This window comes from Brevundimonas sp., from assembly GCF_035935935.1.
GTDB lineage: Bacteria > Pseudomonadota > Alphaproteobacteria > Caulobacterales > Caulobacteraceae > Brevundimonas.
The window spans coordinates 350,001-434,465 of the sequence record NZ_DASYWO010000005.1; the positions used below are offsets into that span (position 1 = coordinate 350,001).

Sequence of the window (84,465 nt, forward strand, 5' to 3'; positions counted from 1 at the left end):
AAGTGACGGATGGCGTAAGTTGTCAGGGCTTATTGGATTGTCCTGGCAGCGAAGTCGTCCCTGGAAATAACTCCAGCAGAGACCGTACCCGAAACCGACACAGGTGGTCAGGTAGAGCATACCAAGGCGCTTGAGAGAACTGTGCTGAAGGAACTCGGCAAATTGCACGCGTAACTTCGGAATAAGCGTGACTCACCCTGGGCAACCAGGAATGAGTGGCACAAGCCAGGGGGTAGCGACTGTTTAGCAAAAACACAGGGCTCTGCGAAGCAGCAATGCGACGTATAGGGTCTGACGCCTGCCCGGTGCCTGAAGGTTAAAGGGAGATGTGAAAGCGTCGAACTGAAGCCCAGGTAAACGGCGGCCGTAACTATAACGGTCCTAAGGTAGCGAAATTCCTTGTCGGGTAAGTTCCGACCTGCACGAATGGCGTAACGACTTCCCCACTGTCTCCAGCACAGGCTCAGTGAAATTGAATTCCCCGTGAAGATGCGGGGTTCCCGCGGTCAGACGGAAAGACCCTATGAACCTTTACTATAGCTTCGCCTTGGCGTTAGCGACCGTATGTGTAGGATAGGTGGGAGGCTATGAAGCCGGGGCGCCAGCTCTGGTGGAGCCATCCTTGAAATACCACCCTTACTGTCGTTGACGTCTAACCGAGATCCGTCATCCGGGTCCGGGACATGGCGTGGTGGGTAGTTTGACTGGGGCGGTCGCCTCCCAAAGTGTAACGGAGGCGCGCGATGGTGAGCTCAGAGCGGTCGGAAATCGCTCGTCGAGTGCAATGGCATAAGCTCGCCTGACTGAGAGACTGACAAGTCGATCAGAGACGAAAGTCGGCCATAGTGATCCGGTGGTCCCGCATGGAAGGGCCATCGCTCAACGGATAAAAGGTACTCTAGGGATAACAGGCTGATTTTCCCCAAGCGTCCACAGCGACGGGAAAGTTTGGCACCTCGATGTCGGCTCATCACATCCTGGGGCTGGAGCAGGTCCCAAGGGTATGGCTGTTCGCCATTTAAAGTGGTACGTGAGCTGGGTTCAGAACGTCGTGAGACAGTTTGGTCCCTATCTGCCGTGGGTGTTCGAAGCTTGAGAGGATCTGTCCCTAGTACGAGAGGACCGGGATGGACGTACCTCTGGTGGACCTGTCGTGGCGCCAGCCGCGCAGCAGGGTAGCTATGTACGGAATAGATAACCGCTGAAAGCATCTAAGCGGGAAACTAACCTCAAAACAAGGCTTCGCTGAGGATCGTGGAAGACTACCACGTCGATAGGCCGGGTGTGGAAGTGCGGCGACGCATGAAGCTTACCGGTACTAATAATCCGATCGGTTTGATCGTTTCTCAGCAAAACTCATGAATACTGGTCCGCTTGCCGGACATGACGATGTCTTCTCATTCTGTGCGCCCGGTTGACCCGGTGACTATGTCGGAGGTTCCCCACCCGATCCCATTCCGAACTCGGTCGTTAAGCCCTCCAGAGCCGATGGTACTTCGTCTTAAGGCGCGGGAGAGTAGGTCGTCGCCGGGTCTACCGGTCGCACAGAGTGAGTTCGTCCTTCGGGACGCTTCTCGAACATTTCTTCCTTCACGCTCAGGTTCGCCGCGGGATGGAGCAGCCCGGTAGCTCGTCAGGCTCATAACCTGAAGGTCGCAGGTTCAAATCCTGCTCCCGCACCCAAGATCGAAAGCCCCGCCGGCCTCCGCCGCGGGGCTTTTTCGCGTCCGGATCGCGCCGTCGCATCCCTGGCCGCGAAACCGCGTTAAGCTTGGGCATTCACCACGGAGCGCGGACATGCGGCACGGCCATATGACGACCCTGGGCGCCGTGGCGCTGGTTCTAACGTCGTGCAGCCCGCCGGCGGAGGAACCGGCGGCCCCGCCCGTGCAACCTTCGCCCGGCCAGCCCGCGCCGTCGACCATGCCGGTCGTCGGCTACGCCTGTGAGAGCGGGCAGACCGTGAACGTCCAGTACGTCGACGACGCCACGGCGCGGGTGACCTACAAGGGCGCGACGGCGGACCTGCGGCTGACGCCGTCCGGCAGCGGCGCGCGCTACTCCGGCGCCGAGTGGGAGTGGTGGAGTGCGACGCGCGACGGGCAGGAGCAGGCGACGCTGGGTCGGGTCGGTCCGAACGATCAGGTCGGGGTCACCGTCCTTGAGCGCTGCACGCGGCCGACCTCCGGCGGCGCGGCGCCCGGCCCGATGCCGGGCCAGCCCGGTCAACCCGGCATGGCGCCGGTTTCCGGCGCGCCCTGCCGCGGGCCGCAGCTCCAGCTGGCCGCCGAGGCGTCGGACGCCGGCGCCGGCAGCCGCGAGACCGTGTTTTCCCTCAGGAACGTGGGGACGCAGGCCTGCACGCTTCAGGGTCATGTCGGACTGACGCTGCAGGACGGGCAAGGGCGCAACCTGACCGCCGTGCGCACCGATCGCATCGACGTCGGCGGCGGGCCGTTCACCGGCACGGCGCCGGCGGTCACGCTGCCGCCCCAGGGCAAGGCCTTCTTCGGCCTGCGCTGGTCGGTCGTGCCGAACGAGGCGGCGGGCCAGAGAACCTGTCCGACGGCGGCGAAAGTGTCCGTCACCGCGCCCGGCGACAGCTCGCCGACCGCCCTGAACCAGAGCTTCACCCCGTGCGGCGGCCGGGTCCGGCTCACGCCGCTGCGCGCGACGCAGGAACCGGAGATCGTGCCGCAGGTCGGCCCCTAGACCAGCCGCCGGGGGTTCAAACCGGCGGGGAAACGGCGTAGGCGGAGCGGCATGACCGCGACCTTTCATGACCGCATCGCCGCCGAACTGGCCGACATCGACGCCCAGGGCCTGACCAAGCCCGAACGCGTCATCCAGTCCCGCCAGGGCCCGGTGATCGAGGTCGGCGGGCGTGAGGTGCTCAACTTCTGCGCCAACAACTACCTCGGCCTGGCCGGCGACGAGCGCGTCGTGCAGGCCGGAATCAGGGCGCAGGAGCGATGGGGCGCCGGCACCGCTTCGGTGCGCTTCATCTGCGGCACCCTGGGGATCCACAAGGAGCTGGAGCGGGCGATCGCCGACTATCTCGGCTTCGAGGACGCCATCCTGTTCGCCGCGGCGTTCGACGCCAACGGCGGCATCTTCGAGCCCCTGTTCGGCGCCGAGGACGCCATCGTGTCGGACAGCCTGAACCACGCCTCGATCATCGACGGCGTGCGGCTGTGCAAGGCCAGGCGCTACCGGTTCGCCACCTCCGACATGGCCGATCTTGAGGCCCAGCTGAAGCAGGCCCGGGCCGACGGCGCGCGCGAGATCGTCATCGCCACCGACGGCGCCTTCTCCATGGACGGCTACGTCGCCAGGCTGGCCGACATCCGCGCCCTGGCCGACCGATACGGCGCCCTGATCATGGTCGACGACTGCCACGTGACCGGCTTCATGGGCGAGCGCGGCCGGGGTTCCTTCTCGCACTGCGGGGTAAAGGTCGACTTCGTCACCGGCACCTTCGGCAAGGCGCTGGGCGGCGCCATGGGCGGCTTCATCTGCGCCACGGCTCCGGTCGTGCAGCTGCTCAAGCAGCGGGCCCGGCCCTATCTGTTTTCGAACGCCCTGAGCCCGGCGGTCTGCGGCTCGTCGCTGGAGGCGATCCGCATCGCTTCTGGCGAGGAAGGCGACGCGCTGCGCACCCGGCTGTTCGCCCACGCCGGCCGGTTCCGCATGGCCATGACCGAGGCCGGCTTCGACCTGCTGCCGGGCGAACATCCGATCATCCCCGTCATGCTGGGCGACGCCCGGCTGGCGCAGGACATGGCCGCGCGGATGCTGGAGCTGGGGGTCTATGTCATCGGCTTCAGCTTCCCCGTCGTGCCGCGCGGGCAGGCGCGCATCCGCACCCAGATGTCCGCGGCCCACACCTTCGAGCAGATCGACGCCGCCGTCGCCGCCTTCACCCAGGCCGGCAGGGAGCTGGGCGTCATCTAGGGCGGGCTAGGTCTTCCAGATAGGAAGGGGCCTCGCCGGCGGCGCAGAGACGGAACGTCTCGGTGTCGCCGCCTTCGGTCAGGGTGAAGGTGGACGGAGTTGGGATCACCACCCTCTGGTCCAGCGAAGACCGCCGACCGCTGTAGGTGTCCTCGCACGACTGTTCGACCTGATGGACGTTCCCGTCGCTGGACTTGATCGTCGCGCGGCAGTCGCGGGTCGACGAGCCGCTGATGCCGCGGCCGTCATAGATGCGGAAGCCGGCGTTGGGCGGGCGACCGCAACCGGCGCCTTCGCCGACGTAGACGCCCGGGGTGAGCGGCAGGGCGCCCGATCCGCCGGGCGGCGTGCCGGGAGCTTCAGGCGCCGGGACGGGGGCTTCAGGCGCCGGGACGGGGGCATCAGGCGCCGCGACGGGGGCGCCGGGGCCGGACGGCTCGGGCCTCGCGGGAGTCGGCGCAGCGGGCGCCGGGGCGTCTCCCTGACCGCAGCCGGCCAGAACCAGGAACGCGCCGAACGCGAAGCCGGCATAGGTGCGGAGGGCGGGGGTGCGCATCACGCCATAACCCTCGTGAAGCCTGGCGGTTTCCGCGGAGGGGCAAAGGCGACGCTTGAGGTCTGGCGGCAGTGCGCTATGCCGTCCGCGACGAACCGGCGTCAGGCCGGACCGACGGGAGCGAACGCATGACCGAAACCATGAAGGCCCTGGCCAAGACGAAGGCGGCCGAAGGTCTGGACCTCATCACCGCTCCGGTCCCCACCCCCGGCGACGAGGACGTGCTGATCAAGGTGCACCGCGCCGCGGTCTGCGGCACCGACATCCACATCTGGAACTGGGACGAGTGGAGCCAGAAGAACGTCCCCGTGCCGATGATCACCGGCCATGAGTTCGCCGGCGAGATCGTCGCCATCGGCAAGGAGGTCGACCGTCGCCTCAAGGTCGGCCAGCGCGTCTCGGCCGAAGGTCACGTGATCGATCTGAACTCCGAGGCCGCGCGCGCGGGGCATTTCCATCTCGACCCGGCCACCAAGGGCATCGGCGTGAACCGCCAGGGCGCCTTCGCGGAATACGTCGTGGCCCCGGCCTTCAACGTCATCGAACTGCCCGACGACGTGCCCTACGAGATCGGCTCGATCCTCGACCCGTTCGGCAACGCCGTGCACACCGCGCAGCAGTTCGACCTGCTGGGCGAGGACGTGCTGGTCACCGGCGCCGGGCCGATCGGCATGATGGCGGCGGCCGTGGCCCGTCACGCCGGCGCGCGGACCGTGGTCCTGACCGACGTCAACGACTTCCGGCTGGAGCTGGCGCAGAAGGTCGCCCCGGGCGTCCGCACCGTGAACACGATGAACGAGGACCTGAAGGACGTCATGCACGAGCTCGGCCTGAAGGTCGGCTTCGACGTGGCGCTGGAGATGTCGGGTTCGCCCATCGCGTTCAAGCAGTGCGTCGACACCCTGATCATGGGCGGCGGGCTTGCGCTGCTGGGCATTCCGTCGAAGCCGATGGAGACCGACTGGGGCGCGATCATCCTGAAGGCGCTGACGATCAAGGGCGTCTACGGCCGCGAGATGTTCACGACCTGGCGCAAGATGCTGGGCCTGCTGAAGGCCGGCCTGGACCTGACGCCCCTGATCACCCACCAGTTCCCCTACGATCAGTACCGCGAGGGCTTCGAGGTCATGAAGGCCGGCAAGTCGGGCAAGGTGGTGCTGGACTGGTCCAGGGCCGCCTGACCGGGTCGGAGCGCGGACCCCCGGCCCGCGCTCCCTTTCCGTCAGCGCGTGACGGCCAGCTTCGCCTGCGACGACGCGGCCACCAGCGGACCGGCGTCGGCCGACAGGGTCTGCGGGCGCTTCGCCGTCGGATAGGCGGCCGACAGCAGCTGCAGGGCCGCGTCGATGGCGGCGAGCGCTTGCGGCTGCTCGCGACGCAGGACGTCGGCATGCTCGTCGCGCATGGCGCGGGCGGTCATGTAGAAGCCGTACCCGTCCAGATAGGGCTCATAGTTCTCGGACCCCTTGGCCGTGCCGTACTGCATGGCCGCGCGGTCGATCTGATCGGCGATCACGCCCGCCAGCACGGCGGAGCCGGCCGGCCCTCCGGGCGCCTTGGCCGCGGCCTGATCCAGCGTGGTCAGGATGGCGTCGGCCCGGGTCTTCAGGGCGCCGGCGTCGGCGCCTTCGAACGTCGCGGTGGAGGCGGCCAGCAGCTGGTCGTCGAACGGCGTGACGCCGAGCTTCTGGAAGGTCGGCGCCATGTCGATGAGGATTTCCGACACCGGGTGGGCGAACATTTCGCCGGCGGCCTGACGCTCCCCGGCTTCTGCGGCGGCGGCGGCGGCGCGGATGTGGGCTTCCACGACGGCCAGCGCCGACAGATAGACGGTCGGATCGGTCGCGGCGGCCGCGACGTCGACGCCGCCCTCGCCGGATTCCCCGCCTTCGCCTTCGCCGCCCTCTCCCGGGCCGGCGCCCATCTGGCGGGCCTGAGGCTGATCTGCGGCCTTGTCGGAGTCGGCGGGCTGGCCGCAACCGGCGATCAGGGCGGCGCCGAGGCCGAGGGCGGTCCAGCGTTTCAGGGTCGACATGGCGAAATCCTCGCGGCGGAATGACGGAAGCGGTCTATAGGCCGAACGCAGCAGCTGCAACTGGATCGCAACTGGAGACGCCATGAAGCTGGTCGCCGGAGGCGTGCTCGACGCCGAAACCGTGGCTTGGGCCCGCGCCCAGATCGACGCCCTGACGTGGCGCGACGGCGCGGCGACGGCGGGCGCCGCGGCGCGCGGCGTGAAGCGCAACGAACAGGCCGACCTGTCGACGCGGGCGGGGCAGGGGCTCGAGGCCCTGTTGCGCGAGCGCATTCTGGCCCATCCGGTCGTGGCGACGGCGGCGCGGCCCCGCACGCTCAGCCGGCTGCTGGTCAGCCGCACCGGCGTGGGCGGAGGCTATGGCGACCACGTCGACAATGCCTTGATGGGCCCCGAGGGCGCGCGGTTCCGCAGCGACCTCAGCTTCACCCTCTTCCTGTCGGACCCGGACGCCTACGCGGGCGGCGGCCTGACCATCGAGGACGCGCTGGAGGACCGCACGGTGCGTCTGGGAGCCGGTGACCTCATCCTCTACCCGTCCGGCGCGCCGCACCGGGTCGAGCCGGTGACGGAGGGGGTGCGTCTGGTCTGCGTCGGCTGGATCCAGAGCCACGTCCGCGACGCCGCGGCGCGCGAGGTGCTCTGGGATCTGGAGCGTGTGCGCGCCGCCTGGCCGGCCGAGGCCGATCCGACGGCGCGCCTGACGCTGGACAAGGCGATCGGCGCGCTGCTGCGCCGCTGGGCGGAGACCTAGGCGGCGACCGGCTGACGGACCCCCGTGGCGCGGAACACGATCACCGCGAAGACGACCATGCCCAGCACGATCAGGGTCGGCCCGGCGATCATCATCGGCGGAACCACGCCCATGAGCGACGGCACGGCCAGCAGCTGGATCGTCAGCCCGATCATCATGATCGGCAGCCCCAGGATCGCCAGAACCGCATGGACCCTGGGCAGGGCGCCCAGCGCCGCGCCCGGCAGGGCCCGGTAGAACAGGCCGTAGAGGAACATCGACACCCAGCCGAGCAGGTTGATGTGCGCATGCACCGGCGACAGGGTGAAGTCGTGCGTGGCGCCCATGGCGTAACCCAGCCCCACCCCGATCAGGATGAAGACGACGGCCAGACGCAGAAACAGGGTGGAGAGCTTGTGGTCCATTCCGGACTCCTTGTGACGATCCCGATGAGAGGCCGCGCCGTAGACGCCGAACGGCGCTCGCTCAACTTACAACGAAGCAAGCTTTGCGGCGGCGGCGGGGATCGGAATCGCCTCAGCTCTCGAGCAGGCGGATCAGTCTCGCCTCGAACGCCTTGGCGTCGGGCCCCGGCAGCAGCTCCGGCAGCGCGCCGGACTCGAAGGCTTGGAAGACTTTCGGGTGCACATAGGACGACCGGCAGACCGTGGGCGTGTTGCCCAGCAGTCCGGAAACCGCCTTGACGCAGGTGGTGATCTTGCGCTTCGCGTCGGTCGCGCTGGTCGGCGGCTCCATCTCGCGAAGGGCGCGGGCCGCCGACACCGTGCCCGCCCAGGTGCGGAAATCCTTGGCGGAAAACTCCTCGCCCATCGCCTCACGGACGTAGGCGTTCACGTCGTCGGACGTCAACGGACACAGGGTCCCGTCCTCGGCGCGCCATTTGAAGAGCTGCTGGCCCGGCAGCTCGCGCACGGCCCGGATCACCGCCGCCAGCCGCCGGTCGCGCACCCGCACTTCATGCTCCACGCCGCTCTTGCCGCGGAAGGCGAACGTCAGGGCCGTCCCGCCGAGCTCCAGATGCCGCTTGTGCAGGGTGGTCAGGCCATAGGAGCGGTTCTGCTTCGCGTACTGGGCGTTGCCGACCCGGATGAGGGTGATCTCCAGCAAACGCACTGCCGTGGCGGTCACCTTTTCCCGGCATACGCTGCGCCGCGCCAGGTCCGCCTCCACGCGCACCCGCAGCCGCGGCAGGGCGCGGGCGAACGCCGGCAGGCGGTCGAACTTGTTGCCCGACGCGTGCGCGGTCCAGTCCGGATGATAGCGATACTGTTTGCGGCCCTTCACGTCCCGGCCGGTGGCCTGGATGTGGCCGGTGGCCTGCGGGCAGATCCAGACGCCGGTCCACGCCGGGGGTATGGCCAGGGCGCGGATGCGGGCCAGCGTCTTTTCGTCCGTGACCCTGCGGCCGCCGGCGTCGACGTAGCTGAAGCCGGTCCCCGCGCGCCGGCGCGTCAGTCCGGCGTGTTCGTCGCTGCACCAGGTCAGGCCGGGCGGCGGGTCGGGCAGGATCTCCGCCGCGTGGAAGCGGGATGCGCCGTCGGCCATCAGTTCATCTTCTCGCGCAGACCGTCGGCCCAGCGCTTGCCCGGCTCACCGCCCCACAGCAGCCACGCGATGTAGCCGGCCGACGGCTTTTCGCGATCGCCCCAGTTCTTGCCCCGCTTGTCGACCTTGTGGCGGGCGAAATAGGCGTGCATCGCCTTGATGTCCTTCACCGGCACGGGCTTGCCCGCCTTGAGCTGCCTGGCCCGACCGACGCCGACCTCGGTGCCGCCGCGGCCGTGCTCGGCGCGCAGCTTCAGCCCTTTGTCCGCCTCTGCGGCGACGGCGGCGGGCGGGGTGCGCTGGGCGGCGGTCAGCTCTTCGGCCATGCGGAGCAACTCCTTCGGCCGCGCAACGGCCCGAAAAGCCCCGCGGTTCCGGCTTGACCCCCGTGCCCGGCCTGCGACACGTCGCGCATGAACTATCGCCACAGCTTCCACGCCGGAAACTTCGCCGACGTCGTCAAGCACGCGCTGCTGCTGCGGATGATCGAGCTGCGTCGGGCGGCCGGCCCTGTGACGGTGATCGACACCCACGCCGGCGCGGGCCTGTACGATCTGTCCGGCGACGCGGCGCGGTCGAAGGAGGCGGAAGCCGGCGTCGCGCGCCTGATGGCCGCCGAGGACCTTCCGCCGACCATTCGGGCCCTCGCCGACAGGGTGCGGGCGCTGAATCCCGGGGGCGGCTCGCGCTTCTACCCCGGCTCTCCGCGACTCGTGGTCGAGGGCATGGGACCCGGCGACAGCTACGTCGGCTTCGAGATGAACCCGCCGGTGCTGGAGCTTCTGAACCAGGCGCTGGCGCAGTTCCCGGCGGCCGAGGCGCGGGGCGGTGACGGCTATGAGCAGGCGGCCGCGGCAGCCCGCGCCGCGCGGGGACCGATCGTGTTGATCGACCCCCCCTTCGAGCGACCCGACGACTACCTGCGTGCCGCCGATCTGGGCGCGGCGGTGGTGCGGGCGGATCCCTCGGCGACCGTCGCCGTCTGGACGCCGCTCAAGGACATGGAGACGTTCGACGGCTTCCTGCGGCGGCTGTCGTCGGCCGGCGTCCGCGCGCCTCTCGTGGCCGAGGCGCGGCTGCGGCCCTTGACCGACCCCATGAAGATGAACGGCTGCGCCATGGTGTTCCTGAACCCTCCCGAAGGTCTGGAGGGCGCCGCGCGTGAAGTCTGCGGCTGGGTGGCGGCCCATCTGGGCGACGCCGGCGCGCGGGCCGAGGTCTGGACGGCCTAGCCCTCGATCACCTCGCCGGGCTCGTACAGATTGGGCTCGAAAGTGGCGACCGCCATGATCGGCTCCATGGCCGCCACGACGGACGGATGCCGCGTCATCGCCTTCCAGTCCTCGCGCGAGCGCCAGACCGCATGATTGGCCACGACCTTGCCGTTCAGTCCGCGATGCAGGGCGGCCGAGACGAAACCGTCCAGCTCCCGCTGCCGCCGGACGAGGGCCGTCACCAGATCGACCAGCTCGTCCTGACGCTCCGGCGCGCACTTGAAGACGTTGATCAGGACCACGGCGTCGGCGTCGCTCATGGCCGGATCGTATAGCGCGGGCCGGCGCCGCCTCCTACCTTCGCCGGATGACGAAGATCGCCATCCTCAAGACCGGTTCTCCGCCGCCCGCCCTCGCCGCACGGCACGGGGACTATCCCGCGATGTTCGGCGCCGTGCTGGGCGAGGGGCTGACCACGTTCGACGTCCAGGCGGGCCGATTGCCGGACCCCGCCGCCTTCGACGGCGCGGTGATCACCGGCTCCTCGGCGGGGGTCTACGAGGACCACGACTGGCTGCCGCCCCTGTTCGAGTGGATTCGCGCGGCGAGGGGCCGGACGCGGCTGGTCGGGATCTGCTTCGGCCATCAGGCCATGGCGCAGGCGCTCGGCGGCGAGGTGCGCAAGTCCGACAAGGGCTGGGGCGTCGGCCTGCATCGCTACGACGTCCTGTCGACGGAGCCGTGGATGACGCCGACGGCGGAGGCGGTCGCCGTGCCCGCCTCGCATCAGGATCAGGTCCAGACCCTGCCGCCCGGCGCACGGGTGACCATGGCCAGCGCCTTCACGCCCTTCGGCGGTCTGGCCTGGGGCGACGACGCGATCAGCATGCAGTTCCACCCGGAGTTCACGCCCGCCTATGCCGCCGAGCTGGCCGAGGGCCGGCGCGGCCGCATCGACGCGGCGCTGGTCGACGCGGCGCAGGTCTCGTTGGCCGGACCGAACGACCGCGGCCTCGTCGGCGGGTGGTTGCGGACCTTTCTCGGGCTCTAGGGCCAGCGCACCAGCGGCGGCATGGAGCTGAGGATCGACTCCACGTTGCCGCCGGTCTTCAGCCCGAACATGGTGCCGCGGTCGTACAGCAGGTTGAATTCCACGTAGCGGCCCCTGCGCACCAGCTGCTCTTCGCGCTGGGCCTGCGTCCACGGCTCGCGCATACGGCCGCGGACGATGGCGGAATAGACGTCCAGGAAGGCTTCGCCGACCGTGCGGGTGAAGGCGAAGTCCTTTTCCCAGTCGCCGCCGTCATGGTGGTCGTAGAAGATGCCGCCGATGCCGCGCGGCTCGTTGCGATGCGGCAGCCAGAAATACTCGTCGCACCACGCCTTGTATTTCGCGTGCCACGCCGGATCGAAGGCGTCGCAGGCCGCCTTCATCGCGGCATGGAAGGCGACGGCGTCCGGCGCGTCCTGCGACCTGTCCACGTCGAGCACGGGCGTCAGGTCGGCGCCGCCGCCGAACCAGCTCCGCGTCGTGGCGATGAAGCGCGTGTTCATGTGCACCGCCGGCACGCGCGGGCTCACCGGGTGAACGATCAAGCTGATCCCGGTGGCGAAGAAGCGCGGGTCTTCCTCTGCTCCCGGCACCGACTTCGCGTAGTCGGCGGGGAAGGTTCCGTGCACCGTGGAGACGTGGACGCCGGCTTTCTCGAACAGGCGGCCGTGCAGCATGCCCATGACGCCGCCGCCGCCCTCGGCGCGATCCCACGGCGTGCGCACGAAACGGCCGGGATCGCCGGGAAACAGGTCCTGCGGCGCCTCGTCCTCCAGCGCCTCCAGCCCGGCGTGGATGCGGTCGCGCAGGGTCTCGAACCAGGCCCGCGCGCGGTCTTTGCGGTCGTCCAGCATGGCGGGCCTAAAGCATGTCGCCGCGCCGCGCGCCAGCGCCCGGCACTGGACACGGGGCCGCGCCGCGCCATGATCCGCCGAAACTCCGGGAGCCTTCGATGATCCGCGCCGTCCTGTCGTCCGTCGCCCTGTCGGCCCTCCTGGGCGCCCCCGCCTTCGCGCAGGATCCCACCGACGCCCAGCTGCAGGAACGCGCGCGCCGCGTGATGCAGCGCACGCCCCTGATCGACGGCCACAACGACCTGCCGTGGGCGCTGCGCGAGAATCACGACTCCGACCCCTACGCCGTCGATCTGGCGACGAATCTGGACGCGTCCACCGACCTGCACACGGACATTCCCCGGCTGAAGGCGGGCGGCATGGGCGGGCAGTTCTGGTCCGTCTACGTGCCCGCCTCCCTGCCGCCGGTGGAGGCCGCGCAGGCCACGTTCGAGCAGATCGACGTGGTCCGGCGCATGGTCGCCGCCCACCCGGAGGCCTTCGAGCTGGCGCTCACCGCCGACGACGTGGTGCGCATCCACCGCGGCGGCAGGATCGCCAGCCTGATCGGCATCGAGGGCGGCTACTCCATCAACGACTCGCTGGGGCTGCTGCGCATCTTCCATGCGCTGGGCGTGCGCTACATGACGCTGACCCACTCGACGACCACCACCTGGGCCGACAGCGCCACCGACGCGCCGAAATGGGGCGGCCTGTCGCCGTTCGGCGAGGCGGTGGTGCGCGAGATGAACCGCCTGGGCATCATGGTCGACCTGAGCCACGTCTCCGAGGAGACGATGCTCGACGCCATGCGGGTGTCCGAGGCGCCGGTGATCTTCTCGCACTCTTCCGCGCGGGCCGTGACCGGTCACCCGCGCAACGTGCCGGACTCCGTCCTGCGGCTGCTGCCCGAGGACGGGGGTGTTGTGATGATCACTTTCGTGCCCGGCTTCGTGTCCGAAGAGGTGCGGGGGTGGAGCGCCACGCGTTCCGCGGAAGAGGCCCGGCTGAAGTCGCTGAACCCGGGTGATCCGAAGGCGGTGACCGACGGCGTCGCCGCCTGGGTCGCGGCCAATCCTCCGCCACGGGCCGACATCTCGGACGTCGCCGACCACATCGACCACGTGCGCCGCGTCGCCGGGGTGGACCACGTCGGCCTCGGCGGCGACTTCGACGGCGTCTCGGCCCTGCCGGAGGGCCTAGGCGGGGTCGAGACCTATCCCGCCTTGATCGCCGAGCTGTACCGCCGCGGCTGGACCGACGCCGACGTCCGCAAGCTGCTGGGCGAGAACGTGCTGCGGGTCATGCGCGAGGTCGAGGCCGTGGCCGGGCGCAAGACCGGCCAGCGGCCCGGGCTGGAGCGGATCAGCCCGCCGGAGTGACGGTCAGGCGCTGAGGGCGAGGGGCCCGGCGGCATTGCCCAGAGGTGCGCAGGCCCAGCGGCGCACGGCCGCCATCAGGTCTGCCGCCGACGCCGGCTTGGCCAGGCAGTCGACCATGCCGGCCTCGGCATAGGCGCGGCGGTCCGCCGCCAGCGTGTTCGCGGTCAGGGCGACGATGGGGACCTCGGCCGCGGGTCCCGGCAGGGCGCGGATCGCGCGCGTCGCCGCAACCCCGTCCATCACCGGCATCTGCACGTCCATCAGGATCAGGTCCCACACGCCCGTTCGGGCGACCTCCACGCCTTCGGCCCCATCCTCGGCGAGGGCGCAGGCGACGCCCTGCGACGTGAGCACGGCGTGCACCAGGGCACGGTTCGCCGGATGGTCGTCGACGTAGAGCACGCGCAGCTCCCGGTCCGGCGACCCTGCGGCCGTCTCGGCCCCGCCTCCGGCCGCTGCGGACGCTTCCCCGTCGTCGGCGAGGGCGATGATCTCGTCGACCACCTCGCGCAGGCGGGACCCGGCCTCATGAATTCGCGCCGCCTGCTCGGCCTGGGCTGGCGCCAGACCTTGGTCGGACAGCAGTCCCGAAAAGCCGAGCACCGCGTTCAACGGCGTCCGCAGCTCGTGCGACAGCGTCGCGAGCAGGGACTGCCGCGCCGCGCCCGCGGCCGCCAGCCGTTCGGCCTCCGCCTGTGCGGCCCGCGCCTCCACCTCGCCCGTGACGTCGATCTCGTTCAGCAGAAGGGCCTGCGCGCCGGTCACGGGATCCAGACTGACGCGCGCGTCCAGGCGGTGCCACCGACGGCCCGCCCTGGTGACGACCTCTGCCAGAACCCCCGTCGCCCCGTCGGCCAGCGCGCCGGCCAACAGGTCGCTGGCGATCTCGGGCTCCGCGAACCGCGCCTCGAACCGCAGGTCGCCCCGGCCGAAGGCGCCGTAGGCCGCCGGATTGGAGAACAGGTTGCGGCCGTCGGGGTCGAAGAGGCTGATCAGGGCGTCCGTGTGCCGAAGGGCCTCCAGCGCCCTCCGCTCCTCGGGCTCGGCGTCCACGGGCGAGGCCTCGAACAGCAGGACGGGCGATCCGTCCAGCAGGCGGTAGGTGGAGATGGTGGCCTGCACCGTCACCGGCGCGCCGTTCGGATAGAAGGTCCAGCGCTCCGAGATTTCCTCGCCGTTGACGGTCGCCTTCGCCAGCCGGTCGGTCCTCGCCCTCACGGCGGGCGACAATTGCGAGAAGTCCCGCGCCAGAAGCTCCTCCCGCGACGCCGCGCCCCACAGCGCGCAGGCCGAGGCGTTGGCGTAGACGCCGCGCAGTCCGTGCGGATCGAAAAGCCAGACCGGGCGCTTCAGGTCGTCCCAAGCCCGCCAGGCGGGGTCGAAGTTCGGATCGCGCGCGGCCATGACGCCACCATGCCGCGACGGCTCTTAAGGCCGCGCTAAGTCGACGTCGCCGCCCAGACCGCGATCCCGGCGCTGACGGCCAGGTTCAGCGAGCGGGCGCCGGCCCGGATGGGGATCACCACCCGTGCGTCGGCCGCGGCGTGCACGAAGTCCGGCGCGCCGGTCGGTTCGCTCCCGAACAGCAGGACGTCGTCCGGCCTGAAGGCGAAATGCTGAAGCGGCGTCGCGCCCTTCGTGGTGAACAGCACCAGGCGGCCGGGCGCGCGCGAAGCCAGATATGCGTCCCAGCCGTCGTGTGCGGTCATGTGTCCCAGCGGGCCGTAGTCCAGCGCGGCGCGCTTCATCGCACGGTCGTCCAAGGCGAAGGCCGTGGGCCCTATGACGTCCAGCTCGACGCCGAAACACGCCGACAGGCGGATGCAGGCGCCGACGTTCTGCGGGATGGCCGGTTGAAAAAGGGCGAGACGCATTCTAAGGCCCTCATACGCGCGGCCCGGGGGCTTGTCGCGGCCTGAATTGCGACCGTTTCGCAAGTGGCGTCAGCCGTTTGCCCCGGTCCGCTCAGGTCGTGACGCCGGAAACAGGTCGCGGATTTCAGACCGCGTCCAGCGCGGTGGTCGAGAGGTGAGACGTGGCCGAATCGGTCGTGACAGAGGGCGGCGACGACGCCACCCGCCGGGACTTCATTCACATCGCCGCGGGCGCCGCGGCCGTCGGCGCGGGCGTCATGGCCGCCTGGCCGCTGATCAACCAGATGAGCCCCGCCGCCGACACCCTGGCCCTGTCGACCATCGAGTTCGACACGTCCAAGGTGCTGGAAGGTCAGCAGATCGTCATCAAGTGGCAAGGCAAGCCGGTGTTCGTGCGCAACCGCACCGCCGCGGAGCTGCAGCGCGTCAAGGCCGACGACCGCGCGTCCGACCTCAAGGAACCGCAGACCGACGCCGAGCGGACCAAGCCGGGCCATGAGGCCATCCTGGTCGTCATCGGTTCGTGCACGCACCTGGGCTGCGTCCCCACCTTCAACGCCGGCGACTTCGGCGGCTGGTTCTGCCCGTGCCACGGCTCGCACTACGACGCCTCGGGCCGCATCCGTAAGGGGCCGGCGCCGCTGAACCTGGTGGTGCCCGACTACGAATTCACCGCCGGCTCGACCGTGCGCATCGGCTGAGCTGGGGCAGACAGATGAGCGAACACGAATCCACCTACGTCCCCAAGACCGGCATCGAGCGCTGGCTGGACAGCCGTCTGCCGATCGTCCGCTTCGGCGCCGACTACATGTCGCTGCCGACGCCGCGGAACCTGAACTACTGGTGGACCTTCGGGGCAATCCTGATGGTCTGCCTGATGGTGCAGATCGTCACCGGCATCGTTCTGGCGATGCACTACACGCCGAACATCGCCCTGGCCTTCGACTCGGTCGAGCGCATCATGCGCGACGTGCCCGGCGGCTGGCTGATCCGCTACGTCCACGCCAACGGCGCGTCGATGTTCTTCATCGCCGTCTACATCCACATGCTGCGCGGTCTCTACTACGGTTCGTACAAGGCGCCGCGCGAGATCATCTGGATCCTGGGCTGCCTGATCTTCTTCCTGATGATCGCCACCGCCTTCCTCGGCTACGTCCTGCCGTGGGGCCAGATGTCCTTCTGGGGCGCGGAAGTGATCACCAACCTGATCGGCGCCATTCCGATGATCGGCGAGCCGATCCTGATCTGGCTGCGCGGCGGTCCGGCGATCGACAACGCCACGCTGAACCGCTTCTTCTCGCTGCACTACCTGCTGCCGTTCGTGATCCTGGGCGTGGTGGTGCTGCACCTCTGGGCCCTGCACACGGCCGGCCAGAACAACCCGGTCGGCGTCCTGATCCCCAAGGAGCGGACCGCCAAGGACACCCTGCCGTTCCACCCGTACTACACGGTGAAGGACGGGGTCGCGATCATCCTCTTCATGATGATGTTCGCCTTCTTCGTCTTCTTCATGCCGAACGCGCTGGGCCACGCCGACAACTACATCCCGGCCAACCCGCTGCAGACGCCGGCGCACATCGTGCCCGAGTGGTACATGCTGCCCTTCTACGCGATCCTGCGCGCCATCCCGGACAAGTTCGGCGGCGTGGTGGCCATGTTCGCCGCCATCGGCATCCTGTTCGTCCTGCCGTGGCTGGACACGTCGAAGGTGCGCTCGATGCGCTACCGCCCGACCATGAAGATCTTCTTCGTGATCTTCGTGCTGGTCGGCATGGGTCTTGGCTGGTGCGGCGCCCAGCTGCCCGACGCTCCGGTCGTCCCGGGCATGGTCAGCTTCGTCCTCTTCGACGGAGAGCTGAACAGCTACCTGTGGCTGACCCGCCTGTTCACCGCCTACTACTTCGCCTTCTTCGCCATCATCATGCCGATCGTCGGCCTGCGTGAGACGCCTCTGCCGATCCCGGCCTCGGTGTCCGAGCCGGTCCTGACGCCGGCGACGAAGGAGGTCTGACCCCGATGGAACGTCCGATGACCCTCTTCAAGACCGTCGCCGCCGTGCTGATCGCGGCCGTGGCGATCACCGCGACCCCGGCCCTGGCGGCCGGCGGCGGCGCCAAGCATCCGCGTTCGGGCGGCTTCACCTTCGAGGGGCCGTTCGGCACCTTCGACCAGGGGCAGCTGCAGCGCGGCTACAAGGTCTACCGCGAGGTCTGCGCCTCGTGCCACGGCATGCACCTGCTGTCGTTCCGCACCCTGGGCGAGCGCGGCGGCCCGTTCTGGGATCCGCATGCCGAGAACGCGGCGTCGAACCGCTACGTCCGCGCCCTGGCCGCCGAGGTGCAGGTCGCCGACATCGACACCGAGACCGGCGAGCCGATCATGCGTCCGGCCACTCCGGCCGACCGCTTCCCGAACCCCTACGCCAACGCCACGCTGGGCGCGGCCAGCAACGGCGGCGCCTTCCCGCCAGACCTGTCGGTCATGGCCAAGGCCCGTCACGGCGGCGCGGACTACATCTACTCCCTGCTGACCGGCTATCGCGCCGCGCCCGCGGGCCTGCAGATCAACCCGGGCCAGTACTACAACCCCTACATGGCCGGCGACATGACGCCGTTCTGGACGGGCGACGCCCACCACGTGCCGCCGGGCGGCTTCATCGCCATGCCGCCGCCGCTGTCGAACGGTCAGGTGACCTACGACGACGGCTCGCCGCAGACGGTGGACCAGTACGCCAAGGACGTCGCCGCCTTCATCGCCTGGGCGTCGGAACCCCATCAGGTCCAGCGCAAGCAGTCCGGCGTCGGCGTGATGATCTTCCTGCTGCTGTTCCTCGGCCTGACCTACGCCAGCTACCGCCGCATCTGGAAGGGCGTGGCGCACTGAGGCCGGTCCGCCTCGACCGCTGAGACGATCGACCCGCCGCGGCTTCGGCCCGGCGGGTTTTTCGTGCCTTGCGTCGCCTTAGGAAAAGTGCTTTGTGATGCAAAGCATCTGAGGGAGGCCATCATGCTTCGCACCGTTCTCGCGTCCGCCGCCGTCGCTTTCATCGCCACCGCCGTCCAGGCGCAGGTCCCCATGCCGTCGCCCAACGGTTCGGCCGCCCAGCGGGCCGCAATCTCCCGTCTCGACAGGCTGGACGGCGAATGGCGCGGCACGGCCGTCATCACCGGTCCGCAGGGCCGGCAGGAGCTCATCCAGACCGAGCGCGTCGGCTCCCACCTCGGGGGTTCGATCAAGGTCGTGGAAGGCCGCGGCTACGACGCCGAGGGAAACACGCAGTTCAACGCCATGGCGACGATCTCATGGGATGAGCGCGCGGGTCGCTACGGCTTCCGCAGCTATGCCCAGGGCTTCTCGGGCGACTATCCGTTCGAGGCGACCGAGGACGGCTTCCGCTGGTCGACGCCCGCAGGTCCGAACGCCCGCATCGAATACGTGGCGACGGTCAGGGACGGCGTCTGGCATGAGGTCGGCGACTACGTGGTCGAGGGCCAGCCTCCTCGCCGCTACATCGAGATGCGTCTGACCCGCGTCGGCGACACCGACTGGCCCGGCGCGGGCGCGGTGTCGCCCCGCTGAGCCGGCGCCGCCTCGACTCCCCCGACGCCGCCCCCTAACGTCCGGCCCTCTTCGCGTCTTCAAGAGGGTTCGTCATGCGTCTCAAGCTCCTGACCGTCGCCGCCTGCGCGCTGGCCGTTTCCGCCTGCGCCTCGATGGACGCGGGGGGAGGGGGCGCGGCTCCGGCGTTCGATGCCCAACGCGTGTCGGACGACGTGAAGGCGCTGTCGGACGACTCCTTCGAGGGGCGCGGCATCGCCACCCCGGCGGAGGACAAGGTCGTCGACTACCTGTCCCGCGCCTTCGCCGACGCGGGCTTCCAGCCGGGCGGCGAGAACGGCGGCTGGACGCAGGCCGTCACGCTGAACCGCTTCACCGTCTCCAACGCCCGGGCGCAGTTCGAGGCTGGCGGAGAGGCGATTCCGGTCGCGCAGGGCGAGCAGATCGTCATCTCCACCCGCCTGCCGGCGGCGCGCCAGAATCTGGCCGACCTGCCGCTGGTCTTCGTCGGCTACGGCACGACCGCCCCGGAACGCCAATGGGACGACTTCAAGGACGTCGACGTGCGCGGCAAGGTCATCGTCGTGCTGGTCAACGACGCCGACTATGAGCAGCCCGAGCTCAACACCTTCAACGGCCGGGCCATGACTTACTATGGCCGCTGGACCTACAAGTACGACGAGGCGGCCCGCCGCGGCGCCGCGGGGGTCCTCGTGGTGCACGAGACGGCCCCGGCGTCCTACGGCTGGGCGACCGTGCGAAACAGCTGGACCACGCCCCAGTTCGACATCGTGCGCCAGAACGCCGCCGCCGAACGCGTGCCGCTGGAAGGCTGGATCCAGCGCGACGTCGCCGTGGATCTGTTCCGTCGCGCCGGTCTCGACTTTGAGGCCCAGAAGGTCGCCGCGCGCAGCCGTGACTTCCGCCCGGTCGACCTGTCCGGCGTGACGATCGACGCCGCCTACGACGTGTCCTCGACCACCGTCACCACCCGCAACATCATCGCCCGCCTGCCCGGCACGACCCACCCGGACGAGACGATCCTCTACACCGGTCACTGGGACCACATCGGCATGGGAGAGCCGGACGCCGAGGGAGACCGCATCTTCAACGGCGCCGTCGACAACGCCTCCGGCATCGCCGGCCTGCTGGAACTGGCGCGGGTCTGGGGGGCGGGACCGCGCCCGGAAAGGTCGATCGTGATGATCGCCTTCACCGCGGAGGAGTCGGGCCTGTTGGGCTCGGAGTTCTACGCCGCCAACCCGCTCTATCCGCTCGAGACCACCGTCGCGGGCTTCAACCTGGACGCCATGAACGTCTACGGCCGGCTGTCGGGCCTTGGCGTGACGGGACATGGCCAGTCCGCCGACATGGACGGACGTCTGGCCGCCGCGGCCGCGGCGCAGGGCCGCGTGATCGTCCCGGACACGAACAACGCCGCCGGGACCTATTTCCGGTCGGACCACTTCCCGCTGGCCAAGCGCGGCGTGCCGATGGCCTATCCCAAGGGCTCGGGCGACTTCCTCGACGAGCCGATCGCCGATCGCGTGGCCGCTCGGGACGAATACGGCGCCCGGCGCTACCATCAGGCCCAGGATGGATGGCTGCCGGTCATGGACTTCCGGGGCGCGGTGCAGGACCTGGAGGCGGTCTACGCCGTCGGCCGCGACCTCGCCTTTTCCCGGGACTGGCCGCAGTGGTCGCCCACGTCGGAGTTCGGCCCGGTGCGGGATCGCAGCGCCGCCGCCCGACGCTGACGTCCCGGAGCCGCGCCGCCGTCCCGCGCCGCGATCATCGCGTGATTGAACTCGACAAACAACCAAAAGTTGTCGAACATCGGGCGCGTTGATAGGCGGAGGCAGGGCATGACCACCTATGCGGCGTCCTCGCACGAGCGGGCACCGGGTCCCGCGGCGGCCGAGGACATTCTCGACGGGCTCCGGCAGATCATCGCCGCGGCCACCACGCTGACGGACCGGTTTCAGGCGCGGATCCCCGGCATGGAAGGCGCGGCGCTGACGCCCTTCGCGCTGCACGAGATCGCCCGGGCCGGGCGGCGCGGCATGCCGCAGGTCGAGGTCGCGCGCATCCTGCGCATGTCCCCGTCCAGCGCGACCCGCCTGATCGACGCCCTGGAATCCAACGGGGTGGTCCGGCGTCAGGCGCATCCGAACGACCGACGGGTCAACCAGATCGTGCTGACCGTCGTGGGCAAGGCGCTGGTCGACGACATGCTGGCCGAAGCGGCCCGTCAGGCGGCGCCCGCGGGGCTGGATCGACAGGCCGTCGATGATTTCCGGACGCGACTGTCGCGGTTCTGCGCCATCGTCGGCTGAGATCTTCCCATCGCGGGATCGTCCGGTCCGGCACGACGCTTCACGGACCGCCAGCCCTGCCGCGTCAAACCTGTCGATCTGTTCGACGGGGACCGACATGGAGACGACACGGCGCAAGGCGGACGCGATGGCGGCAAGGCTGCACGCACTGCGTCATGACCGCGGCGGCGCCTCGGCGGTGGAGTTCGCGATCGTCGCGCCGATCTTCCTGCTGCTGCTGTGCGGCATCTGCGTCTATTCGGTGTGGTTCGTGCTGGCCATCGGCGTGCAGTCGCTGGCCGTGGAGGGCGCGCGCGCGTCCCTCGCCGGACTGGACGACGCGGAACGTCGCGCCCTCGCGGTGGCGCATGTCCGCAGCCATGCCGCCGACGCCGGCCTCGCCCCCGCCAGGCTCACCCAGGTCGTGACCGTGGCGCCGGACGCCACCCGCGTGACCGTGCGCTTCGACGCCTCCGACCATCCGGTCATGGCGCTGAAGACCCTGATCCCGTCTCCGCCGTCGACGATCGAGCGCACGGCGGTGGTGTCGGGGAACGGCTGATGGTGCGGACCTTCGCCCGGGACCGCCGCGGCGGCGTCGCGGTCATGGCGGCCGGCTCCGCGGGGCTGGTCTGCGCCCTGGCCGCCGCCATCGACGTCGGCTCGGTGGCGCTGGAGGCCCGACGGCTGCAGGGCGCCGCGGATCTGGCGGCCCTTTCGGCCGTGACCCGTCTGGAGCGCGCCCACGAGCTCGCGTCCGCCACGGCCTCGGCCAACGCCCCGGACATCGCGCGCGTGGACGCCGAGGTGGGCGTCTATCGGCCCGACCCCGGGCTGGCGCCGCACCTGCGATTCCAGCCCGGCGGCGCGACCCCCAACGCCGTCCGCGTGACCCTCCACAAGGAGACGCCGCTCTACTTCAGCGCCCTCCTGCTGGGGCGTCAGACCTTCACCCTGCGGCGCAGCGCGCGGGCCGCGCGGCCGCATCAGCCGCGCGCGGCCTTCTCCATCGGCTCGCGGGTCGCCGGTCTGAACGACGGCGTCGCCAACGCGCTCCTGACCGGTCTGACGGGATCGCAGATCTCGCTGTCGTTGGCGGACTGGCAGGCGCTGGGGTCGACGGAAGTCGATCTGCTCGGATACTGGAACGGCCTCGCGACGCAGGCGGGCGTCGACGCGGGCCGGACGGACTCGGTTCTGGAAAGCCGGATCGACGCGGGCCGTGCCCTCGAGCCGATCGAGGGACTGGTCGACGCGCGCGCCGGATCCGTGGTCGCCACCCTGTCCCGCGCGATGGCCGGCCGCAGCCTGACCGTGGGCGATCTGATCGCGCTCGAGCCGGGCGCGCGCGACGTGCTGTCCGAAGGTCTGGCCGCGCGCGTCTCCGCCCTGGACCTGGTCATGGCCGTCGCCACCGTCGCCGGCGGCGACCGGCAGGCGGCGTTGGACCTCGGCGCAAGTCCCGGTCTGGCCTCCACGAAGGTCGATCTCGCCATCGGCGAGCCGCCCCACCGAACGGCATGGCTGACCGTGACCGGCGACGGCGAGCCGGTGATCCGCACCCGCCAGGTCCGTCTTCTGGTGCGCGCGGTCACGTCGGACAAGCTGGCGGGACTGGCGCGCGTCGAGCTCCCCGTCCTGCTGGAAGCCGCGCATTCGGAAGCGCGGCTGGCCGCCATCGACTGCCCGGCCGGGACCGTGACCATCGACGCCCGTCCGGGTCTGGCACGGGGGGCGATCGGGGCGATCGATGCTCGCCATTTCTCCGACTTCACGCGGAACCTGACGGTCGACCGGGCGACGCTGCTGGGCGTGGCGGGCGTGGTGACGGTCGAGGGCAGGTCACGCATCGAGGTGGCCCAGCCGACCTTCCGCCCGCTGACCTGGTCGGGGGCTGAGGTCGCCGGTCGTGCGACGAAATCCGTCAGCACCACGTCGATCACCTCGTCTCTCGCCTCCAGCCTGCTGGGCGGCCTTGAGCTGAAGGTCAGCACGCCGGGCCTCGGCGTGGGCACGGGCGGCCTTCAGGACGCGCTGGGCGCCTTGCTGACGCCGGTCGCAGCCGTGCTGGACGGACTGCTCGACCCGTTGCTCGACCTGCTGGGCGTGCGGCTGGGTCAGGCCGACGTCAGGCTGAACGGCCTCGACTGCAGCCCCGGCGGACGAGCTGGTCGGCTAGCGTCCCTGCGCCACCGCGATCAGCTCGTCCGCCAGCGCCGCGGTCAGGTGCCCGTCCGGCAGTCGCCCGTTGGCCACCTGCCAGCGCCGAAGGGCGGCCCGCGTGTTGGCGCCGATCACGCCGTCCACGCCCTGGGTGTCGTAGCCCAGCGCCGTCAGGGCCCGCTGCGCGCCCACCCGCTGGTCGCGGCTGATCGGCGCCTCCTCCGGCCAGGGCGTGACCAGACCCGGCCTGCCGGCCACGCCGTCGGCCGTCAGCCCGATGGCGAGCGCATAGGAGACGGAGTTGTTGTAGGCCCGGATGACGTAGTGGTTGGGCAGGGCGAGGAAAGCGGGGCCGCGCGCGCCCTGCGGCAGCAGGATCGCTCCCGTCTCGGCCGCTTCGGCGTCGGACGGTCGGCCGCCCCCGGCCAGACGCACGCCGCGCGCCTCCCAGAAGCTCCACGGGCGCCTGTCGCCTTCAGCCAGCGCATAGTCGAAGCCGGGCGGCAGGATCACCTCATAGCCCCATGACTGGCCGCGCTTCCACCCGGCGCGCGCCAACAGGTTGGCGGCGGAGGCGAGGGCGTCGGCGTCCGAACCCCAGATGTCGACCAGGCCGTCGCCCGTCTGGTCCACGCCCAGCCGCAGGAAGTTGTCCGGCATGAACTGGGTCTGGCCCATGGCGCCGGCCCAGCTGCCCTTCAGACCCGAACGGGCGCGGCGGCCGTCGACGACGATGTCCAGCGCGTCCTTCAGCTGCGCCTCGGCCCAGTCGCGGCGGCGACCATCATAGGCCAGCGTCGCCAGCGACCGGATGACGTCATAGTCGCCCTGCACCGCCCCGAACGCGCTTTCCTGCGCCCAGATGGCCAGCAGGATCTCGGTCGGCACGCCGAACCGCTGCACCACGTCCCACGGCACGCGGTCGGCGCGCTGCTTGGCCTGGGCGATTCGCGCCGGCGTCACGGCGTTCTGGACGTAGGCGCCGGCCGGGCGGCTGAACTCCGGCTGGTTGCGGTCCAGCCGCACCACGGAAGGATCGGGCGTCAGGCCGGCCAGTTCGCGCTCGTACTCCGCGCGGCGGGCGCCGCCGTGGCGACCCAGAAACCCCTGCTTCCATCCGTCGAACCCGGCCTGGTCCACGGCGGGTTCGGCCGGTCGCTGCGGCTCGGGTTGGGGCGTCGGGGAAACGGGCCGCGGCTGCGCGGGCTCCGGCGGCAGGGTCACCGGCATGGGCGGCGTTTCGACCATCGGGGCGCAGGCCGCGACGGTGAGCACCAGCAGGAGTTTCGAGGTCAGACGCATGGCGGGGCGGACGGTTTTCTGGGGCATGATTCCTGGCTAAGCGGCGCAGACGAACAAACCGTTGCAGGACCTGGGCCAAACCGAGGCGGGGCGTGGCTTTGGGGTCCCACGGCGGTTGACGTTTCCGTGCGTCGCCTCTATACGCCCCGTTCCCGCCGCGAGCCCTCGTGCCCGCGGCCGTTTCATTTCGCTTCTGAGGCCCCGACTTCCATGAAAGTCCGCAGCTCGATCAAGTCGCTCAAGACCCGCCACCGCGACTGCAAGGTCGTGCGCCGCAAGGGCAAGGTCTTCGTGATCAACAAGACCGACCCGCGCTTTAAGGCCAAGCAGGGCTGAGGCGACGCGCCTCCGTTCGGGGGCGGCAAAGCATCCACAGGCCGCGGGCATCCGTCCGCGGCCTTTTGCTTGCCCGTGGTTGAGCGCGTTCGCCGCGCTGATTAAGCCTGTTGGACCCCTTCTCTGATCGCGCTCAAGCAGCGAGCGACCGCGTCGCGAGCGTTAGCGCAAGGAAACATGATGCCCGCCGACGACGCCGCCTTCGACGCCTCGCCCGACGTCCTGACCTCGACCGCCCAGGGCCGCCTGCGCACCATCGTGGAGCGTCTGGAGCGGCTGGAAGAGGACAAGGCCGCCATCGCGGGCGACATGAAGGAGGTCTTCGCCGAGGCCAAGGGCGAGGGCTACGACGTCAAGACGCTGCGCAAGGTCCTGCGCATCCGCAAGCAGGACAAGGCCAAGCGCCAGGAGGAAGAGGCCATTCTGGACCTCTACCTCTCGGCCCTCGGCGAGATCTGACGCTGAAGCGGACGGGCGAGCTCAAGCGCTCCGGCGGGCTGACCCGCAAACCCCCGTCCGCGAAGACGCCGCCTGCGAAAAAGCCCCCGCCGTCCCCGTTCGAGGCCCAGCGCGAGGCGACGAAACGCGCCGCCCTGAACGCCCTGAAGCGGGCCAAACGCGCCGCCGACAAGGCCGGCGTGACGCTCTCCGAATGGGAGGGAGAGTTCATCCATTCCGTGAGCGAGCGCGTGAAGACCCACGGCCGCGCCTTCGCCGACCCGGAAAAGGGTACGCCCGGTCAGGCGCTCTCGGCCATGCAGGGGCGCAAGCTGAAAGAGATCACCAAGAAGGCGAAGGGGGAGGCGCGGGGGCCCCGCAGGCGAGACGACGAGCCGGGTTAGCCCGCCTCCTTGATCTGCTCCTCCAGCCCCTGCTCGCGGACCTTGCGGTACAGCGTCGACCGCCCGATCCCCAGACGCCGCGCGATCTCCGACATGTGGCCGGCATAGACCTCGATGGCGTGCTGGATCAGGTCGCGCTCGATCTCCTCCAGCGTCCGCAGGTGGCCGCGGTCGTCCAGGATGCGGATCGGGACCTCCGGGGCCGGGGGCATCTCGATGCCCGACGGCGTCGCGACGGGCGCGGTCGCTTCGGGCGCGCTCTCCAGCACCGGCATGGCGACGCCCGAGATGGCCGGGAAGTCGTGCGGCTGCAGATAGGGCGCGTCCGACAGGATGATGGCGCGGTACACCGCGTTCTCCAGCTGCCGCACGTTGCCGGGCCAGTCGAAGGCGGTCAGCAGGGCCAGGGTCTCGGGCGCGCAGCCCATGACGCGCTTGCCCTCCTCGACGTTGAACCGGCCGACGAAATGATCCACCAGCGCCGGCACGTCCTCCCGGCGGTCACGCAGGGCCGGGGCCTCGATCGGGAAGACGTTCAGGCGATAGAACAGGTCCTCGCGGAAGGCGCCCGCCTTCACCTGTTCGGCCAGGTCGCGGTTGGTCGCCGAGACGATGCGCACGTCGATCTTGACCGGGCGCTTGGAGCCCACCGGGTCGATCTCGCCTTCCTGCAGCGCGCGCAGCAGCTTGACCTGCATGTCCAGCGGCAGCTCGCCGATCTCGTCCAGGAACAGGGTGCCGCCGTCGGCCTCCTTGAACTTGCCCGGATGCTTGTCGGTTGCGCCGGTGAAGCTGCCCTTCTCGTGGCCGAACAGGATCGACTCCACCAGATTGGCCGGCAGCGCGCCGCAGTTCACCGCCACGAAAGGCTTGCCGCCGCGGTCGCTGGCGCCGTGCAGGGCGCGGGCGATGACCTCCTTGCCCACGCCGCTCTCGCCGGTGATCAGCACGGGGATGCCCGACTTCGCCGCGCGCGACCCCATGGCCTTGACCTGACGCATGGCCGGACTCTGGCCCACCAGATCGTCGAAGGTGGTGCGGTTGGCCGCCTGCTTCTTCAGCCGTCCGACCTCTGCCGTCAGCTGGGTCATCTGCAGCGCGTTGCGCACGCCGACCATCAGGCGCTCGGGGCTGACCGGCTTGACGAAGAAATCCTGCGCCCCGGCCTGCATGGCCTTGACGACGGTCTCGATGCCGCCGTTGGCCGTCAGCACGATCACCGGCGCCGACACGCCCGCGGCGCGCAGCTCGGCCAGACATTCCAGCCCGGTCATGCCCGGCATCACCATGTCCAGCAGGATCAGGTCCGCCCCGCCGCCGGCGGTCATCCGGTCGATCGCCTGACCGCCGCTTTCGGCCTGGGCGACGCCCAGCCCTTCGCGCTCCAGCACCGCCTGGATCAGGCGCCGCTGGGTGGGGTCGTCGTCCACCACCAGAACCGTCTTGGCCATCGTCTCCAGCCCCGTCTTCGCCGCCCGAAAGCGACCCATTTCGGGACGTTTCTACGGGTTAGGCCGTGAAGATCGGGTTCGGCGGCGTGGTGAACGGGGCATTGACGCGTCTTGTCGGTCGGATCGGCCGACCCCATACCTCAGGCCATGAACGCCCCCTTCAAGAGCCCCGACGCCGACGCTCCCCTGTGGGACCTGTCCGATCTCTACGCCGGCCGCGACGACGCGCGCATCGCCGCCGATCTGGACGCGGCGCGGGCGCAGGTGGCCGAGCTTGGCGCGCTCGAGGGCCGGCTGCTCGCCGCCCGCACCGAAGCGGCGGAACTGGGCGCGCGGCTGGATCGCGCCGTGACCCTGTACGAACAGGCGTCCGACGCGCTCGGCGGCATCGCGGCCTACGCCTTCCTAGCCGCCTCGACGGCGCGCGACGACGCGGCGGCTCAGGGGTTCGAGGCGGACGTGCGTGAAAAGATCGCCGCCGTCGCCACCCCCACTGTCTGGCTGACGCTGGAGATCAACCAGCTCGACGACGCGGAGCTCGACGCCGCTCTGGCGGCCCATGCGCCGGCCGCCCGCTGGCGTCCGTGGCTGCGCCGCGTGCGCGCGCAGAAGCCGCACGAGCTGTCGGCCGAGCTGGAGACGTGGCTGGCCGAGCGGATGCCGATCAGCGCCCAGTGGCCGCGCCTGTTCGACGAAACGCTCGCCGCGCTGCAGGTGAAGGCCGGCAAGGACGCCCTGACCTTGGCCGAGGCGCTGAACCGTCTGTCGGATCCCAGGCCGGCGCGGCGCAAGGCGGCGGCCGAGGGCCTTACCGAGGCCCTGCGTGGCGAGGCGCGGGTGCTGGCCATGGTGCTGAACACGGTCGCCGCCGAGCATGCGCTGGAAGGCCGCAAGCGCGGCTTCGCCCGTCCCGCCGACAGCCGCCACCTGGCCAATGAGGTGGATGGCGAGGCCGTCGACGCCATGGCCGACGCCGTGGCGCAAGCCTATCCGCGGCTGTCGCACCGATACTATGCCTTGAAGGCGAAGGCCCTGGGCAAGGCCACGCTGGACCACTGGGACCGCAACGCGCCTCTGGATACCAAGGGCCCGCGCGGCTTCGACTGGGGGCAGGGGCGGGAGGTCGTGCTGGACAGCTTCGCGGCGCTGGGGCCCGAGTTCGCGGACCGCGCCCGCGGCTTCTTCGACCGGCCGTGGATCGACGCCCGCGCCCGCCCGGGCAAACAGTCCGGCGCCTATGCCCACCCGGTGACGGCGAACCGGCACCCCTACGTCTTCCTGAACTGGATGGGCGAGCGCCGCGACGTGCTGACGCTGGCCCATGAGCTGGGGCACGGCGTGCATCAGACGCTGGCGGCGGATCAGGGCACACTGCTGGCCGACACGCCGCTGACGCTGGCGGAGACGGCGTCGATCTTCGCCGAGGGCCTGACCTTCGACCGCCTGCTGGCCGAGGCGAAGCCCGCCGAACGGCGCGGTCTGCTGGCCGGCAAGATCGAGGACGGGCTGAACACGGTGGTGCGACAGATCGCCTTCCACCGCTTCGAGACCCGCTTCCACGACGAGCGGGCGGGCGGCGAGGTCCCGGTGGAGCGCATCGGCGAGATCTGGCTGGAGGAGATGGGGGCCTCGCTGGGCCCGGCGGTGACGCTCAACGAGGGCTACGACGTGTGGTGGGCCTACGTCAGCCACTTCGTCCACTCGCCCTTCTACGTCTACGCCTATGCCTTCGGCGACCTGCTGACCGCCGCGCTGATGGAGACGCGCCGCGCCGATCCCGCGGCCTTCACGCCGCTGTATCGCGACCTGCTGGCCGCGGGCGGGACGAAGACCTACGTCGAGGCGCTGAAGCCCTTCGGCCTGAACCCGCGCGATCCCGCCTTCTGGCAGATCGGCACGCGGCGCCTGGAGCGGCTGGTCGACGAGTTCGAGGCGCTGGTCTGAGCTTTACAATAAGGAACATGTTGAAGGGACGCAGGTTTCGGCGGGGCACATCCCCCAGCAAAGCGGAACCTCCCCATGTCCCTTCTCGACAAGATCCTCGGCCGCGACGACCAGGCGCGCACCACGCCGGCCAAGCCGGACATGCCGATGCAGCACGTGCTGGATCATCACGCGCGCCTGAATCCGAAGCCGATCGAAACCTGCACGCCGGAGGAGGCGCGTCGCCAGCCGACGCCGACGGACGCCGTCAAGGCGATCCTGGAAGAGACGATCAGGGACGAGGACCCGACGGTGGGAATCCAGACCCGCGACGTCACCATTCCCGGCGCCGGCGGCCCGCTGCAGGCGCGCGTCTACAGCCCCGACCTCGACTCCGGCGACCTGAAGCCGCTGGTGGTCTACTTCCACGGCGGCGGTTTCGTCATCGCCGATCTGGACGTCTATGACGGCGGCCCGCGCGGCGTTTCCCGCTTCGCCGACGTGGTGGTGCTGTCGGTGCACTATCGCCAGGCCCCGGAGAACAGGTTCCCCGCGGCGCACGAAGACGCGGTGGCGGCGTGGCGCTGGGCGCTGGACAACGCCCGGTCCATCGGCGGCGACCCGCGTCGCATAGCGGTGATGGGCGAAAGCGCGGGCGGCAACCTGGCCATCAACGTCTCGATCGCGGCCCGGGATCAGGGCCTGCCCGCCCCCGCCCATCAGGTGCTGGTCTATCCGCTGGTGGGCGCCGACCTGAACAATGAGAGCTACGTGGAGAACGCCGACGCCAAGCCGCTGAACAAGGCCATGATCGAATGGTTCGTGAAGCACACCTTCGCCGACGAGAGCGAGACGAAGGACCCCCGCGTGGACGTGGTCGGCGCCGCCGACGTGTCACGCCTGCCGTCCACGACGGTGATCCTGGCCGAGATCGATCCCCTCCGGACCGAAGGCGAGCGGCTGATCGAAAAGCTGGAGGCTGCCGGCGTGGACGTGCGGCACAAGACCTTCCACGGCTCGACTCACGAGTTTTTCGGCATGGGGCTGGTGGTGCCGGACGCGGCCGTGGCCCAGCAGTTCGCCGCCCACGAGCTGAAGCGCGCCTTCGGCACGGCGATCCTGCCGATCTGAGTCCGGGTGGACCGACGGGAAAGGGCGCGGCGCCGGCCGCGCCCTTTTCTATGCCCGGGCGTAGGCCTCGACCTCGGCGATCCGCGCGGCCTTCTCCGGCTCGCTCAGGAAGCTGCCCTCGAAGCTGTTGCGCGCGATCTGCGTCAACTGGCCCCGCGTCAGGCCGACGGCTTCGGCCAGCCGCACGTAATTGTCGTTCACATAGCCGCCGAAATAGGCGGGGTCGTCCGAGTTCAGGGTGACGTGCAGGCCGCGCCGCAGCATCTCCGGCACGGGGTGATCCTTCAGGTCGTTCACCACGCACAGCTTCAAATTCGACAGCGGACAGACCGTCAACGTCATCCGCTCGTCGGCCAGCCGCCGGATCAGCGCCTCGTCCTCCATCGACCGGTTTCCGTGGTCCATGCGGTCGATGTGCAGCAGGTCCAGCGCCTCGTGCACGTACTCCGGCGGGCCCTCTTCGCCGGCGTGGGCGCACAGCTTCAGCCCCATGTCGCGGGCGCGGGCGAAGACGCGCCGGAACTTGGACGGCGGATGCCCGACCTCCGACGAATCCAGCCCGACCCCCACGATCCGGTCCAGCCACGGCTCGGCGGCCCTCAGCGTCTCCAGCGCCGCGTCCTCGTCCAGATGCCGCAGGAAGCACAGGATCAGCTTCGACGTGACGCCCAGCTCCAGCTCCGCCGCCTTCATCCCCGACAGCAGACCGTCGGCCGCCACGCCGAACGGCAGGCCGCGGTCCGTGTGCGTCTGCGGGTCGAAGAAGATTTCCGCATGCCGGACGCTGTCCGCCGCCGCGCGCCGGAAATAGGCCAGCGCCAGGTCGTGGAAGTCCGCCTCGGTCCGCAGCACGTCGGCCCCGGCATAGTAGATGTCCAGGAAGTCCTGCAGGTTGGAGAAGTCGTACGCCGCCCGCACCGCCTCCACGCTCTCGAACGGAATGGCCACCCCGTTGCGGCGCGCGAACGCGAACATCTGCTCGGGCTCCAGAGAGCCCTCGATGTGCAGATGCAACTCGGCCTTGGGCAGGCCGGCGGCGTAGGCGGCGAGATCGGTCATGGCGTCCTCCTCGGCGGAGGAGACTACATCCGCTCCGGCACGTCGATGCCCAGCAGGCCCAGCGCCGTCTCCAGCTGCATCAGGGCCGCCGCGGCAAGCGCCAGCCGCGATCCCCGCGTCGCCTCGTGCCCCGCCGCCAGCACCGGGCAGGCGGCGTAGAATTTCGAGAACGCCTGCGCCAGTCGATACGCGTGCTCGGCCACCACGTGCGGCGCGCGCTTGGCGTAGGCGTCGTCGACGGCCTGTTCGAAGGCGTCCAACGTCAGGGCCAGATCGCGTTCGGCGGGCTCGGAAACCGTGATCGGGCCCGACCCGGCGCCCTGATCGGCCGCCTTGCGCAGCAGGGATTTGATGCGCACGGCCTGGTACAGCAGGTACGGCCCCGTCTTGCCCTCAAAGCTGGTGAACCGGTCCAGATCGAAGACGTAGCTGGTGGTCCGCGCGTTCGACAGGTCGGCGAACTTCAGCGCGGCGACCGCCACCTTGTGGGCGATGGCCCCGAACTCCTCGACCGACGCGTCCTCGCCCAGGTGCGCCTCACGTAGCCGCTCGCGCGCCTTGTCGGTCGCCATGGTGATCAGGTCGTGCAGCTTCAGCACGCCCCCGGCGCGGGTCTTGAAGGGCTTGCCGTCGGCGCCGTTCATCGTGCCGTTGGCGGCGTGTTCCAGCTGCCCGGGCGTCGCATAGCCGGCCTTGTACGCCGCGCGGAACACCTGTTCGAAATGGTCGCCCTGACGCGCGTCCACGCAATACAGCACCAGGTCGAAGTCCTGCTCGCGGCGCCGCTGCAGGATGGTGGCCAGATCGGTGGTCCCGTACATGGCGGACCCCTCGGAGGAGACCAGCAACAGGGGCGCCAGTTCGCGCTTCTCGCCCTCTTCGGACACGCGGATGATCCACGCGCCCTGATCGAACTCGGCCAGCCCACGCGTCTTCAGCTCGGCGACCATGTCGGGAATCAACGGGTCGGCGTCCGATTCGCCGTTCCAGAGGTCGAACGTCACCCCCAGCGCGGAGAACTCCCGCTCCAGCGCCGTGCGGCTGACGGCGACGAAATGGGCCCAGAGGGCGCGATACCCGGCATGACCCGCCTGCAGCGCCGCCGTCGCCTTGCGCGCGCGGTCGCGGAACTCGGGCTCTTCCTTGGCCCGCGCGGCGGCGGCCGGATACAGCCGCTCCAGATCCTCCAGCGTGACCGGGCTTTGGGCAGGGAAGGGGCCGGCTTCGGCCAGGAAGGCGTCGGCACGCCCTTCCTCGGCCAGCGCCGTGATCAGCAGCCCCATCTGGAAGCCCCAGTCGCCGAAGTGGGCGTCGCCCCAGACCCGGTCGCCGCGGAAGCGGAACAGGCGCTTCAGGCTCTCGCCGATGATCGACGACCGCAGATGGCCCACGTGCATGGGCTTCGCCACGTTCGGCCCGGCGAAGTCGACGACCACGCGGCGCGCTTCCGTGACCGGCTCCGCGCCGGCGTGGTCGGGGTCGGCCGCGATCGCGGCCGCACGGCTCGACAGGGCCCCGTCGGCGACCTTCAGGTTGATGAACCCGGGCCCCGCGACCTCGACGGCCGACAGGCGCGGATCGCCCTCCAGTCGTGCGGCCACGCGGCCCGCGAGCTCGCGCGGATTGGCCTTCGTGACCTTGGCCAGCGCCAGCGCGGCGTTGGACTGGAAGTCGGCCAGGTCGGGCCGGTCGGACGCCGTCACCCGCACGGCCGACGCGTCCACGCCTTCGGCGGCGAAGGCGGCCGCGACCGCTTCGCCGAGGTCGGATCTGAGAGCGCTCATCTGCGGACGCAGGTGCCCGGATCGGTCCCGACGGCGTCGACGCAGAAGCGGCTGCCGTTGCGATTGAACTCGGCCTGTTCCGGCGTCAGGTCGAAGCCGATCAGGACCTCGAAATTCTCTCCGGACGTCGTGGCGTCGGCGCGGGGGATGACGATCTGCTGCTGCTCGTGCGCGTCCATGCGGTCGACGCCCTGGGCGAAGGCGACGGGCAGGTCGAAATATTCCTTGTGCAGGACGGCGCGATCGCGCGCCGTGACGGCGACCCAGTAGCGATAGGTGCGGCCCTCGCCCTGCGCCGCCGGACCCTTGCCCAGGCGGAACAGCATGTCGACGTCGATCGTGATGGGATCGTCGTTCCGGTACGTGCAGTCCGAGTTCACGCCCTCGATCTCGCCGGTGTAGCCCACGCTGGCGGCCCGCGCCTGGCCGTCGGCCAGTTCCACGTAGCGGGCGGCGTCGTAAAGGATGCGCACGGTGGGGCAGGGGCCGGCGTTGGCGCGTCGCGACAGGGGCGCGATGCGCGGCTGGCGCTCGCGCTGGTTGGCCGCCTGTCCGTCCGCGGTCTCGCCCCTTCCGGACTGTGACTGCGCCGCGGCTGTCGAGGGCAGGGCCGTGACGGCCAGGCCGGCGACGAGAAGAAGCGGAAGGACGCGACGCATGGGCAATATCCGGCTGGAAGCGGGCGCGCAGGCTTGCGCCCCCGCCCGACAAGACGCTTACCGCTGATAGCGGCTAAACCGAGGCGCGGCAAACCGCCCGGCGCTGTGGCGTGAACAGGCGTCAGCCTCTAGATGTGGCCCATGACCCTGCTCGTCGATCCCGCGCCCGACCTGCGTCGTCCGCTGACCGTGCGGCTGGCCGCGCCGCGGGGCTTCTGCGCCGGCGTGGATCGCGCCATCCAGATCGTCGAACGGGCGCTGGAGAAGTACGGCGCGCCCGTCTTCGTGCGGCATGAGATCGTCCACAACAGGCATGTCGTCGACCGCCTCAAGGCCATGGGCGCCGTCTTCGTCAAGGAACTGGACCAGTGCCCTGACGACCGGCCCGTCGTCTTCTCGGCCCACGGCGTGCCCAGGTCCGTGCCGGCCACCGCGCGTTCGCGGGACATGCTGTTTCTCGACGCCACATGCCCTCTCGTCTCCAAGGTCCACGTCGAGGCCGAGCGCCATCACGCGGCCGGCCGGCACATCCTGCTGATCGGTCACGCGGGGCATCCCGAGGTGATCGGCACCATGGGCCAGCTGCCGCCGGGCGCCATCACCCTGATCGAAACGGTGGCGGACGCCGACGCCTTCCAGCGCCCCGGCGACGCGCCTCTGGCCTACGCCACCCAGACCACGCTGTCGGTCGACGACACGGCGGAAATCCTGGCCGCGCTCAAGCGCCGCTTTCCGGAGCTGCCCGACCCGCACAAGGAAGACATCTGCTACGCCACCACCAACCGTCAGGAGGCGGTGAAGCGGCTGGGGCAGGTCAGCGATCTGGTGCTGGTGGTCGGATCGAAGAACTCGTCCAACTCCGTGCGGCTGGTCGAGGTGGCGCTGCGGGCGGGCGCCCATGCGGCCCATCTGGTGGACGACGCCTCGCAGATAGACTGGACCTGGTTCGACGGCGTGGGTTCGCTGGGCGTGACGGCCGGAGCGTCCGCGCCCGAAAGTCTGGTTCAGGGCGTGATCGACGCCGTCTGCGCCCGCTTCGACGCCCATGTCAGCGAGGACGACGGTCTGCGGGAGACCGTCACCTTCAAACTGCCGCGCGTCCTGACGGCCTGAGGGTCAGAGACCCGGCAGCTTGAACCCGCCGCCGGCGCGGCGCGGCGTGATGACGATGGCGTTGCGGCCGCCCGTCGTCGATTGCAGGCGTTCGTATTCCGTCGTGGCGTCGATGGTGACGGCGCCGTCGCGGGTCGTGATCTGCGTCGCGCCCTGCGTCGAAGGGTCTTCACGGCGCCAGAACATCACGCGATCGGCCCAGCTGGTCTCCTTGTGCGCCAGATCGCCGAATTCGTCGTCGACCATGTAGCGCACGCGGCTGTCGACGGCCTCGGTGCCGGCGCCGACGCGCGCCGCCAGGGCCTGCTCGCCCTCGGAACGCACCACGGCGCCGCGCTCGGTCGCAAGGATGCGGCGCGCCTCGACCTCCGGCGTCACGTCCTGCGGACGCGGCTGGCCGGGCTGCGGCGGACGCAGGCCGTACTCCGGCGGCAGGCTGAGCGGGGCGGTGGACACCGTCAGGAACTCGTCCGGCGTCACGCGGCTCAGACCCAGCGACTGCCGCACGCCCCCGCACGCTCCGAGCGACAGGGCGGTGGCGGCCACGAGGCCAAGGGCGGCGAACTTGCGGATCGACATGGGTCTCAACTCACGACGGCGGGCCGGGCGCACGACTGCGCACCGGACTTCAAGAGCGGCTGATTACGACTTTTCGGGGGCCGCGCCAACCTGAGCCGGTCGGCGACGATCGCTGAGGAAACCGTCGACGAACAGCAGGATGACGCCGACGGTGATCGCCGCGTCCGCGACGTTGAACACCCAGGGAAAGACGCCGGTGCCCGAAAAGTCGACGAAGTCCACGACGTAGCCGTATTGCAGGCGGTCGATGGCGTTGCCGACGGCCCCGCCGATCACCAGGCCGATGGCCGTGATCAGGATGCGGCGGTCCGTCCGGGTCGCCCACCACACCAGAAATCCCGAGACCAGCAGCGAAAAGACCGTCAGGGCCCAGCGCGCCCCGCCGCCCCCGAACAGTCCGAAGCTCACGCCCGTGTTTTCGACGTAGGAGAAGTTCAGGAGCGGCGGCAGGAGCGGCACGCGCCCGACCTCGCGCAGGCTCAGCCCCTCCAGGATCCAGGCCTTGGAGGCCTGGTCCAGCAGGACGACGATCAGGGCGAAGCCATAGGCGGCCCAGGCGATGCGGGGGATCTTCATGCGGCGCGGTTAGCAGGCGGCGAGGGTCAAGGCTAGCCGACCCGACGACGCCGCGTCTCGGCGGTGCGCAGAGTGGATCGCAGGAACTCCGCCGGCGGGTCCGTCTCGGCCAGAACGTCCTCCTTGATGGCGCGCGGCTCGCCGAACAGGTGCCCCTGACCCATGCCGACGTCCAGCTCCAGCACGTCGACGATCTGGCGCTCGCTCTCGCATTTCTCGGCGATGACCTCGATGCCGTAGCGCCGCGTCAGGCCCGCGAAGTCGGCCGCCCGGATGTCCGGCAGCGACGGCAGCGGCGCGGCCCCGTCCAGATCCAGAAGCTGCTCGATCAGCAGATCCGCCGCCACCTTCACGAACCGCACGTCGGAGCGCTGCAGGTCGGCGAAGTCCAGATCCAGCGTCTGGACCTTGTCGATCGAGAAGCGGAAGCCGAGGTCGGCCAGCTTGGCCATGTTCCTCGCCTCGATCGCGCCGCGCGCGTCGAACGTCGCCTGGCCCAGCTCGAAGATCAGCGCCTGGTTCAGGTCGCGGTTCTGGTTCAGGAACTCCAGGAACTGCGGGAAGAAGGTCTCGTCCCCCAGCGACGACAGGGCGACGTTGCAGAACACGCCCACCTTGCGGTCCTGGCGTGCCAGCCGCCGCACGATCTGGGCGCAGCGGAACAGCAGCAGGTTGTCGATGGCCGGCACCAGACCTTCGCCCTCGGCGATGGAGAGATACTCCGCCGGCATCATCACCCGGTCGGTCGAATCCCGCAGACGGGTGAAACTCTCATAGAAGACCGTCCGCCGCTGCGGCAGGCTGACCACCGGCTGCAGATACAGGTCGACGCGATTCTCCGTCAGGGCGTCGTGGACGGTGCGCAGCAGGGCGTCGGCGGCGCGGCGGTGGCGATCCTCGAACGGGCTGGCCGCCGGCTGGGCGCTGGCCAGTCGCTGGTCCACGCTCTCGCTCATCTGCTGGATCAGCGTCTCCAGCATCCGGACCTCGCCGGTCAGCTCCTCGGCGCGGGACAGCGGGCCGCTCTCGATGGCCTGGGCCAGATCCGACAGGGCGCCCTGCGTCTGCTCCATGGCGTCGGCCAGCAGGCGGTGCGCCTCACGAACCTGCGCGATCTCCTGCGACAGCGCCCGCGCCCGGGCCGCCGAGGCCACCGCCACGTGGGCCGCCGCCAGCACGCCCAGGGTCCCCAGCGTCCCGGCCACGCCTGCGCCGGCCCCCAGACCGCCTCGCCACAACAGGGCGCCCACGGTCATGCCGAGGAACAGATAGCCGAAGAACAGGAAGCCCGTGGTGACCGCGCGCATCGGGAAGCCGAGACCCTTTCCGGGTGGAATCGCCCGAGTATCCGGCTATTGCGTCGGTACGGCCAGAGATGGGCCGCAGAATCTTGGGAATGAAGGGCCGCCCATGGAACTGTTCGACCTCACCGGCAAGACGGCCGTGACCACCGGCTCCTCGCGCGGCATCGGCAAGGCCGTCGCCGAGCGGCTGGCCGAGCACGGCGCCAATGTCGTGATCTCCTCGCGCAAGCCCGGCCCGTGCGACGAGGTCGCCGCGGAAATCAACGCCCGCTTCGGTCAGGGCCGCGCCATCGCGGTTCCGGCCAACATCGCGTCGAAGGACGACCTTCAGCGACTGGTCGACGAGACCCGCGCCGCCTTCGGCCGGATCGACGTTCTGGTCTGCAACGCGGCGTCCAACCCCTACGCCGGGCCGATGGCGGGCATTTCCGACGAGCAGTTCGACAAGATCCTGCAGAACAACGTGGTCTCCAACCACTGGCTGATCCAGATGGTCGCGCCGGAGATGCTGGAGCGAAAGGACGGCTCGATCATCATCGTGTCGTCCATCGGCGGGCTGCGCGGCAACGCCCTGATCGGCGCCTACAATGTGTCCAAGGCCGCCGACATGCAGCTGGCGCGGAACCTCGCGGTCGAGTGGGGGCCGTCGAACGTCCGCGTGAACTGCATCGCGCCGGGGCTGATCAAGACCGACTTCGCCAGGTATCTCTGGGAGAACCCGGACATCCTCAAGGTCGCGACCGACCCCGCGCCCCTGCGCCGCATCGGCATGCCGGACGAGATCGCCGGGGCCGCGGTCTATCTGGCCTCGCCGGCGTCCACCTACATGACGGGCCAGACCTTGGTCGTCGACGGCGGCATCACCATTGCCTGGTGAGCGGAAGATCGGGCCGCTGCAGGACCTGTCCTGGCGGCTTGAAGCCGTCGCCTTCGCGGGCCTGACCGTCCTTCTGCGCGCGCTCGGCGTGGAGCGCGCCTCGGCGTTCGGCGGCTGGCTGCTCAGGACGCTGGGACCGAAGACCGGCACCCACCGCACGGTGATCCGCAACCTGCGCATCGCCTTCCCGGACATGGCGCCGGCCGAGCGTGAGCGTCTGGCGCTGGAAAGCTGGGAGCGCACCGGCCGGACCTTCGCCGAGACGACCCTTCTGGACCGCATAACCTTCGAGTCCGGGCGGCTGGAGGTCGTGGGGCTGGAGCGCCTGCACGCCATCCGCGACTCCGGCCGGCCGGTCGTGTTCGTCTCCGGTCACCTGGCCTGTTTCGAGACCATGCCCGCCGCCATTCTGGCCGCGGGCGTGCCGTGCCAGATCACCTATCGGCAGGCCAACAACCCCTACGTCGACGCCCAGATCCGGAGGGCGCGCGCCCGCTATGGCGTCAAGCTGTTCGCGCCCAAGGGCGGCGACGGCGCCCGCGAACTGCTGGCCGGGCTGGAGCGCGGCGAGTCGGTGGCCCTGATGAACGACCAGAAGTTCAACGAAGGACCCGAAGCCGTCTTCTTCGGTCAGCCGGTCAACGCGGCGCCGGGCCCGTCACGACTGGCCCTGCGTTTCGGCACGGTGCTGCAGCCCATGAGCGTGGTGCGTCTGCCCGGCGTGCGCTTTCGCGTCACCGCCCACGACCCGATCGTTCTGGAAAGCACCGGCGACCGCGCGGCCGACATCGCCCGCGGCGTGCAGGCCGTGACCAGCTTCGTGGAAGACCGGGTGCGTGAGGTTCCGGAGGACTGGTTCTGGGTCCACAAGCGGTGGCCCGACCGCGTCTATGCGGCGCTGTCGCCGGAGGTCTGAGCGCGCTCCGCGTCCGTGGCGCGGCGATAGGGCCCCTTGAACCCGCGGGCGTCGGTGCGCCGGCGATCCGGACCGAAATAGCCGTCCGTCTTCACGAACGGCCGGGGGCGGAAGATCACGGCGTTGAGCCGCTCCAGGATCGCCTTGGCGGTGATCGGCTTGACGACGAACTCGGTCACGCCGGCGTCGCGCGCCTCCATGACCCGGTTCTTTTCCGAATGCCCGGTCATCATGATGATCGGCAGGTAGGGGTTGGGACTGTCTGCGCTGTTTCGCACCAGCCGCGTGAACTCCACCCCGTCCAGCGGGAACATGTTGAAGTCGACGATGGCCACGTCGAACGCCTGTTCCTTCAGCGCGTCCAGCCCGGCCCCGCCGTCGCCGACCTCGCGGATCTTCCGCACGCCCGCCGACTGCAGGATCGCCGAGGTGATGGCGCGCATGTGCTGGTTGTCGTCCACCAGCAGGACTTGAAGGGCGTTCAGGGCCGACATTCGAAAAACGCGATGGCACCGCCGTCGAAGCACGGCACGATCATCAGATTACAGAGCGGTAAGGAGGCGGTAAATCGCGACTGAAACAATTCTTCATCGCACACATAAGGCGCGGTGATGAGGCTTCAGGGCCGCACCATCAGGGACGGGTCCAAGTTCCGGTCCCGCCATTTCAGTCGCCAGCACAGATGCGGCCCGGTGGCCCGACCGCTGGATCCGACCCGTCCAATGATCTCACCGCGCCGCACGCGGTCGCCTTTCGCCACCTCCAGCCGCGATTGGTGCAGGCAGGCGCTGATCAGGCCCTGGCCGTGATCGATCAGGGTCAGCCCGCCTTCGAAATGCAGATCGCGCTCGGCCAGGGTCACCGTGCCCGCCGCCGGCGCCCGGATGGCGGTTCCGGCCGCCGCGCCGAGGTCGATGCCGTAGTGGGGCCGGGTCGGCGTGCCGTTCAGAATCCGCTGGCTCCCCCAGGCGCTGGTGACGCGCACGGTCTCCAGCGGCCAGTGGAAACCGTCGCGGAAGTCGTCGCCCTCGACCCGGCTGGCGAATCCTTCGGCCTTGATCGCCACCTCGCGCTGGATCCGCTCCAGAACCGCAGGGTCTTCGGGCGCGACGGTGGCCGGCGGAAGTCCGTCGACGCGCGTGGTGGGAAAGGTTCCGCGGGCCAGCTCCAGCCGGCGGCGCGTCTCGGCGCGCCCGTCGCGCGCGACGATCTCCGCCGACGCCGCGGCGTCACGGTCGAAGCCGACGAAGAACCAGCCCGCCGCCGACGCCTGGGTCAGCGCCTCGCCGTCGACGTAGATCATGGCCCGCGGCGTGGTGCGCCCTATGGCGTGGCCGCCCTGCTGGAACCGGCCGGTCAGCTCCAGCGGAACCTCGGCGCGGGCGGCGCCCGCCAGCGACAGGCCGCCGACGCCCGCCAGCAGCCCGCGCCGATCGATCGTCACCGCGCGCCGCCCAGGGCCTGCGCGGCTTCCGCGGGGCCGGCGTAGGCCTCCTGACGCTGCGCCGACCAGTAGCGCAGGCCTTCCAGCGGGATCGGCCTGCCGGTCACGGCGCAGCGCACGAAGCGCCCCGGCTTCACCACGGCGAAATCGCCGTCGCCATAGGACACGCGGGCTTCCTGATCGGTCATGTCGACAGGGTAGGGGCGGCCGGCGACCCGCTCAAGATCAGAACAGCGCGCCCTGCTCGGGCGACGCGGGCCTGGCCTTCGCCGCAGGCCGCGCGGGCCGGGGCTCGCCGCCGTCCACCGTGGCGCCGGCCGCGCCGTCCGGCATGACCAGCCTGACGCGCCGTCCGGGGGTCAGGGCCGCCGCCCCGGTCAGCCACGTGCCCCCCTCATCCTCCACCCGCGCGAAGCCCGGCTTGGGTTTCGCCGGGTCCAGCGTGGCCAGCGCCCGCGACAGGGCGCCCAGCCGCTCGCCGCGTCGCTCCAGCTGCGGCGGAAACGCCTCCAGCCGCGCCGTGGCGGCGTCCAGCCGCGCGCGACGCCGCTCGATCGCCCGCTCCAGAAGGTGCGGCCCCAGACGCGCGCCGACGGCCGCGGCGCGGCGCTCATGGGCGCCGCGGTTGCGCTCCAGCCCGGCGCCCAGCCGCAGCGAAGCCTGATCCAGTCGCTGGCGGGGCAGGGCCAGAAGGTCGTCCGCCCGCGCCGGCAGCCCCCGCGCGGCGGCCCTCAGCCGCGTGCGCCGGTCCTCGATCACGCGCCCGGCGGCCCGGACGGACCGCGCCGACAGGTCCGCGACCCATCCGACCAGATCGGCCAGCACGGGCGTGACCATCTCCGCCGCCCCGGTCGGCGTCGGCGCCCGCCGGTCGGAGACGAAATCGATCAGGGTCGTGTCGGTCTCATGCCCCACGGCCGACACGATCGGGATGCGCGCCGCCGCGACGGTGCGGGCCAGACCCTCGTCGTTGAAGCACCACAGATCCTCGACCGACCCGCCGCCGCGCGCGACGATCAGCAGGTCGGGTCGCGGGATCGGCCCGCCGGGCTCCATCGCGTCGAACCCTCTGATGGCGGCGGACACCTGCCCGCAGGCGGCCTCGCCCTGCACCACCACCGGCCAGACGACGACGCGGCAGGGCCAGCGTTCGGCGATGCGATGCAGGACGTCGCGGATCACCGCCCCCGTCGGGCTGGTGATCACCCCGATCACGGCCGGATAGGCCGGCAGCGGCTTCTTCCGCCCGGCCTCGAACAGGCCCTCGTCGCGCAGCTTGACCTTCAGCGCCTCCAGTCGTGCCAGCAGGGCGCCGGCGCCCGCCGCCTCCATCGTCTCGATGACGATCTGGTAGCTGGATCGCGCGGGATAGCTGGTGATCTTGCCGGTGACGATCACCTCCAGCCCGGTCTCCGGCTGAATGCCGAGCCCGCGCACCGAGCCCTTCCAGACCACGCCGTCGATGCAGGCCTTGTCGTCCTTCAGCGTCAGATAGACGTGTCCGGACGCGTGGCGGTTGACCTTCGACACCTCGCCGCGCAGGCGCACATGGCCGAACCGGTCCTCCAGCGTCCGCTTCAGGGCGAACGACAGTTCGGAAATCGACAGCGGCGGATTGTTGTCCCGCGGCGCCGGCGCTTCGGCCGGGCCTTCGAAGACGTAGGAGTCGTCGGTCATGGAACGAGCCTAGCGCCGGCTCATTGTCGGGGAAACCACCGGAGCGCCCATGTCCCAGGAACCGCCGCTGACGCCCGTGCAGGACGACGCCGCCGAACGCGAACTGGCCCGCCGCAGCCGAAGTGGGGCTCTTGCCCCCTGGCTGATCACCGGCGTCGTGGTCCTGATCGCCGTGGTCGCCTTCGTTCTCTGGGCGCGGACGGGCTGAACCCGGGTTGACCGCGCCCGCCCGCGCCGTCATTCCCCGCGCCATGAACATCCTGCTGGTCGGATCGGGCGGGCGCGAGCACGCCCTGGCGTGGAAGATCGCCCAGTCGCCGCTGGTCCGGCGGCTGGTCTGCGCCCCCGGCAACCCCGGCGTCGGCAAGCACGCCGAGCTGCGCCCGGAGTTCAAGGTCACGGACGCCGAGGGCCTGGCCGCGCTGGCGCGCGAGATGCAGGCCGATCTGGTGGTGGTCGGACCGGAGTCGGCGTTGGAGGCCGGTCTGGCCGACCGTCTCGCCGCCGCCGGCATCGCCTGCTTCGGGCCGTCGGCGCGCGCGGCGCGTCTGGAGACGTCCAAGGCCTTCGCCAAGGGGTTCATGGAACGCTGGGAGATCCCCACCGCGGGCTTCGGCGTCTACGAGAAGCTCGGCGAGGCGCGCGACGCGCTGAAGGTTTTCAAGCCGCCCTACGTCATCAAGGCGGACGGTCTGGCGGCGGGCAAGGGCGTGGCCATCTGCCCGGACCGCAAGGACGCGGAGTCCGAGATTTCCCGGATGCTGGGCGGCCGCTTCGGCGCCGCCGGCGCGCGCGTCGTGATCGAGGAGTTCATGGCGGGCGAGGAGGGCAGCCTCTTCGCCCTCTGCGACGGCACGCGCGCGGTGCTGTTCGGCGGGGCGCAGGATCACAAGCGCGCCTTCGACGGCGACCTGGGGCCGAACACCGGCGGCATGGGCGCCTATTCGCCGGCGCCCGTGTTCACGCCCGAGCTGGTCGGGCAGGCGGAAAGCCGCATCGTCGCGCCCGTCGTCGCGGCCATGGCGCGGGAAGGCGCGCCGTTCCGCGGCGTCCTGTTCTGCGGGCTGATGGCGACCGACGACGGTCCCAAGGTGGTCGAGTTCAACGCCCGCTTCGGCGACCCCGAATGTCAGGTGCTGATGATGCGCCTGACGGGCGACGTGGTGCCGTGGCTCCTGGCCTGCGCGCGGGGCGACCTGTCGCGTCTGCCCGCGGCGCCCGAGTTCCGGCCCCAGGCCTGCGTCTGCGTCGTCATGGCCGCGCAGGGCTATCCCGACAGCCCGCTGGAAGGTTCGATCATCCGCGGCGCCGACCGCGACTTCGGCCCGCACGTGCAGGTCTTCCACGCCGGCACGCGCCGCGACGAGAAGGGCGCACTGGTCGCTTCGGGCGGCCGCGTGCTGAACGTCTGCGCCCTCGGCGACGACGTGGCCCAGGCCCGGGACCGCGCCTACGCGGCGGTCAAGGCCATCGACTGGCCCGGCGGCTTCCACCGTTCCGACATCGCCTGGCGCGCGCTGGAGCCGCGCGACTGATCTTTCGGAACGCGCGGTGAAAACCGGCGTTTCCCTCCCGCCGAAGAGGAAGCGGCGCGGAGGGTCTGGGTCATGAAGGCGATCGTCAGGGATCGGGGCGTGCGGCTGGTGGCGGGACTGTTCCTGCTTTCTTGCGCGGGGTCCGGCTGGCTGGCGTGGCACCTGTCGCCCATGAGCAACGGCACCGATCAGGCGCGCTACGAGCGGTTCTTCGAGGCGCGCTAGGCGGCCTTGGGCACGGCGGTCTCGGGCGCCGTCACGAGCGCGAGCAGTTCAGCGGCCTCGAACGGCTTGGCCAGATGTTTGTCGGCGCCGGCCCCGCGCGCCGCCGCCACGTGCTCGGGCAGGGCGTTGGCCGTCAGCATCACGATCGGCGTCAGGGCGCGGCCGTTCTCGCACTCGAACTCGCGGATGGCCCGCGTCGCCGTCAGCCCGTCCATCACCGGCATCTGCATGTCCATGAGCACCATGTCGTAGGCCCCCTTGCGATAGGCCTCCACCGCCTCGGCGCCGTTCTCCACGCTGGTCAGCTCAACCGCCGCCGCGCCCAGGATCAGCTCCACCACCTTGCGGTTGGTGGGATGGTCGTCGGCCAGCAGCACGCGGACGACCGCGCCCGTCCGGGCCTCGTCGTGCGGCTCGGGGATCGCGGCGACCGGCGCCTCGGCCGCGCGCAGCGGCACGGTCAGCAGGAAGGTCGAGCCGCCGCCGGGCTCGCTTTCGGCGTCCAGCGAACCGCCCATCATCTCGGCCAGCTGGCGACAGATCGACAGCCCCAGTCCGGAACCTCCGTACCGGCGCGTGATGGCTCCGTCGGCCTGCTCGAAGCGCCCGAACAGCCGGTCGCGCTGTTCCGCGCCGAAACCGATGCCGGTGTCGCTGACGGCGATGCGCAGGGTCGGCGCGCCGTCCGCCGCGGGACCGCACTGGGCTTCCAGCTTGATCAGGCCCGCCTCGGTGAACTTCACCGCGTTGGAGACGAGGTTGCACATCACCTGCTTCAGCCGGACGACGTCGCCGGCGATCCAGGCGGGGCAGGCGGGGCAGACGTCGACGATCAGGGCCAGACCTTTGGCCGCGGCCGAGGCGCGGTACAGGTCCGCCGCCTCATGCACGGCCGCGCCCAGATCGAACGCCTCGTCCTCCAGCGACAGGCGGCCGCTCTCGATGCGGGCCAGATCCAGGATGTCGCCCAGCAGCGTCAGCAGCATGCGGCTCGACGACTGCATCAGGTCCAGCATCTCGCGCTGGTCCGTGCTCAGTTCGGTCCGCCCCAGCGCCTGCGCCAGCCCGATCACGCCGTTCAGGGGCGTGCGGATCTCGTGGCTCATGTTGGCGAGGAACAGGCTCTTGGCCGCATTGGCCGCCTCGGCCGCGTCGCGGGCGTCGGCCAGGGCCTTGGCGTCCCGCTTCAGGTCGGTGATGTCGTTGCACAGGGTGACGATGCCGCCGTTGGCCGTGCGCCGGTCCTGAACGCGGATCCAGCGGCCGTCGTCGCAGCGCTGCTCCAGCGTCGCCTCCAGCTGCTGGCGCGCCGCCAGCCGCTCGGCGCGCCACTCGTCCTCGCGCCCGATGGCGTCGGCATAGATGCCTTCGTCCAGTCCGATCTGCAGCACGTCCTCGAAGCGCATGCCCGGCTTCAGCTGGGCGACCAGCTCCGGGTTCACCTCGGCGTAGCGCGCGTTCCACAGCACCAGACGGCCGTCGGAGTCATAGAACCCCATGGCGTCCGGCATCGCCTCCACGGCCTCGCGGATCTGGTTCAGCGTCCGCCCGTCGCTCCAGCGCGCCACGCCCGTCAGGAAGGCCGCGACCACGACGGGCAGGGCGGCGGACACGGCGACGGCGCTCAGCAGCGCCCCCTGACCCAGACCGTGCGCGCCGGTCAGGGCCGCTTCCGGAACCACGGTCAGGGCGCCCATGGCGATGAAATGCAGGGCGCAGACCCCGACCGTGGCGCCCAGCGCCGTCGCCAGACAGTTCTTCCAGCCGCCGCGGTGGGGCGACAGGGCGACCGCCGTGCCGGCGATCAGGGCGCAGGCCACCGCCACGGCGGCCAGACCGAAGTCCCAGACGGCCGTCCCGGCCATCAGCAGGCCGCTCATGCCGAGGAAATGCATGGCCGCCACGCCCGAGCCGGCCAGGGCCCCCGCCAGCCCCCGGCGCAGCGCAGGCGCGCCGATGCCGGTGAAGGCGGCGCCGACGCCAAACAGCAGCGCCAGGCCCAGCGACGCCGCCGTGACCAGGAGGTCGTACTGGGTCGCCAGTCCGGGATCGAAGCCCAACATGGCCGTGAAGTGGGTGGTCCACACGGCCAGCGCGCCCAGGGCGCCGGCTCCGCCGGTCAGCACCACACGTTTCCGCCCCTGCGCCGCCCACGCCTGCCGGCCGAGGGCGAAGGCCGTGGCCAGTCCCGTCAGGCACAGGACGCCCGCCGCAACGACCAGGCGAAGGTCGTGCTGCGTCGTCAGACAGAGCAAAACGGCGTTCAAGTTCAGTGCGCCCCGCAACGATTTCGCGGACTCTGAACGGCACAGGTGAACATTCCGTGCGCAAACCGACATTGTCACGCGATTGGCGGAAACGCGCGCTACTCGCGGTCGCCGTCCGCGTTTCCCTCCGGGCGCGGACCTTCTAGAGATTCACGATGCCCGACGCGTCCAACCCGTCCCCGATCGCGCCGACCGCCTCGTCGCGTCTCTGGACGGCGGGCGCCAGCGGGTGCGTCGCCTCCGCCGTGCTGATCGGCCTGGCCGCCTACCACCCGCATCATGCGCCGGTGCTGCTGGGCGGCGTCGCCGCCGTGGCGTTGGCGACCTGGATGGTCAACCGCTCGCGTCCGGCCAGCTCCGACGCGTCGTCCGTCGCGCCGCCCGAGCCCATTCCTGCGGCGTCGGAACCCGACGCCTCGCTTCTGGACGCCGCGTTCGAGGCGCTGACCGACGCCGTGCTGGTCGTCAGCGGCGGCGAGCCGGACGACATCGCCGGACGGCGCGTGGTGCTGGCGAACCGCGCGGCCCGGGACCTGCTGCGCATCCAGCGCGACGGCGCGATCCTCGTCTCCGTGCTGCGCGATCCGCTCGTGCTCGAGGCCGTGGACGAGGCCCTGTTCGGCAGCGTCGAGCGCGTCGTCGACTGGACCGGCGTGCGCGACCGCCACTGGGTCGCCCACGCGCGGCCGCTGGCCTGCGGCGAGGGGCGCGCGCTCGCCGTGCTGGTGCTGCGCGACGACACCGACGTCCGCCGCATGGAGCTGATGCGCGTCGACTTCCTCGCCAACGCCAGCCATGAGCTGCGCACGCCGCTGGCCTCGCTCTCCGGCTTCATCGAGACGCTGAAGGGGCACGCCAGGGACGATCCCAAGGCGCGCGACCGGTTCCTCGACATCATGTCGGCCCAGGCCGACCGCATGGGGCGTCTCGTCGCCGACCTGCTGTCGCTCAGCCGCATCGAACTGAACGAGCACATCCCGCCTTCGGGCCGCGTGGATCTGGCGCGCGCGCTCACCGACGTCGTCGATGCGCTCAGCGTCCTCACGCACGACAAGGGCGTGCAGGTGGACGTGTCGGGCGCCACCGTCGCGGAGGTGCGCGGCGATCGCGACGAGATCGTTCAGGTCATCCAGAACCTCGTCGACAACGCGGTGAAATACTCGGGCCGCGGCGACCGGGTGGAGGTGCAGGTCGTCGCCAGCCTCTCGGGCGATGAGGCGACGGCCGCCCGCATGCCGGCGTCGTCGCGCCTGCCGCTGCTGACGCCGGATCGCGACGCCTCCGCGCGCTATGCCGCCGTCGTGGTGCGCGACCACGGCCCGGGCATGGAACGCGAGCATCTGCCCCGGCTGACGGAGCGGTTCTATCGCGTCGAGGGGCAGAAAAGCGGGGGCGAGCGCGCGGGCACGGGCCTGGGCCTCGCCATCGTCAAACACATCGTGAACCGCCACAGAGGGGGGCTGGCCGTCGAAAGCGTCGTCGGCCAAGGCACGATTTTCACGGCGTTTTTCCCTCTGTCGCAGGACCGTCGCAACGGCCCTGCGGACGGCCCGACGCTGTAACGGAACTGTCACGCCACAGTCGTAATCCGCTCACCCATCACGGGCAGTTTCCCGGCCGAACGGTCGAGCCTCCCCGGCGCGCGCCGATTCCCTTCGCCGGACCCGATGAACGCGCTTCTGCTGCTCCTGCCGATCGTCCTCGCCGCGGCGGCCTTCGTGGCCGGCCGCGCCGTCGCGCATCGCCGGTTCGACGGCGTCCGTCCGCACTCGCGTCCCTCCCAACATGCGGCGTTGGCCGCGATTTCGGTGGGCGTGCCGGCGCTGGTCGTCGTGCTGGCGGCTGCGATCCTCGGCGGACAGGTCGAACGCCGTCTGCTCGAAGTCGATCAGCCCCCGGCCGTCGTCGCGCTCGACGACATCCGTCGCGACGCCTTCTACGGCGACGTGCACCGCGTCGCCACGGGCGCCACGCCGCTGCAGGCGTGGGAAGCGCCCCTTGCCGCGGACCTCCAGACCCAGGCCGCGCAGGCTCGCCGCCTCGACGCCACACGCCTGTTCGGCGCGCTCGCGGCGGCGCTGCTGGCGGCCGCGATCGGCGGCCTGATCGCCTTTTCGCGCATCCGCCCCGATCTCCGCGCGCGCAACCGGGTGGAAGGATGGGTCGTCGCCGTCCTGCTGGCCTGCGCCGCCGTGGCCGTTCTGACGACCCTCGGCATCGTCGCCTCGCTGCTGATCGACGCCACCCGCTTCTTCGAGCGCGTGCCGGTGCAGGAGTTCCTGCTGGGCACGCAGTGGTCGCCGCAGACGGCCATCCGCGCCGACCAGGTGGGATCGACCGGCGCGTTCGGGGCCCTGCCGCTGTTCGCCGGCACCTTCCTGATCATGCTGATCGCCATGACGGTGGCGGCGCCGGTCGGCCTGATGTCGGCCATCTACCTGTCGGAGTACGCCGGCCCGACCACGCGCGCCGTGGTCAAGCCGGTGCTGGAGATCCTCGCCGGCGTGCCGACCGTGGTCTACGGCTTCTTCGCCGCCCTGACGGTGGGGCCCGCCTTCCGCGCCTTCTTCAACGGCGTCGGCGCCCAGCTGGTCGGCGGGCCGCTGGACGGCCTCGGCCAGTATCTGCTGCTGGTCCAGAACCAGATGGCGCTGGTCGCCGGCGGGGTCATGGGGATCATGCTGATCCCGTTCGTCAGCTCCCTGTCCGACGACATCATCAACGCCGTGCCCCAGTCGCTGCGCGACGGCTCCTACGCCATGGGCGCGACGAAGTCCGAGACGGTCGGGCGCGTCCTGATGCCCGCCGCCCTGCCGGGGGTCGCCGGCGCCCTGCTGCTGGCCGTGTCCCGCGCGGTCGGCGAGACCATGATCGTCACCATGGCCGCCGGCCTGGCCGCCCGCCTGACGCTGAACCCGCTCGACACCGTGACCACCGTCACGGTCCAGATCGTCACCCTGCTGACCGGCGATCAGGAGTTCGACAGCGCCAAGACCCTGTCCGCCTTCGGCCTCGGCCTGACCCTGTTCCTGGCCACCCTGGTGCTGAACATCGTCGCCCAGCGCATCGTCCAGACCTACCGGCAGCAGTATGACTGACGCGCCCGCTTCCCCCGACCGGGCCGCCCGCCTGCAGAAGGGTCTGCGCCGCCGCTATGCGCGTGAGCGCCGCTTCCAGCTGTACGGCCTGCTGGCCATCGGCGTGGCGGTCGGCTTCCTGCTGCTGCTGCTCGGCCGCATCTGGACCCAGGGCAACACGGCTTTCTGGACCCACGACGTCTCCATCCCGGTCTACATGGACCCCGCCCGGATCGATCCGGCCTATCCGCAGGGGACGAACTTCCCCCAGATGGTCGCCGAACAGCAGCTGGCCCGCCTCGGCGTCACCGACGACGCGGCCGGGCGCGCCTCCACCGAGATGCGCCGCCTCTTCTCCTCGGAGCTCAAATTCGTCGCCGGCGACATGGTCCGCGCCGATCCCTCGCTGATCGGCAGGACGGTGACCGTGACGGCGCCCCTGTCGGACGACGCCGACCTGTTCTTCAAGGGCGAGATCGAACGCGACACGCCCGAGGAGCAGCGCCGCGTCACGGATCGCCAGATCGGCTGGCTGGACCGCCTGCAGGCCGACGGCTTCGTCGAACGCGGCTTCAACGCCCGCATGTTCACCTCCGGCGATTCCACCGAGCCGGAGCTCGCCGGCGTTCTGGGCGCGGTGGTGGGCTCGGCCCTCATGCTGCTGGTCACGGCGCTTCTGGCCATTCCCATCGGCGTCGCCGCCGCCATCTGGCTGGAGGAATTCGCGCCGCGCAACCGGCTGAGCGCCTTCATCGAGGTCAACATCAACAACCTCGCGGCGGTGCCCTCCATCGTCTACGGCCTGCTGGGTCTGGCGCTGTTCATCAACTGGATGCACCTGCCGCGGTCGTCGCCCCTCGTCGGGGGGCTGGTGCTGGCCCTGATGGCCCTGCCGACCATCATCATCGCCACCCGCTCGTCGCTGAAGGCGGTGCCGCCCTCGATCCGCGAGGCCGCGCTGGCGCTGGGCGCCTCGAAGACCCAGACGGTGTTCCAGCACGTCCTGCCGCTGGCCCTGCCGGGCGTCATGACCGGCGCGATCATTTCCATGGCCCATGCGCTGGGCGAGACCGCGCCGCTTCTGCTCATCGGCATGGTCAGCTTCGTGCCGGGCGTGGCGACCTCGATCGCCGAGCCCGCCGGCGCCCTCCCGTCCCTCATCTACATCTGGGAGAACGCGTCCGAGCGCGCCTTCCATGAGCGCACCGCCGCGGCGATCATGGTTCTCCTGGCCCTCATGATCGTCATGAACGCCGCCGCCATCGTCCTGCGGCGTCGCTTCGAACGTCGGTGGTAAGCCCAATGAAGTTCAACATCTTCCGCTCGCACGACGACCGCGGCTCGGGCGATCCGACCCAGACGCCGCGCATGGGCGGTCAGGTCCTCCCGGCCGCCGAAAGTCATGGCGCGCACGCGACGTCCGCCGACCTGGTGGAGCCGTCGACCGCCGACGCCACCGCAGGGGCCGCGGTGACCCCGCGCCCGGCCGAGCCCATGGGGCCGATCAAGATCCGTGCGCGCGACGTCTCGGTCCATTACGGCGACAAACAGGCCCTGCACGAGGTGTCGGTCGACATTCCGGACAAGACCGTGACCGCCTTCATCGGCCCGTCGGGCTGCGGCAAGTCGACCTTCCTGCGTTGCCTCAACCGCATGAACGACACCATCCCGTCGGCCCGCGTCAGCGGCCGCATCGAGATGGACGGCCAGGACGTGAACTCGAAGTCGGTCGATCCCGTGCTGCTGCGCGCCCAGGTCGGCATGGTGTTCCAGAAGCCGAACCCCTTCCCCAAGTCGATCTATGAGAACGTCGCCTACGGCCCGCGCATCCACGGCCTGACGACCTCGAAGTCGGAGCTGGACGGCGTCGTCGAGAAATCGCTGCGCCGCGCCGGTCTGTGGGACGAGGTCGCCGACCGCCTGCATTCGCCCGGCACCGGCCTGTCCGGCGGTCAGCAGCAGCGTCTGGTCATCGCCCGCGCCATCGCGGTGGAGCCCGAGGTCATCCTGATGGACGAGCCCTGCTCGGCTCTGGACCCCATCGCCACCGCCAAGATCGAGGAACTGATCGACGAGCTGCGCGAGCAGTACTGCATCGTCATCGTCACCCACTCCATGGCCCAGGCCGCCCGCGTGTCGCAACGCACCGCCTTCTTCCACATGGGCCGCCTCGTCGAGACGGGGCCGACGGAGGAAATCTTCACAAACCCCCGCGAGCGGCGCACGCTCGATTACATCACCGGCCGCTTCGGCTGAGATCACCTCGAAGATGAACCAGCACACAGTCAAATCCTACGGAGACGAGCTGAACCAGCTCACGGCCGAGGTCGCCCGCATGGGCGGCCTGGCCGAGGCCCAGGTCGCAGACGCCGTCGAATCGGTCGCCCGCCGCGACGTCGCCCTGGCCCGCGCGGTCGTCGAGCGCGACCAGAAGCTCGACGCCCTGCACCACGACATCGAGAAGAAGGCCATCCGCCTGATCGCCCTGCGTCAGCCCGTGGCGTCGGATCTCCGCAAGACGCTGTCCGCCATGAAGCTGGCGGTCGACCTGGAGCGCACCGGCGACCTGGCGCGCAACATCGCCAAGCGCGCCCTGATCCTGGCCGAAGGCGAGCCGATCCAGCCCCTGACCCGCTCGATCGAGCGCATGGGCAAGCTGGTGTCCGGCCGCCTGCGCGACGTCATGGACGCCTACACCGGCGGCGAACTGGACCGCGCCGTCGCGGTGTGGAGCACCGACGACGAGGTCGACGAGCACTACAACAGCCTGTTCCGCGAGCTGCTGACCTACATGATGGGCGACCCGCGCACGATCTCGGCCGGCACGCATCTGCTGTTCATGGCCAAGAACCTCGAGCGCATCGGCGACCACGCGACCAACATCGCCGAAACCATCCATTACGAGATCACGGGCGGCGACATGTACGGCGAGCGGCCGAGGCTCAGCGCCCTCCCGGCCGAGCCCGACTTCAAGACCGGCGCCTGAGCCGCCTGATCGACCAGCCTGGAGACTGACGTGCAGCCCTACGTTCTGGTGATGGAAGACGAGGACGCCCTCGCCACCCTGCTTCAGTACAATCTGGAGAAGGAAGGCTATCGCGTCGTCGTCGCCGGGGACGGCGAAGAGGGTCTGGTCCAGATCGACGAGCGGCTGCCCGATCTGGTCCTGCTGGACTGGATGCTGCCCAAGGTGTCGGGCATCGAGGTCTGCCGCCGCATCCGCGGCAAGGCCGAAACCCGCAACCTGCCGATCATCATGCTCACAGCGCGGGGGGAGGAGACCGACCGCGTGCGCGGCCTCGACACCGGCGCCGACGACTACCTGACCAAACCCTTCTCGATGACGGAGCTGATCGCCCGCATCCGCGCCGTCCTGCGCCGCATCCGCCCGGGCCTTGCCGACGACCGCATCAACCACGGCGACATCGTCATCGACCGCGTCGCCCACCGCGTCCGCCGCGCGGGATCGGAGATCCATCTGGGCCCCACCGAATTCCGGTTGCTGGATCACTTCATGCAGCACCCGGGCCGCGTCTTCAGCCGGGAACAGCTGCTCGACGCCGTCTGGGGCTCGGACGTCTACGTCGAGGCCCGCACCGTCGACGTCCACGTCGGCCGCCTGCGCAAGGCACTGAACGTCGAAGGCACCGCCAATCCCATCCGCACCGTCCGCTCGGCGGGATACTCGCTGGACCTCGGCGCCTGATCCCACGCTGGCGGTTCGCCGCGCGCCCGGTCTAAGCTCCCCGCTCAGCCGAGGGGATTTCGCCATGCGCCGCCGCACCTTCCTGTCCACCCTGCCGGCCGGGGCCGTTCTGGGCGGGACGTCCGCGGGGTCCGTCATGGCGCAGACCCCGCCCGCCGCGACGCGCACGCCAGCTTCCGCCCCCGCCACCTATCCCTACAGCGGCGTCGGCATGGGGGACCGGATCATGGGCGCGCCCTTCGCCGGCCGCTCGACGGTCTGGGGCGCGCGCGGGGCCGTCGCCACGGCGCATCCGACCGCGACCCTGATCGGGCTGGACACGCTCCGGCGGGGCGGCTCGGCCATCGATGCGGCCATCGCCGTCAACGCCGCCCTCGGCTTTCTCGAACCCGTCGCCAACGGCATCGGCGGCGACGCCTTCTGCCTGATGTGGGATCCGAAGCAGAAGAAGGTGCTGGGTTTCAACGGCTCCGGAGCCAGCCCGCGCGGCCTGTCGCTTGAGGCGGCCCGGGGCAAGGCGAACGCGCAGGGCTACCTGCCGTCCTACGGCGCCGTCACCGTCAACGTGCCGGGCACGGTCGACGCGTGGTGGAGCGCGCATCAGCGTCACGGCAAGCTCCCCTGGGCGGAGGTGTTCGCCCCGGTGATCGAGCTGTGCGAGCGCGGCGAGGCCATGCCCCAGCTGATCGCCTTCTACCTCGAGCGCAACATGGCCGGCTTCGACCGGTCTGCCGCGATCATCGAAGACAACGACAACCGCAAGCGGGTCTACGCCCCCGACGGCCGCACGCCGCGCGTCGGCGAGGTCTTCGCCAACGCTGATCTGGCCCGCACCTACCGCCTGATCTCCGAGGGCGGGCGCGACGCCTTCTACGAAGGCCCGATCGCCGCGGCCATCGAGGCCTACTTCCGCCGCATCGGCGGCTGGATGTCCCGCGTCGATCTGGCCGCGCACCGCACGGAATGGGTGCAGCCGCTGGTTTCGAACTACCGCGGCGTCGACGTCTGGCAACTGGGGCCGAGCACCCAGGGCCTGTCGACCCTGCAGATCCTCAACGTCTGCGAACGCTTCGACCTGAAGGGCCTGGGCTTCCAGTCGGCCGCCTCCATCCACGTGCAGGCCGAGGCCAAGCGGCTGGCGTTTGAGGACCGCGCCCGCTGGTTCGCCGACGAGCGCTTTTCGAAGTCCCCGGTCGAGCGGCTGATCTCGAAGGACTATGCCGCCGAACGCGCCGCCCTGATCCGCATGGACCGCGTCATGGATCGCGTCATGCCCGGCGACGCCCCGACCCAGGGGGGCACCACCTATTTCAGCGTCGCCGACGCCGACGGCATGATGGTCAGCTGGATCCAGTCCAACTATCGCGGCATGGGCTCCGGCCTCGTGCCCGACGACGGGAACGGCGGCACGCTCGGCTTCATGTTCCAGGACCGCGGCGAACTGTTCGCCCTGACCGACGGCCACCCCAACGTCTATGCGCCCGGCAAGCGGCCCTTCCACACCATCATTCCCGGCTTTGCGACGAAGGACGGCGAACCGTGGATGGCCTTCGGCGTCATGGGCGGCGGCATGCAGCCACAGGGTCAGGCCCAGATCGTGATCAACATGGTCGACTACGGCCTCGACCCGCAGGAGGCCGGCGACGCCCCGCGCTGGCAGCACGAGGGCAGCTCGGAGCCCACGGGTCAGCCCGCCGAAGGCACGGGCGTCCTGCATCTGGAGTCCGGGGTGCCTGAAGCCACGAAGGAGCAGCTGCGCGCCATGGGCTGGACGCTGGGCAGGCCCAACGGAGGCTTCGGCGGCTATCAGAACGTCGTCCGTCAGGTGAACGCCCGCGGCCCGTGGACCTACGGCGCGGCGTCGGAGATGCGCAAGGACGGTCTGGCGCTGGCTTGGTGAGCGACCTCGATCTCACGGGCAGGTGGACGGGCGTCTACTTCTACCCGGACGACGACATCCCGCCGAACGGCTTCACCGCCGATCTGATCGAGCGTGGCGGACATATCTCGGGCCGGACGTCGGAGCGAAGCGAACTTCGGCTTGGGCAGACCCTCGGCGCCGAGATCGAGGGGCAACGGAACGCCGTCGCTGTCGCCTTCACGAAGATCCCCGACGATGGCTCGCCGATCATCGAATATGCCGGGGAGCTGTCGCCGGACGGGCAATCCCTCAGCGGCACATGGACCATCATCGGCGACTGGTCGGGGACCTTCCGCATGGACCGACGCAGCGACGCAGCGACGACCGCCCGCACGCGCGTAGCTCAAGCCGACTGAGCCTCCGGCTCCAGCTGATAGTTCCGGCCGCAGTATTCGCACTTCACGTGGATCTTGCCGTCGGGCTCGATCATCTCGGCGCGGTCTTCGGCGCTGAAGCTGGCCATCATGGCCTCGATCCGCTCCGCCGAGCAGCGGCACTGCGCCTTGAGAGGCATGGCCCCCTCCAGCCTCACGCCGTCCTCATGGAACAGGCGGAACAGCAGGGTCTCCGGCGTCACCGTCGGGTCCAGCAGCTCGTCGTCGGCCAGGGTGGCGAACAGGGCGCGGCTGCGTTCCCACACCTCCGTGGTGTCGCCGCGCGCCTGGTCGGCCGCGATCACCTGGATCAGCGCGCCGCCCGCCCGCCAGCGCGGTCCCTGGCCCGTGTCGACCGAGCCGATCGCCAGCCGCACCTTGGTCGGCACCTGCTCGGACTGTTCGAAGAAATGCTCGGCGCACAGGCTCAGGCTCTCGCCCTCGATCGGGGTGATCCCCTGCGTCCGCTCGAAGTCCGGCCCGCGGTCCAGCGTCATGATCAGCACGCCCTTGCCCAGCAGGCTCTTCGCGCCGGGGCGGGAGAAGCCCTGCGACGCCGCCGCGACCTCTTCCGGATCGAACCGGCAGAAGCCGCGCAGCGTCCCGTCGGTGCCGTAGTCCGCCACAAGGTAGCGCACGGGCCCGTCGCCTTGCGCCTGCACCAGCAGCCGACCCTCGAACTTCAGGCTGGACCCGACCAGCGCGGCCAGCACGCAGGCCTCGCCCAGCAGGGCGGCGACCGGCTCCGGATAGTCGTGCGCCGACAGCACCTCGTGGATCGCGGCGCCCAGGCGCACGATCCGCCCGCGCACCGGCCAGCCCTCGATCTGGAAGGCGGCGGCCAGGTCGTCGGTGATCGGGGCGGCGTCGGTCAAGTCGGTCTCCGGGTGCGCGAGGCGAAAGGCGCCAGATAGGCGCGCGCTTGGCGCATTGTAAGGCCGTCTGCTACGGCCAAGCTCGGAACGCGTCGCAGGGCGGCCCGTTCAGTCGTGGTCCCGACCGTCAGGAAAAACGCATGGCCCGCAAGCCCAGCCTCAAGCCGCTCAGCGAGCAGTCCATCGTCATCACCGGCGCCACTTCCGGCATCGGTCTGGCGACGGCGCGCCGGGCCGCCGCCGCAGGGGCGCGCGTCTTTCTCATCGCGCGCGGCGAGAAGGATCTGGCGAAGCTGACGGAGGAGCTGCAGGCCAAGGGCGCCCGCGCCGCCTATGCGGTGGCCGACGTGGCCGACTTCGACGCCCTGCGCGAGGCGGCGGAAAAGGCGGCGCGCCTGTTCGGCGGCTTCGACACCTGGGTGAACAACGCCGGCATCTCCATCTTCGGATCGATCCGCGACGTGACGCTGGAGGACCAGCGCCGGCTCTTCGAGACCAACTACTGGGGCGTCGTGAACGGCTCCCTGATCGCCGCGGAGCACCTGCGCGAGCGCCCTTACGGCGGAACCATCGTCAACGTCGGCTCCACCCTGGCCGACGCGCCCATCCCGGTGCAGGGGGTCTATTCCGCCTCGAAGCACGCCGTGAAGGGCTTCACCAACGCCTTCCGCATGGAGCTGATGCGCGAGGACGCGCGCGTCGCCGTCAGCCTGGTCAAGCCCGCGGCGATCGACACGCCCTACAACAAGCACGCCCGCAACATCACCGGCCACGCCGTGCACAACCCCCAGCCGGTCTATGCGACGCCCGTCGTCGCCGACGCCATCCTGTGGTGCGCCACCCATCCGATGCGCGAGATCACCGTGGGCGGGGGCGGGCGGCTGATCGCCTCCTTCTATTCGGCCCTGCCGGGGCTCGCGGAACCTCTCTTCGCGCGGTTCGCTCCCATGCTGATGCGGGACAAGCGGGGCGAGTATCACCCGTACGAGGACGGCCTCTGGGATCCCGCCGACGACGGTCTGGAGGAAGAAGTGCACTATCCCATGGTCAGGAATTTCAGCGCTCTGGCGGAAGTCCGCAAACATCCGGGCGTGGCCGCCGGCGTGGTGGCGATCCTGGCCGGGGTCGGTCTGGCCGCGCTCCTGCTGAACCAGCGCAGCGGCCCGACCCGGTATGAGCGCCTGCGCGAGAGCGTCCGCCCCTCGCGCCTCTGGTCGCGCCTGCGCGCGGGCGAGCGATTGGGCGACGTCCGCGATCGCGCCGAGGAGGGCTGGGACCGCGTCGGCGCCTTCACCGAGCGTCTGGTCGGACGCGACAGCCGCCATCGCGCCGCCGCCTACGCCCGCGACCACGCGCAGGAAGGGGCGGGCGCGGCGGCCATCGCGGCCATCGCCGCAGCCGTCGGCGCCGCCGCCCTGAAGCATTTCCAGGACCGCCGCTAAGCCTTGCTGCGGCTGCGAAGCTCGGTCACGCTGCACGCATGGCCGGGGCGACGCTGATCTTCGACTTCGATTCCACCCTGGTGGACTTCGAGACGCTGGAGGCGCTGGCGGAGCTCTCGCTGGCCGACGCGCCCGACGCCGCCGACAGGCGCGGCCGGGTGGCCGCGCTGACCGACCGGGCCATGGCCGGCGAGATCGATTTCGTCGAGGCCCTGACGCAGCGGCTGGCTCTGCTGCCGGTGACGCGCGAGCACGTCCGCACGCTTGCGGCTCGCGCGCCCACGCGTCTGGCGCCCTCGGTCGCCCGCAATCTCGAGACGCTGCGCCGTCACGCCGATCGACTGGTCATCGTCTCCGGCGGGTTCCGTGAGGTCATCGCCCCCGTCGCCGACCTGCTGGGCGTTCCCGCGGATCGGGTTCTGGCCAATGACCTGACGTACGACGACGCCGGCCGCGTCCTCGGCGTCCTGTCCAATCCCATCCTGGAGCCGCAGGGCAAGGCCGCCGCCGTTCGTGGCCTGAAGCTGACCGGTCCGGTCGTCATGATCGGCGACGGCTGGACCGACGCCGAGGTGAAGCTGGCCGGCGCCGCAGACCGCTTCGTCGCCTTCACCGAGATCGTCCGCCGCGACCGTGTCGTCGCCGCCGCCGATCAGGAAGCCGCGACGCTGGACGAGGTGTTGCACGCCGAGGGTCTGGCCGGCCGCTGGTCCTATCCGCGCAGCCGCATCCGCATCCTGCTGCTCGAGAACGTCCACCCCGCCGCCGTCCGGCGCTTCGAATCGGCCGGCTATGCGGTCGACACGGTGAAGGGCGCGCTGGACGAGGATGAACTGATTGCGCGGCTCAAGGGCGTCCACGTGCTGGGCGTCCGGTCCAAGACGGAAGTGAGCGCCCGCGTGCTGGACGCCGCCGACCGCCTGATGGCCGTCGCCGCCTTCTGCATCGGCACCAACCAGATCGACCTGCAGGCCGCGGCCGACCGCGGCGTCGCCGTCTTCAACGCCCCGCACTCCAACACCCGCTCGGTGGTCGAGCTGGCGGTCGGACTGATCGTCTCCCTGATGCGCGGCGTGACGGACAAGTCGGCCGCCATGCACTGCGGCAAGTGGATCAAGTCGGCCGCGGGCGCCCGCGAGATCCGCGGCAAGACGCTGGGCCTGATCGGCTACGGCGCCATCGGCAGCCAGCTGTCGGTTCTGGCTGAGGCGCTGGGCATGCGCGTCGTCTTCCACGACCTGACCGAGCGGCTGGCGCTGGGCAATGCGCGCCGTCTCCCGTCTCTTGAGGCCGTTCTGGCCGAGGCCGACGTGGTCAGCCTGCACGTCGATGGCCGGAGCGCGAACACTGACCTGATCGGCGCGCGCGAGCTGGCGGCGATGAAGCCCGGCGCTTTGCTGCTGAACCTGTCGCGCGGTCACGTCGTCGACGTCGGCGCCCTAGCCCAGGCCATCGGCACAGGCCGCATCGGCGGGGCGGCGGTGGACGTGTTCCCGGAGGAGCCGCGCACCAACGACGAGCCCTTCGAAAGCCCGCTCATGGGCCTGCCCAACGTCATCCTGACCCCCCACGTGGGCGGCTCGACCGAGGAGGCGCAGGAGGCCATCGGCGAGTTCGCGGCGGAACGCCTGCTGGGCTACCTCAACCGCGGCGACACCACGTTCAGCGTCAACCTGCCCAATGTGCAGCTGTCCGACGTGGCCGAGGCGCACCGCCTCCTGCACATCCACGAAAACAGACCCGGCGTCCTTGCCGAGCTGAACGGCGCGCTCGCTTCCGCCGGCCTGAACGTGCTGGGCCAGCACCTGAAGACCGACGAGCGCACGGGCTACGTCATCGTCGACGTCGACCGCGACTATGATCCGAAAGCGCTGGACGCCCTGAAGGCCATCCCGGGCACGCTCAGGTTCCGGACGCTGTACTGACAAAGAAAAACCGCCCCGGCTTCCCGGGGCGGCTCTTCAATCTCAACCTGCCGATCGGACGATCAGCGGCCGCCGGGCACGCGCGGCTTCGGCGCGGGCAGCAGGCCCTCGCGCTGGGCGCGCTTGCGGGCCAGCTTGCGGGCGCGGCGAACGGCCTCGGCCTTCTGGCGGGCGCGCTTCTCCGAGGGCTTCTCGTAATGCACGTGGCGCTTCATCTCGCGGAAGCTGCCTTCGCGCTGCATCTTCTTCTTCAGGGCCTTCAGCGCCTGATCGACGTTGTTGTCGCGAACGAAAATCTGAACCAGGTTCAACTCTCCTTTGGCCGCCCGCCGCGTCCTGTGAGGGAGACGGGCAGACAAAACGAAATCGTGCTCCGACGGACCGGGTCCGCGGATGAAGGCGGGCTGATACACGAGCGACCGGGGCCTGTCCAGATCGTCGCGGCGTGTTCCGAAGGCTCGCGCGCCCCTTTTTCCGGGCCTATCATGGCGGCCATGAGCCATCCCGACGCGCCGCGCGACGACTGGGCCTCCCGCATGGAGCAGACGGTGCTGGACGCCGCGCTCGACCGCGCCCCGACGATGGGCTGGAACGCCCGCATGGTCGCCTCGGCCTGCACGGCCTGCGGCCTGTCCGACGGCGACCGGGAACTGCTCCTGCCCAACGGCCCGCGCGATCTGGCCGCGCTGCTGTGGCGGCGCAACGACGACGCGGCCTTCGAAGCGCTGGCCGACGTCGATCCGACGACGCTCAAGATCCGCGACCGCATCGCGCGCGGCGTCTCGGCGCGGCTGGAGGCCTCGGCGGCGGGCGCGGAGGCGGAGAGGCGCGTCGCCGGCTTCATGGCCCTGCCGACCAACGCCGATCTCGCCCTGACGCTGACCTGGGCCACCGCCGACCGCATCTGGCGATGGGCGGGGGATGTGGCCACCGACTGGAACCACCAGTCCAAGCGCACCATCCTGTCGGGCATCCTGATCCCGGCCATGACCCTGCGCCTGTTCGACGGCAAGGCGGCGGCCGACGCCTTCGTCGCCGCGCGCATCGAGAACGTCATGGTCTTCGAGAAGTGGAAGGCCGGCAGGGACTTCTATTCGCCCCTGCGCGCCGCCACGGACTTCCTCGCCCGCCTGCGCTACGGGCCCAGAGACGCGGCCTAGGCCGTCGTCACTTCAGCAGGGTCGGCAGCCACAGGCTCAGCGCCGGCACGAAGGTCACCAGCAACAGCACCGCGACCCCCGCCGCGTACCACGGCCAGATGGTGCGCATGGATTCGGCCATCGATATCCGTCCGATGGCGCATCCCACGAACTGCACCGAACCCACCGGCGGCGTGATCAGGCCGATGCCGCAGTTCAGGATCAGGATGACCCCGAACTGGACCGGATCCACGTCGAAGGCCTTGACCACCGGCAGGAAGATCGGCGTGGCGATGATGATCACCGGCGCCATGTCCATGAAGGTGCCGAGCAGCAGCAGGATCACGTTGATCAGCAACAGCACCAGGATGGGGTTGTCGGTCAGGCCCTGGATCAGGTCGACCATCATCGCCGGCACCTGCAGATAGGCCATCAGCCAGCCGAAGGCGCCGGCCGCCCCGATGATGAACAGCACGGCGCCCGAGGTCATGACCGCGCCGGAGCAGGCGGCCTTGAAGTCCTTCCAGCTCAGGTGGCGATAGACCAGCCCGGTCACCACGACCGCGTAGACCACGGCGATCGAGGCGCTCTCCACGGCGGTGAAGATGCCGGCCTTGATGCCGCCGAAGATGATGCCGATCAGCAGCAGGCCGGGAATGGCCGCGACCAGACGGGTGGCCACCGCCCCGAAGCCCGGGAAGGGCTCGGCGCGATAGCCGCGACCGCGTGCGATCACATAGGCCGTGACCATCAGCGCCGCCGCCAGCAGCAGGGCCGGGACGATGCCCGCGGCGAACAGGTCGGAGATCGACACCCCGCCGCCGGCTGCGGCCGAATACAGGATCATGTTGTGAGAGGGCGGCACCAGAAGCGCCACCAGCGCCGCCGAGATCGTCACGTTGACGGCATAGTCGCTGTCATAGCCGCGCTTCTGCATCTGCGGGATCATGGTGCCGCCGATGGCCGAGACGTCGGCGATGGCGCTGCCCGACACGCCGCCGAACAGGGTCGAGCCCACCACCGACACCTGTCCCAGCCCGCCCCGCATGTGGCCGACCAGCGACGCGGCCAGCGCGATCATCCTGTCCGCCAGCCCGCCCTTCATCATCAGTTCGCCGGTGAAGATGAACAGCGGGATCGCCAACAGGGCGACGGACCCCATGTCCGACCCCATCTGCTGAAACACCACGATCGGCGGCAGACCGAGATACAGCACCGTCGCCAGCGTCGCGCCCAGCAGGCTGAAGGCCACAGGCACGCCCAGCGCCAGCAGGCCGAACATCACCCCGAACAGGACCAGATAGACCATCTCAGCCTTCCTCGTTCAGGGCGGGCGCGTCGCCGGTCAGCAGCCGCTCGCCGGCGAACAGGGCGATCAGCGCGCCGCCGACCGCCAGTCCCAGAAACCGCAGCCCGGAAGGGAGCCCCGCTCCGGCCATGGCCACGCTCCAGTCGTCGATCATCAAGGCGCTTCCCATCCAGGCCAGCCCCAGTCCCGCGGCCAGGGCGATCAGCCTCGACAAGGTTTTCGTCGCGGCGCCCCACCTCGGCGGCAGGGTTTCCGTCAGCCCGTTGAAGGCGAAGTGGCTTTCGCGGCGCACGGCGACCGCGGTGCCCAGCATGACGGCCAGGCCCATGAACAGAAGGGCGACCGGTTCGGTCCAGCCCGGACTGTCGTTCAGCACATAGCGCGCGAAGACCTGCCATGCCTGGACCACGGCCATGCCGACCAGACAGGCGCACGCCACGCCCAGCGCCACAGCGGCCACTCCGTCCAGCGCGCGCCGCCGCGGAAGCGGTTCGTCGCTCATGGGGCTCCTCCCTCTCGAAGCCGTTTCCGTTCGCGGCCTTATCCGGCCGTCGTCGTCACCCGGTCGTGCAGCCGGTCCAGCCCCGGATCGGCCAGATGCCGGTCCAGCACGGGCTTCACCGACGCCGCGAACGCGTCCCGATCCACCTGCGTGACCACCGTGCCCGCCGCGAGCACCCTGGCCTTCGCCTCGGCCTCGCGCGCGTCCCACAGCGGCCGCATGATCCCGACCGAGCGGCGCGCCACGTCGCGGACCAGATCGCGGTCGGCGGGCGTCAGCCGCTCCAGACTGGCCTTCGACATCAGCAGGGCGTCCGGCGAGAATGAATGCTGGGTGTCGCTCCAGTGCTCGGCCACCTCGTACTGACGGCTGGACTGATAGCTGGGCCAGTTGTTCTCGGCCCCGTCGATCAGGTGCGTCTGCAGCGACGAGAACACCGCCCCGAACGTCAGCGGGGTCGGATTGGCCCCCATGGCCCGGATCGATTCCAGGAAGATGTCCGACTGCGGCGCGCGGATCTTCAGGCCCCGCAGCTGGCCGGGCTCCGACACCGGCCGGCGCACGTTGTAGAAACTGCGCGGCGCCGCGTCGTAATAGGCCAGACCCACCAGTCCGCGCCCCTCGAACACGTTCAGCAGGTCCGTGCCGATCGGCCCGTCCACCACCGCGCGCACGTGCGCCACCGAGCGGAAGACGTAGGGCAGGGCCAGGATGCGCGTCTCGGGGAAGGCGTTGTTCAGCGCCGCCACCGCCACCCGGCACACGTCGACCGCCTGGAAGCGGGTCAGGCCGATGGAGTCGTCCTCGGTGCCCAGCTGTCCCGCCGGGAACTGGCGCACGCCCAGCCGACCGCCCGTCAGCCGGCCCAGTTCCTCGCCCATCCACTTGACCGCCGCGACGGTGGGATAGTCGGCGGGATGCACGTCGACGCATTTGAACTCGGTCGCGGCGCCGGCCCGCGCCGTCGGCGCGCATCCGGACGCGGCCAGACCGCCCATCCCCAGGGCGCCGAGGGCCAGCCCGCGTCGCGTCGCCGTCATCCGTCCGTCCCCCACGCCACGGCCCGGGCCGCGATGGTTCCATCCCCGGCGAAGTCGGCGACGCACGCCTGCCCCGCGAAGATGCGGTGCACGCCCGTCGCCGCCCCGGTCGAGACCAGCTGGCCCGCCGGCAGATCGCGCCCCCGGGCGTGCAGCAGGGTCAGCAGGAATGCCAGGGAGTCCAGCGGCCCGCCCGGCACGCTCATGGCGCCGCCCCGTCCGACCTCGGCCCCGTCGATCTCCATGCGGCACGACAGCGACGTCAGCCGGTCGCGCCAGTCGGTGATCGACGGCCCCAGGATCAGGCCCTGGTTGTTGCCGAAGTCCGACGCCGTCACCGCCGGCCCATGATCGTTGATGCCCGGAAAGGGGCTGCCGGCGATCTCCATGCCGATCCGCGCGTCGGCGATCAGATCGATCACGTCGGCCGCGGTCCAGCCGGCGCGGTCGGGCGCGTCCTCGCCCATGACCAGCACGTACTCGGCCTCGACGGCGGCGAACCCGCCGTCGATCACCGGAAAGTTCGCGACCGTGCCGTCCTGCACCTGCCCCGCGAAGATCGGTCCGGCCAGCCGCCCGGCGCCGAATCGCGCGTCATGGGGCGGCGGCACCCGACCCAGCTTCCAGCCGGCGATCCGGTCCGTCGACAGGGCGATCGCGTCGTCCTGGATCGCATAGGCGGCGGCCAGGCTGTCGGGCTCGACGCCCGGATAGGCGGGCAGGGCGCGGCCCGTCCGGCGCGCCTCCACGAAGGCGCGGGCGATCGGCGAAACGCTTGAATTCTCGTGCGCGTGAACCACGCATCCTCCCCGTGTTGATCCGACATTGCGCAGGAAGGAAACCGGTGTCAATTTGAATCCGGAACAGACGGTCGCACAGTGAGGCGACCCGCCACAGGGATGGAAACCATGCGCCTGACCCGCCCGTTCGCCGGCTTCGCCGCCTTCTGCGTCCTGCTGCTCGCGCCCTCCCTGGCCGCGGCGCAGATCTTCGGCATGGGGCGTCGCACCGAGCCCGCGCCGCAGGCGGCGGCGCCCGTGGCCTTCCCGGGCGCGCTGGGCTGGGCCGCCGCCACGCCCGGCGGCCGCGGCGGGCGCATCATCCGCGTCACCACCCTGGCGTCGGAGGGACCGGGGTCTCTGCGCGAGGCGATCGAGGCTGAGGGACCGCGCATCATCGTGTTCGAGGTCGGCGGCGTCATCGACCTGGAAAAGAAGACTCTGGTCCTGCGCAATCCCTATGTGACCATCTCCGGCCAGACCGCGCCCTCGCCGGGCATCACCCTGATCCGGGGCGGCATGGACATCCGTGGCCACGACGTGATCGTCCAGCATCTGCGCATCCGCCCGGGCTCCGCCGGCGGCGAATGGATGAGCGGCTGGGACGAGGACGGCATCGCCACCGTCGGCGCCTGGAACGTCATCATCGACCACAACAGCCTGACCTGGGCCACCGACGAGAACCTGTCGGCCTCCGGCCCGCGGTTCACCGGCTCCACGCCCGAGGAATGGCGTGCGGGCACCAGCCACAACATCACCTTCTCGAACAACATCTCGGGCGAGAGTCTGGCCTACTCGACCCATTCCAAGGGCGAGCATTCCAAGGGCTCGCTGATCCACGACAACGTCACCGGCCTGCTGATCGTCGGCAACCTCTACGCCCACAACTATGAGCGCAGCCCGCTGTTCAAGGGCGGGGTGCACGGCATCATCGCCAACAACCTGATCTACAACCCGGGTCCGCGCGCCATCCATTACAACCTGGCGCCGGAAGAGTGGGGCGACGTCCCCTTCGAGGTCGGCAAGATGACCGTCGTCGGCAACGTGCTGCGCGCCGGCCCCTCGACCCCGACGGATCGTCTGGCCTTCATGATGATCGGCGGCGCCGGCGACGTGGAATACTACGGCCGCGACAACATCGCGGTGGACCAGGTCGGCGAGCCCCTGCGCATGTTCGGCCGCTACACCACGACGAACGCCCGCATCATCGAGGTGCGCCGTCCGCCGGTGTGGTGGGACGGGCTGCATCCCATGCCCGCGGTCGACGTCCAGGTGAACGTGCTGCGCAACGTCGGCGCCCGGCCGTGGGACCGCGACCAGCGCGACGTCCTGTTGATCGCCGAGGTGGCCGAGGGCCGCGGCGAGATCATCGATCACGAACGCCAGGTGGGCGGCTACCCCGCCGTGGCCGAGCCGACCCGCAAGCCGTTCGTCGAAGCCGACTGGGACCTGTCGACCATGACCCCTCTGCGCGACGACGTGCTGGACCGTCCCGCCGTCAGACGTGGGACCTGAGCAGGCTCAGGAACCCCGCCTCGTCCTCGAACCGCGCGCGCACCGGCCACGAGGCCACCCGCGCGCGCCATTCGGGCGGCAGCCGCACCCAGTCCTTTTCGGTGGTGACCAGACCGGCGCCGAACACCGCCGCGCGGTCCGCCAGCGCCCGCAACTCTCCCCCGGAATAGGCCGCGTGGTCGGGGAAGGGGGCGAAGTCCACCAGTTCGCACCCCGCCGCCTTCAGCGACCGCTCCACCTTCCACGGCTTGGCGATGCCGGCGAACCCGACCTGCGGGCCCGCAGGCGGGGGGGCCTCGGGCGCCAGCCGTGCGACGAAGACCGGCAGGCTGCCGAACACCGCCATCAGTTCGGGATCGACCGTCTTCACGTCCGTGGGCGCCAGCACGACCACCGCGTCCGCGCGCGCCAGCCCGACCGTCAGCGGCTCGCGCATCGGCCCGGCGGGAAAGACCGAGCCGTCGCCGAACGGCCATTCCTCGTCCCGCGTCTCGCCGTCCACCACGACCAGGCTCAGCGCCTGCTTCAGCGCCGGATTCTGATGCGCGTCGTCCAACACCAGCGCTTTCGCGCCCGCGTCCACGGCCGCCCGCGCGCCGGCGACCCGATCCCGTGACACCCACGCCGGCGCGGTCGCCGCGATCATCAGGGGCTCGTCGCCGACGTCCTCGGCCGCATGTGCCGCGGGATCGACCCGAACCGGTCCAGCCAGCCGCCCGCCGTATCCCCGCGACAAGGCCTGCGCCTCCACGCCGGCCGCGCGCAGCAGGCGCAGCGTCTCCATCGCGACCGGCGTCTTGCCCGATCCGCCGACGGTCAGATTGCCGACCGAGATCACCGGCGCTCCCACGTCTTCCCACGCGCCGCGCGCCAGCCGCCGCTTCGTCGCCGCGGCCCAGATCCATCCGGCGGGCGTCAGCAGCATCCGCAGCACCGTCCCGTGCTTGCGGTCCCGCCGATACCACCAGCGCGGCGTGTTCAGCTTCATCGGCGCCCCTTTCGCGCCGGCAGCAGCGGCTCCAGCGCCGCCATGACCTGATCGACCACGGCGCCCACCTCCGCCGCCGTGCGTCGCCCGGCTTCGCCCATGCGCTTGGCCGCGGCCGGATCCGTCAGCAGCGGCGCGATCGCTTCCGGCAGGTCCTCCGGCGTCGCGACGACGCGCAGGCCGCCGCCCGCCGTCAGCATCTCCGTCACCGTCGCCCAGTTCGACATGTCGGGCCCTGTGAAGGCCGGCTTGCCCAGCCGCGCCGGCTCCAGCGGATTGTGCCCGCCGACCGGCGGCTGCCCGACCGCCGCGTGGAACGACCCGCCCATGACCACCACGTCGGCCAGCCGCAGGAACAGCCCCATCTCCCCCAGGGTGTCGGCCAGATACAGGTCCGTGCCGCCGTCCAGCGTCTGCCCGCGCGACCGCACCGCCAGCCGCCATCCCTCGCCCTCCAGCACCTGCGCCAGCCCCGGACCGCGTTCCGGATGGCGGGGCACAAGAATCAGGCAGACGCGCCCCGTCAGCCGGTCCAGCGCCCGCACAATGGCCGCCTCCTCGCCCTCGTGCGTGCTGGCCGCCACGATCACCGCCCGGTCGCCGACCGCCGCCGACAGGGCCGTGAAGGCCGCCGGATCATGCGGCGGCGCGTCGCCGGCCAGCTTCAGATTGGCCCGTCCGTCCACCCGCGCGCCCAGCGCCGCCAGCCGCCCCGCCGAGGCTTCGTCCTGCGGCAGCACGCGATCGAACGTCGCCAGCACCTTGCGCGCCGCGCCGGGAAACCGCGCCCAGCCGTCGGCCGTCTTCTGCGTGATCCGCGCGCTGACCAGCGCCAGCCTCACGCCGCGCGCCTGCGCCGCCAGCAGCAGGTTCGGCCACAGCTCGCTCTCGACCATCACGCCCAGCGACGGCCGCCAGTGATCCAGAAACGCCGCGACCGCCTGCGGCCCGTCGACCGGCGCATACTGGTGGATCACCTCCTCCGGCAGCCTCCGCGCCAGCAGGTTCGCCGAGGTCACCGTCCCCGACGTCACCAGCACCGCGAAATCCGGACGGGTCTTCCGCAGGCGCTCGACCAAGGGCAGCAGCGACAGGGTCTCGCCCACGCTGACGCCATGCAGCCAGACCAGATCGCCCTCGGGCCGCGCGCCCGAGGCGACGCCCAGCCGCTCGTCCACCCGCGCCCCGTCTTCCTTGCCCCGCCGCGCGCGCCCGTCCAGCAGGCGCGGGGCCAGCGGCTCCAGCAGACGCGTCAGGACGCGATAGGCCCACAGCGCGGCGCTCACCTCAGACGCGCTCCAGCCCGGTGATCGCGTCCGCCCGCGCCTCGACGGCCGTCATGCGCGCAGTCCATTCGCGCGCCACGTCCGACGGCTCGGCGCCCTCCGGATAGGTCGCCCCCTCGTAGACGATCGCCCCTCGCCCGAACGGCAGGGGCACCAGCGCCCGGTCCCAGCTGCCCAGCCGGACCGCGGGCCGGCACGACAGGCCCAGAAACACCACCGGCGCCCCAGACAGCTTCGCCATCAGCGGCACGCCCGCACCCATGACGTTCGCCGGTCCGCGCGGTCCGTCCGGCGTCACCGCCAGTGCGCCGACCTTCAGCTGCTTCAGCCCGTCGCGCAGCGCCTGTGATCCGCCCTTGGCGGCCTGCGCCTTGTCCTTGTTGGCGCTGGAGCCGCGAATGGCCGGAAACCCAAGCCGCGCCACGGCCCGCGCGATGAACTGTCCGTCGGGCGACAGCGAGATAAGCGCCTTCGCCGGCGTCGCCCGGTCCAGCGGCCAGGACGCCGGAGACAGGGCGATGCGTGAATGCCAGAACAGGGGGATCACTCCGCCGCCGCGCTTCCACAGGGCCTCGATCTCGGCCTCGCCCTCGCGCGTCCAGCGGATCGTCGCGAAGCACAGCCGCATCCACTGCGCCAGCGCCCAGGCCAGCACGCCCTGGATCACCGGATTGCGCAGCGGCCTCACGCCACGTCCTCGACCGCGGGCGTTCCGTCCAGCGACTGGCTGCGCGCCAGTCGGGCGTACAGGCCGCCCTTCCTGACCAGCTGCGCGTGGGTGCCGCTCTCCACGATCCGGCCAGCTTCCAGCACGTGAATGGCGTCGGCCTTCATCACCGTCGACAGGCGGTGCGCGATCATCAGCGTCGCCCGCCCGGCCATGAGCCGCTCCAGCGCGGCCTGAACCAGCGACTCGCTTTCGGTGTCCAGCGCACTGGTCGCCTCGTCCAGCAGCAGGATAGGTGCGTCCTTCAGAAATGCCCGCGCGATGGCGATGCGCTGGCGCTGGCCGCCCGACAATCGCGCTCCGGCCTCGCCCGCCCGCGTGCCGTAGCCGTCGGGCAGGGCCTCGATGAAGTCATGCGCCGCCGCCGCGCGCGCCGCCGCCTCGATCTGGTCGTCGGTCGCGTCAGGCCGCGCATAGGCGATGTTGGCGCGGATCGTCTCGTCGAACAGGAACGGCTCCTGGGTGACCAGGGCGATCCGGTCGCGCAGCGCGCCCAACGACGCGTGCCGCACGTCCACCCCGCCGACGGTCACGGCCCCGCCGGTCACGTCATAGAAACGCGGCAGCAGGCTCAGGATCGTGCTCTTGCCCCCGCCGGACGGCCCGACCAGGGCCACCGTGCGACCGGGCGCCACCGTCAGCGTCACGTCCGACAGCGTGGGGGCAGGCGCGCCGGCGTAAGCGAAGTCGACGCCCCGGAAGGCGATCTCCAGCGGCCCGTCGGGCAAGGCCACCGGCGCCGCCGCCTCCCGGATCTCCGGCTGGATGTCCAGCGCGTCGAACAGCCGCTCCGCCGCGGTCAGGCCCTCGGCCATCACCGTCTGCAGATTGGTCACCTGCCGCAGGCTCTGTCCCGCCGCCATCAGCAGGCCGATGAAGGCGGCGAAGGCCCCCACCGTCATCTGCCCCTCTCGCGCCTGCCATCCGGCATAGGCCATGACCGCGGCGACCACGATCATGGCGACCAGATTTGAGAACGGCCCCGCGAACGCCCGGCTGTCGGCCGACTTGATCACGTGCCGCTGACGCCGCGCGACCACCTCGCCGACGCGGGCTTCCTCCACCGCCTCGCGGTTCTCGAGCTTGACCAGCCGGACCCCGTCCAGGTTCTCCATCAGGGCGGTGGACAGGTTCTCGGTCTCGACCATCGCACCGGTGGTCGCCTTGCGCATGCGTCTGGAAAACCGGCGCATCACCCAGCTGATGACCGGCGCGCCCAGCAGCACGATCAGCGTCAGCCGCCAGTCGGTGATCGCCATGTAGAGGATCACCGCGATCAGGGTCAGCGCGTGCTGGGTGTAGTTTACGACGCCGTTGGTGAAGGCCTCGCGCACCAGATTGGCGTCGAACAGCACCGACGAGACGAAACTGCCGGAATGCTTGCTGCGCAGCCGCGCCAGATCCGCCCGGATCATCGATCCGAACAGCCGCACCTGGATGTCGCCGACGATGCCGTGGCCGATCCGGTTGACCAGCGCCGCCTGCCCCAGCGCCGCCACGGTCCAGATCACCGCCAGACCCACGATCAGCAGGGGAATGCTGACCAGCGCTCCTTCCGGCGGAATGCGGATCAGGCCCCAGATCGTCACCGGACGCTGCAGGAAAAGGCCGTCGATGGCCGGCTCCAGCAGCTGCAGCACCGTCGCCGCCATGACGCCGACCACGACGGCGCACAGGATCGACAGCGCCAGCGCGCCCTTCCGTTTCGACAGATGCTCGCGCCATATCCGTCCCGCCAGGGGACGGCGCGCGGTCGTGTCCTCGGCGGCGGTCATCGGTCCGAGGTCGGACGGCGGGGGAGGGAAGTCAAGCGCCCTGCTGCGGGGGCGTCAGGCTCGGGTCGACCCCGACGTCACTGACCGGCGATCGCGGGGGTTCCGCAGCCTTTCCCGAAGTACAGGCCGTTCAGGTAGTACCAGCGGTTCATGCGGGCCAGATCCTCGGCCAGGGCGGCCTGCCGCTCGTCCTCGCCCATGGCCTCGACGCCCGCGATGGCGATGCCGGCGCCCGGCACCAGCATGGAAGCGCCGGCCTTCACCACCCCGCCGAACCGTCCGAACATGCTCTGTTCCTTGGTCTCGCCCAGCGCCTGGCTGATCTGGGCACCCTCGGCGACGATCTGCTCGCAGGTCAAGGCGCCGTCGCTCTGCCGGATCACGGCGCCTGCGGACGGCGCCTCCTGCGCGGCCGCGGCGCTCGCCGCGCCGGCGCTGATGAAAAGGGTCAGGGACAGGGCAAGCGTGCGCATCGGAAACTCCACTTCGTTCCCGGCACAACGGCGATCCCGGCCCGGCGGTTGCCTTTCGGCGATCACCCCTCGGTGACGGCGGCGGGGAAAACCCCTATCTCCGGCCCATGTCGCGCTACGACCTCTCCACCCGCGCCGGCCGGTTCAAGGCGCACTGGGACTACGTCTGGGGCGACCACGCCTTCCTGCGCCGGTGGTTCCGGAACGCCCACTGGCTGGGCCCGGATCTGGTTCGCACCAACCAGCCCTCGCCGCGCCAGCTGGCGGGCTGGAAGGCGAAGGGCATCCGGACGGTCGTCAACCTGCGCGGCGCCCGCGACGAGGCCTACTACGCGCTGGAGAAGGACGCCTGCGAGCGCCTCGGCCTGACCCTGATCGACGCGCCGCTGGACAGCCGCGACCCGCCGCAGCCGGACCGCATCCTCCGCGCGCGGGAACTGTTTCGCACGATCGAATATCCGGCCCTGATCCATTGCAAGTCGGGCGCGGACCGGGCCGGCATGATGGCGGTGCTCTATCGTCACTTCCACCTCGGCGAGCCGATGGCAGAGGCGATCAAACAGCTCGACAAGAAGTACCTGCACCACCGCGAGGGTCTGACCGGCGTGCTGGATTTCACGCTGGAGAAGTATCTGAACGAGGTCGAGCCGACGGGCGTCGCCTTCCTCGACTGGATCAGCTCCCCCGCCTACGACCCCAGGGCCATCCGGCAGGAGTTCAAGGCCCAGTGGTGGGGAACCCTGCTGACGGAGAAGCTCCTCAGGCGCGAATAGGGTTCAGCCCCACGGTCCGCCGTGGTCGGGCCCCTTCGGCTTGTCCTTCGCGGCCTCCGCCTGCCGCTCCTTGACCCAGCGACGCTCGCGCAGCTGGCCCCGCAACACGTTGGCCCACAGCGCCAGCGCGCCCAGCAGGAACACCAGTCCGGCGATCTCCTGCGCGCCCAAGGTGCGGCCGAACAGCTCCATCTCAGTGCGCGTCGCCGCGCGGATCGATCAGACGGTGCGCGTGCAGGATGAAATAGCGCATGTGCGCGTTGTCGACCGTGGCCTGGGCCCGCGCCTTCCACGCCTTCTTCGCCTCGGCGTAGTTCGGGAAGGCCCCCACGAACTCGACCTGCGACAGATCGCGGAAGACCGGCTGGTCCAGATGCCGCAGCTCGCCGCCGATGACGATGTGCAGCAGCTGTTCGTGGTCGTCGTGAACGTCGGTCATCCGGGGTCTCTTCAGGGCAGGTCGGCGGGCAGGGGTATGGACCGCGTGCGCCCCACGATCAACGGCCAAAGGGCCGGGGCGGCGCACACCAGCCCCGCCTGCCTCGGGTCGGCGCGGTTGAACGTCCACGGCCGGCCGTGATGGTCGGACACCCTGGCGCCCGCCTCCTGAGCGATCAGGGCGCCCGCCGCCACGTCCCAGTCCCACTTGGGCGACGGGGCGATGGCCGCGTCGAACGCCCCCGCCGCCACCAGCGCCAGCCGATAGGCCAGGGCGTTGCGCTTCTCCCACCGCATCGCCGGCCAGGGCTCGGGCCACAGGCTGACGTCGGCGAACATCCGCCCGTCGCCCAGCACCGCCGCGTCGTCCAGATCGGCCGTGTCCGACGCGAGGATCGGCCGCCCGTTCAGAAAGGCGCCGCCGCCCGCCGTCGCCGTGAAGGTCTCGTCCAACGCGGGCGCGTGCACGACCGCGGCGATCGGCCGCCCGTCCTCGACGATCGCGATGGGCACGCACCACCACGGCCGGTCCTTCATGTAGGCGACCGTGCCGTCGATCGGATCGACAACGAAGATGCGTCGCCTGGTCAGCCGCTCGGGCCCGTCCGCCGTCTCCTCCGACAGCCAGCCATGATCCGGCCGCGCGCCCAGCAGCCGCGTCTTCAGCAGGTCGTCGACGGCCAGATCGGCCTGGGTCACGGGCGAGCCCCCGACCTTCGACCGGATGGTCAGCCCCTTGGCCCGCTCGCTCAGCGCCAGCGCCCCCGCCTCGCGCGCGGCCTCGACGATCAGCTCAAGATCGGACTGCAAGTCCTTCATTTTCCGGCGATGGCCACCGCGTCGAACATCAGCGAGGGGCTGTTGAAGCTGCCCCGGAACTTCAGATCCGATCCGGCGATCAGACGCCCGTAGAGATCCAGCAGATTTCCGGCCACGGTCACCTCGCTGACCGGATGGACGATCGCGCCGTCCTCGAACCAGAAGCCCGACACCCCGGCCGACCAGTCGCCGGTGTCGGCGTTCAGCGACGGCCCGAACATGCTGGTCACCAGCAGGCCGCGCCCGGCGTCCGCCATCAGTCCGTCCAGGTCGCGGCTCCCCGGCGTCAGATGCAGATTGTGTCCCGACACGCCCGCCGGCCCCGCCCCGCCGCGCGACGCATGCCCCGTCGACGCCATGCCCAGCTGCGCCGCCGACGACAGGTTCAGCAGCCAGGTGGTGATCGCCCCGTCCTCGATCAGCGCCCGTCGCGAGACCGGAAGCCCCTCGTCGTCGAACGGCGTGGAGCCCAGCCCGCGGGGCCGGAACGGGTCGTCAATGATTGATTGGCCGGTCGGCAGCACCCGCTTGCCCAGTCGGTCCTTCACGAAGCTCATGCCCCGCGCCACCGACGGTCCGGCCATGGCAGAAATCAGTGGAGACAGCACTTGGGTCGCCGTCCGGTTCTCGAAGATCACCGGCGCGGTGGTCGAGGCGATCTTGCGGGCGCCCACGCGCCGCGCGGCACGCCGCCCGCCCTCGGCGCCGATCTCGGCGGCGGACGGCAGGTCCGCCAGCCAGCGCAGGCCGCGGTGCTCGCCGCCGCGCTCCATGGCCCCGTCCTTTTCTGCGATCACGGACGCGCCCAGCGAGAAGACGCTGCCGCGATGCACCCCGTCGAAGCCTTCCGACGTCACCAGCCGCCAGCGGCTGGAACTGGCCGAGGCATGCCCGCCTTCCGACTTCGCCACGCCCTCCACGGCCAGCGCCGCGCCTTCGGCTTCGGCCGCCGCCGCCTCCAGCTCCGCCGGACTCGGCGCCGAGGCGTCGAACAGCTCCAGATCGGGCAGGGGCGCGCGGGCCAGTTCCCCGGCCGTCGCCAGCCGCGCATAGGGATCCTCCGGCGCCAGCCTGGCCATCGCCACCACGCGCTCGACCAGCCGCGCGCGCGTCGCCGGCGACAGGTCGGACGAGCTGACGGTGGCCTGCCGTCGTCCCACGAACACCCTCAGGGACAGGTCGCGGCTTTCCTCGCGCTCGACCTCCTCCAGCGCGCCGTTGCGCACCCCCACGGACAGAGACGCCCGCTCGGCCAGCACGGCCTCGGCGGCGTCGGCGCCGGCCTTGCGCGCGGCGGTGATCAGCTCGGGGAGCAGGTCGTCGGGGGCGGCGTCGAACATGCCCCGATATGGCGGAGGGTCCGACGGGCCGCAACCGGCCTCAGCCCATGAAGGGACAGGCCACCAGCATGGCGCCCGCGGCGATCAGCGCCGTCAGCGTCAGGATCATGCCGATCAGCCGCGCCGGCCCCGGACCCTTGCCGTGGCTCAGCCACAGTCCGTGAATCAGCCGGCCCGCGAACAGCACCCCGCCGACGGCGTGGATCGCCCAGCTCTGGTAGCCCAGCAGCGCCAGCAGGATCAGCGCCCCGATCCCGACCGGCACATATTCCGCCGCATTGCCGAAGGCCCGCGTCGCCACCGTCACCTGCGGCACGCCCCCGTCCCCGAACAGCACGCGGTGCTTGCGCCGGTTGGCGACCACACGGAACGCCAACACGGTCATCAGCAGGATCATCAGCCCGGACCAAAGCCCGGCGGCGTGCAGCGGCGTCATGTCCATCAGGGTTCCCGTGCGATCGGATAGAGGCGGTAGCGGTCGTCGTGGAACGGCGTCCGCTCATAGAACCACTGCAGGCGCGCGTCGCCGTTCGCCGCGAACTCCGGCTCGGCCGCCAGCTTGGCCTCGAACTCGGCCCTCAGCGCCGGGTCGGCCGCCAGCATGCGGTCGGCCAGCGGCGCGATGGCATAGCCTTCGATGTACTCGACCCGGTTCAGCACTTCCGAGATCAGGCCCCAGGCGAAGAAGCTCTCGCTCGACTGCGGCTCCAGCAGCAGCACCACCACGTCGCCCAGCGGCTGGTCGGTCGGCACCCGCACCGACCCGGCGGGGAAGGTCCAGTCGCGGCGCTCGACCTCGACCGTCTTCACCGCATTGGCCACATGCCCCTCGTTGGTCCGCGTCGCCGTGGTCGGGTCCACCAGCCGCAACATGTCGACGGACACCGTCCGCGACGCCTCGATCCGCTCCATCCGCACGCCGTGGATGGCCAGTCGCTCGATCAGGTCCCGGCGATGCGCCGGCACCCAGTAGGCCTCGGGCCGGGCCAGCGTCAGCGTCGGCCGCGAGCCGTAGAACGGCACCTGCCAGACTTCCGGATCCGGCTCGCCCAGCCAGCGGATCTCGTCCCGTCCCGACGCCTCGGACCGGTACGTCTCATAGCGGATGCCCTTGAACGCCACCGTCCGCTGCGGCGTCGGATCGGGCTCGAAGTTCGCCGCGATCTGTGCCGGCCTCAGCGCCTCGTCGGAGCGTATCGCGGCGCGCAGGTCGCCGCCGTCCGTCGCCAGAACCCGCAGCGCCGTCTCGATGAAGACATAGGTCCCCAGCACCCGCTGATCGTACGGCTTCAGGCTGTGGTTCTCGATCAGGATGGTCGGCACGTGCGCCGCGGCGCCCCAGCCGTTGGAGAACCGCTCCCCCAGCCCACCGTCCGACAGGCCGGCCTTCGGGTTCCCGTCGTCCACGCCGAACACCAGCTCGCCCGGGATGTGTCCGCGGCCTTCCAGCGCCGCGTACATCGCCGGCTTGAACGTCGCGTCCAGCCAGCCCGAGCTGGCCGGCGACCGCGTGAAGGCGCCGTTCTCGCCGTTGAAGCCGAAGGTGACGTCGTACTGGTAGTCCATGCCGTCGGTCACGTGCACGTCGACGTACAGGTCCGGCCGGTATTTCACGATCAGCTCGCGCACCGCGCGCATTTCGGCCTGATCCAGCTTCATGTAGTCGCGGTTCAGGTTCTGGTTCGTCGCCGTGTTGCGCCAGCCCTGGATGCGCGGCCCCCGCTGGTTCGGACGGGAATAGGCGGACGCCCGCTCATGCCCGTCGACCGACAGGATGGGGATCAGGATCAGGTTGACCCGGTCCAGCAGGTCGTCCTTGCCATAGTGCGCCACGTCCCGCAGCAGCATCATCCCGGCGTCCTTGCCGTCGATCTCGCCGGGATGGATGCCGGCCTGGATCATCAGCACCGGCTTGGCCGGATCGAACGTGCCGCCGTCCTTCGAGGCGATGACGGCATAGATCGGCCGCCCCTCCGGCGATGTGCCGAATTGCTCGATGCGGATCAGGTCCGACGAGGCGTCCAGCCGGTCGAACCACGCGCGCGTCGCCGCATAGTCGGGGCTGAAATTCAGCTCCGGATCCTTCTCGAAATCGGTCGCCCACGGGTCGCTCGCGGCCCGGATCAGGGCCCGGCTGGCGCCGTTCCACGCCGGCGCGGGCGGCAGGAACTCCTGATCCCAGGGGGCGGCGTTCGGGGTGGACTGTGACATGGCGGGGCCGGACGCTAGGGCCGCGACGGCGGCGAGGAGCAGGGTGAGGCGCATGGATCGTTCATCCGCCGCCTCGCCGTGTCTGGCAAGCCGTTTGCCTTCCAGGTCTTGCGCGCGCGCCGACGTCAGTCTTCCGACGACCCGTCCAGCGCCGTTTCCAGGCGGGCGATCTCGCGCTCCTCGCGCTCGCGGCGACGGTGCAGCCCGGCCAGCTGACGTTGCTGGCCGGCGGTCAGTCCTCCGGCGGCCTCTCCACTGCTCTCAAGGCTCGCGATTTGATCGTTGATGTCGATCAGACGATCCTCGGCCTCCCTGAGAAGATTGGTCAGGCGCTCCTCGCGGGTGAACCGGGGCGCTCCGGATTGCCGGGCGGCGTTCCTGCCGGCCAGCACCTGCGCGGCTGAGGTCGTCGGAGCCGTCACCACGGGCAGGGCCAGCGCGAAGGCTGCCGCACACGTCAGGAAAAGTCGCATGGCGGATCCTCTGAAAGCGGGAAGAGCCGTCAGCCTAGATTACTTTTCCGTCATGAGAATAGCGCTTTTTCGCCACAGTTCGCGACGCCGGCGAACGGGCCGCCGACCTATTTCCAGATCGGCTTTCCGTCACCGGGCAAACCCAGGCGGTCCCAGATCTCGCTGACGCGCTCCACCACCGCATCGTCCATGCGGATCTCCTCGCCCCATTCGCGATTCGTCTCGGGCGCCCACTTGTCGGTGGCGTCCAGCCCGATCTTCGACCCCAACCCGCTCTCGGGACTGGCGAAGTCCAGATAGTCGATCGGCGTGTTCTCGATGATCGTGACGTCGCGCGCCGGGTCCATCTTGGTCGAAATGGCCCACATGACGTCCTTCCAGTCGCGGGCGTTCACCGTGTGATCCACGACGATGATCCACTTGGTGTACATGAACTGCCGAAGATAGCTCCAGCAGCCCATCATCACGCGCTTGGCGTGGCCGGGATACGCCTTCTTCATCGACACCACGGCGATGCGATAGCTGCACCCCTCGGGCGGCAGCCAGAAGTCGACGATCTCCGGAAACTGCTGCTGCAGCAGGGGAATGAACACCTCGTTCAACGCCTCGCCCAGCACGCTGGGCTCGTCAGGCGGCCTGCCGGTGAACGTCGTCAGATAGATGGGGTCGCGCCGCATGGTGATCGCCGTCGCCACGAATACCGGGAAGGTCTCGACGGAGTTGTAGTAGCCCGTGTGGTCGCCGTACGGCCCCTCCGGCGCGTGCTCGTCCAGCAGCACGTGGCCCTCGATCACGATCTCGGCCTGCGCCGGGACCTTCAGCGGCACGGTCTTGCAGTCCACCAGTTCCGCCTTGGCCCCGCGCAGCAGGCCTGCGAACTGATATTCCGACAGGGTGTCCGGCACCGGCGTCACCGCCGCCAGGATCGTGCCCGGATCGGCGCCCAGAACGATCGCGGCCGGCAGGGGCTCTCGCTTCCCCGCCCGCTTGTGCCGGGCGTAATGCTGGGCCCCGCCGCGGTGCGCCAGCCAGCGCATGATCGCCCGGTCCTTGCCCAGCACCTGCATCCGATAGATGCCCAGGTTGAAGTCGTCCTCGCGCGCGTCGCTCGGCCCCTTGGTGACCACCAGACCCCAGGTGATCAGCGGCGCGGGCTCACCGGGCCAGCAGCCCTGGATCGGCAGGGACGTCAGGTCGATCGCGTCGCCCTTCAGTACGACCTGCTGCACCGGGGCGGTCTTCACGACCTTCGGCCGCATGGTCATGGCCGTCTGGACCATGGGCAGCATCTCCAGCGCCTGCCCCATGTCGCGCGGCGGTGTGGGGTTGCGCAGGTCCGCCAGCAGATGGCCGACCTCCCGCATTTCGGCCGCGGTGGTCCGAGCCTTCCTGCCCAGGGTCACGCCCATGGCGACGCGCTTCACAGTGCCGAACAGATTGGCCAGACACGGGATCGGGCTGATCGACCCGTCCGGCATCACCGGCTTCTCGAACATCACCGCCGGCCCGCCGTTGCGCAGCAGCCGCGTCTGGATTTCCGTCATTTCCAGATGGGTCGACACCGGCTCGGCGACGCGGACCAGCTCGCCCTCCGCTTCCAGCATGTCGATGAAGTCGCGCAGGGACTTGTAGGCCATGCGACCTGGCTTAGTGCGCCCGCCTGTCCGACGCCAGCGCCCAGATGGGCAGGTGCAGGGCCCGCGTCGCCGCGCCCTGCCTGACGCTGTCCAGATGCGCCCGGCCGGCCTCGACGCGACGCTCCTCCTCCGGCGTCAGGTCCATCAGCCGCGCCAGTTCCTCGACGGCCATGCCCCGCGCCTCGCGCCAGCGCTTCAGCCGCGCCCCGACGGCGGCGTCCTCCGCGTCCACTCCGGGGAAACCCAGCACCTGACCCATCGGCGGCTCCTGTCCCTTGGCCGCCGCCTCTGACGGGCGATCAGCCGGTCACCATTCCTGGTCCCATTGGAACGCCGGATCAATCCAGTCGCCCAGTCGCCCGTCCGGTCGCGCCAGCGCATGGATGCGGTCCATCTCCTCGTCCGACAGCGCGAAGTCGAAGATGTCGAAGCTCTCGGCCGCCCGGCTTTTCTTCGAGGAGCGCGGAATGGCGATCACGCCCTGCTGGATCAGCCAGCGCAGCGTCACCTGCGCCGCCGTCTTGCCGTGCGCCCGGCCGATCTCCGTCAGCGTTGGGTCGTCCGCCACCTTGCCCTGCGCCAACGGCGACCACGCCGTCACCGACGAGCCCAGCTCCCGCGCCGTCTCCAGCAGCCGCGTCAGCTTCAGGTAGGGGTGGTATTCGACCTGGTTGGTCACCAGCGTCGCCTCCGACAGCGACTGGGCCCGGCTCCATTCCTGCGCAGGGAAGTTCGACAGGCCGATCGTGCGCGTCAGCCCCTGCGTCCTGGCCGCGTTCAGCGCAGCCAGCGTCTCCTCGAACGACGGCTCCGCCTTGGGCCAATGCAGCAGCAGAAGATCCGGCGTCGTGCCCAGCGCGTCCGCCGACTCGCGCGCCTGCCGCAGCAGGGCGTCGTGCTGGAAATGCTTCACCCAGATCTTGGTCGTCAGCCACACCTCGTCGCGCGCGACCAGGCCTTCGTCGATGGCGTCCTGCAGGCCCTGACCGACGGCGGCCTCGTTCTCATAGATCCACGCCGTGTCGATGTGGCGATAGCCGATCCGCAGCGCCTCCCGCACCATGCGCCGCGCGTCGTCCGGGACCAGGTTCCAGGTGCCGAAGCCCAGCAGGGGGATGGCATGGCCGTCGACGGTCACGGCGGGCTGATCGGTCATGTGCTGGCTCCGGGCGAAGGGGACGGTCCCTCAGGTGGGGCCGCCGACCGCGTCTTCAACCAGCCAGCCGAGGATCTGATCCCACAGCGGCTCCATCCCGCGCCGGAACGCGCCCTCGTGCCCGACGCGGGTCGCTCCCAGGTCGGCGGGCCGGGTGACGACCATGTCCCACGGCGCGTGGGGGTATACGCGCATCAGCCGGCGCGCCGTCTCCGGCGTGGCGATCGGATCGTCCGTGAAGATCCAGCTGCGGATCGGCGCCGAGACGGCGTCGAACTGATGGGGTCGCAGCCGGTCCTTCAGCTCGTCCTCGAAATAGCGGGGGTTCAGGCACCAGCGCCGCCAGGTCTCGAACACGCCTCGCGGCAGGTCCGTCCCCGCCCACAGGCCGCCGCCCTTCACATAGCCGCGCCGCGCCAGGCTCAGCGGGCCGAAACCGAACCAGAAGAACAGCTCCAGCGGGTTGTAGCTGCGGTGATGTCCGCCCCAGTAGCCCGAGCCGACCGAGACGAAGGCATGGCGCGCCAGCCGGGCCTGGTTGTCCATGAAGCCGACGAAATGCCCGCCCACGCTATGCCCCACGTGGAGCAGCGGAAGCCCGGGCGCCGCCGCGGCGAGCGCGTCGACGGCCGCGGGCATGTCCAGCCGCCCCCAGTCCGGATAGTCCATCTTCAGGGCCGCCAGATCGTCGGGCCGTGATCCGGCGATCCCCCGGAAGTCGTAGGTGAGGGCCGTCAGGCCCTTACTCTGCGCATGTCGGGCGAACCGCTCGTAGAAGCCCTTGGGGAACCCGGTTCCCGCGCTGACCAACACCGCGCCTGCGGGCCGCTCGGCCAGGAACAGCCGCGCCGACAGCGGAAAGCCGTCCCGCGCCGGGATCGTCAGGTTTCGGGACTCAATCGGCATGATCGGCGGGTCCGTCCTTTTCCGAAACCCACCATGCCCCACTGACGCGGCGTCAGGTCAAGCCCGCATGCGCCTTTCTCAGGGCCGCCGGTGCCACCTTGCGCCAGCGCGCCTTCAGCTCGGTCTCCAGCCAGTCGCGGTCGACGCCCGCGACGCGGATCAGCACGTAGGAATAGGCCCGGTAATGGTCGGTCAGGTGGAACACCTGCGGGTCCATCTCGACCAGCATGTCGCGCCGGTCGCGGTCGCAGACGTCCAGCGCCAGGCTGTCGTCCTCCGCCCTCAGGCGGGCGAAGAACCTGCCCGCGATCCGCCAGCACGGCTCGCCGTAGGCGGTGCTGCGTTCCGCCCCGGGCAGGCTCATGACCAGGGCGTCGATCTCGTCGGCCGTCATGTCCCGCCTCCGGATGCGAAAAGGGCCGCTGCCCGTGCGGGAAGCGGCCCTGGATCGTGTCGGCTCTCGCCTGAAATCAGGTGATGTCTTCGTTCAGCAGGCCGACCTTGAAGAAGCCGTTCTCCTGCAGGGTGTTCATCACTTCCATGAAGGCGTTGTACTTCACTTCCGCGTCGGCGCGGATGAACAGGCGCTCCTCGCGGCAGGCCGCGCCGCCTCCCAGGGCCGCGCACACGTCGACCGGCAGGGTTTCGATCGTCGTCTGACGGTCGGCGATGAACAGCGAGCCGGATTCCTGGATGGTGATGTAGACCGGCTCCTCCACTTCCGTGGTCGGGGTCGGGTTCGGGGGCGGCAGGTCCAGCCGGATCGACACGGTCGCCAGCGGCGCGGCCACCATGAAGATGATCAGCAGCACCAGCATGATGTCGACGAACGGCGTGACGTTGATGTCGCTGTTCTGCTCGATGGTCTTGCCGCCGCCAGGTCCGGCCAGTTTCGCGCCCATGCGTGGCGTCTCCCGTCAGGCCCGCGCTCGCGTCGGGCAGGTTGAAGCTTCCGGACGGCTTTGGCTGACCCGGCGCCGCTTGTAAAGCGGTCTCGGGCGTCGAACGGTTCCGCCTGTCCCGATTACCCCGCGGAGGGGAAATCAGCCGCGCGCCAGGCGCAGGAACCGGTCCTTCAGGGCCGCGTCGTCCTTGAAGACGCCAGTGAACCGGGTGGTGATGGTCGAAACGTGGCGGTGATGCACGCCCCGCGTCGTCATGCACTGATGCTCGGCGTCGATCAGGATGGCCGTGCCCTGCGGCGCCAGCTGCGTCTCGATCGCCTCGGCGATCTGATTCGTCAGCACTTCCTGCGTCTGCAGACGCTTGGAGAAGATCTCGACCACGCGCGCCAGCTTGGAGATGCCGACCACCTTCTCGGCCGGCACATAGGCGACGTAGGCCTTGCCCAGGAACGGCGCCATGTGGTGCTCGCAGTGGCTCTCGACCTCGATCTCGCGCAGCAGGACCATGTCGTCATAGCCCTGCACGTCCTCGAACGTGCGGCTCAGCTCCTTCGCCGGATCGGCGTCATAGCCCTCGAACCATTCGGCATAGGCGTCGACGACGCGCTTCGGCGTGTCCTTCAGACCCTCGCGGTCCGGGTCGTCGCCGGCCCACGCCAGCAGGGTGCGGACGGCCTTCAGGGCCTCCTCGCGGCTGGGGCGCTGCGGCTGGTCGTTGGACACCAGCACGGGCTTGGTCGGCGTGACGCTCATTCTGGGATCCGGAGACGATGTTTGACGCTCGTCGCTGACTCTTTATCAGCTTCGCGGCCTATATGGGACCGCCCGGCCTTCTCGCAAGAAAAGTCCGTCCCGCAAAAAAACTCTCCCCGAAGACGCTCCCATGCCCCTGACGCTCCACGACACCCTTCATCGCGAAAAGCGCGTCTTCACGCCGCGCGATCCGGACCGGGTGACGCTCTACGTCTGCGGGCCGACGGTCTACGACCACGCCCACATCGGCAACGCCCGCCCTCCGGTGGTCTTCGACGTGCTGGTCCGCCTGCTGCGCCGGGAATACGGGGCCGACAAGGTGATCTACGCCCGCAACGTCACGGACGTGGACGACAAGATCAACCAGCGCGCCGCCGCGCTCGGCGTGCCCATCGCCGAGATCACCTCGAAGTACGAGGCGCATTATCTCCAGGACATGGCCCGGCTGAACGTCGCCCCGCCGGACCTCGCCCCCCACGTCACCGACCACATGGACGCGATCGTCCGTCAGATCGCCGCCATCGTCGACGCCGGCTGCGCCTATGCGGCCGAGGGGCACGTCCTCTTCGACGTCTCCAGCTATCCGGCCTACGGGCGCCTGTCCGGCCGCAACCTCGACGACATGATCGCCGGCGCCCGCGTCGAGGTGGCGCCCTACAAGAAGAACGCCCACGACTTCGTGCTGTGGAAGCCGTCGAAAGAGGGCGAGCCGTCGTGGCCTTCGCCGTGGGGCGACGGCCGCCCCGGCTGGCACATCGAATGCTCCGCCATGATCGAGGAGAACCTGGGCCTGCCGATCGACATCCACGGCGGCGGCATCGACCTGGTCTTCCCGCACCATGAGAACGAGATCGCCCAGGGCGTCTGCGCCCACGGCCACGCCCACGGCGCCGACGCGCACGGCCAGTATGCGAAGTACTGGATGCACAACGGCTTTCTGACCGTGGACGCCGAGAAGATGTCCAAGTCGATCGGCAACGTCCTTCTGCTGCACGACCTCGTTCAGTCCATCCCGGGCGAGGTCGTGCGCTGGGCCCTGCTGTCCGCCCACTACCGCCAGCCGCTGGACTGGAACCAGTCGCTGCTGGACCAGTCGAAGAAGAACCTCGACCGTCTCTACGGCGCCCTGCACCGGGCCGCGGGGGTCGAAGCCGCCGACGAGGAGCCGCCCGCGGACTTCCTGAAGGCGATCGAGGACGATCTGAACACGCCGGGCGCGATGTCCACCCTGTTCGCCCTGTCCAGCGAGATCGAGCGCGGCATGACCGCGGGCGACCACGCGGCCGTCGCCCTCGCCAAGGGCCGGCTGCTCGCCGCCGGCCGACTGCTCGGCGTGCTGAGCGCCGGGCCGGCGGCCTGGCTCGAAGGCGAGGTCGACGACGCCCTGCGCGCCGAGGTCGAACAGCTGCTCAAGGACCGCGCCGCCGCCCGCGCGGCGAAGGACTGGCCCGCCGCCGACCGCATCCGCGACCGCCTCAACGCCCTGAACGTCGTCGTCATGGACGGCCCCGACGGCGCGACCTGGCGGATGAAGTAGACGCGGATTTCCCGCTGAGGGGTGGAGCCGGATGCGACCCTCCTCTTCCTTCCCCCCTTGCGGGGGAAGGTGGCTCGCGGAGCGAGACGGATGGGGGGTAAGACTCCGGCCCGCCCGATGAACTTCCGACATCGCGCCTGTCGGTGGAAGCCACCCCATCCGAGCGCCTCCGGCGCCCACCTTCCCCGGCGAGCGGGGAAGGAACGCGTCGGCCGACCTCGCCGCGTTGCGACGATCCGCGCCGAATTTTCCCGCCTTCTCAACGCCCGCCCGGAAACTTCCGCCTCATCGTCATGACCGGTCCGGCGTCGTGCCAACCTTCGCGTGGTTCCGTCGCAGGGAGGGGCGCAAGGCCTTGCGAGCTTGTCGCGGCGGAAGCGGTTCGAGCGGGGGTCGACGCCGGGGGCTCACATGTCCACGGCCGGCCGGC

86 protein-coding genes, 1 tRNA gene, 2 rRNA genes and 2 pseudogenes (1 of these 91 cut by a window edge) are annotated in these 84,465 nt (G+C 70.3%); 44 read left to right on the plus strand and 47 right to left on the minus strand.

Annotated features, from left to right (window positions below; genetic code table 11):
- From VGR32_RS06490 to VGR32_RS06510, 5 genes are all read left to right on the plus strand, one after another.
- A 23S ribosomal RNA gene (locus VGR32_RS06490) occupies nucleotides 1-1,343 on the plus strand (it extends 1,445 nt beyond the left edge of the window).
- Between the two features lie 75 nt (nucleotides 1,344-1,418).
- Nucleotides 1,419-1,533: ribosomal RNA gene (rrf, locus tag VGR32_RS06495) — 5S ribosomal RNA — on the plus strand.
- Between the two features lie 73 nt (nucleotides 1,534-1,606).
- A tRNA-Met gene (locus VGR32_RS06500) sits at nucleotides 1,607-1,683 on the plus strand.
- 114 nt (nucleotides 1,684-1,797) lie between these two features.
- On the plus strand, nucleotides 1,798-2,712 hold the full coding sequence (locus tag VGR32_RS06505) for a DUF4232 domain-containing protein (RefSeq protein ID WP_327449263.1): 915 nt from the start codon (nucleotides 1,798-1,800) through the stop codon (nucleotides 2,710-2,712).
- Between the two features lie 51 nt (nucleotides 2,713-2,763).
- Complete coding sequence (locus tag VGR32_RS06510) at nucleotides 2,764-3,954, plus strand: glycine C-acetyltransferase (protein WP_327449265.1); 1,191 nt, start codon at nucleotides 2,764-2,766, stop codon at nucleotides 3,952-3,954.
- Here the strand turns inward: VGR32_RS06510 and VGR32_RS06515 are convergent.
- Nucleotides 3,947-4,510 (minus strand): hypothetical protein, encoded by a 564-nt coding sequence (locus tag VGR32_RS06515; RefSeq protein WP_327449267.1) that lies wholly within the window; start codon nucleotides 4,508-4,510, stop codon nucleotides 3,947-3,949. The genes VGR32_RS06510 and VGR32_RS06515 overlap by 8 nt on opposite strands.
- 140 nt (nucleotides 4,511-4,650) lie before the next feature.
- On the opposite strand from VGR32_RS06515, the gene tdh reads away from it, so the two are divergent.
- Nucleotides 4,651-5,691 carry an L-threonine 3-dehydrogenase gene (tdh, locus tag VGR32_RS06520; RefSeq protein ID WP_349255944.1) on the plus strand — a complete coding sequence of 347 codons (1,041 nt, stop codon included), beginning with the start codon at nucleotides 4,651-4,653 and terminating at the stop codon, nucleotides 5,689-5,691.
- A 41-nt stretch (nucleotides 5,692-5,732) separates the two neighbouring features.
- On the opposite strand, the gene VGR32_RS06525 is transcribed toward tdh, so the two are convergent.
- Entirely contained in the window at nucleotides 5,733-6,545 is an 813-nt protein-coding gene (locus VGR32_RS06525; RefSeq protein ID WP_327449271.1) for a hypothetical protein, read from the minus strand.
- 82 nt (nucleotides 6,546-6,627) lie between these two features.
- On the opposite strand from VGR32_RS06525, the gene VGR32_RS06530 reads away from it, so the two are divergent.
- On the plus strand, nucleotides 6,628-7,299 hold the full coding sequence (locus VGR32_RS06530; RefSeq protein ID WP_327449273.1) for a Fe2+-dependent dioxygenase: 672 nt from the start codon (nucleotides 6,628-6,630) through the stop codon (nucleotides 7,297-7,299).
- On the opposite strand, the gene VGR32_RS06535 is transcribed toward VGR32_RS06530, so the two are convergent.
- From VGR32_RS06535 to VGR32_RS06545, 3 genes are all read right to left on the minus strand, one after another.
- A complete protein-coding gene (locus VGR32_RS06535) occupies nucleotides 7,296-7,703 on the minus strand; it encodes a hypothetical protein (protein ID WP_327449275.1) in 408 nt (135 codons plus the stop codon). The genes VGR32_RS06530 and VGR32_RS06535 overlap by 4 nt on opposite strands.
- 112 nt (nucleotides 7,704-7,815) lie before the next feature.
- Nucleotides 7,816-8,844, minus strand: coding sequence for a DNA topoisomerase IB (locus tag VGR32_RS06540; RefSeq protein WP_327449277.1), 1,029 nt, complete (start codon nucleotides 8,842-8,844; stop codon nucleotides 7,816-7,818).
- Nucleotides 8,844-9,170, minus strand: coding sequence for a hypothetical protein (locus VGR32_RS06545; RefSeq protein ID WP_327449279.1), 327 nt, complete (start codon nucleotides 9,168-9,170; stop codon nucleotides 8,844-8,846). The genes VGR32_RS06540 and VGR32_RS06545 overlap by 1 nt, the downstream gene beginning before the upstream one ends.
- An 87-nt stretch (nucleotides 9,171-9,257) precedes the next feature.
- Between VGR32_RS06545 and rlmJ the strand changes: the two genes are divergently transcribed.
- A complete protein-coding gene (rlmJ, locus tag VGR32_RS06550; protein WP_327449281.1) occupies nucleotides 9,258-10,076 on the plus strand; it encodes a 23S rRNA (adenine(2030)-N(6))-methyltransferase RlmJ in 819 nt (272 codons plus the stop codon).
- Here the strand turns inward: rlmJ and VGR32_RS06555 are convergent.
- The gene (locus tag VGR32_RS06555; RefSeq protein WP_327449283.1) at nucleotides 10,073-10,378 is read right to left on the minus strand and encodes an antibiotic biosynthesis monooxygenase family protein; all 306 of its coding nucleotides are present in this window, start codon (nucleotides 10,376-10,378) and stop codon (nucleotides 10,073-10,075) included. The genes rlmJ and VGR32_RS06555 overlap by 4 nt on opposite strands.
- 47 nt (nucleotides 10,379-10,425) lie before the next feature.
- Here VGR32_RS06555 and VGR32_RS06560 point away from each other — a divergent pair, with 47 nt between their 5' ends.
- Nucleotides 10,426-11,109 carry a type 1 glutamine amidotransferase gene (locus tag VGR32_RS06560; protein WP_327449285.1) on the plus strand — a complete coding sequence of 228 codons (684 nt, stop codon included), beginning with the start codon at nucleotides 10,426-10,428 and terminating at the stop codon, nucleotides 11,107-11,109.
- On the opposite strand, the gene hemF is transcribed toward VGR32_RS06560, so the two are convergent.
- Nucleotides 11,106-11,963 carry an oxygen-dependent coproporphyrinogen oxidase gene (gene hemF, locus VGR32_RS06565; RefSeq protein ID WP_327449287.1) on the minus strand — a complete coding sequence of 286 codons (858 nt, stop codon included), beginning with the start codon at nucleotides 11,961-11,963 and terminating at the stop codon, nucleotides 11,106-11,108. The two genes, VGR32_RS06560 and hemF, sit on opposite strands and share 4 nt — an antisense overlap.
- A gap of 98 nt (nucleotides 11,964-12,061) precedes the next feature.
- Between hemF and VGR32_RS06570 the strand changes: the two genes are divergently transcribed.
- Nucleotides 12,062-13,324 (plus strand): dipeptidase, encoded by a 1,263-nt coding sequence (locus VGR32_RS06570; RefSeq protein ID WP_327449289.1) that lies wholly within the window; start codon nucleotides 12,062-12,064, stop codon nucleotides 13,322-13,324.
- A 3-nt stretch (nucleotides 13,325-13,327) separates the two neighbouring features.
- Here the strand turns inward: VGR32_RS06570 and VGR32_RS06575 are convergent, their stop codons facing one another.
- Nucleotides 13,328-14,728 (minus strand): response regulator, encoded by a 1,401-nt coding sequence (locus tag VGR32_RS06575; protein WP_327449291.1) that lies wholly within the window; start codon nucleotides 14,726-14,728, stop codon nucleotides 13,328-13,330.
- Between the two features lie 35 nt (nucleotides 14,729-14,763).
- A complete protein-coding gene (locus VGR32_RS06580; protein ID WP_327449293.1) occupies nucleotides 14,764-15,198 on the minus strand; it encodes a tRNA (cytidine(34)-2'-O)-methyltransferase in 435 nt (144 codons plus the stop codon).
- Between the two features lie 161 nt (nucleotides 15,199-15,359).
- Here VGR32_RS06580 and petA point away from each other — a divergent pair, with 161 nt between their 5' ends.
- The 8 genes and pseudogenes from petA to VGR32_RS06620 form a co-directional block, all read left to right on the plus strand.
- Nucleotides 15,360-15,899 (plus strand): ubiquinol-cytochrome c reductase iron-sulfur subunit, encoded by a 540-nt coding sequence (gene petA / locus VGR32_RS06585; RefSeq protein WP_327449295.1) that lies wholly within the window; start codon nucleotides 15,360-15,362, stop codon nucleotides 15,897-15,899.
- 14 nt (nucleotides 15,900-15,913) lie between these two features.
- Nucleotides 15,914-17,209: a cytochrome b gene (locus tag VGR32_RS06590; RefSeq protein ID WP_327449297.1), complete on the plus strand. Its 1,296-nt coding sequence runs from the start codon at nucleotides 15,914-15,916 to the stop codon at nucleotides 17,207-17,209.
- A gap of 17 nt (nucleotides 17,210-17,226) precedes the next feature.
- A complete protein-coding gene (locus tag VGR32_RS06595) occupies nucleotides 17,227-18,081 on the plus strand; it encodes a cytochrome c1 (protein WP_327449299.1) in 855 nt (284 codons plus the stop codon).
- 123 nt (nucleotides 18,082-18,204) lie between these two features.
- Nucleotides 18,205-18,777 (plus strand): DUF1579 domain-containing protein, encoded by a 573-nt coding sequence (locus VGR32_RS06600; RefSeq protein ID WP_327449301.1) that lies wholly within the window; start codon nucleotides 18,205-18,207, stop codon nucleotides 18,775-18,777.
- Between the two features lie 74 nt (nucleotides 18,778-18,851).
- Nucleotides 18,852-20,513, plus strand: coding sequence for a M28 family metallopeptidase (locus tag VGR32_RS06605; protein ID WP_327449302.1), 1,662 nt, complete (start codon nucleotides 18,852-18,854; stop codon nucleotides 20,511-20,513).
- A gap of 108 nt (nucleotides 20,514-20,621) precedes the next feature.
- On the plus strand, nucleotides 20,622-21,092 hold the full coding sequence (locus tag VGR32_RS06610) for a MarR family winged helix-turn-helix transcriptional regulator (protein ID WP_327449304.1): 471 nt from the start codon (nucleotides 20,622-20,624) through the stop codon (nucleotides 21,090-21,092).
- 97 nt (nucleotides 21,093-21,189) lie between these two features.
- Complete coding sequence (locus tag VGR32_RS06615) at nucleotides 21,190-21,633, plus strand: TadE/TadG family type IV pilus assembly protein (RefSeq protein ID WP_327449307.1); 444 nt, start codon at nucleotides 21,190-21,192, stop codon at nucleotides 21,631-21,633.
- Nucleotides 21,633-22,028, plus strand: a pseudogene (locus tag VGR32_RS06620) (TadG family pilus assembly protein); the annotation flags it as partial. The gene VGR32_RS06615 and the pseudogene VGR32_RS06620, both read left to right, overlap by 1 nt.
- A gap of 1,218 nt (nucleotides 22,029-23,246) precedes the next feature.
- Here the strand turns inward: VGR32_RS06620 and VGR32_RS06625 are convergent.
- Nucleotides 23,247-24,536 (minus strand): lytic murein transglycosylase, encoded by a 1,290-nt coding sequence (locus VGR32_RS06625; protein ID WP_327449432.1) that lies wholly within the window; start codon nucleotides 24,534-24,536, stop codon nucleotides 23,247-23,249.
- Between the two features lie 210 nt (nucleotides 24,537-24,746).
- Here VGR32_RS06625 and ykgO point away from each other — a divergent pair, with 210 nt between their 5' ends.
- The 3 genes from ykgO to VGR32_RS06640 all read left to right on the plus strand — a co-directional run bounded on the left by ykgO (nucleotide 24,747) and on the right by VGR32_RS06640 (nucleotide 25,714).
- Nucleotides 24,747-24,872 (plus strand): type B 50S ribosomal protein L36, encoded by a 126-nt coding sequence (ykgO, locus tag VGR32_RS06630; RefSeq protein ID WP_125256569.1) that lies wholly within the window; start codon nucleotides 24,747-24,749, stop codon nucleotides 24,870-24,872.
- A 177-nt stretch (nucleotides 24,873-25,049) separates the two neighbouring features.
- Entirely contained in the window at nucleotides 25,050-25,331 is a 282-nt protein-coding gene (locus tag VGR32_RS06635; RefSeq protein WP_327449310.1) for a DUF2312 domain-containing protein, read from the plus strand.
- A 38-nt stretch (nucleotides 25,332-25,369) separates the two neighbouring features.
- On the plus strand, nucleotides 25,370-25,714 hold the full coding sequence (locus VGR32_RS06640; RefSeq protein ID WP_414642896.1) for a hypothetical protein: 345 nt from the start codon (nucleotides 25,370-25,372) through the stop codon (nucleotides 25,712-25,714).
- Here the strand turns inward: VGR32_RS06640 and VGR32_RS06645 are convergent.
- Nucleotides 25,711-27,165, minus strand: coding sequence for a sigma-54 dependent transcriptional regulator (locus VGR32_RS06645; protein ID WP_327449434.1), 1,455 nt, complete (start codon nucleotides 27,163-27,165; stop codon nucleotides 25,711-25,713). The genes VGR32_RS06640 and VGR32_RS06645 overlap by 4 nt on opposite strands.
- A gap of 147 nt (nucleotides 27,166-27,312) precedes the next feature.
- Here VGR32_RS06645 and VGR32_RS06650 point away from each other — a divergent pair, with 147 nt between their 5' ends.
- Nucleotides 27,313-29,109 (plus strand): M3 family oligoendopeptidase, encoded by a 1,797-nt coding sequence (locus VGR32_RS06650; RefSeq protein WP_327449312.1) that lies wholly within the window; start codon nucleotides 27,313-27,315, stop codon nucleotides 29,107-29,109.
- A gap of 75 nt (nucleotides 29,110-29,184) precedes the next feature.
- Complete coding sequence (locus tag VGR32_RS06655) at nucleotides 29,185-30,219, plus strand: alpha/beta hydrolase (RefSeq protein ID WP_327449314.1); 1,035 nt, start codon at nucleotides 29,185-29,187, stop codon at nucleotides 30,217-30,219.
- 48 nt (nucleotides 30,220-30,267) lie between these two features.
- Here VGR32_RS06655 and VGR32_RS06660 read toward each other — a convergent pair whose 3' ends face one another.
- The 3 genes from VGR32_RS06660 to VGR32_RS06670 are packed head-to-tail and all read right to left on the minus strand — an operon-like array spanning nucleotide 30,268 to nucleotide 33,721.
- The gene (locus tag VGR32_RS06660; protein ID WP_327449316.1) at nucleotides 30,268-31,278 is read right to left on the minus strand and encodes an adenosine deaminase; all 1,011 of its coding nucleotides are present in this window, start codon (nucleotides 31,276-31,278) and stop codon (nucleotides 30,268-30,270) included.
- 23 nt (nucleotides 31,279-31,301) lie between these two features.
- Complete coding sequence (gene argS / locus VGR32_RS06665; RefSeq protein ID WP_327449318.1) at nucleotides 31,302-33,062, minus strand: arginine--tRNA ligase; 1,761 nt, start codon at nucleotides 33,060-33,062, stop codon at nucleotides 31,302-31,304.
- Nucleotides 33,059-33,721 (minus strand): Tat pathway signal sequence domain protein, encoded by a 663-nt coding sequence (locus VGR32_RS06670; RefSeq protein ID WP_327449320.1) that lies wholly within the window; start codon nucleotides 33,719-33,721, stop codon nucleotides 33,059-33,061. The genes argS and VGR32_RS06670 overlap by 4 nt, the downstream gene beginning before the upstream one ends.
- A 141-nt stretch (nucleotides 33,722-33,862) precedes the next feature.
- On the opposite strand from VGR32_RS06670, the gene ispH reads away from it, so the two are divergent.
- Nucleotides 33,863-34,834: a 4-hydroxy-3-methylbut-2-enyl diphosphate reductase gene (gene ispH, locus VGR32_RS06675; RefSeq protein ID WP_327449322.1), complete on the plus strand. Its 972-nt coding sequence runs from the start codon at nucleotides 33,863-33,865 to the stop codon at nucleotides 34,832-34,834.
- Nucleotides 34,835-34,837: 3 nt separating this feature from the next.
- Here ispH and VGR32_RS06680 read toward each other — a convergent pair whose 3' ends face one another.
- The 3 genes from VGR32_RS06680 to VGR32_RS06690 form a co-directional block, all read right to left on the minus strand.
- Nucleotides 34,838-35,413 (minus strand): DUF3035 domain-containing protein, encoded by a 576-nt coding sequence (locus VGR32_RS06680; protein WP_327449323.1) that lies wholly within the window; start codon nucleotides 35,411-35,413, stop codon nucleotides 34,838-34,840.
- A 63-nt stretch (nucleotides 35,414-35,476) separates the two neighbouring features.
- Nucleotides 35,477-35,989, minus strand: coding sequence for a signal peptidase II (lspA, locus tag VGR32_RS06685; protein WP_327449325.1), 513 nt, complete (start codon nucleotides 35,987-35,989; stop codon nucleotides 35,477-35,479).
- Nucleotides 35,990-36,021: 32 nt separating this feature from the next.
- Nucleotides 36,022-37,296, minus strand: coding sequence for an EAL domain-containing protein (locus VGR32_RS06690; RefSeq protein ID WP_327449327.1), 1,275 nt, complete (start codon nucleotides 37,294-37,296; stop codon nucleotides 36,022-36,024).
- A 103-nt stretch (nucleotides 37,297-37,399) separates the two neighbouring features.
- Between VGR32_RS06690 and VGR32_RS06695 the strand changes: the two genes are divergently transcribed.
- Nucleotides 37,400-38,170, plus strand: a complete 771-nt coding sequence (locus VGR32_RS06695; RefSeq protein ID WP_327449329.1) for an SDR family oxidoreductase — start codon at nucleotides 37,400-37,402, stop codon at nucleotides 38,168-38,170.
- Nucleotides 38,160-39,086 carry a lipid A biosynthesis acyltransferase gene (locus VGR32_RS06700; RefSeq protein ID WP_327449331.1) on the plus strand — a complete coding sequence of 309 codons (927 nt, stop codon included), beginning with the start codon at nucleotides 38,160-38,162 and terminating at the stop codon, nucleotides 39,084-39,086. Before VGR32_RS06695 ends, VGR32_RS06700 begins: the two co-directional genes overlap by 11 nt.
- On the opposite strand, the gene VGR32_RS06705 is transcribed toward VGR32_RS06700, so the two are convergent.
- The 4 genes from VGR32_RS06705 to xseA form a co-directional block, all read right to left on the minus strand.
- Entirely contained in the window at nucleotides 39,059-39,580 is a 522-nt protein-coding gene (locus tag VGR32_RS06705) for a response regulator (protein ID WP_327449333.1), read from the minus strand. The genes VGR32_RS06700 and VGR32_RS06705 overlap by 28 nt on opposite strands.
- A 125-nt stretch (nucleotides 39,581-39,705) precedes the next feature.
- Complete coding sequence (locus tag VGR32_RS06710) at nucleotides 39,706-40,530, minus strand: M23 family metallopeptidase (RefSeq protein WP_327449335.1); 825 nt, start codon at nucleotides 40,528-40,530, stop codon at nucleotides 39,706-39,708.
- Nucleotides 40,527-40,718 carry a DUF2093 domain-containing protein gene (locus VGR32_RS06715; protein ID WP_327449338.1) on the minus strand — a complete coding sequence of 64 codons (192 nt, stop codon included), beginning with the start codon at nucleotides 40,716-40,718 and terminating at the stop codon, nucleotides 40,527-40,529. The genes VGR32_RS06710 and VGR32_RS06715 overlap by 4 nt, the downstream gene beginning before the upstream one ends.
- A 37-nt stretch (nucleotides 40,719-40,755) precedes the next feature.
- Nucleotides 40,756-42,207, minus strand: coding sequence for an exodeoxyribonuclease VII large subunit (xseA, locus tag VGR32_RS06720; protein WP_327449340.1), 1,452 nt, complete (start codon nucleotides 42,205-42,207; stop codon nucleotides 40,756-40,758).
- 49 nt (nucleotides 42,208-42,256) lie between these two features.
- Here xseA and VGR32_RS06725 point away from each other — a divergent pair, with 49 nt between their 5' ends.
- From VGR32_RS06725 to VGR32_RS06735, 3 genes are all read left to right on the plus strand, one after another.
- Nucleotides 42,257-42,415 carry a hypothetical protein gene (locus VGR32_RS06725; RefSeq protein WP_327449342.1) on the plus strand — a complete coding sequence of 53 codons (159 nt, stop codon included), beginning with the start codon at nucleotides 42,257-42,259 and terminating at the stop codon, nucleotides 42,413-42,415.
- Nucleotides 42,416-42,458: 43 nt separating this feature from the next.
- Nucleotides 42,459-43,742: a phosphoribosylamine--glycine ligase gene (gene purD / locus VGR32_RS06730; RefSeq protein WP_327449436.1), complete on the plus strand. Its 1,284-nt coding sequence runs from the start codon at nucleotides 42,459-42,461 to the stop codon at nucleotides 43,740-43,742.
- Nucleotides 43,743-43,814: 72 nt separating this feature from the next.
- Nucleotides 43,815-43,967: a hypothetical protein gene (locus tag VGR32_RS06735; protein ID WP_327449344.1), complete on the plus strand. Its 153-nt coding sequence runs from the start codon at nucleotides 43,815-43,817 to the stop codon at nucleotides 43,965-43,967.
- Here VGR32_RS06735 and VGR32_RS06740 read toward each other — a convergent pair.
- Nucleotides 43,964-46,234: an ATP-binding protein gene (locus VGR32_RS06740; protein ID WP_327449346.1), complete on the minus strand. Its 2,271-nt coding sequence runs from the start codon at nucleotides 46,232-46,234 to the stop codon at nucleotides 43,964-43,966. The genes VGR32_RS06735 and VGR32_RS06740 overlap by 4 nt on opposite strands.
- Before the next feature lie 155 nt (nucleotides 46,235-46,389).
- On the opposite strand from VGR32_RS06740, the gene VGR32_RS06745 reads away from it, so the two are divergent.
- The 8 genes from VGR32_RS06745 to VGR32_RS06780 all read left to right on the plus strand — a co-directional run bounded on the left by VGR32_RS06745 (nucleotide 46,390) and on the right by VGR32_RS06780 (nucleotide 55,294).
- Entirely contained in the window at nucleotides 46,390-47,796 is a 1,407-nt protein-coding gene (locus tag VGR32_RS06745) for an ATP-binding protein (RefSeq protein ID WP_327449348.1), read from the plus strand.
- A 105-nt stretch (nucleotides 47,797-47,901) separates the two neighbouring features.
- A complete protein-coding gene (pstC, locus tag VGR32_RS06750; RefSeq protein WP_327449350.1) occupies nucleotides 47,902-49,332 on the plus strand; it encodes a phosphate ABC transporter permease subunit PstC in 1,431 nt (476 codons plus the stop codon).
- The gene (gene pstA / locus VGR32_RS06755) at nucleotides 49,325-50,608 is read left to right on the plus strand and encodes a phosphate ABC transporter permease PstA (protein ID WP_327449352.1); all 1,284 of its coding nucleotides are present in this window, start codon (nucleotides 49,325-49,327) and stop codon (nucleotides 50,606-50,608) included. The genes pstC and pstA overlap by 8 nt, the downstream gene beginning before the upstream one ends.
- Before the next feature lie 5 nt (nucleotides 50,609-50,613).
- Nucleotides 50,614-51,567 carry a phosphate ABC transporter ATP-binding protein PstB gene (pstB, locus tag VGR32_RS06760; RefSeq protein WP_327449354.1) on the plus strand — a complete coding sequence of 318 codons (954 nt, stop codon included), beginning with the start codon at nucleotides 50,614-50,616 and terminating at the stop codon, nucleotides 51,565-51,567.
- Between the two features lie 13 nt (nucleotides 51,568-51,580).
- Nucleotides 51,581-52,297 carry a phosphate signaling complex protein PhoU gene (gene phoU / locus VGR32_RS06765; protein ID WP_327449356.1) on the plus strand — a complete coding sequence of 239 codons (717 nt, stop codon included), beginning with the start codon at nucleotides 51,581-51,583 and terminating at the stop codon, nucleotides 52,295-52,297.
- A gap of 30 nt (nucleotides 52,298-52,327) precedes the next feature.
- Nucleotides 52,328-53,017 (plus strand): phosphate regulon transcriptional regulator PhoB, encoded by a 690-nt coding sequence (gene phoB, locus VGR32_RS06770; RefSeq protein ID WP_327449358.1) that lies wholly within the window; start codon nucleotides 52,328-52,330, stop codon nucleotides 53,015-53,017.
- Nucleotides 53,018-53,081: 64 nt separating this feature from the next.
- Nucleotides 53,082-54,917 (plus strand): gamma-glutamyltransferase family protein, encoded by a 1,836-nt coding sequence (locus VGR32_RS06775; RefSeq protein ID WP_327449360.1) that lies wholly within the window; start codon nucleotides 53,082-53,084, stop codon nucleotides 54,915-54,917.
- Entirely contained in the window at nucleotides 54,914-55,294 is a 381-nt protein-coding gene (locus VGR32_RS06780; protein WP_327449362.1) for a hypothetical protein, read from the plus strand. Before VGR32_RS06775 ends, VGR32_RS06780 begins: the two co-directional genes overlap by 4 nt.
- Here VGR32_RS06780 and VGR32_RS06785 read toward each other — a convergent pair.
- Nucleotides 55,282-56,187: an Hsp33 family molecular chaperone gene (locus VGR32_RS06785; RefSeq protein WP_327449364.1), complete on the minus strand. Its 906-nt coding sequence runs from the start codon at nucleotides 56,185-56,187 to the stop codon at nucleotides 55,282-55,284. The two genes, VGR32_RS06780 and VGR32_RS06785, sit on opposite strands and share 13 nt — an antisense overlap.
- A gap of 140 nt (nucleotides 56,188-56,327) precedes the next feature.
- Between VGR32_RS06785 and VGR32_RS06790 the strand changes: the two genes are divergently transcribed.
- From VGR32_RS06790 to serA, 3 genes and pseudogenes are all read left to right on the plus strand, one after another.
- Complete coding sequence (locus VGR32_RS06790; protein ID WP_327449366.1) at nucleotides 56,328-57,629, plus strand: SDR family oxidoreductase; 1,302 nt, start codon at nucleotides 56,328-56,330, stop codon at nucleotides 57,627-57,629.
- A gap of 38 nt (nucleotides 57,630-57,667) precedes the next feature.
- Nucleotides 57,668-58,189: pseudogene (locus tag VGR32_RS06795) on the plus strand (HAD-IB family phosphatase); the annotation flags it as partial.
- A gap of 135 nt (nucleotides 58,190-58,324) precedes the next feature.
- Nucleotides 58,325-59,554: a phosphoglycerate dehydrogenase gene (gene serA, locus VGR32_RS06800; protein ID WP_414642897.1), complete on the plus strand. Its 1,230-nt coding sequence runs from the start codon at nucleotides 58,325-58,327 to the stop codon at nucleotides 59,552-59,554.
- Between the two features lie 62 nt (nucleotides 59,555-59,616).
- Here serA and rpsU read toward each other — a convergent pair whose 3' ends face one another.
- Nucleotides 59,617-59,859, minus strand: a complete 243-nt coding sequence (rpsU, locus tag VGR32_RS06805; RefSeq protein ID WP_087120183.1) for a 30S ribosomal protein S21 — start codon at nucleotides 59,857-59,859, stop codon at nucleotides 59,617-59,619.
- A 189-nt stretch (nucleotides 59,860-60,048) separates the two neighbouring features.
- Here rpsU and VGR32_RS06810 point away from each other — a divergent pair, with 189 nt between their 5' ends.
- A complete protein-coding gene (locus VGR32_RS06810; protein WP_327449368.1) occupies nucleotides 60,049-60,714 on the plus strand; it encodes a COQ9 family protein in 666 nt (221 codons plus the stop codon).
- A gap of 7 nt (nucleotides 60,715-60,721) precedes the next feature.
- On the opposite strand, the gene VGR32_RS06815 is transcribed toward VGR32_RS06810, so the two are convergent.
- Genes VGR32_RS06815 through VGR32_RS06830 form a run of 4 tightly spaced genes read right to left on the minus strand, consistent with a single transcriptional unit; the run spans nucleotide 60,722 to nucleotide 64,344 of the window.
- Nucleotides 60,722-62,002, minus strand: a complete 1,281-nt coding sequence (locus tag VGR32_RS06815; protein WP_327449370.1) for a TRAP transporter large permease — start codon at nucleotides 62,000-62,002, stop codon at nucleotides 60,722-60,724.
- A 1-nt stretch (nucleotide 62,003) separates the two neighbouring features.
- A complete protein-coding gene (locus VGR32_RS06820; protein WP_327449372.1) occupies nucleotides 62,004-62,504 on the minus strand; it encodes a TRAP transporter small permease in 501 nt (166 codons plus the stop codon).
- Between the two features lie 38 nt (nucleotides 62,505-62,542).
- On the minus strand, nucleotides 62,543-63,544 hold the full coding sequence (locus VGR32_RS06825) for a TRAP transporter substrate-binding protein (RefSeq protein ID WP_327449375.1): 1,002 nt from the start codon (nucleotides 63,542-63,544) through the stop codon (nucleotides 62,543-62,545).
- A complete protein-coding gene (locus tag VGR32_RS06830) occupies nucleotides 63,541-64,344 on the minus strand; it encodes a 2-keto-4-pentenoate hydratase (protein ID WP_327449377.1) in 804 nt (267 codons plus the stop codon). The genes VGR32_RS06825 and VGR32_RS06830 overlap by 4 nt, the downstream gene beginning before the upstream one ends.
- Nucleotides 64,345-64,452: 108 nt before the next feature.
- Between VGR32_RS06830 and VGR32_RS06835 the strand changes: the two genes are divergently transcribed.
- Nucleotides 64,453-65,838 (plus strand): pectate lyase, encoded by a 1,386-nt coding sequence (locus VGR32_RS06835; protein WP_327449379.1) that lies wholly within the window; start codon nucleotides 64,453-64,455, stop codon nucleotides 65,836-65,838.
- Here VGR32_RS06835 and lpxK read toward each other — a convergent pair.
- The 5 genes from lpxK to VGR32_RS06860 form a co-directional block, all read right to left on the minus strand.
- A complete protein-coding gene (lpxK, locus tag VGR32_RS06840; RefSeq protein WP_327449380.1) occupies nucleotides 65,822-66,826 on the minus strand; it encodes a tetraacyldisaccharide 4'-kinase in 1,005 nt (334 codons plus the stop codon). The genes VGR32_RS06835 and lpxK overlap by 17 nt on opposite strands.
- Nucleotides 66,823-68,112, minus strand: coding sequence for a 3-deoxy-D-manno-octulosonic acid transferase (locus VGR32_RS06845; protein ID WP_327449381.1), 1,290 nt, complete (start codon nucleotides 68,110-68,112; stop codon nucleotides 66,823-66,825). Before VGR32_RS06845 ends, lpxK begins: the two co-directional genes overlap by 4 nt.
- A gap of 1 nt (nucleotide 68,113) precedes the next feature.
- Nucleotides 68,114-68,800: a lysophospholipid acyltransferase family protein gene (locus VGR32_RS06850; protein WP_327449383.1), complete on the minus strand. Its 687-nt coding sequence runs from the start codon at nucleotides 68,798-68,800 to the stop codon at nucleotides 68,114-68,116.
- Nucleotides 68,797-70,614, minus strand: a complete 1,818-nt coding sequence (locus VGR32_RS06855) for an ABC transporter ATP-binding protein (protein WP_327449385.1) — start codon at nucleotides 70,612-70,614, stop codon at nucleotides 68,797-68,799. Before VGR32_RS06855 ends, VGR32_RS06850 begins: the two co-directional genes overlap by 4 nt.
- Nucleotides 70,615-70,691: 77 nt before the next feature.
- A complete protein-coding gene (locus VGR32_RS06860; RefSeq protein ID WP_327449387.1) occupies nucleotides 70,692-71,087 on the minus strand; it encodes a hypothetical protein in 396 nt (131 codons plus the stop codon).
- Nucleotides 71,088-71,194: 107 nt separating this feature from the next.
- On the opposite strand from VGR32_RS06860, the gene VGR32_RS06865 reads away from it, so the two are divergent.
- Nucleotides 71,195-71,860 (plus strand): fused DSP-PTPase phosphatase/NAD kinase-like protein, encoded by a 666-nt coding sequence (locus VGR32_RS06865; protein WP_327449389.1) that lies wholly within the window; start codon nucleotides 71,195-71,197, stop codon nucleotides 71,858-71,860.
- A gap of 3 nt (nucleotides 71,861-71,863) precedes the next feature.
- Here VGR32_RS06865 and VGR32_RS06870 read toward each other — a convergent pair whose 3' ends face one another.
- The 14 genes from VGR32_RS06870 to folE all read right to left on the minus strand — a co-directional run bounded on the left by VGR32_RS06870 (nucleotide 71,864) and on the right by folE (nucleotide 82,498).
- Nucleotides 71,864-72,052 carry a hypothetical protein gene (locus VGR32_RS06870; RefSeq protein ID WP_327449391.1) on the minus strand — a complete coding sequence of 63 codons (189 nt, stop codon included), beginning with the start codon at nucleotides 72,050-72,052 and terminating at the stop codon, nucleotides 71,864-71,866.
- A gap of 1 nt (nucleotide 72,053) precedes the next feature.
- Nucleotides 72,054-72,299 (minus strand): DUF4170 domain-containing protein, encoded by a 246-nt coding sequence (locus VGR32_RS06875; protein WP_327449393.1) that lies wholly within the window; start codon nucleotides 72,297-72,299, stop codon nucleotides 72,054-72,056.
- An 11-nt stretch (nucleotides 72,300-72,310) separates the two neighbouring features.
- Nucleotides 72,311-73,117: a 3'(2'),5'-bisphosphate nucleotidase CysQ gene (locus VGR32_RS06880; protein WP_327449396.1), complete on the minus strand. Its 807-nt coding sequence runs from the start codon at nucleotides 73,115-73,117 to the stop codon at nucleotides 72,311-72,313.
- The gene (locus VGR32_RS06885; protein ID WP_327449398.1) at nucleotides 73,114-74,457 is read right to left on the minus strand and encodes a TldD/PmbA family protein; all 1,344 of its coding nucleotides are present in this window, start codon (nucleotides 74,455-74,457) and stop codon (nucleotides 73,114-73,116) included. The genes VGR32_RS06880 and VGR32_RS06885 overlap by 4 nt, the downstream gene beginning before the upstream one ends.
- Before the next feature lie 40 nt (nucleotides 74,458-74,497).
- Entirely contained in the window at nucleotides 74,498-74,899 is a 402-nt protein-coding gene (locus VGR32_RS06890; RefSeq protein WP_327449400.1) for an MAPEG family protein, read from the minus strand.
- Nucleotides 74,899-76,722 (minus strand): M14 family metallopeptidase, encoded by a 1,824-nt coding sequence (locus tag VGR32_RS06895; RefSeq protein WP_327449402.1) that lies wholly within the window; start codon nucleotides 76,720-76,722, stop codon nucleotides 74,899-74,901. The genes VGR32_RS06890 and VGR32_RS06895 overlap by 1 nt, the downstream gene beginning before the upstream one ends.
- Nucleotides 76,723-76,793: 71 nt before the next feature.
- Nucleotides 76,794-77,141, minus strand: coding sequence for a hypothetical protein (locus VGR32_RS06900; protein WP_327449404.1), 348 nt, complete (start codon nucleotides 77,139-77,141; stop codon nucleotides 76,794-76,796).
- Between the two features lie 107 nt (nucleotides 77,142-77,248).
- Nucleotides 77,249-78,778: a UbiD family decarboxylase gene (locus VGR32_RS06905; RefSeq protein ID WP_327449406.1), complete on the minus strand. Its 1,530-nt coding sequence runs from the start codon at nucleotides 78,776-78,778 to the stop codon at nucleotides 77,249-77,251.
- Nucleotides 78,779-78,788: 10 nt separating this feature from the next.
- On the minus strand, nucleotides 78,789-79,037 hold the full coding sequence (locus VGR32_RS06910; RefSeq protein WP_327449408.1) for a helix-turn-helix transcriptional regulator: 249 nt from the start codon (nucleotides 79,035-79,037) through the stop codon (nucleotides 78,789-78,791).
- Between the two features lie 48 nt (nucleotides 79,038-79,085).
- Nucleotides 79,086-79,934, minus strand: a complete 849-nt coding sequence (locus VGR32_RS06915) for an aldo/keto reductase (protein WP_327449410.1) — start codon at nucleotides 79,932-79,934, stop codon at nucleotides 79,086-79,088.
- 30 nt (nucleotides 79,935-79,964) lie between these two features.
- A complete protein-coding gene (locus VGR32_RS06920; protein WP_327449412.1) occupies nucleotides 79,965-80,840 on the minus strand; it encodes a serine aminopeptidase domain-containing protein in 876 nt (291 codons plus the stop codon).
- A gap of 52 nt (nucleotides 80,841-80,892) precedes the next feature.
- A complete protein-coding gene (locus VGR32_RS06925; protein WP_327449414.1) occupies nucleotides 80,893-81,234 on the minus strand; it encodes an MmcQ/YjbR family DNA-binding protein in 342 nt (113 codons plus the stop codon).
- A 76-nt stretch (nucleotides 81,235-81,310) separates the two neighbouring features.
- Entirely contained in the window at nucleotides 81,311-81,742 is a 432-nt protein-coding gene (locus VGR32_RS06930) for a biopolymer transporter ExbD (protein ID WP_327449416.1), read from the minus strand.
- Nucleotides 81,743-81,883: 141 nt separating this feature from the next.
- Nucleotides 81,884-82,498, minus strand: coding sequence for a GTP cyclohydrolase I FolE (gene folE, locus VGR32_RS06935; protein WP_327449418.1), 615 nt, complete (start codon nucleotides 82,496-82,498; stop codon nucleotides 81,884-81,886).
- 130 nt (nucleotides 82,499-82,628) lie between these two features.
- On the opposite strand from folE, the gene cysS reads away from it, so the two are divergent.
- Nucleotides 82,629-84,035, plus strand: a complete 1,407-nt coding sequence (cysS, locus tag VGR32_RS06940) for a cysteine--tRNA ligase (protein WP_327449420.1) — start codon at nucleotides 82,629-82,631, stop codon at nucleotides 84,033-84,035.
- Nucleotides 84,036-84,465: the final 430 nt, after the last annotated feature.

Coding starts and splice junctions, on each gene's coding strand:
- VGR32_RS06645 (WP_327449434.1), bottom strand. CDS start 27,165: ATGGCCAAGACGGTTCTGGTGGTGGACGACGACCCCACCCAGCGGCGC.
- VGR32_RS06815 (WP_327449370.1), bottom strand. CDS start 62,002: ATGGTCTATCTGGTCCTGTTCGGGGTGATGTTCGGCCTGCTGGCGCTG.
- VGR32_RS06510 (WP_327449265.1), top strand. CDS start 2,764: ATGACCGCGACCTTTCATGACCGCATCGCCGCCGAACTGGCCGACATC.
- VGR32_RS06925 (WP_327449414.1), bottom strand. CDS start 81,234: ATGACGGCCGACGAGATCGACGCCCTGGTCATGAGCCTGCCCGGGGCG.
- purD (WP_327449436.1), top strand. CDS start 42,459: ATGAACATCCTGCTGGTCGGATCGGGCGGGCGCGAGCACGCCCTGGCG.
- VGR32_RS06505 (WP_327449263.1), top strand. CDS start 1,798: ATGCGGCACGGCCATATGACGACCCTGGGCGCCGTGGCGCTGGTTCTA.
- VGR32_RS06560 (WP_327449285.1), top strand. CDS start 10,426: ATGACGAAGATCGCCATCCTCAAGACCGGTTCTCCGCCGCCCGCCCTC.
- VGR32_RS06595 (WP_327449299.1), top strand. CDS start 17,227: ATGACCCTCTTCAAGACCGTCGCCGCCGTGCTGATCGCGGCCGTGGCG.
- tdh (WP_349255944.1), top strand. CDS start 4,651: ATGAAGGCCCTGGCCAAGACGAAGGCGGCCGAAGGTCTGGACCTCATC.
- VGR32_RS06820 (WP_327449372.1), bottom strand. CDS start 62,504: ATGAGCGACGAACCGCTTCCGCGGCGGCGCGCGCTGGACGGAGTGGCC.
- VGR32_RS06870 (WP_327449391.1), bottom strand. CDS start 72,052: ATGGAGCTGTTCGGCCGCACCTTGGGCGCGCAGGAGATCGCCGGACTG.
- lpxK (WP_327449380.1), bottom strand. CDS start 66,826: ATGAAGCTGAACACGCCGCGCTGGTGGTATCGGCGGGACCGCAAGCAC.
- VGR32_RS06570 (WP_327449289.1), top strand. CDS start 12,062: ATGATCCGCGCCGTCCTGTCGTCCGTCGCCCTGTCGGCCCTCCTGGGC.
- VGR32_RS06900 (WP_327449404.1), bottom strand. CDS start 77,141: ATGCGACTTTTCCTGACGTGTGCGGCAGCCTTCGCGCTGGCCCTGCCC.
- VGR32_RS06670 (WP_327449320.1), bottom strand. CDS start 33,721: ATGCGTCGCGTCCTTCCGCTTCTTCTCGTCGCCGGCCTGGCCGTCACG.
- VGR32_RS06575 (WP_327449291.1), bottom strand. CDS start 14,728: ATGGCCGCGCGCGATCCGAACTTCGACCCCGCCTGGCGGGCTTGGGAC.
- VGR32_RS06530 (WP_327449273.1), top strand. CDS start 6,628: ATGAAGCTGGTCGCCGGAGGCGTGCTCGACGCCGAAACCGTGGCTTGG.
- VGR32_RS06715 (WP_327449338.1), bottom strand. CDS start 40,718: ATGACCGATCAGGAAGCCCGCGTGTCCTATGGCGACGGCGATTTCGCC.
- phoU (WP_327449356.1), top strand. CDS start 51,581: ATGAACCAGCACACAGTCAAATCCTACGGAGACGAGCTGAACCAGCTC.
- VGR32_RS06535 (WP_327449275.1), bottom strand. CDS start 7,703: ATGGACCACAAGCTCTCCACCCTGTTTCTGCGTCTGGCCGTCGTCTTC.
- VGR32_RS06680 (WP_327449323.1), bottom strand. CDS start 35,413: ATGTCGATCCGCAAGTTCGCCGCCCTTGGCCTCGTGGCCGCCACCGCC.
- VGR32_RS06615 (WP_327449307.1), top strand. CDS start 21,190: ATGGAGACGACACGGCGCAAGGCGGACGCGATGGCGGCAAGGCTGCAC.
- VGR32_RS06745 (WP_327449348.1), top strand. CDS start 46,390: ATGCCCGACGCGTCCAACCCGTCCCCGATCGCGCCGACCGCCTCGTCG.
- VGR32_RS06515 (WP_327449267.1), bottom strand. CDS start 4,510: ATGCGCACCCCCGCCCTCCGCACCTATGCCGGCTTCGCGTTCGGCGCG.
- VGR32_RS06885 (WP_327449398.1), bottom strand. CDS start 74,457: ATGTTCGACGCCGCCCCCGACGACCTGCTCCCCGAGCTGATCACCGCC.
- VGR32_RS06605 (WP_327449302.1), top strand. CDS start 18,852: ATGCGTCTCAAGCTCCTGACCGTCGCCGCCTGCGCGCTGGCCGTTTCC.
- VGR32_RS06580 (WP_327449293.1), bottom strand. CDS start 15,198: ATGCGTCTCGCCCTTTTTCAACCGGCCATCCCGCAGAACGTCGGCGCC.
- VGR32_RS06790 (WP_327449366.1), top strand. CDS start 56,328: ATGGCCCGCAAGCCCAGCCTCAAGCCGCTCAGCGAGCAGTCCATCGTC.
- VGR32_RS06905 (WP_327449406.1), bottom strand. CDS start 78,778: ATGGCCTACAAGTCCCTGCGCGACTTCATCGACATGCTGGAAGCGGAG.
- VGR32_RS06705 (WP_327449333.1), bottom strand. CDS start 39,580: ATGTCGGCCCTGAACGCCCTTCAAGTCCTGCTGGTGGACGACAACCAG.
- VGR32_RS06810 (WP_327449368.1), top strand. CDS start 60,049: ATGAGCCATCCCGACGCGCCGCGCGACGACTGGGCCTCCCGCATGGAG.
- VGR32_RS06650 (WP_327449312.1), top strand. CDS start 27,313: ATGAACGCCCCCTTCAAGAGCCCCGACGCCGACGCTCCCCTGTGGGAC.
- lspA (WP_327449325.1), bottom strand. CDS start 35,989: ATGAAGATCCCCCGCATCGCCTGGGCCGCCTATGGCTTCGCCCTGATC.
- VGR32_RS06725 (WP_327449342.1), top strand. CDS start 42,257: ATGTCCCAGGAACCGCCGCTGACGCCCGTGCAGGACGACGCCGCCGAA.
- cysS (WP_327449420.1), top strand. CDS start 82,629: ATGCCCCTGACGCTCCACGACACCCTTCATCGCGAAAAGCGCGTCTTC.
- VGR32_RS06555 (WP_327449283.1), bottom strand. CDS start 10,378: ATGAGCGACGCCGACGCCGTGGTCCTGATCAACGTCTTCAAGTGCGCG.
- VGR32_RS06880 (WP_327449396.1), bottom strand. CDS start 73,117: ATGAAGGACTTGCAGTCCGATCTTGAGCTGATCGTCGAGGCCGCGCGC.
- pstB (WP_327449354.1), top strand. CDS start 50,614: ATGAAGTTCAACATCTTCCGCTCGCACGACGACCGCGGCTCGGGCGAT.
- VGR32_RS06735 (WP_327449344.1), top strand. CDS start 43,815: ATGAAGGCGATCGTCAGGGATCGGGGCGTGCGGCTGGTGGCGGGACTG.
- pstA (WP_327449352.1), top strand. CDS start 49,325: ATGACTGACGCGCCCGCTTCCCCCGACCGGGCCGCCCGCCTGCAGAAG.
- VGR32_RS06890 (WP_327449400.1), bottom strand. CDS start 74,899: ATGGACATGACGCCGCTGCACGCCGCCGGGCTTTGGTCCGGGCTGATG.
- VGR32_RS06635 (WP_327449310.1), top strand. CDS start 25,050: ATGATGCCCGCCGACGACGCCGCCTTCGACGCCTCGCCCGACGTCCTG.
- xseA (WP_327449340.1), bottom strand. CDS start 42,207: ATGACCGACGACTCCTACGTCTTCGAAGGCCCGGCCGAAGCGCCGGCG.
- VGR32_RS06855 (WP_327449385.1), bottom strand. CDS start 70,614: ATGACCGCCGCCGAGGACACGACCGCGCGCCGTCCCCTGGCGGGACGG.
- VGR32_RS06920 (WP_327449412.1), bottom strand. CDS start 80,840: ATGCCGATTGAGTCCCGAAACCTGACGATCCCGGCGCGGGACGGCTTT.
- argS (WP_327449318.1), bottom strand. CDS start 33,062: ATGAGCGCTCTCAGATCCGACCTCGGCGAAGCGGTCGCGGCCGCCTTC.
- VGR32_RS06775 (WP_327449360.1), top strand. CDS start 53,082: ATGCGCCGCCGCACCTTCCTGTCCACCCTGCCGGCCGGGGCCGTTCTG.
- ykgO (WP_125256569.1), top strand. CDS start 24,747: ATGAAAGTCCGCAGCTCGATCAAGTCGCTCAAGACCCGCCACCGCGAC.
- VGR32_RS06835 (WP_327449379.1), top strand. CDS start 64,453: ATGCGCCTGACCCGCCCGTTCGCCGGCTTCGCCGCCTTCTGCGTCCTG.
- VGR32_RS06600 (WP_327449301.1), top strand. CDS start 18,205: ATGCTTCGCACCGTTCTCGCGTCCGCCGCCGTCGCTTTCATCGCCACC.
- VGR32_RS06590 (WP_327449297.1), top strand. CDS start 15,914: ATGAGCGAACACGAATCCACCTACGTCCCCAAGACCGGCATCGAGCGC.
- VGR32_RS06930 (WP_327449416.1), bottom strand. CDS start 81,742: ATGGGCGCGAAACTGGCCGGACCTGGCGGCGGCAAGACCATCGAGCAG.
- VGR32_RS06545 (WP_327449279.1), bottom strand. CDS start 9,170: ATGGCCGAAGAGCTGACCGCCGCCCAGCGCACCCCGCCCGCCGCCGTC.
- hemF (WP_327449287.1), bottom strand. CDS start 11,963: ATGCTGGACGACCGCAAAGACCGCGCGCGGGCCTGGTTCGAGACCCTG.
- pstC (WP_327449350.1), top strand. CDS start 47,902: ATGAACGCGCTTCTGCTGCTCCTGCCGATCGTCCTCGCCGCGGCGGCC.
- ispH (WP_327449322.1), top strand. CDS start 33,863: ATGACCCTGCTCGTCGATCCCGCGCCCGACCTGCGTCGTCCGCTGACC.
- folE (WP_327449418.1), bottom strand. CDS start 82,498: ATGAGCGTCACGCCGACCAAGCCCGTGCTGGTGTCCAACGACCAGCCG.
- VGR32_RS06660 (WP_327449316.1), bottom strand. CDS start 31,278: ATGACCGATCTCGCCGCCTACGCCGCCGGCCTGCCCAAGGCCGAGTTG.
- VGR32_RS06690 (WP_327449327.1), bottom strand. CDS start 37,296: ATGCGCGCGGTCACCACGGGCTTCCTGTTCTTCGGCTATCTGTTCCTC.
- VGR32_RS06860 (WP_327449387.1), bottom strand. CDS start 71,087: ATGCGCACGCTTGCCCTGTCCCTGACCCTTTTCATCAGCGCCGGCGCG.
- VGR32_RS06625 (WP_327449432.1), bottom strand. CDS start 24,536: ATGCGTCTGACCTCGAAACTCCTGCTGGTGCTCACCGTCGCGGCCTGC.
- rlmJ (WP_327449281.1), top strand. CDS start 9,258: ATGAACTATCGCCACAGCTTCCACGCCGGAAACTTCGCCGACGTCGTC.
- VGR32_RS06655 (WP_327449314.1), top strand. CDS start 29,185: ATGTCCCTTCTCGACAAGATCCTCGGCCGCGACGACCAGGCGCGCACC.
- VGR32_RS06895 (WP_327449402.1), bottom strand. CDS start 76,722: ATGCGCCTCACCCTGCTCCTCGCCGCCGTCGCGGCCCTAGCGTCCGGC.
- VGR32_RS06610 (WP_327449304.1), top strand. CDS start 20,622: ATGACCACCTATGCGGCGTCCTCGCACGAGCGGGCACCGGGTCCCGCG.
- VGR32_RS06915 (WP_327449410.1), bottom strand. CDS start 79,934: ATGACCGATCAGCCCGCCGTGACCGTCGACGGCCATGCCATCCCCCTG.
- VGR32_RS06525 (WP_327449271.1), bottom strand. CDS start 6,545: ATGTCGACCCTGAAACGCTGGACCGCCCTCGGCCTCGGCGCCGCCCTG.
- VGR32_RS06695 (WP_327449329.1), top strand. CDS start 37,400: ATGGAACTGTTCGACCTCACCGGCAAGACGGCCGTGACCACCGGCTCC.
- VGR32_RS06865 (WP_327449389.1), top strand. CDS start 71,195: ATGTCGCGCTACGACCTCTCCACCCGCGCCGGCCGGTTCAAGGCGCAC.
- VGR32_RS06540 (WP_327449277.1), bottom strand. CDS start 8,844: ATGGCCGACGGCGCATCCCGCTTCCACGCGGCGGAGATCCTGCCCGAC.
- VGR32_RS06875 (WP_327449393.1), bottom strand. CDS start 72,299: ATGACCGACGTTCACGACGACCACGAACAGCTGCTGCACATCGTCATC.
- VGR32_RS06910 (WP_327449408.1), bottom strand. CDS start 79,037: ATGGGTCAGGTGCTGGGTTTCCCCGGAGTGGACGCGGAGGACGCCGCC.
- VGR32_RS06825 (WP_327449375.1), bottom strand. CDS start 63,544: ATGACGGCGACGCGACGCGGGCTGGCCCTCGGCGCCCTGGGGATGGGC.